This is a genomic window from Chelativorans multitrophicus (genome assembly GCF_011317445.1).
Classification (GTDB): domain Bacteria; phylum Pseudomonadota; class Alphaproteobacteria; order Rhizobiales; family Rhizobiaceae; genus Chelativorans; species Chelativorans multitrophicus.
This window is the reverse complement of record NZ_JAAAPL010000001.1, coordinates 843,051-954,546: the sequence shown is the minus strand read 5'-3', so window position 1 is coordinate 954,546 and position 111,496 is coordinate 843,051. Positions and strand designations below refer to the sequence as shown.

At 61.3% G+C, this 111,496-nt stretch carries 113 protein-coding genes (2 of these 113 only partly in view); 56 read left to right on the top strand and 57 right to left on the bottom strand.

What is annotated here, in order from left to right:
• The 4 genes from GNP00_RS04735 to GNP00_RS04720 form a co-directional block, all read right to left on the bottom strand.
• Positions 1–635, bottom strand: partial view of a M10 family metallopeptidase C-terminal domain-containing protein gene (locus GNP00_RS04735; protein ID WP_011579959.1) — the 5' portion only. It extends 1,603 nt beyond the left edge of the window; only the first 635 of its 2,238 coding nucleotides appear in the window; the start codon lies at positions 633–635; its stop codon lies off the left edge, out of view.
• Positions 636–669: 34 nt separating this feature from the next.
• Complete coding sequence (locus GNP00_RS04730; protein ID WP_011579960.1) at positions 670–1,968, bottom strand: HlyD family type I secretion periplasmic adaptor subunit; 1,299 nt, start codon at positions 1,966–1,968, stop codon at positions 670–672.
• Positions 1,969–1,990: 22 nt separating this feature from the next.
• Entirely contained in the window at positions 1,991–3,733 is a 1,743-nt protein-coding gene (locus tag GNP00_RS04725) for a type I secretion system permease/ATPase (protein WP_011579961.1), read from the bottom strand.
• Between the two features lie 243 nt (positions 3,734–3,976).
• Positions 3,977–5,701: a putative bifunctional diguanylate cyclase/phosphodiesterase gene (locus GNP00_RS04720; RefSeq protein WP_166015740.1), complete on the bottom strand. Its 1,725-nt coding sequence runs from the start codon at positions 5,699–5,701 to the stop codon at positions 3,977–3,979.
• 422 nt (positions 5,702–6,123) lie between these two features.
• Between GNP00_RS04720 and GNP00_RS04715 the strand changes: the two genes are divergently transcribed.
• Both GNP00_RS04715 and GNP00_RS04710 read left to right on the top strand, forming a co-directional pair.
• Positions 6,124–8,301 carry a PAS domain-containing sensor histidine kinase gene (locus GNP00_RS04715; RefSeq protein ID WP_011579963.1) on the top strand — a complete coding sequence of 726 codons (2,178 nt, stop codon included), beginning with the start codon at positions 6,124–6,126 and terminating at the stop codon, positions 8,299–8,301.
• On the top strand, positions 8,298–8,660 hold the full coding sequence (locus tag GNP00_RS04710) for a response regulator (RefSeq protein ID WP_011579964.1): 363 nt from the start codon (positions 8,298–8,300) through the stop codon (positions 8,658–8,660). Before GNP00_RS04715 ends, GNP00_RS04710 begins: the two co-directional genes overlap by 4 nt.
• Before the next feature lie 16 nt (positions 8,661–8,676).
• On the opposite strand, the gene GNP00_RS04705 is transcribed toward GNP00_RS04710, so the two are convergent.
• Positions 8,677–9,699: a GlxA family transcriptional regulator gene (locus tag GNP00_RS04705; RefSeq protein WP_011579965.1), complete on the bottom strand. Its 1,023-nt coding sequence runs from the start codon at positions 9,697–9,699 to the stop codon at positions 8,677–8,679.
• Positions 9,700–9,909: 210 nt separating this feature from the next.
• Here GNP00_RS04705 and GNP00_RS04700 point away from each other — a divergent pair, with 210 nt between their 5' ends.
• From GNP00_RS04700 to katG, 4 genes are all read left to right on the top strand, one after another.
• Positions 9,910–10,983, top strand: a complete 1,074-nt coding sequence (locus GNP00_RS04700; protein WP_011579966.1) for a class I SAM-dependent methyltransferase — start codon at positions 9,910–9,912, stop codon at positions 10,981–10,983.
• Positions 10,984–11,022: 39 nt separating this feature from the next.
• On the top strand, positions 11,023–11,961 hold the full coding sequence (locus GNP00_RS04695) for a homocysteine S-methyltransferase family protein (protein ID WP_011579967.1): 939 nt from the start codon (positions 11,023–11,025) through the stop codon (positions 11,959–11,961).
• Between the two features lie 35 nt (positions 11,962–11,996).
• On the top strand, positions 11,997–12,584 hold the full coding sequence (locus GNP00_RS04690; protein ID WP_011579968.1) for a GNAT family N-acetyltransferase: 588 nt from the start codon (positions 11,997–11,999) through the stop codon (positions 12,582–12,584).
• Between the two features lie 127 nt (positions 12,585–12,711).
• Positions 12,712–14,892 carry a catalase/peroxidase HPI gene (gene katG / locus GNP00_RS04685; protein ID WP_011579969.1) on the top strand — a complete coding sequence of 727 codons (2,181 nt, stop codon included), beginning with the start codon at positions 12,712–12,714 and terminating at the stop codon, positions 14,890–14,892.
• Between the two features lie 96 nt (positions 14,893–14,988).
• Here the strand turns inward: katG and GNP00_RS04680 are convergent, their stop codons facing one another.
• The 21 genes from GNP00_RS04680 to GNP00_RS04580 all read right to left on the bottom strand — a co-directional run bounded on the left by GNP00_RS04680 (position 14,989) and on the right by GNP00_RS04580 (position 33,829).
• Positions 14,989–15,426: a DUF1801 domain-containing protein gene (locus GNP00_RS04680; protein ID WP_011579970.1), complete on the bottom strand. Its 438-nt coding sequence runs from the start codon at positions 15,424–15,426 to the stop codon at positions 14,989–14,991.
• 11 nt (positions 15,427–15,437) lie between these two features.
• Complete coding sequence (locus tag GNP00_RS04675) at positions 15,438–15,893, bottom strand: DUF1801 domain-containing protein (RefSeq protein WP_246259205.1); 456 nt, start codon at positions 15,891–15,893, stop codon at positions 15,438–15,440.
• Between the two features lie 11 nt (positions 15,894–15,904).
• Positions 15,905–16,126 (bottom strand): hypothetical protein, encoded by a 222-nt coding sequence (locus tag GNP00_RS04670; RefSeq protein WP_011579972.1) that lies wholly within the window; start codon positions 16,124–16,126, stop codon positions 15,905–15,907.
• Positions 16,127–16,162: 36 nt separating this feature from the next.
• Positions 16,163–16,573: an SRPBCC domain-containing protein gene (locus GNP00_RS04665; RefSeq protein WP_011579973.1), complete on the bottom strand. Its 411-nt coding sequence runs from the start codon at positions 16,571–16,573 to the stop codon at positions 16,163–16,165.
• Positions 16,570–16,896, bottom strand: a complete 327-nt coding sequence (locus tag GNP00_RS04660) for an ArsR/SmtB family transcription factor (RefSeq protein WP_011579974.1) — start codon at positions 16,894–16,896, stop codon at positions 16,570–16,572. The genes GNP00_RS04665 and GNP00_RS04660 overlap by 4 nt, the downstream gene beginning before the upstream one ends.
• A 102-nt stretch (positions 16,897–16,998) precedes the next feature.
• Positions 16,999–18,603 (bottom strand): FAD-dependent oxidoreductase, encoded by a 1,605-nt coding sequence (locus GNP00_RS04655; RefSeq protein ID WP_011579975.1) that lies wholly within the window; start codon positions 18,601–18,603, stop codon positions 16,999–17,001.
• Between the two features lie 196 nt (positions 18,604–18,799).
• Positions 18,800–19,693 (bottom strand): alpha/beta hydrolase, encoded by an 894-nt coding sequence (locus tag GNP00_RS04650; RefSeq protein ID WP_011579976.1) that lies wholly within the window; start codon positions 19,691–19,693, stop codon positions 18,800–18,802.
• 151 nt (positions 19,694–19,844) lie between these two features.
• Positions 19,845–20,618 (bottom strand): D-alanyl-D-alanine carboxypeptidase family protein, encoded by a 774-nt coding sequence (locus GNP00_RS04645; protein ID WP_343034302.1) that lies wholly within the window; start codon positions 20,616–20,618, stop codon positions 19,845–19,847.
• 331 nt (positions 20,619–20,949) lie between these two features.
• A complete protein-coding gene (locus GNP00_RS04640) occupies positions 20,950–21,954 on the bottom strand; it encodes a glycoside hydrolase family 25 protein (protein WP_011579978.1) in 1,005 nt (334 codons plus the stop codon).
• 201 nt (positions 21,955–22,155) lie between these two features.
• Positions 22,156–22,602: a TIGR02588 family protein gene (locus GNP00_RS04635; RefSeq protein WP_011579979.1), complete on the bottom strand. Its 447-nt coding sequence runs from the start codon at positions 22,600–22,602 to the stop codon at positions 22,156–22,158.
• Between the two features lie 13 nt (positions 22,603–22,615).
• Positions 22,616–23,482 (bottom strand): TIGR02587 family membrane protein, encoded by an 867-nt coding sequence (locus GNP00_RS04630; RefSeq protein WP_011579980.1) that lies wholly within the window; start codon positions 23,480–23,482, stop codon positions 22,616–22,618.
• Between the two features lie 148 nt (positions 23,483–23,630).
• Complete coding sequence (locus GNP00_RS04625; RefSeq protein WP_011579981.1) at positions 23,631–24,398, bottom strand: RES family NAD+ phosphorylase; 768 nt, start codon at positions 24,396–24,398, stop codon at positions 23,631–23,633.
• Entirely contained in the window at positions 24,358–24,741 is a 384-nt protein-coding gene (locus GNP00_RS04620) for an MbcA/ParS/Xre antitoxin family protein (protein WP_011579982.1), read from the bottom strand. The genes GNP00_RS04625 and GNP00_RS04620 overlap by 41 nt, the downstream gene beginning before the upstream one ends.
• A 146-nt stretch (positions 24,742–24,887) precedes the next feature.
• A complete protein-coding gene (locus tag GNP00_RS04615) occupies positions 24,888–25,988 on the bottom strand; it encodes a DUF1513 domain-containing protein (protein ID WP_011579983.1) in 1,101 nt (366 codons plus the stop codon).
• A complete protein-coding gene (locus tag GNP00_RS04610; protein ID WP_011579984.1) occupies positions 25,969–27,045 on the bottom strand; it encodes an imelysin family protein in 1,077 nt (358 codons plus the stop codon). The genes GNP00_RS04615 and GNP00_RS04610 overlap by 20 nt, the downstream gene beginning before the upstream one ends.
• Positions 27,045–28,556 (bottom strand): di-heme oxidoreductase family protein, encoded by a 1,512-nt coding sequence (locus tag GNP00_RS04605; protein ID WP_011579985.1) that lies wholly within the window; start codon positions 28,554–28,556, stop codon positions 27,045–27,047. Before GNP00_RS04605 ends, GNP00_RS04610 begins: the two co-directional genes overlap by 1 nt.
• 49 nt (positions 28,557–28,605) lie before the next feature.
• Entirely contained in the window at positions 28,606–29,859 is a 1,254-nt protein-coding gene (locus GNP00_RS04600) for an imelysin family protein (RefSeq protein WP_011579986.1), read from the bottom strand.
• 99 nt (positions 29,860–29,958) lie between these two features.
• The gene (locus GNP00_RS04595) at positions 29,959–31,125 is read right to left on the bottom strand and encodes an alpha/beta hydrolase (protein WP_166015734.1); all 1,167 of its coding nucleotides are present in this window, start codon (positions 31,123–31,125) and stop codon (positions 29,959–29,961) included.
• Between the two features lie 105 nt (positions 31,126–31,230).
• The gene (locus GNP00_RS04590) at positions 31,231–31,698 is read right to left on the bottom strand and encodes an NUDIX hydrolase (RefSeq protein ID WP_011579988.1); all 468 of its coding nucleotides are present in this window, start codon (positions 31,696–31,698) and stop codon (positions 31,231–31,233) included.
• Between the two features lie 13 nt (positions 31,699–31,711).
• Positions 31,712–32,731 (bottom strand): glycosyltransferase, encoded by a 1,020-nt coding sequence (locus GNP00_RS04585; RefSeq protein ID WP_011579989.1) that lies wholly within the window; start codon positions 32,729–32,731, stop codon positions 31,712–31,714.
• A 33-nt stretch (positions 32,732–32,764) separates the two neighbouring features.
• Complete coding sequence (locus GNP00_RS04580) at positions 32,765–33,829, bottom strand: glycosyltransferase (protein ID WP_011579990.1); 1,065 nt, start codon at positions 33,827–33,829, stop codon at positions 32,765–32,767.
• Between the two features lie 441 nt (positions 33,830–34,270).
• Here GNP00_RS04580 and exoK point away from each other — a divergent pair, with 441 nt between their 5' ends.
• From exoK to GNP00_RS04565, 3 genes are read left to right on the top strand one after another with little or no spacing between them, the layout of a single operon-like run.
• Positions 34,271–35,032, top strand: coding sequence for an endo-1,3-1,4-beta-glycanase ExoK (gene exoK, locus GNP00_RS04575; protein ID WP_011579991.1), 762 nt, complete (start codon positions 34,271–34,273; stop codon positions 35,030–35,032).
• Positions 35,033–35,082: 50 nt separating this feature from the next.
• Entirely contained in the window at positions 35,083–36,579 is a 1,497-nt protein-coding gene (locus tag GNP00_RS04570; protein WP_011579992.1) for an oligosaccharide flippase family protein, read from the top strand.
• Positions 36,579–37,478: a polysaccharide pyruvyl transferase family protein gene (locus tag GNP00_RS04565; protein WP_011579993.1), complete on the top strand. Its 900-nt coding sequence runs from the start codon at positions 36,579–36,581 to the stop codon at positions 37,476–37,478. Before GNP00_RS04570 ends, GNP00_RS04565 begins: the two co-directional genes overlap by 1 nt.
• On the opposite strand, the gene GNP00_RS04560 is transcribed toward GNP00_RS04565, so the two are convergent.
• The 3 genes from GNP00_RS04560 to GNP00_RS04550 form a co-directional block, all read right to left on the bottom strand.
• Positions 37,460–38,746 (bottom strand): O-antigen ligase family protein, encoded by a 1,287-nt coding sequence (locus tag GNP00_RS04560; protein ID WP_011579994.1) that lies wholly within the window; start codon positions 38,744–38,746, stop codon positions 37,460–37,462. The genes GNP00_RS04565 and GNP00_RS04560 overlap by 19 nt on opposite strands.
• A 29-nt stretch (positions 38,747–38,775) precedes the next feature.
• Positions 38,776–40,035 (bottom strand): polysaccharide biosynthesis/export family protein, encoded by a 1,260-nt coding sequence (locus tag GNP00_RS04555; protein ID WP_041544481.1) that lies wholly within the window; start codon positions 40,033–40,035, stop codon positions 38,776–38,778.
• 117 nt (positions 40,036–40,152) lie between these two features.
• Positions 40,153–40,821, bottom strand: a complete 669-nt coding sequence (locus tag GNP00_RS04550) for a sugar transferase (RefSeq protein ID WP_246259243.1) — start codon at positions 40,819–40,821, stop codon at positions 40,153–40,155.
• 550 nt (positions 40,822–41,371) lie between these two features.
• Here GNP00_RS04550 and GNP00_RS04545 point away from each other — a divergent pair.
• From GNP00_RS04545 to GNP00_RS04515, 7 genes are all read left to right on the top strand, one after another.
• Complete coding sequence (locus tag GNP00_RS04545; RefSeq protein WP_157038016.1) at positions 41,372–41,644, top strand: hypothetical protein; 273 nt, start codon at positions 41,372–41,374, stop codon at positions 41,642–41,644.
• 235 nt (positions 41,645–41,879) lie between these two features.
• The gene (locus GNP00_RS04540; RefSeq protein WP_011579998.1) at positions 41,880–42,263 is read left to right on the top strand and encodes a hypothetical protein; all 384 of its coding nucleotides are present in this window, start codon (positions 41,880–41,882) and stop codon (positions 42,261–42,263) included.
• Positions 42,264–42,485: 222 nt separating this feature from the next.
• A complete protein-coding gene (locus GNP00_RS04535; RefSeq protein ID WP_011579999.1) occupies positions 42,486–43,664 on the top strand; it encodes a glycosyltransferase family protein in 1,179 nt (392 codons plus the stop codon).
• A gap of 20 nt (positions 43,665–43,684) precedes the next feature.
• Positions 43,685–44,680, top strand: coding sequence for a glycosyltransferase family 2 protein (locus GNP00_RS04530; protein ID WP_011580000.1), 996 nt, complete (start codon positions 43,685–43,687; stop codon positions 44,678–44,680).
• A complete protein-coding gene (locus GNP00_RS04525; RefSeq protein ID WP_011580001.1) occupies positions 44,677–45,627 on the top strand; it encodes a glycosyltransferase family 2 protein in 951 nt (316 codons plus the stop codon). The genes GNP00_RS04530 and GNP00_RS04525 overlap by 4 nt, the downstream gene beginning before the upstream one ends.
• A 125-nt stretch (positions 45,628–45,752) precedes the next feature.
• On the top strand, positions 45,753–46,649 hold the full coding sequence (galU, locus tag GNP00_RS04520) for a UTP--glucose-1-phosphate uridylyltransferase GalU (protein ID WP_011580002.1): 897 nt from the start codon (positions 45,753–45,755) through the stop codon (positions 46,647–46,649).
• Positions 46,650–46,752: 103 nt separating this feature from the next.
• On the top strand, positions 46,753–49,083 hold the full coding sequence (locus GNP00_RS04515) for a polysaccharide biosynthesis tyrosine autokinase (protein ID WP_011580003.1): 2,331 nt from the start codon (positions 46,753–46,755) through the stop codon (positions 49,081–49,083).
• 3 nt (positions 49,084–49,086) lie between these two features.
• Here GNP00_RS04515 and GNP00_RS04510 read toward each other — a convergent pair whose 3' ends face one another.
• The 10 genes from GNP00_RS04510 to GNP00_RS04465 all read right to left on the bottom strand — a co-directional run bounded on the left by GNP00_RS04510 (position 49,087) and on the right by GNP00_RS04465 (position 57,665).
• A complete protein-coding gene (locus GNP00_RS04510) occupies positions 49,087–49,836 on the bottom strand; it encodes a metallophosphoesterase family protein (RefSeq protein WP_011580004.1) in 750 nt (249 codons plus the stop codon).
• A gap of 127 nt (positions 49,837–49,963) precedes the next feature.
• The gene (locus GNP00_RS04505) at positions 49,964–51,286 is read right to left on the bottom strand and encodes a bifunctional folylpolyglutamate synthase/dihydrofolate synthase (protein ID WP_011580005.1); all 1,323 of its coding nucleotides are present in this window, start codon (positions 51,284–51,286) and stop codon (positions 49,964–49,966) included.
• A 29-nt stretch (positions 51,287–51,315) separates the two neighbouring features.
• The gene (accD, locus tag GNP00_RS04500) at positions 51,316–52,239 is read right to left on the bottom strand and encodes an acetyl-CoA carboxylase, carboxyltransferase subunit beta (RefSeq protein ID WP_011580006.1); all 924 of its coding nucleotides are present in this window, start codon (positions 52,237–52,239) and stop codon (positions 51,316–51,318) included.
• Positions 52,240–52,286: 47 nt separating this feature from the next.
• A complete protein-coding gene (trpA, locus tag GNP00_RS04495; RefSeq protein ID WP_011580007.1) occupies positions 52,287–53,132 on the bottom strand; it encodes a tryptophan synthase subunit alpha in 846 nt (281 codons plus the stop codon).
• Complete coding sequence (cutA, locus tag GNP00_RS04490; protein ID WP_041544485.1) at positions 53,129–53,458, bottom strand: divalent-cation tolerance protein CutA; 330 nt, start codon at positions 53,456–53,458, stop codon at positions 53,129–53,131. Before cutA ends, trpA begins: the two co-directional genes overlap by 4 nt.
• A gap of 2 nt (positions 53,459–53,460) precedes the next feature.
• Positions 53,461–54,681, bottom strand: coding sequence for a tryptophan synthase subunit beta (gene trpB / locus GNP00_RS04485; RefSeq protein WP_011580009.1), 1,221 nt, complete (start codon positions 54,679–54,681; stop codon positions 53,461–53,463).
• A gap of 10 nt (positions 54,682–54,691) precedes the next feature.
• Positions 54,692–55,348: a phosphoribosylanthranilate isomerase gene (locus GNP00_RS04480; RefSeq protein WP_011580010.1), complete on the bottom strand. Its 657-nt coding sequence runs from the start codon at positions 55,346–55,348 to the stop codon at positions 54,692–54,694.
• Between the two features lie 109 nt (positions 55,349–55,457).
• Positions 55,458–56,213: a M48 family metallopeptidase gene (locus GNP00_RS04475; protein WP_011580011.1), complete on the bottom strand. Its 756-nt coding sequence runs from the start codon at positions 56,211–56,213 to the stop codon at positions 55,458–55,460.
• 111 nt (positions 56,214–56,324) lie between these two features.
• Positions 56,325–56,741, bottom strand: coding sequence for a DUF2852 domain-containing protein (locus GNP00_RS04470; RefSeq protein ID WP_011580012.1), 417 nt, complete (start codon positions 56,739–56,741; stop codon positions 56,325–56,327).
• Positions 56,742–56,891: 150 nt separating this feature from the next.
• Positions 56,892–57,665, bottom strand: a complete 774-nt coding sequence (locus GNP00_RS04465) for an alpha/beta hydrolase (protein WP_011580013.1) — start codon at positions 57,663–57,665, stop codon at positions 56,892–56,894.
• 177 nt (positions 57,666–57,842) lie between these two features.
• Between GNP00_RS04465 and infC the strand changes: the two genes are divergently transcribed.
• The 16 genes from infC (at position 57,843) to GNP00_RS04385 (ending at position 73,464) form a co-directional block, all read left to right on the top strand.
• The gene (infC, locus tag GNP00_RS04460) at positions 57,843–58,379 is read left to right on the top strand and encodes a translation initiation factor IF-3 (RefSeq protein ID WP_041545100.1); all 537 of its coding nucleotides are present in this window, start codon (positions 57,843–57,845) and stop codon (positions 58,377–58,379) included.
• A 57-nt stretch (positions 58,380–58,436) separates the two neighbouring features.
• The gene (locus GNP00_RS04455) at positions 58,437–59,057 is read left to right on the top strand and encodes a methyltransferase family protein (protein WP_011580015.1); all 621 of its coding nucleotides are present in this window, start codon (positions 58,437–58,439) and stop codon (positions 59,055–59,057) included.
• Positions 59,058–59,217: 160 nt separating this feature from the next.
• Positions 59,218–59,418, top strand: coding sequence for a 50S ribosomal protein L35 (rpmI, locus tag GNP00_RS04450; RefSeq protein ID WP_011580016.1), 201 nt, complete (start codon positions 59,218–59,220; stop codon positions 59,416–59,418).
• 37 nt (positions 59,419–59,455) lie between these two features.
• Positions 59,456–59,857: a 50S ribosomal protein L20 gene (rplT, locus tag GNP00_RS04445; protein ID WP_011580017.1), complete on the top strand. Its 402-nt coding sequence runs from the start codon at positions 59,456–59,458 to the stop codon at positions 59,855–59,857.
• Between the two features lie 104 nt (positions 59,858–59,961).
• Entirely contained in the window at positions 59,962–60,849 is an 888-nt protein-coding gene (locus GNP00_RS04440; RefSeq protein ID WP_011580018.1) for an RIO1 family regulatory kinase/ATPase domain-containing protein, read from the top strand.
• Positions 60,846–61,931, top strand: a complete 1,086-nt coding sequence (gene pheS, locus GNP00_RS04435; RefSeq protein ID WP_011580019.1) for a phenylalanine--tRNA ligase subunit alpha — start codon at positions 60,846–60,848, stop codon at positions 61,929–61,931. The genes GNP00_RS04440 and pheS overlap by 4 nt, the downstream gene beginning before the upstream one ends.
• A gap of 25 nt (positions 61,932–61,956) precedes the next feature.
• Complete coding sequence (gene pheT, locus GNP00_RS04430) at positions 61,957–64,362, top strand: phenylalanine--tRNA ligase subunit beta (RefSeq protein ID WP_011580020.1); 2,406 nt, start codon at positions 61,957–61,959, stop codon at positions 64,360–64,362.
• A gap of 22 nt (positions 64,363–64,384) precedes the next feature.
• Positions 64,385–65,371: a Gfo/Idh/MocA family protein gene (locus GNP00_RS04425; protein WP_011580021.1), complete on the top strand. Its 987-nt coding sequence runs from the start codon at positions 64,385–64,387 to the stop codon at positions 65,369–65,371.
• A gap of 188 nt (positions 65,372–65,559) precedes the next feature.
• On the top strand, positions 65,560–67,470 hold the full coding sequence (gene dnaK / locus GNP00_RS04420) for a molecular chaperone DnaK (protein ID WP_011580022.1): 1,911 nt from the start codon (positions 65,560–65,562) through the stop codon (positions 67,468–67,470).
• Positions 67,471–67,724: 254 nt separating this feature from the next.
• Positions 67,725–68,849: a molecular chaperone DnaJ gene (dnaJ, locus tag GNP00_RS04415; RefSeq protein ID WP_011580023.1), complete on the top strand. Its 1,125-nt coding sequence runs from the start codon at positions 67,725–67,727 to the stop codon at positions 68,847–68,849.
• Between the two features lie 72 nt (positions 68,850–68,921).
• The gene (pmtA, locus tag GNP00_RS04410; protein WP_011580024.1) at positions 68,922–69,530 is read left to right on the top strand and encodes a phospholipid N-methyltransferase PmtA; all 609 of its coding nucleotides are present in this window, start codon (positions 68,922–68,924) and stop codon (positions 69,528–69,530) included.
• Positions 69,531–69,583: 53 nt separating this feature from the next.
• Complete coding sequence (locus GNP00_RS04405; RefSeq protein ID WP_011580025.1) at positions 69,584–70,177, top strand: NADPH-dependent FMN reductase; 594 nt, start codon at positions 69,584–69,586, stop codon at positions 70,175–70,177.
• Positions 70,178–70,247: 70 nt separating this feature from the next.
• The gene (pyrF, locus tag GNP00_RS04400) at positions 70,248–70,955 is read left to right on the top strand and encodes an orotidine-5'-phosphate decarboxylase (RefSeq protein ID WP_166015732.1); all 708 of its coding nucleotides are present in this window, start codon (positions 70,248–70,250) and stop codon (positions 70,953–70,955) included.
• 15 nt (positions 70,956–70,970) lie between these two features.
• Entirely contained in the window at positions 70,971–71,264 is a 294-nt protein-coding gene (locus GNP00_RS04395; protein ID WP_011580027.1) for a DUF1330 domain-containing protein, read from the top strand.
• 211 nt (positions 71,265–71,475) lie between these two features.
• Positions 71,476–72,708, top strand: a complete 1,233-nt coding sequence (locus tag GNP00_RS04390; RefSeq protein WP_011580028.1) for a polyhydroxyalkanoate depolymerase — start codon at positions 71,476–71,478, stop codon at positions 72,706–72,708.
• Between the two features lie 141 nt (positions 72,709–72,849).
• Complete coding sequence (locus GNP00_RS04385; RefSeq protein ID WP_011580029.1) at positions 72,850–73,464, top strand: transglutaminase-like cysteine peptidase; 615 nt, start codon at positions 72,850–72,852, stop codon at positions 73,462–73,464.
• Positions 73,465–73,621: 157 nt separating this feature from the next.
• Here the strand turns inward: GNP00_RS04385 and GNP00_RS04380 are convergent, their stop codons facing one another.
• On the bottom strand, positions 73,622–73,852 hold the full coding sequence (locus GNP00_RS04380) for a hypothetical protein (RefSeq protein WP_041544487.1): 231 nt from the start codon (positions 73,850–73,852) through the stop codon (positions 73,622–73,624).
• Between the two features lie 275 nt (positions 73,853–74,127).
• The gene (locus GNP00_RS04375; protein ID WP_157038017.1) at positions 74,128–74,451 is read right to left on the bottom strand and encodes a hypothetical protein; all 324 of its coding nucleotides are present in this window, start codon (positions 74,449–74,451) and stop codon (positions 74,128–74,130) included.
• A gap of 431 nt (positions 74,452–74,882) precedes the next feature.
• On the opposite strand from GNP00_RS04375, the gene GNP00_RS04370 reads away from it, so the two are divergent.
• Positions 74,883–75,536 carry a TerC family protein gene (locus GNP00_RS04370; protein ID WP_011580031.1) on the top strand — a complete coding sequence of 218 codons (654 nt, stop codon included), beginning with the start codon at positions 74,883–74,885 and terminating at the stop codon, positions 75,534–75,536.
• A gap of 306 nt (positions 75,537–75,842) precedes the next feature.
• Here the strand turns inward: GNP00_RS04370 and GNP00_RS04365 are convergent, their stop codons facing one another.
• Positions 75,843–76,109, bottom strand: coding sequence for a YMGG-like glycine zipper-containing protein (locus tag GNP00_RS04365; RefSeq protein WP_011580032.1), 267 nt, complete (start codon positions 76,107–76,109; stop codon positions 75,843–75,845).
• A 190-nt stretch (positions 76,110–76,299) separates the two neighbouring features.
• Positions 76,300–77,292, bottom strand: a complete 993-nt coding sequence (locus GNP00_RS04360) for a polysaccharide deacetylase family protein (protein ID WP_011580033.1) — start codon at positions 77,290–77,292, stop codon at positions 76,300–76,302.
• 330 nt (positions 77,293–77,622) lie between these two features.
• On the opposite strand from GNP00_RS04360, the gene GNP00_RS04355 reads away from it, so the two are divergent.
• Complete coding sequence (locus tag GNP00_RS04355) at positions 77,623–78,294, top strand: tetratricopeptide repeat protein (protein WP_011580034.1); 672 nt, start codon at positions 77,623–77,625, stop codon at positions 78,292–78,294.
• Between the two features lie 4 nt (positions 78,295–78,298).
• Entirely contained in the window at positions 78,299–79,711 is a 1,413-nt protein-coding gene (der, locus tag GNP00_RS04350) for a ribosome biogenesis GTPase Der (RefSeq protein WP_011580035.1), read from the top strand.
• A 21-nt stretch (positions 79,712–79,732) separates the two neighbouring features.
• On the opposite strand, the gene GNP00_RS04345 is transcribed toward der, so the two are convergent.
• The gene (locus tag GNP00_RS04345) at positions 79,733–80,239 is read right to left on the bottom strand and encodes an OsmC family protein (RefSeq protein WP_011580036.1); all 507 of its coding nucleotides are present in this window, start codon (positions 80,237–80,239) and stop codon (positions 79,733–79,735) included.
• 283 nt (positions 80,240–80,522) lie between these two features.
• On the opposite strand from GNP00_RS04345, the gene GNP00_RS04340 reads away from it, so the two are divergent.
• The 6 genes from GNP00_RS04340 to GNP00_RS04315 all read left to right on the top strand — a co-directional run bounded on the left by GNP00_RS04340 (position 80,523) and on the right by GNP00_RS04315 (position 84,452).
• Positions 80,523–81,656, top strand: coding sequence for a cell wall hydrolase (locus GNP00_RS04340; protein ID WP_166015730.1), 1,134 nt, complete (start codon positions 80,523–80,525; stop codon positions 81,654–81,656).
• Positions 81,657–81,885: 229 nt separating this feature from the next.
• The gene (locus tag GNP00_RS04335; protein WP_049764650.1) at positions 81,886–82,245 is read left to right on the top strand and encodes an AtpZ/AtpI family protein; all 360 of its coding nucleotides are present in this window, start codon (positions 81,886–81,888) and stop codon (positions 82,243–82,245) included.
• 39 nt (positions 82,246–82,284) lie between these two features.
• Positions 82,285–83,034: a F0F1 ATP synthase subunit A gene (locus GNP00_RS04330; protein WP_011580039.1), complete on the top strand. Its 750-nt coding sequence runs from the start codon at positions 82,285–82,287 to the stop codon at positions 83,032–83,034.
• Between the two features lie 52 nt (positions 83,035–83,086).
• The gene (locus GNP00_RS04325) at positions 83,087–83,314 is read left to right on the top strand and encodes a F0F1 ATP synthase subunit C (RefSeq protein WP_011580040.1); all 228 of its coding nucleotides are present in this window, start codon (positions 83,087–83,089) and stop codon (positions 83,312–83,314) included.
• Positions 83,315–83,381: 67 nt separating this feature from the next.
• On the top strand, positions 83,382–83,963 hold the full coding sequence (locus tag GNP00_RS04320) for a F0F1 ATP synthase subunit B (RefSeq protein ID WP_011580041.1): 582 nt from the start codon (positions 83,382–83,384) through the stop codon (positions 83,961–83,963).
• A gap of 9 nt (positions 83,964–83,972) precedes the next feature.
• Positions 83,973–84,452, top strand: a complete 480-nt coding sequence (locus tag GNP00_RS04315) for a F0F1 ATP synthase subunit B (protein ID WP_011580042.1) — start codon at positions 83,973–83,975, stop codon at positions 84,450–84,452.
• 442 nt (positions 84,453–84,894) lie between these two features.
• Here GNP00_RS04315 and GNP00_RS04310 read toward each other — a convergent pair whose 3' ends face one another.
• Positions 84,895–85,674 carry a TetR/AcrR family transcriptional regulator gene (locus tag GNP00_RS04310; RefSeq protein ID WP_246259207.1) on the bottom strand — a complete coding sequence of 260 codons (780 nt, stop codon included), beginning with the start codon at positions 85,672–85,674 and terminating at the stop codon, positions 84,895–84,897.
• A 123-nt stretch (positions 85,675–85,797) separates the two neighbouring features.
• Between GNP00_RS04310 and GNP00_RS04305 the strand changes: the two genes are divergently transcribed.
• Positions 85,798–86,367 (top strand): NnrU family protein, encoded by a 570-nt coding sequence (locus GNP00_RS04305; RefSeq protein WP_011580045.1) that lies wholly within the window; start codon positions 85,798–85,800, stop codon positions 86,365–86,367.
• Here the strand turns inward: GNP00_RS04305 and GNP00_RS04300 are convergent.
• The 8 genes from GNP00_RS04300 to GNP00_RS04265 form a co-directional block, all read right to left on the bottom strand.
• A complete protein-coding gene (locus tag GNP00_RS04300; protein ID WP_166016005.1) occupies positions 86,332–87,093 on the bottom strand; it encodes a ribonuclease HII in 762 nt (253 codons plus the stop codon). The genes GNP00_RS04305 and GNP00_RS04300 overlap by 36 nt on opposite strands.
• Positions 87,094–87,345: 252 nt before the next feature.
• Positions 87,346–88,500, bottom strand: a complete 1,155-nt coding sequence (locus tag GNP00_RS04295; RefSeq protein WP_011580047.1) for a PA0069 family radical SAM protein — start codon at positions 88,498–88,500, stop codon at positions 87,346–87,348.
• 139 nt (positions 88,501–88,639) lie between these two features.
• A complete protein-coding gene (moaB, locus tag GNP00_RS04290) occupies positions 88,640–89,182 on the bottom strand; it encodes a molybdenum cofactor biosynthesis protein B (protein WP_011580048.1) in 543 nt (180 codons plus the stop codon).
• The gene (locus tag GNP00_RS04285) at positions 89,175–90,056 is read right to left on the bottom strand and encodes a 4-(cytidine 5'-diphospho)-2-C-methyl-D-erythritol kinase (RefSeq protein ID WP_011580049.1); all 882 of its coding nucleotides are present in this window, start codon (positions 90,054–90,056) and stop codon (positions 89,175–89,177) included. Before GNP00_RS04285 ends, moaB begins: the two co-directional genes overlap by 8 nt.
• 13 nt (positions 90,057–90,069) lie before the next feature.
• Complete coding sequence (locus tag GNP00_RS04280) at positions 90,070–90,255, bottom strand: membrane protein (RefSeq protein WP_011580050.1); 186 nt, start codon at positions 90,253–90,255, stop codon at positions 90,070–90,072.
• A gap of 62 nt (positions 90,256–90,317) precedes the next feature.
• On the bottom strand, positions 90,318–91,178 hold the full coding sequence (locus tag GNP00_RS04275; RefSeq protein ID WP_011580051.1) for a S49 family peptidase: 861 nt from the start codon (positions 91,176–91,178) through the stop codon (positions 90,318–90,320).
• Positions 91,179–91,253: 75 nt separating this feature from the next.
• Complete coding sequence (locus GNP00_RS04270) at positions 91,254–92,030, bottom strand: tRNA1(Val) (adenine(37)-N6)-methyltransferase (protein ID WP_041545106.1); 777 nt, start codon at positions 92,028–92,030, stop codon at positions 91,254–91,256.
• 91 nt (positions 92,031–92,121) lie between these two features.
• Positions 92,122–92,346 carry a putative signal transducing protein gene (locus tag GNP00_RS04265; RefSeq protein WP_011580053.1) on the bottom strand — a complete coding sequence of 75 codons (225 nt, stop codon included), beginning with the start codon at positions 92,344–92,346 and terminating at the stop codon, positions 92,122–92,124.
• Positions 92,347–92,475: 129 nt separating this feature from the next.
• Here GNP00_RS04265 and GNP00_RS04260 point away from each other — a divergent pair, with 129 nt between their 5' ends.
• The 3 genes from GNP00_RS04260 (at position 92,476) to GNP00_RS04250 (ending at position 96,761) form a co-directional block, all read left to right on the top strand.
• Positions 92,476–93,492: a polyprenyl synthetase family protein gene (locus GNP00_RS04260; RefSeq protein WP_011580054.1), complete on the top strand. Its 1,017-nt coding sequence runs from the start codon at positions 92,476–92,478 to the stop codon at positions 93,490–93,492.
• Between the two features lie 106 nt (positions 93,493–93,598).
• Entirely contained in the window at positions 93,599–95,632 is a 2,034-nt protein-coding gene (locus GNP00_RS04255) for a tetratricopeptide repeat protein (protein WP_011580055.1), read from the top strand.
• Between the two features lie 196 nt (positions 95,633–95,828).
• Positions 95,829–96,761, top strand: coding sequence for a glycine--tRNA ligase subunit alpha (locus tag GNP00_RS04250; RefSeq protein ID WP_166016003.1), 933 nt, complete (start codon positions 95,829–95,831; stop codon positions 96,759–96,761).
• An 11-nt stretch (positions 96,762–96,772) separates the two neighbouring features.
• On the opposite strand, the gene GNP00_RS04245 is transcribed toward GNP00_RS04250, so the two are convergent.
• Entirely contained in the window at positions 96,773–96,946 is a 174-nt protein-coding gene (locus GNP00_RS04245) for a hypothetical protein (RefSeq protein ID WP_157038018.1), read from the bottom strand.
• Positions 96,947–97,185: 239 nt separating this feature from the next.
• On the opposite strand from GNP00_RS04245, the gene glyS reads away from it, so the two are divergent.
• The 4 genes from glyS (at position 97,186) to GNP00_RS04225 (ending at position 102,714) form a co-directional block, all read left to right on the top strand.
• On the top strand, positions 97,186–99,471 hold the full coding sequence (glyS, locus tag GNP00_RS04240) for a glycine--tRNA ligase subunit beta (protein ID WP_166015728.1): 2,286 nt from the start codon (positions 97,186–97,188) through the stop codon (positions 99,469–99,471).
• A 79-nt stretch (positions 99,472–99,550) separates the two neighbouring features.
• A complete protein-coding gene (locus GNP00_RS04235; RefSeq protein WP_011580058.1) occupies positions 99,551–100,507 on the top strand; it encodes an L-threonylcarbamoyladenylate synthase in 957 nt (318 codons plus the stop codon).
• Positions 100,508–100,521: 14 nt separating this feature from the next.
• Complete coding sequence (locus GNP00_RS04230; protein ID WP_011580059.1) at positions 100,522–101,952, top strand: FAD-binding oxidoreductase; 1,431 nt, start codon at positions 100,522–100,524, stop codon at positions 101,950–101,952.
• A gap of 198 nt (positions 101,953–102,150) precedes the next feature.
• Complete coding sequence (locus GNP00_RS04225; protein ID WP_011580060.1) at positions 102,151–102,714, top strand: DUF6101 family protein; 564 nt, start codon at positions 102,151–102,153, stop codon at positions 102,712–102,714.
• 11 nt (positions 102,715–102,725) lie between these two features.
• On the opposite strand, the gene ubiA is transcribed toward GNP00_RS04225, so the two are convergent.
• Positions 102,726–103,709 carry a 4-hydroxybenzoate octaprenyltransferase gene (gene ubiA, locus GNP00_RS04220; protein ID WP_011580061.1) on the bottom strand — a complete coding sequence of 328 codons (984 nt, stop codon included), beginning with the start codon at positions 103,707–103,709 and terminating at the stop codon, positions 102,726–102,728.
• A 154-nt stretch (positions 103,710–103,863) separates the two neighbouring features.
• Here ubiA and purD point away from each other — a divergent pair, with 154 nt between their 5' ends.
• The 3 genes from purD to GNP00_RS04205 all read left to right on the top strand — a co-directional run bounded on the left by purD (position 103,864) and on the right by GNP00_RS04205 (position 106,776).
• On the top strand, positions 103,864–105,144 hold the full coding sequence (gene purD / locus GNP00_RS04215; protein WP_011580062.1) for a phosphoribosylamine--glycine ligase: 1,281 nt from the start codon (positions 103,864–103,866) through the stop codon (positions 105,142–105,144).
• Positions 105,145–105,293: 149 nt separating this feature from the next.
• Positions 105,294–105,929 carry a DUF1326 domain-containing protein gene (locus GNP00_RS04210; protein WP_011580063.1) on the top strand — a complete coding sequence of 212 codons (636 nt, stop codon included), beginning with the start codon at positions 105,294–105,296 and terminating at the stop codon, positions 105,927–105,929.
• Positions 105,930–105,933: 4 nt separating this feature from the next.
• The gene (locus tag GNP00_RS04205; protein WP_011580064.1) at positions 105,934–106,776 is read left to right on the top strand and encodes a DUF2182 domain-containing protein; all 843 of its coding nucleotides are present in this window, start codon (positions 105,934–105,936) and stop codon (positions 106,774–106,776) included.
• A gap of 50 nt (positions 106,777–106,826) precedes the next feature.
• Here GNP00_RS04205 and GNP00_RS04200 read toward each other — a convergent pair whose 3' ends face one another.
• On the bottom strand, positions 106,827–107,063 hold the full coding sequence (locus tag GNP00_RS04200; protein ID WP_011580065.1) for a hypothetical protein: 237 nt from the start codon (positions 107,061–107,063) through the stop codon (positions 106,827–106,829).
• A gap of 155 nt (positions 107,064–107,218) precedes the next feature.
• Between GNP00_RS04200 and GNP00_RS04195 the strand changes: the two genes are divergently transcribed.
• A complete protein-coding gene (locus tag GNP00_RS04195) occupies positions 107,219–108,994 on the top strand; it encodes an acyl-CoA dehydrogenase family protein (RefSeq protein ID WP_011580066.1) in 1,776 nt (591 codons plus the stop codon).
• A gap of 66 nt (positions 108,995–109,060) precedes the next feature.
• Here the strand turns inward: GNP00_RS04195 and pdxH are convergent, their stop codons facing one another.
• Positions 109,061–109,678, bottom strand: coding sequence for a pyridoxamine 5'-phosphate oxidase (gene pdxH / locus GNP00_RS04190; protein ID WP_041544494.1), 618 nt, complete (start codon positions 109,676–109,678; stop codon positions 109,061–109,063).
• A 45-nt stretch (positions 109,679–109,723) separates the two neighbouring features.
• On the opposite strand from pdxH, the gene GNP00_RS04185 reads away from it, so the two are divergent.
• From GNP00_RS04185 to fabI, 3 genes are all read left to right on the top strand, one after another.
• A complete protein-coding gene (locus GNP00_RS04185) occupies positions 109,724–110,149 on the top strand; it encodes an RT0821/Lpp0805 family surface protein (RefSeq protein ID WP_049764655.1) in 426 nt (141 codons plus the stop codon).
• Positions 110,150–110,270: 121 nt separating this feature from the next.
• Complete coding sequence (locus GNP00_RS04180) at positions 110,271–111,179, top strand: DnaJ C-terminal domain-containing protein (protein ID WP_011580069.1); 909 nt, start codon at positions 110,271–110,273, stop codon at positions 111,177–111,179.
• Between the two features lie 109 nt (positions 111,180–111,288).
• Positions 111,289–111,496, top strand: the 5' portion of a protein-coding gene (gene fabI / locus GNP00_RS04175) for an enoyl-ACP reductase FabI (RefSeq protein WP_011580070.1). The gene runs 611 nt beyond the window's last position; only the first 208 of its 819 coding nucleotides appear in the window; it begins with the start codon at positions 111,289–111,291; its stop codon lies off the right edge, out of view.

The window sequence follows — 111,496 nt, the reverse complement described above, 5'->3', positions numbered from 1 at the left end:
CTGTAGTTCGCGCCATACATGTGCTGCAGGGCGGCTATGTCATACATCATGAGTGACTGGGCAAAGCCCCACTTTTCATTGACATATCCTGATGTCGTCGAGGCGCCGACATAGGAACGATAGCTCATGACCGTATATTCCATGGAGTCACGGCCAGCGGGCATCACGTGACCCTCATGGGCATGCTCAAGACCCAGCGCATGACCGATCTCGTGCAGGAATGTCGTGAAGGCGTAGTTCCCTGCCTGCGGGCTCGTGTAGTAGCCGTTAGACTTGTTGAACCAGACATCCCCGCCCTCAGACCTGGTGGAAGGATAATAGGCCCACGCGGTGCCGACCATGTCACTGGCGGCCAGCCGCAGATCGGCATGCTGGTTCGACGTTTCGGCAATTTCGCTGAAGGTGATGTTCGCGACCGAAGAGAAGATATCGAATGCCGCGCGGCCAGCCGCCTGCTGTGCCGAGTTCAGCGCGCCGAAATTGCTGCCGGGCTCCCCGCTTCCGTAACCCGACCCGTAATAGGATGCGCTGGTGGGAAAGCTGTAGGTGAGATTGGTGGGCGCCCATTTGATTCCACTCAGCAAGCCGTCGATATAGGCGTTGCCGGTCAGATTATAGGTGGCGGTTGCGGGCATTTGTTTTCTCTACTCTGCTTGGGTCAAGTGGTGCTCAGCTCTCCCGGACGGACCGGGAGAGTGTTTTCATGAGAGGGGCGGCGATATAGCCGAAGAAGGTTCGCTCACCCGTGGTGATGAAGACCTCAGCCTCCTGCCCGGGTCCGATTTTCGACGGGTCAAAACCAGCGCCGGAGCCGGCCGGGATTTCGAGCCGGGCGATATAGTAAGGTTCGCCGCGCTCGCTCTCGAACCGGTCTGCCGAAAGATAGACCACCTTGGTTTCGATCGGCGGCGTTTGCCGTGCATCGAAAGCCGAGAAATTGAGGCGTGCTTCCTGGCCAACCCTGATCTCGTCTATATCGAGCGGCCTGATCCGCGCCTCCACGACCAGACCGCTTTCTTCCGGCACGATGGACATCAGATCTTCGCCCGGAGCGATAACGGCGCCCGGATTGTACTTGGCCAGGTTGATGACGGTTCCCGAAGCCGGCGCGCGCACGACGAGCCTGCCGCTGACGTCCTCTGCCGCGCGCAGCTGCTCCAGCACTTCCGCGCGTTTTAGCCGAAGCTCGCTGAGCTGGGCCGAGGCCTTGCTGGTGCGAGCCGAGCGGACCTGTTCAATGCGCTCACGGATTTCCGCCATGGTGCGGCGCGATTCCGCAATCGCCGCGGCAAGCTGGCCCTGGCGGCCATGAAGTTCGGCTTCGTTGCGCTTCAGCGCCAGAACTTGGCTCTTGCGGGTCAGCCCTTTGGCAAGCAGGGTTTCCAATGCCTGCCGTTCCTCGACCAGCAATTCAAGCTGCCGCGCCGTTTCTTCCTGCTGAACCGTATGGCCGGCGATCTGAGCCTCCAGCGCGGCGATCTGCAGTTCGAACGTCGCGATTTCGGCTCCGTGCTCGCGCAGCCGGAAGTCAAATTCGGCCTCCTGGTCCGCCAGAAGGCGCACGATCTCCGGTTTCTGAGAAGCGAGTAGATGGGCCGGGAAAGATATGGACTTGGCGCTCTCCCGCTCGGCGAGGGCTCTGGCCTCCGTGGCCTCGATAGCGGCCAATTGGGCGCGCAGCCGGTCCGCCGCCGATTTCGCGGCGGTGCCATCGAGCACGAGGAGAGGATCGCCTGCCTCCACATTCTCGCCGTCCTCGACGAGGATCGTCTTGACGATTCCGCCTTCCAGATGCTGAACGGTCTTGTTGCGCCCCTGCACGACCACCTTTCCAGGTGCGATGACGGCTCCCTCCAGGGGCGCCAGCGCTGCCCAGGTGGCAAAGCCGCCCAGTCCTGCGGTCAGGCTCACCAGTCCAGCGATAAATGGCCCGGTGAACCCGGTCTTCACGCCTGCATGCCATTCCATCTTTTTGATCCTGTCCAATGCGTCAGCCGAACCGCGCGGTCACGAGCGGAGAGCCGGTGGCCGGGTTTGTGGCGGGAATTTTCGACGCCTCAGGCGAGGGCTGAACCTGCCGGTGAAGCACCTCTTCCTTGGGTCCGAAGGCCTCGATGCGCCCGTCGCGCAGCACCAACATCTTCGTCAGCGCCGGAACGACGCTGCTGCGCTGTGTGATGATCACGCAGGTAATGCCCGCCGCGCGCGCTTTTTGCAGCGCCGCTATCAGCGCCTGCTCGCCTTCGATGTCGAGCGAAGCGTTCGGCTCGTCCAGGACAACGATCCTGGGGCTGCCATAGAAGGCGCGGGCAAGCGCAATCCTTTGCCGCTGGCCCCCTGAAAGCACGTGACCTTCCGGGCCAAGCATCGTGTCATAGCCGCGCGGCAGGCGCTGGATGAGGTCGTGGCAATTGGCGAGTTGCGCAGCCGCCACAACCTTTTCCGCGTCGGGCGTCGCCGCCATGCGTGCGATGTTCTGCGCCACGGTGCCGGAGAAGAGCTCCACGTCCTGCGGCACATATCCGACGAAGGGGCCGAGCGCTTCCGGCTGCCAGCTGGCCAGATCATCACCGCCCACGCGCACGACACCGGCCGTTGGCGCGACGGCGCCCACGAGAAGCCGGGCGAGCGTCGACTTTCCCGCCCCGCTCGGGCCCACCACGCCCAGGATATCGCCGGGCGCGATCTCGAAGGAGATCCCCTTGAGAACCGGTTCGGCCGCACCGGAAGTTTGATACACGAGTTTTTCTGCGGAAAGAGTGGCCTGCGGCGTTGGCAACTGCATGGAAACGTTCGTGCTTGGCGCTGCGGACAAAAGCGTGCGGATGCGCCGCCAGGACTGCCGGGCCGAAGCCAGCGATTTCCAGCCGCCGATTGCATGGTGAAGCGGTCCTAGCGCGCGAGCCGAGATCATCGACGCGGCGAAGATGATGCCAGCGCTCAACGTGTGATCCGAAAGCACCAGATAAGCGCCGTATCCGAGGATGGCGATCTGCAGGAAAAGGCGCAGGAAATGGCTCACGCCACCCAGCAGCGCGTTCCGCCGCGCGCCTTTGTCATATGCCGTCAGCGCCTTGGCATTATCGGCTCCCCATGAAGCCACGCTTGCGGAAAACATCCCCATGGCGCGGATCACCTCGGCGTTGCGGGCCTGCGCTTGAGCTTTTCTGAGGGCGGCCGCGCCGTGTTCGGCGGCATCTTCCAGCGGTGCCTTGGTGAGTTTTTCGTTGATTGCGGCAACGAGCAGGATGGCGAGTGCCGAGATTGCCAAAAGCCACCCAAGCTGCGGATGAACCAAATAGACAAGCAAGAGATAAAGCGGCACCACCGGCAGGTCGAAAAGCGCGGAAGCAAGGGGCGAGGAGATGAATTGCCGCAGATGGCCAAGGTCGCGCAGGCCCTGTACCTCCCGATATGCGGGCGCGCCGGCCTGCAGCGAGGCGGCAAGGACGCGCTCGCCCAACACCGTCTCAAGCTTCGCGCCGGTTCGCGACAGGATCAATTGCCGCGCTGCCTCAAGAACGCTGGTGATGACCAGCGCCCCTATTGCGATGAGCGTCAGCATGAGCAGCGTTTCCAGGCTCCTGCCCGTCAACACTCGGTCATATATGGAAAGCATGTAGAGCGGAACGCTCAGCATCAGCAGGTTGAGCGCGAGCGAAAAGACACCGGCAACCGCCACACCGCGGCGGAAAACCGACAAACCTCGCAAATGGGCGTTTTCAATCTGCAAGAACGGCTCCGTTCTGCGGGCTTGCTTAACCCGCTTCGCAGGAATGATGGATTTGAGCCGGAAGGGCAGGCATTCGCCTCAACCAGCCGGCGGTACTCGCCGATAAATGGCATTGGCGGCGCCTCCCCACCATTCAGCCGGATGGCCTAGCCTTCCTTGCTGGAGTACTAGACCTCTCGGATTGTCAGCGAAGACGGCGGCTTCGGCGGCCTGCCCAGGCGATGCAGGCTGAGGCTTCAGCTATCACCCTAAAGCAGCGCCAGCTTCATTGGCCTCACGGAGTTCCTCCTTGGTCTCGGCGCATTTTTCGGCCTCGTCCACAGGGCCATTGCCACGGATGTTCTTTGGACGGCCCAGGAAATGCCCCTGTACTTCGTCGCACCCCATTGTCCTGAGGACGTCCAGCTGCTCTCGCCGCTCGACACCTTCCGCCGTGATAGGCAGGTCCAGCGCTTTGCCGATGCTGAGAACAGCTCTGACGACGGCGGCTGCGCGCGGATCGGTTTCCATGTTCGCGACAAAGCTCCGGTCGATTTTCAGCCGGTCGAACGGGAAGCGCCGCAGCACGTCGAGGGAGGTCCAGCCGGAACCGAAATCGTCGAGCGCGATTTTGATCCCCAGCATCTTCAGTCGATGAAAGATGTGCAGGTTCTCGCTTTTCTCATTCAGTAAGACGGCTTCAGTAACTTCGATCTCGAGCCTTTGAGCAGGCAGCCGGGTTTCCTTGAGAACATCCCTGATCACCTCCACCAGATCTCCGCTTTCCACCTGAACCGGCGAAATGTTGACCCGCACCTGGAGATCGGAGTCCCATTTTGCAGCCGCATCACACGCCTGCCGCAGCACAAGGCGGCCCAGGGCCGGCATCAACCCCTTTCTCTCGGCAAGAGGAATAAAGACGCCAGGCGGTATCGCGCCGAGTTCCGGGTGGTGCCAGCGGGCCAAGGCTTCGAAGGCCCGCGGGGTGCCGTCCAGGGTCGAAACCAGAGGCTGGAAAGCGAGGGTTATCTCCTCATTGGCAATTGCCGCTTCAAGTGCGGGCGCCAGGCTGCCGATGGAATTGGACACCCCGTCCTTCTGCTTGTCATATCGGGCGTAGGAGGCACGGCCCGATCCTTTCACACTGTAAAGAGCAATGTCGGCATAGCGAAGCAGGTCCTCCTGCGTCACCGCATCTCCCGGAAACGCCGAGATGCCGATGGACGCGGTGACACGTGCAGTTCCCCATTCTGCTACAATTGGTTCGGACAAGACTCCCAATATGCGCTCGGCAAGTGCATCGACCGCGCTGGAATCATCCGGTTCCACCTGAACCACGCAAAATTCGTCGCCCCCGAGCCGGGCCATCACATCGCGCCCGCGCACTATCCGTTTCAGGCGAGTGGCGATGATTTGCAGCAGTTCGTCCCCCGCAGCATGCCCATACCGGTCGTTGACTTGCTTGAACCCGTCCAGGTCCAGCAGGAATAACGCCAGTTGGGTACCCTTCGCGCGGGCTTCGATAAGCTCTTCCTGCAGCCGTTCGCCAAGATGCATGCGGTTGGCAAGACCCGTGAGCGAATCGTGATGGGCATGGTAACGCGCGCGGGCCTCGGCTTCCCGATAAGCTGTGATATCTGAGAAGATGGCGACGATGAACGGTCGCGGACCGTCTGGCGTGGGGAGTTCGACGCGGCACTTGCGCGTTGTGATCACGCGCACTGTTCCTGATGCGTCGGTTAGAACCTCCTCGTTTTCGTTTGGCTCACCAGTGGCGAATACATGATCATCGATGGCCCGGAAAACGTCGGCTTGTGCGGCGGGGACGAAGTCGTAGTCTGTCTTGTAGAGCAGTTCCTCGCGCGTATGCCCCATTATCTCGCAGAACGCCTGATTGACGAGAACCCACCTGTGGTTCTCGTCTTTCACGAAGACCGGATAGGGAATGGCAGTAAGTACCTGGTAAAGCGCTTCGAGGGAGGGGCCCATTATCTGCTCCAACACGCGGTCGATTTTCCGGCCGCATTCGACTTGACGATCTCTCTCGATATTTGCTGATGAAACGCAGGATCGCCATTAGGCCCGTTAGCCTAGGCTTAGCGGCGGATGCAGGTTGGCTGGCCGCCAATACTGCCGGCGTCCGAGACGACCGCTGAATTCAGCTGCGTAGGAATGGTTCTCCGGGGGCCGGTTCCATTTGCCAGGGCGACGCAGCGGCGCGCTTGGGCTGACCCGCTAACTCGAAATCCGAAAGAAAAGTAGGAACAATTCGCCGCGTCGTGCGTTCTTTTTCTCCAACTGGGCGTGGGTTGATCGACGCGGGGCCGATTCATCCTTTCTTCGGCACTTTGATCTGGACTAGGACGCCGATTATACTCACGTTGGCAAGTTTATCCGGTGCAGGTTGGCTGATGTCGAACGTAGAAGAATTTCCAGTCACAGCACGCCGCCTCAGCGAGTATGAGGCGCTAGTGGCGGCAGGGTCCAGCGCGCTGGAGGCCATTCCCGGCGCAGTCTATCTTTGCGACCACGAAGGCTGGCTCGTTCGGTACAATACGGAGGCTGCTGAACTCTGGGGGCAGTCCCCGCCGGAAAATAATGTGCGTTTCTGCGGTTCGCATCGTCTCTTCCTCCCGGACGGCACACCCCTGGCACATGAAGATTGCCCGATGGCAACGGCAGTTTTTACGGGTGAGGCCACGCGCAATGCCGAAGTCGTGATCGAAAGGCCGAATGGGTCGCGCATCATCGCGTTGGTGAATATCCGCGCTCTCAGGGATCACAGCGGGAAAATCCAGGGGGCGATCAACTGCTTTCAGGACATCTCGCGCCATAAGGCCATGGAAGAAGAGGTTCGCCGCAAGAATGACGAACTTGAGGACTTCTTCGAGAATGGTGCGATCGGCCTTCACATCGTGAATGGTGAAGGAACCATCCAGCGCGCAAACAAGGCCGAGCTTGCCCTCCTTGGCTACACCGCCGAGGAATATGTCGGCCGGCACATAGCGGAATTTCACGCGGATGCCCCCGTTATCGGCGATATCCTCCAAAAGCTGTCTTGCGGGGAGAGGCTGGACCGGTATCCCGCGCGCCTTCGCGCGAAGGATGGCACGATTAAGCATGTGCTGATCACATCCAACAGCCGCTTCCAGGACGGAAAGTTCGCCAACACGCGCTGCTTCACGACCGATGTTACTGGTCTCTACGAGGCCGAACTGGCGCGTCGCGAGAGCGAAGAGCGCCTGGCGGCGACCTATGAGGCCGCCACAATCGGCATTGCCGAAACCGACGCGGAAGGGCGCATGCTCCGTGTGAACGACGCCGCCTGCAAGATGTTGGGACGTACCCGCGAAGAGCTCCTGGAAATGACCTTCTTCGACTACACGCACGAAGAGGACCGCGAGAAGGACTCCGCCCTTTATGTGAGTCAGATCCGTGGGGAGCGTGACAACTACACGCTGCGCAAGCGGGCAAACCGGCCTGACGGCACAACGGTCTACCTCGACGTCCACAGCTCGTCGGTGCGAGATGGTAGGGGCAACTTCCGCTATGGCGTACGGGTGATACAGGACGTCACCGAGGCGAAGTGGATGGAGGATCGGCTCCGCGAGAGCGAACGGCACATGCGGGACCTGCTCGAAGCGCTACCGGCCGCCGTCTACACCACCGATGCGGCTGGCCATATTACTTTTTACAACAAGGCTGCCGTTGAAATGGCCGGCCGGACACCCCAGGCCGGGGATTTGTGGTGCGTTACCTGGCGTCTTTACAATCCGGATGGTACGCCCCTGCCGCACGATGACTGCCCGATGGCGGTCGCACTGAGGGAGAACCGCCCCGTTCGTGGCGTAGAAGCGATAGCCGAGCGGCCCGACGGCACGCGTGTTCCCTTCATTCCGTATCCGACGCCGCTCCATGACGTTGATGGGAAGCTCGTCGGCGCCATCAACATGCTCGTGGACATAAGCGAGCGCAAAAAGGCGGAAAACAGGCAGAAGGTGCTCATCGACGAGCTCAACCACCGTGTCAAGAATACGCTTGCAACGGTGCAGTCGCTGGCCTCCCAAACAGCACGCCATTGCGAAGATCTGGGGGATTTCCGAGGCCGCTTCGAAGAAAGGCTTCTTGCACTTGCGCACGCGCATGACCTGCTCACCAAACGGCACTGGGAGAATGCCCCCCTGGAGTCGCTGGCCCATGAGGTGTTGACGCCTCTTGCGGGCGAAGCGTCCGACAGGATCCTGATCGAAGGGCCTGCCGTTGATGTCAGTCCGCGGGCAGCGCTAAGCCTCACGATGGCGCTCAACGAGCTCGTCACCAACGCCGTCAAGTATGGCGCGCTTTCCTCGGATACGGGAACGCTTTCGGTCGTCTGGCGCCTGCAGCGGGCGGCAAAACAAACGATGCTGGCGCTCGATTGGCGCGAGCAGGGAGGGCCGCCGGTAATTCCGCCGACGAAGCGAGGCTTCGGCACCCGTCTGATGGAGCGCTGTATCGAACGCGATCTTGGCGGAGAGTTCTCCCTCGTCTTCGATCCCGGCGGAGTATCGTGCAGCATCTCGATCCCAATCGAGTCGATCAAGGCATGAATGAGCTTTTGGGTCTAAAGGTCCTTGTCGTTGAGGACGAGGGGGCCGTTGCGCTTTTGATTGAGGAGATGCTGGAGGATCTCGGTTGCAAGATCGCGGCATCGACGGCATGCTTTGCCCAAGCGTGCAGGATCGCGGCCACGGCAGATATAGATCTGGCGGTTCTGGATATTAATCTGGATGGCCAACCCGCCTTTCCCATTGCGGAAATCCTCCGCGAGCGGCAGATACCGTTCCTGTTCAGCACGGGCTACGGGAAAAGCGGATTACCTCACGAGTTCACCGGCCAGCCTGTAATAGGCAAGCCCTTCTCCATGGCAGAGCTGCAAAAGGCGATCGCCTCGATACTCCGGCGCTGAAGTGCGTTCGGTCCGCCTACCTTCCGGGTTCCCCCACCCGGGAACTGGATCGAACATAGTCGGGCAGCCTGAAACGGCGGCGGTAGTCGCCCGGCGAAATGCCCGTCAGGCGCCGGAAAAGACGGCGGAAGGATGCGGCATCTTCGTAGCCGACCTCGCGGCCGACAGCGTCTACCAGCGATGAGCCGGTCTCCAGCATCTGTTTCGCCTCCTCTATGCGCAGCGCCTGGACATAGGCAAGCGGCGAGTAGCCGGTGGCCGTCTTGAAGCGTCGGTCAAATGTGCGTTTGGGCAGGCCGGAAATCCGAGTGACCTCTGAAATGACGTCCGGACGGTCGTAGTTCTCCGCAAGCCAGGTCTGGCATTTGAGAACGACGGCATCGCCATGGATGACATTGACGGCCATGGAGGCGTAGGGAAGCTGGCCGTCGCGGTGCCACTGATAGAGGAAGAACCTGGAAATGCGGATCGCTTCCTCGCCGCCGCCGTAGCGGGCAATGAGGAAGAGAGCAAGATCCTGCCATGACGAGGCGCCGCCGCAGCAGATGATCCTATGGCCGTCGCCGGTCTGGACCAGGATGCGGTCTTCATGCAGCCGAACATCGGGAAACGCGTGGCGGAACACGGGGACATGGGTCCAGTGCGTCGTCGCTTCACGGCCGGAGAGGAGCCCGGCCGCGGCGAGCACGAGCGAGCCGCCGCAGGCGGAGCAGATCATCGCGCCTCGATCGTGCATCTTCTTGACCCAATCGATGATCCGGCGGTCAAGGGCGCTAAGTTCCTCGGGCGTCCACACGATCGGGTTCGGCACGAACACGATCTCCGTCTGCTCGACATCGTCGATCTGGTCTTGCGGAACGATGCTGACGCCGGTGATGAGCTCAAGCGGCCCGTGCTCGGCCGCGACGATGCGTGGCTCGAAAAGCGGCCCGCCGGGCAGCCCTTTGAGCCTCCCCACCGCCCACAATGTGTCAAAGATGCCGTAGATGATCGACGGGTCGCATTCGCGAAAGACCACGATGCTGACGCGCTTGAGCATTGCTTCGCCTTCTCAGCTTGGCTCATCTCGCACTGTTCCGGCTATTTTGCCTCTCTTCTATGAGCGGCGCCACATCTATTTACGCGGCCCTGCAGTCGATCGGAAAGGAGCAGAACCGCTGCCCTTCGGCGACTGGCTGCATCAACGAAATTCGTGAGCAACGACACGCAGCTCAGGGCATCCCCGAGCGCGTGGACGGGAGGTTTGAACATGGAACATACCCACAGTGCAATCGATTCCGCAAAGCTGGACGCGCTGGTCGCTCGTGCGCTCGCAGACCTGTCGGCCGGCTATGGCGGCGTCATGATCAGTCTTGGAAACCGGCTCGGCCTCTACAAGGCCATGGCGGGGGCCGGCCCGCTCAGCGCCCTCGAGCTTGCCACTCGCGCCGACTGCGCCGAGCGCTATGTTCGCGAATGGCTCAACTCGCAGGTCGCCGGCGGCTACCTGGCCCACCATCCCGCGACCGACACTTATGAGCTGACGCCCGAGCAGGCCCTTGTGCTCGCCGACGAGGACAGCCCGGTCTTCTTTCCCGGCGCCTGGGCCGTTCCCGCCTCGATGTGGGCCGACGAGGAGAAGGCCGTGAACGCCTTTCGCACGGGCAGTGGCATACCGTGGGGCGACCATGACGGGCGGCTCGTCTGCGGCGTTGCCGCCTTCTATCGCAATGCCTACAAGGCAAGCCTCGTCTCCGAATGGCTGCCGGCGCTCGACGGCGTCGTCGGCAAGCTGAAGACAGGGGCGCTGGTTGCAGACATCGGCTGCGGCCACGGCCATTCAACGTCGCTCATGGCGAAGGCCTTCCCGGCCTCGCGGTTCCACGGCTTCGACACCCATGAGGAATCGATCAGAGAAGCACGGGAATTGGCCGCCGAGGCAGGCCTTTCCAAACAGACGACCTTCACGGCGGCACGGGCCGATAACTATCCCGCCAACGGCTACGATCTGATATGCTTCTTCGACGCGCTGCACGACATGGGCGACCCGGTCGCCGCCGCGACACACGCCGCCAAGGCGCTCGCGCCCGACGGTACGGTGATGCTGGTGGAGCCCTTCGCCAATGATCGGGTGGAAGACAATATCTCGCCGGTGGGCAGGCTCTACTACGCGGCCTCCACGACGATCTGTTGCGCCCATGCGATCTCGGACGGCGGACGCCTGGTGCTCGGCGCGCAGGCCGGCGAGTCACGGCTGAAGGATGTCTTCCGCCAGGCGGGCTTCACCCGCTTCCGGCGTGCATTCGAGACGCCGTTTAACTTGATCCTCGAAGCGCGGCTCTGAAGCCCCGCCCAATGCGAAGGGCAATGAAAGGACACGGACATGACGGACCATAGAGATCGCCTGCCGCAGCTCAGCGGCAGTTTCCTGACCGACGGCGGCATCGAGACCACGCTCATCTTCCATAAGGGCCTCGATCTTCCTCACTTTGCGTCATACGCCCTGCTCGACGACAGGGCAGGGCGGGACGCGCTGAAGAGCTACTATCGTGATTACCTCAGGATCGCCGAGGAGCGCGGCGTCGGCTTCATTCTCGAAAGCCCGACCTGGCGATGCTCGCGCGATTGGGGCGCGAAACTCGGCCACGATACGCAGAGGATCGAAACCTTCAACCGCGAGGCCATCAAGCTGATGGAGGAATTGCGGCGGGAAGCCCGGACAGGTGCTCCCATTGTGATCTCCGGCAATATCGGCCCTCGCGGCGACGGCTATGCGCCGGAAGCTCAACTCAGCCCGGACGAGGCAGAGGAATATCACATTCACCAGATCCGCACATTTGCCGACACTGCCGCGGATATGGTCGCCGCCGTCACTATCACCCACACCGGCGAGGCGATCGGCATTGCGCGCGCAGCGCGCTCCGCAGGAATCCCCGTCGCCATATCATTCACGACGGAAACCGATGGGCGGCTGCCCTCAGGCGAGACGCTGGGTGAGGCCATCGAGAAGGTGGACGATGCCACCGATGCGACGCCCGCCTATTACATGGTCAATTGCGCCCACCCCGATCACTTTGCCAATGCGCTTGATGAAGGAGAATGGCGCGCGCGCATTCTTGGCGTCCGCGCCAACGCCTCGCGCAAGAGCCATGCCGAGCTCGACAATTCGGACGTGCTCGACCCAGGCGATCCGGTGGAACTGGCGCAGGACTATATGCGTCTGCGCCGCAAGCTGCCCAATCTATCGGTGTTCGGCGGCTGTTGCGGCACAGACCACCGCCACATCGAGCAGATCTGCATCACCTGCCTCGAAGCGGCCTGAGGTATCAGTCTGGAACATTACGGAAGTCATATCCCATGACCGCCATTATACCGGACGAAGCAATCCGCCAGGCGTTACAGGAAGAGGCCGGCGAAATAGCCCGCCTCTTCCTCATCTCCTCCGACGGGCTGGCGGCCTATATCTGGAGCAGGATGGATATGCCGGGCCTATCTCTCGAGGAGGTCGGCGCTGCCCGCTATGCGCGCACCGGCACGGCGTTCTCCTTCGAGAATTGCCTGGTGGCGCTGCGCCGCGGCGAAATCGCCGGGATGGTGCACGCCTTTCCCATGGAGGCCGGCACTAGCGGGGCCGAGGAACCCGACCCGGTCCTGAGGCCCTACGCGGAGCTCGAAGATCCGGGCTCGCTCTATGTTTCCGGCCTGGCTGTGCACGAGCGCCACCGCGGGCAGGGGATTGGTGGCAGGCTGATGGATCGAGTCTACGGCCGCGCCCGTTCAATGGGTCTGCCGCGCGTCTCCCTCATCTGTTTCGAGGGTAACGAGACCGCAATCCGGTTTTACCGCAGGCAGGGCTTTCGCGAGATCGGGCGGCGGCCAATCGTTCCTCACCCGAGCCTTCACTACCGCGAGGGCGATGCCTTGTTGATGGTCAAAAGCTGCTGATATGAGCGATAATAAATTCCTATCGTGGAAAATAGGAATTTCGATTAGCGATTATCAGCTGAGTTCTCTAATCTAGCCTAGTCTGGAATAGTTCTAGGGTGGCGAGTGGCCGCTGATGGAGAGCAACATGGACGCAAAAACTGACGATAGCGCGGGCAAATGTCCGTTTACCGGCGGCGGCCGCCGTGGACACAGGAATCGCGACTGGTGGCCGGAGCAGTTGGACCTTGACGTCCTGCATCGGAATTCCACCTTGTCCGACCCGATGGGCGAGGATTTCGATTATGCGGAGGAGTTCAAGAGCCTCGACCTGAATGCCGTCATCCAGGATCTGCATGCCCTGATGACCGATTCGCAGGATTGGTGGCCGGCCGATTTCGGTCACTATGGCGGACTGATGATCCGCATGGCCTGGCACAGCGCGGGTACCTACCGCATAACCGACGGCCGCGGCGGTGCAGGCGCCGGTCAGCAGCGTTTCGCGCCGCTCAACAGCTGGCCCGACAACGCGAACCTCGACAAGGCGCGTCGGATGCTCTGGCCGATCAAGCAGAAATATGGGCGCAAGATCTCCTGGGCCGACCTGATGATTCTCGCCGGCAATGTCGCGCTTGAATCGATGGGCTTCAAAACCTTCGGCTTCGCCGGCGGGCGCAAGGATGTCTGGGAGCCTGAAGAGCTCTTCTGGGGACCTGAAGGAACATGGCTGGGCGACGAGCGCTATAGCGGCGAACGTCAGCTCTCCGAACCGCTGGCCGCGGTGCAGATGGGCCTGATCTACGTCAATCCGGAAGGACCGAACGGCAATCCGGACCCGGTGGCGGCGGCGAAGGACATCCGTGAAACCTTCTACCGCATGGCGATGAACGACGAGGAGACGGTTGCGCTGATCGCCGGCGGCCACACTTTCGGCAAGACGCACGGCGCCGGCGATCCCTCGCTGATCGGCCCGGACCCGGAAGGGGCGGCCATTGAGGACCAGGGCCTTGGCTGGAAAAGCGGCCATGGCACGGGCTTTGGAGCCGATACCATCACAGGCGGCCCGGAGGTCACCTGGTCGCAGACGCCGACGAGATGGAGCAACTATTTCTTCGAGAACCTCTTCGGCTATGAATGGGAACTGACGAAGAGTCCCGCCGGCGCCTGGCAGTGGAAGGCAAAGAACGCCGAAGCCACGGTTCCCGATGCCCATGACCCGTCCAAGAAGCACGTGCCGACCATGCTCACGACGGACCTCTCGCTGCGCTTCGATCCCATTTACGAGAAGATCTCGCGGCGCTTCCTTGAGAATCCGGACCAGTTCGCCGATGCATTCGCGCGCGCCTGGTTCAAGCTGACCCACCGCGATATGGGTCCGAAAGTGCGCTACCTCGGCCCCCTCGTGCCGAAGGAAACCTTGATCTGGCAGGATCCGATCCCCGAGGTCGATCATGTGTTGGTGGACGACCAGGACATTGCCGGACTGAAGGCGAAGATCCTTGCTTCGGGCCTCTCCGTATCCGAGCTGGTCTCGACGGCCTGGGCTTCGGCATCGACCTTCCGCGGCTCCGACAAGCGGGGCGGCGCCAATGGTGCGCGCATTCGTCTGGCCCCGCAGAAGGACTGGGAGGTCAACGACCCGGCCCAGCTCGCCAAGGTTCTCCAGAGACTTGAAGCGATCCAAGGCGAGTTCAACGCGGCTCAGGCCGGCGGCAAGAAGATCTCGCTTGCCGACCTGATCGTTCTCGGCGGCTGCGCTGCGGTCGAGAAGGCCGCCAGGGATGCGGGCGTCGATGTGAAGGTGCCTTTCACTCCGGGCCGTATGGACGCCTCTCAGGAGCAGACGGACATCGATTCCTTCCGCGCTCTTGAGCCGCGTGCCGACGGCTTCCGCAATTATCTGAGTGGCAGGCAGTTCATGATGCCCGAGGAAGCCCTGGTGGATCGGGCGCAGCTACTGAGGCTGACGGCGCCGGAGATGACGGTTCTGCTCGGCGGCCTGCGCGTTCTCGGTGCGAATTCCGGCGGCTCCGAACACGGCGTCCTCACCAAGCAGGTTGGCAAGCTGACAAACGACTTCTTTGTCAACCTGCTCACCATGAACACGCAGTGGCAGCCGATCGCCGACGGCACCTATGAGGGCCGCGACCGGAAGACCAACGAATTGAAGTGGCGGGCCACGCGCGTCGACCTGATCTTCGGCGCGCATTCGCAACTGCGGGCGCTGGCGGAGGTCTATGCGTGCGGCGACAGCCAGGAGAAGTTCGTTCAGGATTTCGTCGCTGCGTGGACGAAGGTCATGAACGCCGACCGTTTCGACCTGGCCTGATCTAAACAGGCCGTCGAATAGGTCTAGAAGCGACTGCAACGAGCGCGGAGCGATCCGCGCTCGTTTGCTTTGCGCCGCCGCTTGGTGGCGCCTCGCTCAATCACCCCGGTTTAGTGTTACGGCAGCGCGAATGAGCGCTTTCAACGCTCCTTCGTCGATCTGATCGCCCTCATGAAAATCGATGGCGCGCCTGGTATTGCCTTCAAGGCTTGAGTTGAAGAGGCCGGAAGGGTCTTCCAGCGAAGCGCCGTTGGCGAATGTCAGCTTCACCTTGTCTTTATAGGTTTCGCCCGTGCAGATGATTCCGGCATGCTCCCACACCGGGACGCCAGCCGGGTTCGAAGGTTTTCTCCATTTTACCTGCTCGACCACGTCCGGGTCCGCCTCTTGTATGAGGGTTCGGAGGCGGCCAAGCATCTCGCCCCGCCAATCGTTCAACTCCTTGATCTTTGCATCGATCAGTTCCGAGGGGGAGATTTCTTCTCCGGCATCACTGGGGCCGCTTTTCCGCTTGGTGGTCGCCATTTTCTTCATGGTTGGTCCGCTCACATTCGCTCGCCGGGCAATTGGCTGGCTTGCTTCACCCAATCGGTAAACTGGGCTTCGTCGAATTGATTTTCATAGATATCGAGGTAGCGCACTTCCGGATGCTTGGACTTGCCGGAGGGGATGGGATGCAGCGATGCGCCGCGGAAGAAAGTCACTTTCACGTATTTTGCAAAGCAATGAAAGCTGAGGAACCAGCCCTGGTCCTCATCCCCTGCGCCATAGAAAGGCGAGTTCCATTTGACGGCCTTGCGCACGCCGGGGACGGTTTGCACGATGATATCGTCCATGCGGCGCCCGATGCCGGATTTCCAGCCCGGCATCGCCGCGATATAGGCCTTCACCGGGGCATCGCCATAGCCTTTGGCTATTTGAGGATTGCCGCCGGAGAGGAGGACCGGTCCCGACGCGGTCTTCCTTGTAGCCTCCGCCGATCTCTGGGAGGGCTTGGCCATCATGTCCGCTCCTATCCGGCGGTGCGTCGGCCGCCGCGCCACCTCCTGGCATATGGCAGCGCGAACATATAGAGGCCGGTGAACATCAGCAAGAAGAGCGGGAGCAGCGGCGAATAGACCACGAAGGCGGGAGGCTCGCCCAATCCCATGGCGACAAAATTGGCGATGACGGTGATCGTAAATATTATCGATAGCCAGCGGTGAATTTGCCGAATCCAGGCGTTCCAGTTCATTAGCACCCTTTCGAGAGATGAGTTCGCCACGGGCTTTCAGCCCATCCGTTCGAGGACCTGCTCCAGGCCCGCGAAGAATCTCGGCCAGCCGGCCTGGGCACCGCGGTAGTATGGCTGCTGGTCCGCGCGGAAGCCCGATTGTTCCATGCGCAGAAGAGTTCCGGAACTTGTCGGTGTAAGCGTCCAGGTGACGACACTCCTGAGATCCTTGGTGTCCCAGGTGTAAGACAACAATTTGTGCGACTCAGCCGCCTGGACCTGACAATCGACACTGCCCCAATCGGCGCTGAGATTGAAACGATGCTCGACGACAGGCTTGAAGTCGTTCTTCATGAGCCATTCCTCGATCAGGTGTGGTTGCGTAAGCGCACGCCAGATCTTTTCCGGCGGATAGGGGAATTCCCGTTCGACAACAACGGAAAGCGTTTCGCTCGCGGTATCGGTCACTGGTCTATCCTTTTGAGCAGGTCTTCGAGGTTGTTGAACCGGCTTTGCCAGAACCCGGTCATCTGGTTCGTCCAATCGACCAGCGGTGTAAGCGCACCGAGTTCGGCGCTATAATGCGTCTGCCGGCCTTGGTGACGGTCGCGCACCAGCCCTGCCTCTTTCAGGATCCTGAGATGCTTCGAGACCGCCGGTTGCGAGATACCGGCTTGAGCCGTCAATGCGCCGACCGTTTGGTCTCCATCGCGGCACAGTCGCTCGAAGATTGCCCGCCGCTTCGGGTCTGCAAGCGTTCGAAACAGGATGTCGTAAGACTGCTGCTGCATCGCGATTTATAACTCATTGGCTATGGATTGGATCAATAACCAATGAGCTATATATGAGTCAAGGAATGCAGGTTGAGCAGCAGACCCAATTCCAAACCTATATTATCCCGCTTGTGCTGCGAAAGCGTCGCGACCAGCCGGTTGTCGCAGCAGAAAATCTCCTAGCCTCAGGGCCAGTGCGATCGCGGTGAGGGTCGGGTTGGGAAAGCCGGCAGGGCGGAATGCAGCGGCGCCGGCGACAAACAGATTGTCGGTGCCGAACACCCGCAAGTCCTTGTCCACGACCCCATCGCTCGGGGACGCGCCCATACGGGCCATTCCCATCTGGTGAAAGCCATCTTCGATCTTGCTCAAGAAACCGGGGTCGCGCGCGGTCAGCCGCGGATCAAGAGAGACTTGCGCCAGTCCTTCGCGTTTCAGAAAGTCAGCCACCAAGCTGCTGAAGGTGGCGATCGTTTCCAATTCAGGTTGGCCGTCGATACGCCAATCAATTTCGGCGATGGGCATTCCCTGCGGATCGTTTTTCCCAGTCAACCGCAATCCGCTCTCACGCAGGGGCATTTGTTCTCCGGTGACGCGAAGCGTGATGCCGCCATCCCCAGGATTGTAGATCCGATGATTTCGCAACAAGTGCATGGCGGCCGGTATGGCGACCTTTGGGATAGCGGCCAGAGCGCGCCAATCCTGCAACTCGGACATGTTGAGATGTCCCTGCATCAGGCTGCGAACAATGCCCTTGATGGCCTTCAATCCGTTCTCATGACCCGACTGAAAGACGAAGTGCCCCGCGATTCCCAAAAGCCTGCGGCGTCTCTGAGCTTCACTCGAAAGCTTCAGTTTAGGCAGATATTTGTGGCCGTGGAGCAATGCGCCATCGAAAATCTGATGAAAGCGCTCGGGATCGGTCAGCCTGACGGTGCCGACATCGGCGTCCACATGGTCGCAAAAACCTTTTCCCAGCCACGGATTACCCGTCCAGGGAGCTATTTCGCCGCTCGTCAGCGGCATTGATAGCAATCTGGCTATTTCAATCGTGCCCTGGGCAAGAACAACATGGCGGGCTGAGAGGGAAAGGGTATCTCCATGGCGCGGAGCGACCGTGACACCGAAGCGCCGTCCGCTCTCGAGGCGCGACAGGCCCACGACCGGAGCATTTGTCATCACGTGGAGGTTTGGATTCGTCGCCAGGTCTGACCGGAATACCCGTGAAAAATTGGGTTCGGGCGTCCAACGTGTGAAAAACAGGTCCAGATCACGCCCGGTGTCGGGCGGCGCAACGTTGAGCTTCTGCCAGAGAGTTTCGGTGTTCTTGATGCGGTCGCGCATTCCGAGCATTTCGAAGGTGAGCTCGTAGAACGGATCCAGATCCCTCCTCGTAATCGGCCAACGGCTTCCGTCCACCCAATCGCGCTGCTCGAAAACGATCGGATCGAATTCGAGCAGCTGGCCGCCCCAGGCATTGGTCGTGCCGCCGAGCGATCGCAGGCGCGCCTCCTGCAATCCCCTCAGATGCCGACCGACCGAGGTCGTGCCTTCGAAGCCCTGGAGTGTGCCTGTTTTTGCCCTGCCGCCGGCCTCCAGAAGCAGCACGCGTTTCCCTCCACGCGCAAGTTGGACAGCAAGCGGGATTCCCACAGCTCCTGCGCCGACAACAATGACGTCTGTTTTCTCGGGATATGGAGCTGTGTCCCGCAGGTCTTCGATCATCCCCCGCCCGATGCCTTAAGTGAATCGGAAGCTCATGAACCTAATACTTAAAGCTGCGTTCGCGCCGTTCACAAAATATGGCTAAGTCTTGCGATTTGTATGAATGAGCGATCTTTGCCATGCAGGCGCTGATACGCGAGCCGGCTGGCGCGCGATATTCGCCCGCGGACGCACCCGGTTCCCCGGCGAACAAGCGTTAGATTGCCGCTTCTGCTTCCGCCGTCCCGGTATCTGCCGTTGCGGCCAGACCGAGCAGGAAACTCGCCACGGCGTCCAGTGCTCCGTGACGGTACATATTGAGGTGGTTGGCGCCGGGTAGAACCTGCACCTGCGATACCCCCTCGCTCAGCTTCGCGAGCGTCTCCGCAAAAGATGGTGGCGTGACGGTGTCGTTCTCTCCCGCCAGGAGCAGGATCGGCACATGAATATTTGGGATACGCGCGCGGTTATCGAAACGGCTTCGAACGAGGAAGAGCGGAATGGAAGGCACTTGCCGGCGCACCGCGTCGGGAAACGAAGTGAACGGGCCTTCAAGTATCAACGCTTGGGACTGCGCCTGCGTCGCCACATAACTTGCGACCCCTGTCCCCATCGAATAGCCATAAAGGACGATCCCGTCCGGTGCGAGCCGTTCCTCGGTCAGCTTGGTGAGCAAGGCCGTCGCGTCCCTGTAGAGCAGCCGCTCGCTCGGATGTCCCGGATTCCCGCCATAGCCGCGATACCCGGCGAGCGTCAGGCCGTAGCCCTGTTCGGCAAGCTGAAAAAGATGGGCTGGCTTGCGGATAAGATCGCCATCCCTTCCGGGGAAATAGACGAAGACAGGTTTGCCAGGCATCGGCGGATGATACCAGGAGCGGAGCGTAAGGCCGTCGCTTGTTTTGAGATCAAGCGGCTGGAGTTCGATGCTGCTTTCGAGCTCCAGGAGATTCAGCACCAGCCGTTCACGAAAAAGGATGAACTCCGGCACGGTTTGAATGGCAGCCAGTCCCGCCGCGCCGGCTAGCAGCAGCAGAGCTGCCGCGGCCACAGCGAGCCGACGGGGTATGGATGACAGACGGCCGGAACCGTCCGCGCAAGCACCTTCTTGCATCGAGAGGACTACCAGATCTTATCGTGGCAAATGCCACACCAACCCTTCACTCGAAGAGTATAGTAACACTGCTTTTCAGTCCATAACAATGCGTGACGCCGCGAGGGCTCGCCGCAAACGCTCCAGCAGCCCCTTGGCGATGCCAAAAGCTCTATCGAATTGCGGCAAATCCGGCCTGTGGCAGGTAGGCTTCCAGGAGGCGTTCGACATGTGCATTTCGCGATCTCGCGGTGTCGCCTCCCATCACAATCACGACAATTCGCTTGCGTCCGCGTGCAGCGGACGTGGCTATGTTGTAGCCGGATGCGCGGATATAGCCCGTCTTGATCCCGTCCACGCCATCCACACGCCCGAGCAAATCGTTATGTCCTTTGATGGTTCTTCCCTCATGGGCAAAGCTTTGATTGGCAAAGACATGATAATGATGGGGAAACCGGTTATGCAGCGCCAGAGCAAGCAACGCCATGTCACGTGCGGTGGTCATCTGGCCTGAATCAGGCAGTCCCGAAGCATTGGTGAACACCGTGGATCTCATACCGAGCTGCCGGGCCTTGGCAGTCATCATGCCGGCAAATTGCTGCTCGGTTCCCCCCAGATGCTCCGCCACGGCGGCAGCCACATCATTTGCGGATTTCACGCACAGCGCTAGTATGGCCGTCTGGACATCGAAGGAGTCTCCCGGCCTCAAGCCAAGCTTGCTGGGAGGGCGGGAGGCGGCATAGGCCGAAGCGGTAATCCTGCTGGTTGGCGACAGGATGCCGGAATCAATCGCCTCGAAGAGGAGGTAAAGGGTCATCATCTTCGTAAGCGATGCCGGATAGCGTGGCGCATCCGCCGCATATTGGTGAAGGATCTCTCCAGAACCGGCGTCGACCACGATGGATGAGTATTTTTCGGATTCTATCGGTTGGACAAGAGGAGCCACAGCCGATGTGGATCCGCAACCGGACACGAAGGGCAAGACAATAAAGGCAAGCCAGAAAAGTCGCGGTAATGCCAAGCTCCCGATCCGCAATTGATAACCCCCATCCTTCGTCCGCTATACTTTGCCATTCCGCGCAGGGAAACCAAGCCCGCGGTGCCGGTTGCTCAGAAGATATTCACGCTGCTTCATGCCGCTTGGGCATGATTTTGCCGGCTGTGCGCCGCTTGCAACGGCATTGATGCCGTCAGGCGCAGGGTCCGCAATGCTTCCCGGCGATAGGGAAAAGGCAGGGCAAAGGAGCTTTTGATGCGGCCGGCAAAGCCGGCCCCTGTCAGCTGGTGGAGGCGGCGACCCACCGGTGCCAGTCGTCCTCGCTGCCGTGAAACACGTTGAGGTCGATCTTGCCATCCACGCCATGCGAAAGGCCCGAGCCCGAATACTGCCAGAAAATCCATTTGCGGTCGGGATAGACTTTGGCCGGATGCCCTGCCACGGAACGGAGCCAGAAAGGATAGTCCCGGAAAGCGCCCTGCAGGTTGTCGCGGTAGAAATCCGGCGCGGTATAGATGATCGGGCGCTGGCCGTAATGCCTTTCCAGTCTTTCAAGGAAGACCCGCATTTTCTCCAGCACCACCTCTCGCGACGGGCGCTTCTTGCAGCTGGATTCCCCGTTCCACTCGACGTCGAGAACGGGAGGCAGAGCGCCTGGGTCCTTGGGCACATTGCGGATAAACCAGTCCGCCTGTTCGCTGGCCACCCGGCACCAGTAGAAGAAGTGATAGGCGCCTCGCTTCAAGCCGGCTTCCGCGGCAGCGCGCCAGTTCTTCTTGAACATCGGATCCAGATGGTCGCCGCCATCTGTGGCCTTGATATAGGCGAAATTTGCGCCTTGCGAGCGCAGCTTCACCCAGTCGATCTCCCCCTGCCAGCGTGACACGTCGACACCGTGGACGGCGAGGGAATGCGGTGAGGCATGGCCGAAATTGATCGGCTTCGCATCGCGGAAGCTATGCCGGAAGACCTTGCTACGGGGAATAGCGCTTGCTTGAACCTTCGGCGGCGCCATAAACGCGATGGGTTTGGTGGACGGTACGGGCATGCCTGCCTCGATCACGCCCGACTCCAGCGCGTGCGGAATTGGGGCCGGAGGCGCCATGGCCAGCATCTCCGCTGGCTGATCCTGCTGGGCCGGGCTTGCGTCGGCAACTCTGCTGACGGAACCGGTCGTCTCTCGGGAGGGTTGCGCAAGCAGCTCGTCCACGGTCAACCCGCGGGATGTGCATCCGCCCAGTGAAAGGCAGGCGAGAAGGATGGTTGTTACGCCTGAGAAACGCATGAGCACCACGCAGAACAGATTGACCGGCGGAAAGCCCGTCGAGCCCCCATGCGCAGAGTGCTAACGACCAATTACCAAGAAATATTGAATCGCTATTTAACCATTCGTGAGCCCGATGAGCCAAAAGTCACGTCTGGCCCATCATGCTCGGCCTTGAATGCGGGCGTGATTGCTCCTGAAGAACCCCCGTCGCGGGCCCGCCTACGGCTCCCTGTATCCGCTTGGTACGATCTCAAGGTCATGGTCGGCGGGATCGTTCATAAAGATCAGGGCTGCCCGCGCTTCTGAGCCGCCGGGGACAAAGTCAAACGTCACTTCCCTTTCTTCGACCACCTGGCCGCCGTCTCTGAGCCGCCCTTGGACGAGCACCCCCGCCGCCGTCGCATCTCCATTGTTTGTGATGCGAAATTCAACATGATACATGCCGCCGGTCGCCTGTATCTGCTCGATATTGATGGTGAGGTTCGGAGTAACTTCCTCCTTGCTAATGGCCTGATAGAGCAAAAACAGAATCACGCTCAGGACGATCACGGCCGAGATGCCTCCGACGATCCATTCGATAGGACCGGGTTTTGCGCCCGTCCCGTTCGCGCGGACCTCTTTTCGGTTGTTCCGGCCGTCCTTTCGGTCCTCCTTTACGTTGGCCAAAACTGTTTCCCCTTCACAAGATCAATCGGGCGGCAGCCGCGCCAAGCGAGGCTGGGAAGCCTAGAACGATGACGGACATCACGATTTGCGTGGCCGCTTGCTCGTCGGTACGGCCGAAAGTCCACAGAACATAAAGGCAGACGAGGATCGAAATCGCATATCCGGCCAGTGTGAATCGCAAGAAGGCGCTCCACCACGGAGTCTCCGGCCCGAGCGTGCTTTCCCCCTTGAATTCCACCGCATAAACGAAGCCATGCATCAGCAGCAGCGAAAGCAGGATGAGCAGAACCGCGTGCCACTCCGTCATCTTGTAGGAAATGAGGATCATTTCTTCCGTCGGCGCCACGTTCAAACCCAGGAAGAGGGCGCCGATCGCCATGAGGAACAATTCGCTCGCATAGGTCTCCCCCTTTGTTCCCTCCTGCGGCTCCACCTTCCTCCCGCCAAGCTGCGTCCTGCCCAAAAGCGCGCCAATGCTGGCGGGCATGGACTGGATCGCGATCTTGCCGACGATCTCGTCCATCGGCATGGTGGGCCTGATAATGCCGAAAATGGTGAGCACGACAGCGCTTGCCAGAATGCCTATTCCATAGGCGATCAAGGCATCGCGCAGGTCCTCGCGCCACTCGAAGGTTTCCTCAAAACCCGCGTGATGAGAAAGCAGGACCAGCAGCGGTAGGTTGACGATGAGAAGAAGGGCCAGTCGGAACCTGTCCACATAGAAGCCGAGCCACCACATCTCCATCGTCATCAGCATCGGCAGTGCGAAAATAAGCGCGCCTCCGAAACCGCGTGCCAGCCCGACGAAGAATTGACGATTTACGGCTTCATTCTTTCCCGGCGCATCCGCTTCGGCCAAAGTGGCTGAACGTTTCGGCACTTGCGACCCCCACGACGGTTTCTCCGCGACAACGGCAGGGACCCGGCGATGGTTCCAGCTTGCGAATGCTTGACCGCGGCGCTGGTGCCGAACGGGAGCTTTGCGCATGTGGCGATGTCGAGGTTCTCGCGGGGGAACGGCAGCAGCTTCAACGTTCCCAATTGAGGACCGCTATCCGCGGATCGGCGGCAAAGGCATCTCTCGTAAATTCAAGGCGGGTTTCCGGGAACTCACAGATGGCCTGCACGCCGGAAGGGCTCAGGCGAAGCCGCCACGTCTGACGCTCTACGGGACCTGATTGCAGAAAGGTGCGGCAGGTGAGCAGAGCCAGGTTGCGGTTCCCTGCCTGATCGCGAGCGGACCGGTAACGGATGATTTCCAGCGAAGCATTGCGTGCAGCATCCGCCAGCTCTTGCGTCGCGGTGTAATCCGTCGGGTTTGTCCACCGCGCCTCATCGCTGTTCAAGGGCGGCACCGTAAGGTCCAGGCAGCGCTCGGTTGCAACTTCGGCGGCAAAGGCCGTGTACTCGCCGGCGTCCGATGGCCAGGGCGTATCGGGCGACTCGGCAAAGAACAAAAGCCTGTAAAACGCCATCTCGGCCACAGCCGTTCGTGGTTCTTCCGCCGCATAATAGACCCCGAGCGTCCGCCCCGCGCGGCGGAAGCGCGAGCCGCGAGGATAGATCGAGCCGTAGCGGAAGGGGGTCCAGAGAAGATAGTCGAGGTGACGGCATTCGGCCGGAACGACGGGCTTCGTCTCTTCGATCAGGTCTTCAAGGATTGCCTGTTCGTCCAGCGTATCGACGAGCTTCAGCGTCGAAACCCTATGCTGGGCCTCCACCAGCCGCCAGCATCGGCCACGATAGGGCCGCGCTTCAGACGACAGCGCGTCGGGCGTCCAGGTAAGCGATGGCATCCATAAGGCCCGGTATGGTCCGTATCTTGTCGATCGGCTTGCCGCCGAGCGCGGCGTTGTTATTGCGCAGCCACGCCTTTGCAACTGTTTCGTCCCCGCCAACAATCGCGTCGAGCGAGCGGTAGAGCCGGATAAACAGAACGGCCAGCTCGAACGACTTCATCTCGCGATCGAGACGGAACTCGCCTCTTTTCAGGCGAGATACCGAAGGCTCCGAAAGCCCCAGGACAGCGCCCAGGGCTCGCGCGGTAAGTCCAAGGCGATCGGCGGCCCGCAACACCGCCTTTCCCAAAACGACACCCTCGGCGGGTGCGGCATTGTCTATAAGCTTTGAGTTCTGCATAGGGCTCTTTCCAGTCTATGGAAAATATAGGGCATATTCCTTTCAAAGGAAAGGTCCTGTTCCAGCTCTACGGCGGCTGCCGGCCAGGGCTCGCGACGAAGAGTGAGAGCGGGCTTTAGGTGCGCAGGCGCACCAAAGAACTTCGCTTACCAGAGGCGGCGCAGGTGATTGTCCCAGGAAGGCTGGTCCGCCGCCTCCGCGCGAATGGTCTGCAAATCTGCTGGCCCGGTCATCATGATTGCCCCGCGTCCGCTGGTGGCAAGCACTTGCCTGGAAGCTGCGGGTGCCACCCCGCAACCGTCGGAGAGAGGCTGCTGTCCGAGGCAGCGGCCAGTTTCCGTGTCCCAGAAAGCTATTAGCCCGCCATGCGGGCTGGACGTCGCGAGCATGCTGCCCGAAGCGTCCACAGCCACTGATCCGATATAATTGCGCAAGCCCTGAAGGATCTCTCTGGGGCCGGAAAAAAGCTCGATCTCCCGCCCGCGCCGATGCCTGCCGACAAGCGGCGGCATGTCGGCGGCGGGACCCTCATACTGGCAGCCGAACCAGATGTGGCCCGCGTGGTCGATCGCCATGTGACGGATTGAAAGCTGGTGGAGATCCCGTGCAAGCGACACGGTTTCGATCACATCGCCGCTGCCGATATCGATGTAGCTGAGATTGGACGCCATCGTCGCGAGATTGAGCTTCGCGCCGCCATAATCAGGATGCGTGAGAATGCCGCCATTGGCGATGCAGAGCGTCTTGCCATCCTTGAGCAAGACGGCTTCGTGCGGGCCGACGCCCGCGGTCGGGAACTCACAGACGCGGCGGAAACCATCGGTGGCGTCATAGACGCCCATCACGCCGCGTCCGCCCTCGAAATCGTTCTCGGTGGCAAGCATAAGCTTGCCATCCGGCGTAAAGGCACCATGGCCGAAGAAGTGGCGATCGGGAGACGCCGCGATCGCCACGGGTTCGGCCTTGCCGTCGACATCGAACGCGACGGCAAAGCGGCCGGGGGAGCGCGCAAACGCCACCGCGCGGCGTCGTGCAGCATCGACCGCGAAGGAATGGCCGCGCGCTTCAAGCGCCAGCACCAGCCGGTCGCGCCCCTGTTCGTCCATGACGGCTGCTTCATATTTGCCGCCGCTCAACCGCGCGCCGAGGAACAACGCTTCTTCCGCCGCATTCCCGCTGGAAGGCGCAAACATCGCTCCGCCCGCAAGGGCAAGAAACGTCCTGCGATCAATCACCGTCGAGCGCATTGAACCCCATCGTCAATCCGATTGCCGCCGAAAGCTGCTCGCCAAGCGTGCGGTTCGCCCCCTGCAGCGCGACCGCGGCATAGGCGATGCTGCCGCGTGTTTCTTCCCCTCCGAAAGCCGCCTCCGCCGGCGCATTTACCTCCGCAAGGGCATTCCGGGCATGCTTCAGGTCGAACAGCATGGTGTCTAGGATGGCGCGGCCATCGTCGTCCAGTTCCTCATCGAAGCCTGCTGCCCCAAGGAGCTCAATCATGCCCTCCAACTGGGCATCGAGCAGCGCGAATGTGAGGTTGGAGCGCCAGAAGGGCGCGCGGCGGCCATTGGCCTTCTCCATGCTGTCGCCGAGCGCGGGCAGAAGCTCGGCATCGCGCGTGAACTGAAGAGAGGTGCCAAGCGCCTTCACGATTTCGGAGGCTACTTCGGAGGGTGAACGGTAGAGGGCGCTGTCAGCGGAAGGGCGGGTGAACGCAGCGTTGAAGGGGGAGTCCTGATCCCAGGCCGCCGCGATCTCCCCGGCAAGCTGGGCGAGGTTGGCAGCGATCGCTCCGGCATAGCGGCAGCGGTAGTCCCCGCCTTTTAAGGCAAGCTCTTCGGAGCCGGCGCCATAAAGCAGGAATTCCAGCGCCGGAAGGCCCTGCACGGCCACGCTCTTTTCCCTGAGCTCCATCGGCGTGGCGGCCTGCTCGTCCCGTTGCGCAAGCAAGCCCTGCACTTGGCGCAGCGTGACGCTGCGTATATCCGGCCAGAAGAAAATGTGCTCGAACCTGCTCTCCTGCGTGAGGGGGCCGAAACGCAAAATTGAGACCGGTCCCCATGCCCCGATGGTCTCCGCGAATGCGCTGCGCGCGTCTCGAAGCGCTGGCTCCGCGGGCGCTGCGCAGAGGGCGGTAATCTTGTCCTCCAGCTCGGCCGTCGCCTTTGTGAAGGCGGCAAGCCCAGGCTCGACATATTGCTTCACCACCCGCGAGCCGATATCGGCTGGAACATGCGCCGCGTCCTGCGCCATGGCAGGCGTGCAGCAAACGACGCCCAGACCGATGACAATCCTCTTCAGCATCAAAGCGACTCCAGAAATCGGATGAGGTTTTCGCGTTCAGCCTTTTCCATCTCCACCACCTTTTCGCGGGCGGCCTCCGCTTCGCCGCCATGCCAGAGGATCGCTTCAAGGAGCGTGCGCGCGCGCCCGTCATGCAGGTATGACGCTTCGCTGTTGACGGTTTTGGTCAGCCCAATGCCCCACAGTGGCGGAGTGCGCCATTCCCGGCCCGTTGCCATGCCTTCGGGCCTGTTATCGGCAAGGCCGTCGCCCATGTCGTGCAGCAGGAGGTCCGTGTAAGGCCATATGAGCTGAAATGCGAGGGCCGGCACAACCGCATCGCGCCGGGTCACAAATTTGGGTGTGTGGCAACCGGCGCAGCCTGCCTCGTAGAACACCTTCTTTCCGGCGAGCACCTCCGGCCTGTCGATGTCACGGCGCGCCGGCACGGCAAGATTGCGCGAATAGAAGGCAACGAGTTCGAGAAGGTCGCCCGGCACTTCCTGATCGCCGAACTGCGGCTGTGCGCCATGCGGAATGGCGCGGCAGGCCGCCTGCGCCCCGGTGCATTCGCCCCAATGGTCGGGAGCAAGCGGTGTGGAAAGCCCCATATCATGTGAGAACGCATCGGCCGATTGCTGCATGATGCCTGCGGCGTTGCCCTTCCAGCCGAAGCGGCCAAGCTTCCATTGCCCCGTCTCGTCCCGCACTCTTCGTGCGCGGCCGGAAATCCCGTCGCCGTCGGCGTCGTTCGGATCTTCTCGCGCGAGAATGTCGCCTTCATCGATGGCTTCGAGCAGCCCCAATCCGATCATAGGCGGAGCCACGCGCGCCGAAAGCATGGTGTCGGGCCGCAGCGGGCCATAGCCAGGTTTATCGATCGAAAGCACCGGCTTTCGGAGGTGGGCCGTTTCTCCGCCGCTGAGAGACACCGGCAATTCCTCATACTCGATGCGCACGCGCCCCTCCGCCGGCAGACCCGCCGCCGCGAAATCCTGCAGCTGTCCGCCATAGACAGGCTCGCCGACGCTGGAGAGATATCCCTCAAGAATTTCTCTCTCTTGCTCTTCCGAGGGCGGCACCGAGAGCCGCACGAGAAGCGAGGTCGCCTGTTCCTCCGGCCCGTTTGGGGCATGGCCGCGCCCGTCCTTGATGTGGCAGGACTGGCAGGCACGCGCGTTGAAAAGCGGCCCCAGCCCGTCCGACGCCTGGGTGGAGGAGGGCGCCGTCACCCAATCCTTGCGAAAGAGCCCGTTTCCAAGCAGAAATCGCTGCTGCTCCGCGAATTCCAACGTGGCGGAAGGGTGTGAAAAGATATCGGCGTTGATAAGCTTGGTCGTCGTGGCCGCGCCGCCCTGCATTCTTTCGAAGGCTTCGGGCTCGCTGAAGTCATCCGCCGTACGCGTCACCTCTTCCACGCGCGCCCGATCCCGTTCGCTCAGGTCGTCGCGCTGGTTTACCGCGTGCGTTTGCACCGCAAAAGCGGAGAAGGCCGCGGCGGCCATTACGGTTCCACGAAAACGAAAGCGCATTTATGTCTTCACTATGAAAAGGAGGCCGTTCGCCTGGCCGGCAGGGTCTTTATTGAAAGACCGCGTCCGGGTTATCCAAGCTGTCGGACCCCTCAATCGATACGCCGGAGATGTCAAGCGCCGCGATCACCCGCTCCAGGGACCGTGTCTGGTCGACAAGCCCGTCGATGACGGCCTGCACGGTGGCGTTGCCTTCCGCATTCCCCTCGCCGATCATCTGGTCATAGGCCTCGACCGATTCCGCGCGGGCTTTCAGGTTTTTCGCCGCCTCATAGGTTGCGTTGAGCTTAGCTTCCATCTCGTCGGCAAGCGCGGCATCTTTCTCGCGCACCAGCGCCGCCAGACTCGAGCCTTCCACGACCTCGCCGCCCATCCGTTCATAGCGGCCGAAATAAACGTTTCGGATTCCCTGCACATCGTAGAAATGGCTGTTGTGGGTATTGTCGGAAAAGCAGTCATGCTCCTCCTCCGGGTCGTTGAGCAGAAGGCCAAGCTTCATGCGCTCACCCGCAAGCTCACCATAGGAGAGCGAGCCCAGCCCGGTCAGCAGGGCTGTGAGACCAACTTTCGGGTCGCCTTGGGTAAGCGCGTTCCGCGCTGCGCCTCCCGCATCCCAATTGGAGACCATCTCTTGAAGATCGGAAACCAGAAGCGCGGTCGCTGCATTCAGGTATTGCCCGCGGCGCTCGCAGTGGCCCCCGGTGCAGTTTGCCGGGTCGAAATCGGTATGCGGGCGGATGCCGGCGCCCGGCCCGGTACCATTCAGATCCTGCCCCCAGAGAAGGAATTCGATGGCGTGGTAACCGGTCGCGACATTCGACTCGATTCCGCCGGCCTCGTGCAGCGAGCGGATGAGTTCAGGCGTAATCTGCGAGGTGTCAATGATCTCGCCTCCCACGCTCACCTTGTCATTTGCGATAACATTGACGGTGTAGAAGGCATTGGTATCGGACTCGGTGCCGTATCCGGCGTCGACGTAATCAATAAGGCCCTCGTCGAGCGGCCAGGCATTCACGCGACCTTCCCATTCGTCCACGATTGGGTTGCCAAAACGGAAAGCCTCTGTCTGCTGATAGGGCACGCGCGCCGCAAGCCATGCTTGCCGGGCGGCTACAAGCGTATCCTCAGAAGGGGTGGCGATGAGTGCGTTGACGGCGCTCTGCAAAGAGCGCGCGGACTCCAGACTGTCCTCGTAGCCGGCAAACGCAATATCCGCATAGGTAACGAGCACTGCCGAAGGCTCCTCGGCATGGACGGCGGAAATACCGAGCGCCACAGCGGTGACGGCAACAGGAACTTTCATAAAAATCCTCTTCAGCAATCTAGGCGAGCAAAATCAGCGGCAGCCTAGCCGAGAATAGTGGAGAAAATCAATCCTGTTTTCTCCAGCCGTCTTGTCCGGTCAATCCGCGACTGCTTCGAGCACGTCGAGCGGAGTGGTGATAACGATGTCTGCCGCCGCGCCGATCGTTTGGCCGATGCTTCCGGCGAGCGAGTTGATGCGCTGCACAAGTTGCTGGTCGGCGGAGGCGGGCTCCTCCGTGTCCACCAGTCCCTCTCCCAAAAGCCGCACCAGCAATGGGTTCTCCGCGAATTTCGTGTGGTTGATGCGGTCGGGAGAGGAGACATCCGTCACGTCGATGACGATGACGCCATATTTGGCGAGCTCGGCGGCATCGATTGCGCCGCCCACGCGCGCACGATTTCCTGCGATGATCTTTGAAAGGTCCAGCGCCCGGTCGTTTCTGGATGTGAAGATAAAGAAGCTACGGTCCGGCGTACCGTAACGGCGCATCTGGCTCTTGAAAACGTCCACATCGATATCCGGCGAGGCAAGCACCACATCGGCGAGCCGCCCGCCAAGATCCTTGTCGTCGGTCATGGCGAGCTGGCGCAGGGCCTCCATCGACACCCAGCCGCCCATGGAGTGGGCAACGACATTGATCCTCTGCGCGCCGGATCGGGCGACGAGCCGCAGCAGATCCTCCAGAGCGTCGCGGCTCGCGGTGGCGCTGTTGTTGTCGTAGATATAGTCGACGATGCGTGCGGCGGAGGGCCAGGAAAAAAGGATAAGCGTCCCTTTGAAGCCGGCATCATGCGCAATCTGCGTCATGCGGTAGACTGCGTTGTCAAACCCGGTATTGAAGCCGTGGATGAAGACGAGTGCTCGGCCGTCATGCGCTTCGATGCTTTGTCGGAGGGCTTTGCCATAGGCCTGTTCGTCGCGATAGATCCCGAGCCGACGCGCCGCAAAATAGCGCGCGGGATCGGCAACCTGCGGAGAGGGGGAGCGTTCAAGCTCGCCCGTCTGGTGGACTGCCGGCACCGAAACATCGACAAAGGCATAGGTGGTGGCCGGCGAGCGGTCGCCGGAGAAAATGACGCCGGGTTCGGTCGTTTCCGCACGCGTCGTCGCAACCAGGATGCGATATTCTCCGGCGATTTGGGCTGAGGTCGCGGGCGCGGTTGTGCGCGCTATCAGGCGATGGTTTTCGGGGTTCGCGCAGCCAGCGGCGACCAGCAACAGTAACCACACAAAATACCGCGAAGCGGCGAAACTGACGCGCATTCCCACCCAGCCTGATGATTCGTTCTCCCGGACGATAAGCCATTCGGCTGTTTCATGCGAACACGAGACCGATCGATTCCGCTGTGCTTTGCCGCTGTAAGCCTGTCAGTCGTCCGCCTCCTGCTGCATTTGCGCCAGGCTATCGAGAAAAGGCTGCTGGCCGGCAATAATCTTCACGCGCGCCTCGTCCAAGCCGAACCATGCCGCCCGGTCGACTTCGGGAAAGGCCTGCATCCGGCCGCTGCGGGGCGGCCATGGTATTTCGAACATGTTGCTTGCAAGAGTGTCTGGATCGAAATCGGCTTCCAACGCGAAGGCGATGACCCGTTTCCCGCCCTTCTGGCGGATTTCGCCGAGCGGTGTCAGACCTCCCTCGATCGGCCAGCCGGTCTCCTCTATAAATTCGCGGCGTGCCGCGGCTTCCGGTTCTTCGCTTTCCCGATATTCCCCCTTCACAATGGACCAGGCGCCTTCGTCCCGATTGCGCCAGAACGGACCGCCTGGATGCGCGAGCAGCACCTGCAGCGCGCCGGAACGGCGGCGAAAAGGGAGGATTCCCGCGCTGCGCTGCATCGAAATGATGCTCCTAGTGGGAAAGATTGGTGGCTTCGCCCAAGCCCGTACCCCTTGCCTTCCTGCGGGAGGCTATAAATCCGGCAAGCTGCTCCTCCGGTGTTCCAACCGTGCGGATGAGCAGGCCGCGGGCGGCAAGCTCCAGCTTCTCGCGCCAGCTTAGGAGACTGCCGACGCGGGCCGGGATCAGCGCCTTGATCAAGGCCTGCGCCCGTTCGCGCCGGTCGTAGCGGAAGCGCTCGGTTTCCAGGAACGCGCGCTGCCGGCTTTCGCCTGCGAGGTGCCATGTTTCCCGCTGCAGCATCTGAATGCCGCGCTTCAGGTTCAGTTCGCGGCGAAGATACGAAGCGCGATCACCAAGGTCGCGCGTCGTCTGTTCGCCATTTTGAGCCCAGACAGCCAGCGGCTTCATTGCCACATAAATATCCTCGATGATGGTAAAGGTGCGGAGATATTCCTGAAGAGTGGCGTTGCAGGGATAGCCGATCTCGAGATCGCTCTTCGCCGATTTGGACCAGAAGAGACCGCCATTGGAAACCCCGATCCCCGGAATGAGCGACATTCTGAAGAGGTCAGGCTCATACCGCCCTTCCACGAAACGGCGATCCAGGATGCCGAAGTCGCTCAAGCGCGCATCCGGCGTGCCGCTTGCATATTCCATGAGCTGGTTACGCAGGACGATATTGACCCCCTCGCGCTCGCAGAGAGCGATATTCTCCTCCATGAACTCGGGCATCACCAGATTGTCGTCCTCCGCGACGCAGAAATAGTCGGCGTTCCGGGGGTTATCGCGCGAGAAGCACTGGTCGATGTTGCTCGAGGCAAATTTCTGTGGCCGGTTGTGGTTGAAGTGGATGCGGGGATCTGCGAGCGCGTCGCACACCGCTTTGGCCGAGCCCCGCGGGTCGTCGTCATAGACGTCGCACACCCAGTTTCCCCAGGTCTGCGCCTGCAGCGATTGCAGGCAGCGGCGAAGCGCCTCCGGCCGCTTATAGGTCGGTGTGCGGACTTGAACGAGTGCCATTTTCGACATCGGTCATCTCCCTGCGTTTTTCAGAACTATCCGTCACTTGCCGCTCATCCCCTCGGCCGGCGTAACGCTTTCCCGCGATCGCCAGCTGCCTTTCTGCTCGGCCATAAGGTGTCCTGGACAGAAAGGTTGCGTCCGTGCGGAAACGAAAAGGGGCCGGAAACGCGACTGCAGGTTTTCCGCGATGGAGCGTGCGAGCGGCTGAAAAAGGCCGGGATTTTTTGCCAGGAGCTTGGCGGCCTTTCCGGCCCGCCGCTCTTTCAGCGCAAGCACGAGACGCTCAAAAGAAAGCATAGACCGCAGTGCGGCCATTCGCTTTTCAAGCAGGTCCTCCATCTCCGGTGAGAAGCTGCCATGAGTTGCGACCAATTTCTGCTGATTTGTAATCATCGCCAGAACCGTGCTCTCGGAGAGCCGATGCGAGATCGAGTGCGAATGCCGCCGATAGAGATAGAGCGGATCCGGCAGGATGTAGAAGCGCGCGCCGGTAAGCAAAAAGCGCAGGAGGAAATCGTAATCCTCGCCGATCCGCACGGCTTCGTCATAGCTGAGCCCTGAGAGCTTCGCGCGCCTGAAAAGAGGCTTCACATAACCAAGCGGGGCAAGTCCATTGCCTGACGTGTTGCTGCGGATGAAATAAGAAGGCGTTATCTCCAGCGGCTCGGGAGCCGCCGTGGCGCCAAGCAGCGTAGGCCCGGCACCCTGGTCGGAAAAGAAGAGCAGGTCGTCCGCAATCCCGTCGGCCCCCAGCTCTTCGGCCATTGCAATCAAGATCTCGAGCCTTTGGGGATGGATGATATCGTCGGAGTCGACGATGGCGATCCATTCGCCGCGAGCCGCTTCAAGTGCTCGGTTGCGGGCTGCGGCGGGTCCTTTGTTCTCGTCGGTCGTGATCAGGTTAACGCGCGCATCCCGCGACATATAATGCTGGACGATATCTGTGCTGTTATCGGGCGAAGCATCGTCGGAAACCAGCACTTCTATATCGCCTATCGTCTGCGCGAGAACCGAATCGAGCGCGGCGGCGAGATATTCGGCGCTGCGGAAGTTGGCCATGATGACGGAGACGAGCGGCCCGGTTTCCTTGGTGCTAGCTCGCACGGCTCAGTTCCCGCCTCGAACTTGGATTAGCACCAGGAGCTTCATCTCACGCTGACCCCTTCATCCGGTCGAAAAATTGCGGCGTCGCTGCGTCGCAGCATTCGGAAGTGGTGAAAAGAACCATTTAGAACATGAAAAATGAGCAAAAAACAGACACCATTTCACCTAAATAGAGATGAAATGCCTAAACTAGAGTTCTTTGCCAGTGTAACTGATTTTAAAAATCAAAAGTTTGTGTCACTTAGAAGACATATACGCGGTAGGGTAATCACATTATTCAAAGCGCGTTCATATAAATTTCAAATGTGCAGCGACTATTTAGAAAAGATGGAGCTTTTGAGGGTTGATGACGCCGCCCCGCGGTGCCATCCTATATTGCATTGCAGCAATCTGGAAGTCGCTTCCTGAAGCGGAACACCCGCAGAATGATGAGGTCCCGATATGGCAGAAAATTGTTTCCGGCGCGTTTTGGTTATTGCCTCCGTGTTGGCCGGTGGAACGGGGGTAGCTTTTTCGCAGACGGCGGGGACCTCCTTCTTCGATGATTTCGACAGCTTTGACCGGTCCCGCTGGTATGTCTCCGATGGCTGGGCCAATGGAGAATGGCAGAACTGCACCTGGTCGAAGAGCGAGGTGAGTGTCGCCGGCGGTATCGTCACGCTTGGCTATGAAAAGAAGCCTTCCGGCAACCGGCAATATTCCTGCGCGGAGATCCAGACGACGGCTCGCTTCGGCTACGGCGTCTACGAAGCGCGGATGAAGACGGACGAAGGTTCGGGCATCAACGCTGCTTTCTTCAGCTTCACGAACTCTCCTCACGATGAGATCGATTTCGAGGTGCTGACGAAGGACACCTCGAAGGTCAGTCTCAACACTTACGTCTCGGGCAAGCCGCACCATGGCAGCACCGTGGACGTGCCGGGTGGCACGACGCAATTCAACCACTATGCCTTCGTATGGGAAGAAGGGCGGCTTCGCTGGTATGTCAACGGCAAGCTCGTCCATGAGGCAACGGGAACAGATCTGCCGGTCAACCCGCAGAAGATTTTCTTCAGCCATTGGGGAAGCGAGACATTCACGGATTGGATGGGCGCCTTCGCGGATCCTGGCCGAAAGCTTGAGATGCAGGTGGATTGGGTGGCGTATACGGCGCCAGGTGAGGCATGCCAGTTTCCCGAATCGGTGGCTTGCAGTCTCAACTAGCATTTCGCCGGCGATCGCCGGGTCGCCGGCTGCCAAACAGAGGGTAACGCGTGCTCGCCGAGGGAGAGAAGCACCAGGAAAGTGACGGCGCATTTGGCCACCTGCGTGCCGGGAGGGCGAGGGCCGCCGTGCGTGGGGCGCTTTGGGCGGGGCTCAACAGCTTTGCGCCCGCCGTGGTGGCTGCAGGCGTTTTCACGCTGACTTCCCGCTATTTGACACCGGCCGAGTACGGCCTGGTGATGCTCGCCGCCAGCATTTCCCTTTTTGCCTCCGCAATCGCACCGGCGGGCTTCGGCGAGGCGCTGATTCAGCGTCAGGACATAACCAAAAAGCTCGTGGACGCGGTATTCTGGCTTTGCGTGGCCAGCGCCCTGCTGATCTATGGAGGTTTGCTGCTGCTGACGCCGCTGCTTGCCGATTTTCTCGGCCAGCCGGGCCTTCTGGCACTCCTTCCGGTGGTGGGCGTGCGCGTTGTTTTCGACCAGGCGGCGGTCGTTCCCAGCTCTTTGCTGGCGCGGTCCATGTCCTTTGACAAAATCGCGCTGCGCACCACGCTCGCCTCGCTGGTCGCCGCGGCGGTCTGCGTGCCCCTGCTCCTGATGGGCTACGGCACCTGGGCGCTGGCGCTTTCCTTCGTGGCGGCTTCCATTGCCACATTCTCCGCGGCCATCCTCTCGGTCGTCTGGAAGCCTGGACTGAGCTTCAGCCTGGGGGCGCTGCGCGAGGTCGCCCGTTACGGCACCTTTGCTTCGGGAAACCGCACGATCCAGCTTCTCAACTCGGATCAGCTCCTGATTGGCTGGCTCATGGGAACAGCGCCGCTCGGGATTTTCAGCTTTTCGCGGCGCATTTACCAGCTCCTCAACGACCTGATCGCAGGCGCGCTTAGGGCGGTATCCTTCACAATGCTTTCCTCCCTGCAGGCGGAGCACGAGAAGCTGAAGGAGGCATTCCTTTTCGCGACTTTCGCATCATCGGTGTTCTCCTTTCCGATTTTCGCCGGGCTTGCCGTCGTGGCCGGAGACCTCGTGCCGCTCGTTTTCGGCAGCCATTGGGTGGAGTCGGTGCCCGCCCTTCAGGCCTTCTGTGCCTTGGGCCTCTTGAGCTGCATTGGCGTGTTGCAGTCCTCGTTGATCACCAGCCAGGGAAAAGTGGGCTGGTGGATGACCTATCAGGCGGCCCAGCAGATCCTTTCCGCGCTCGTGATCCTGGCGCTTTACAGGTTCGGCATCACCGTCGTGGTCCTGGCGATTGCCGTCAAAACGCTCCTTACTTGGCCCATTTCCGTGGCGCTCACGCTGCGGATCCTGCGCCTGGACGCGTTCACTTACGCCCGTCAGTTCGTCGCGCCGGCGATGGCCTCGCTCCTGATGTTCGCCGCCGTCCTTGCCCTTCGCTACGCAATGCCGCAAGCGCATCCGCTGCTTGCTCTGCCGGCGGAGATGGCAACCGGCGCGCTCGTCTACATGGCGGCAATCATGGCCATGGGTGGCCGCCGCCTCCTGCGCATGCGTGATCTGATCCTCAAGAGAGAGGCCGCTGCATAATGAAGCTTGTCTATTTCCGTGGCCATGTGCCGAACTTTGGCGATGAATTGAACACCCATATGTGGCGGCATCTGCTGCCGGCAGGCTTTCTGGACGAGGACGAGCGCGACCTCTTCATCGGCATAGGCTCGATCCTGTGGAACACCTTTCCCAAATCGGCGCGCAAATTTGTCGTGGGCTCGGGCTATGCGGGCTATACCGGCCTGCCGGACGTGCATGACGGCACATGGGACATCGTTTTCGTGCGCGGGCCGGAAACCGCCCGCCTCCTTGGCATCGAGCCTGAAAAGGCGATCTGCGACTCCGCCGTTCTGCTGCGTGCGTTGGATCTGCCTGCGCCGGCGCCCGCCTTCGATGTCGGTTTCATGCCCCATTACGAGAGTCTGGACCGGGGCCTTTGGGAGGATGCCTGCCGGCTCGCCGGAATTCCGCTCATCGATCCGCGCGACGATGTGGAGAAGGTCATCTCCCAGATCCGCGGTGCCCGCATGATCATCACCGAAGCCATGCATGGCGCGATTGTCGCCGATGCCCTGCGGACACCCTGGGTGGCGGTCAAGCCGATCAATCCCGGCCACCACGCCAAGTGGAAGGATTGGTCGGGCGCGCTCTCGCTCGACGTGCGCTTTCAGGATTTGCGTCCTTCAAGCTTCCTTGAGCTTTATGTCGGTCTCACCGGCGGGCGAGGGGACCCTGACGGCCGCGCAGGTCGGCTAAGCAGGAGCGTGCTGGCCGGCCCGGCGAACAGGTTCCTTGCCCATAGGGCAGCCAGCCACCTGCGGCGGATAGCGAAGGCCGAGCCTCAGTTAAGCCGTGACGAGAAGATTTCACACGTGACCGAACGCGCCCTGGAAGCCCTCCACGGCTTTGTGCGTGCGCGTCAGCTAAGTCCCATCTGAAAACGGAGAGCCTTTTCGGGGTTGCGTTTCGGCGTTTTGGAAAGCCCCATATTCGCACGCACCGTGTAGACCAGTGCGCAGATCACGATAATCGAGGTGATGCTGAACTGGAAGAACACCGCCACTTCGATGAAGCTGCTGCAGACAATGAAGGTGAGGAAAGACGCGAAGAAGGCGGTCTCGGGCGCCGGCGCTCGGAAGGCCCAGATATAGGTCCTGATGAGTGTGCCGTAGAGCAGCAGAATCTGCAGCCCCACGCCGACCAGGCCGATCTCGACCGCGTTGTTCACATAGGTATTGTGAAAGTTGAAGCCGGCGCGGGCCTGAATCCCGAATATGGCCCATAGCAGCTCCGCCGGTGGAAAGCCCTGCACCCAGAAGGCGCGGTATCCGAGGCCGAGCCACGGATGCTCCCGGATGAACTGGGCCGCGAAATCCCAGAGCTCCGTCCGGCCCGTGAGTGTGACGTCCTTGCCTGAGGTGTCGAGCAGATTCTGAAAGAGTTCATCGGAATACTGCAGCACCAGGATCAGGGTTGCGAAACTGAGGCACAGGAGCAGCCCTCCCAGGAAGAGCTTCTGCCAGTGAGTGAAGCGCCGGCTGAGAAGCACCGCAAGCGCCACCGCCGACGCAGGCACAATGAACAGGATTGCCCCTGTCGATTGCGCCTTGATGAGGAGAGGCCCGGCGGCGGCAAGGCCCGCAAGCGCCGCGAAGCGCATTGGACGCGGAGCGCCGCGGTCGAACAGTATGCCGATCGAGGCCAGTGTGAAGGCGCAGATGACCGCGGCGAAGGCATTCTTGCTGCCGAAGATGCCGACCCAGGCGCCGATATCGTCCCGCACACGCCCGAAGAGCACACTGCCCGCCAGGCCGATTCCGTAAATGCTGAAAAGGCAGCGCAGGAAAGCCGTTGGCGAAATCCGCGTGGCTATCCCAATCGCAATCGCGACGGTAATCGCAAATTGCAGCGCGTAACGAAGGGAAAGTCCTGGAAACTGCGACCAAAGAATGGAGAGAAGGCAGTAGCCGGGCAGGATCAGAACGTACCAGAAGCGCAGGATTCCTTTCAGGCTGGCCACGGGCTTTGTGATCAGCAGAAGACAGCCGGAGACGAGGAAAAGAAGCGCGCTCAGCGAGCCGAACAAGGCTTCGAAGATCAGCGCGGCGAGTGTGATGAAGCTCAAGCTCGCGGCTGTTCCGATCCGCAGCCCGCGAGGCTGCACGCCCGCCTCGGCCGGTATTTGTGAAAATCCTAGAGCCGACATCCGGCTGCTCTTTGGCGCCTGATCATCTCCTACTGACCGGCGGAATATTGCAGGATGGGCGGCAGCTCCTGCTTCACCTTGATGACGTCGCCGGGCCAGATGGCGGAATTTTCGTCGGCGAAAACCATGGTCGACTTTCCGTTCACGACGCGAACGATAGTGATTTTGGGTTCGGGCAAGTCGTTGCTGCTTGCCGCGGCGGGCGCCTGCGCCAGCGCTTCCGCCATCAGCCCGCGCTGCGTCTGCAGCATGATTCTGTTCTCGACGAGCTTGGCTTCGACTTCCTGGCGCTCCACGGCCAGTTCCGAAACTGCCGTGTTCTTGAGGTTCAAGGCATCCTGCTCCGCCTTGCTGATATCCTGCCGCGCGGTCAGGATGGCGGTCTCGTAATCGAGCAGCTTGCTTTCCATTTCGGCGATGTTGCGTTCGGAGGTGAGCACACGTGTATTGACCACGAGCCCCTTCTCGGCGAGCGAGCCGACGCTCTCCAGCTCCTTCCTGGCAAGCTCAACCTGGCGGTTTGCCGTGACGATCTTCTTTTCCAGAGAGGAGATTTCCTGCTGGAGCAGTTCCTTCAGATCGTCGAGCGCCTGAAGCTGGAGCGTTAGCTGCTTTTGCCGCGCATCCATGATCGCCTTCTCCTCGGCGAGGATGCCGGGCGTCCCTGGGTCCGAGGCGATCTCCTCCGGCATCTCGATCTCGGCTTGGCCTTGCAGTTCCGCCTCGATGCGCGCTTTTTTCACCAGCAGTCGAAGTTGCTCTTCGGCCAGCGCCTCGGCATTCCCTTGCGCGTTGATCAGGTCTTTTTCGACTCCGCCGCTGGCATCGCGCCTCAGCCCGCCCGCGATGCTGATCGCTTTGAGCACCGTCATATCCGGCGCGTAGGGATACTGTCCCGGCGAGCTGATGTCGCCGGCCATGAAAAAGGGCCGATATTCCGCCAGTTCCACCGCCGCTTCGGGGCGGTCAGGAAGGCCGAATTTCTGCTGCAGGGAGGTCTCGATGGCCTCCGAGATTTCCTCGGTTGTCTTTCCCGCAGCAGCAATCTCTCCCACGAAGGGGAGCGACAGCTTGCCGGCCCCGCTGACGGCGTAAATGCCGCTGACGGCGGACCATTCTCGGAAGGTCCCTTCCACCGTCTGCCATTCGGCGACGCGGATGTTGAGCTTGTCCTGGCTGCCGAGCCTATATTCGTCGGCAGCAACCTGGGAAATGCCGAAGCCACAAAGCACGATTGTAAGCATTGCCTTTGAGAGGCGAAGAGGCACCCACTTGCCTATGCCTCTCACGAAAGACCGATGGTTTTCCTGCACATGCAGCCCTTTTCTGAATCGGGAACACGGGACACAGCCCGGGTTGTTTTCAGCCCCCACGGCCCAGCGGCAATCGATTCGCCGCTCCCTCCTTCAGTAGCTTCCTCGCGACAGGCAGACGGCCGGAACCGTCTTCGCGATGATGTAGATGTCCTGCGTGAGCGACCAGTTCTCCACATATTGGCGATCGAAAGCCACGCGCGCCGCGTAAGACACGTCGTTGCGCCCGCTCACCTGCCACAGGCCCGTCAGGCCCGGCCGCGATTTGAGATAGAAGACCGCCGCGGTCCCATACCGTTCCAGTTCGTCCTGAACCACGGGGCGGGGGCCGACAATGCTCATCTCGCCCGCGAGAATGTTGAGAAGCTGCGGCAGCTCGTCCAGGCTGAGCTTGCGAAGTACCGCTCCGGCCGCCGTCACGCGCGGATCGTTCTTCAGCTTGCGCGTGGCTTCCCATTCCGCTCGCGCTTCCGGGTTTTCGTCCAGGTAGGCTTTAAGGACAGCCTCTCCATCCTCCCGCATCGTCCTGAACTTCAGGCAATGAAAAGGGCGTCCGCCACGCCCGATCCTGCTGTGCCCGTAGAAAACGCTCCCACCATCGGAGAATTTCACGAGCGCAGCCAGGAGCAAAAACAGCGGACTGAAGAGAATGAGGGCGCAAAGCGCTCCCGTGATATCAAAGCTGCGCTTCAGCAATCCTCCGGGAGGGGGGGGAAGGTCGAGATCCGCCTCTGCCGTGCCGAAGTTCACAGACTTGGCCATTTCCCGCATGAAACGCCCCATCCGGCTACCTCTCAGGTTACGCTAGGTTAGCAAATTTATGGTGCGGCGCAATATGACTTCTTTTGGGAGGAAGAAATATTTTGCGCTCAAATTATAATTAGGTGTTGCATAAAAAGTGATCTATTTGAAACTTTTGTGAAGTGGATGAACTATGCTTGCATATGGAAAAATTTGCAGGTTATGCGAAGACATACATACGGCAATTTTTTAACATCTATGTAATATTACGTTACAAACCGGGAATAACATTTGAGATTGCTAGCTATCACGAAAAAAAGAAGGATATGCTTTCGATGCTTTCTCCTTGCGGAGAAGTATGATCGGCCGGTTATTTCTCTATTTTGCAGTGCAGCGTAGTTTTGAGGCTTATCGCCGGCGGCGATTGGCTGCGCGCGACTTGCTGGCGTTCATGTACACGGATATAGTCCCAAAGTTGCGGTGTCAGGCCGCGGGGGACAATAATTACGGGGATGCTCGGAACCGGCCGCTTCGCTCGGTCTTTTCTGAAGTAGACCTGCAGGGCGGAACGATGTCGCTGCCGAAATTTGCAATTGGCATGATTTTCGTCATCGTGGTGGTGGCGATATTGTCCCTTGTCGACTCGGCACCCGTTGGATCGATTGCCCTGCGCGCAGTTTTCTGCGCTGTCGTCCTGCAACTGGGCTATTTCCTCTATATCCTTGGAAGGGTGGCTCTTCAGTCCCGCAAGCGTCGGGAGCCGGAACTTCCGGAATCGGCTTCCCCGGAGGAGCCTCGAGCCGCCAAGGAGAATTTTCCTTACGAGCGGCCCCTCTCTCGTTGAGATGCAGCGAAATCCGTCGCGTTGCGCTTCGATTGTGTTCGCCCGTGAAGAACATCTTGACCTAAATTCTCTCACATTCGCATTTCGCGATGAAAAGATATTTTTGCACCGCGATTGTATTCTCTTTTCGTAAGGACATAATTCGCTTCTATAGAATGCCGAGCTGCGCAGATGCTTGCAGCTGAACGGCATGCCGGCAGCGCCGGCCAGGAATCAAGGACGGACGGAGAGAAGTTTGGCCTCACTCTTTGGCTTCAGGACCCGGAGTCCTCAGCGGGATCGCGAAACGGACCGCGAGAGGTTTGCGCGACTGGATAATTTGCTTGAGGAGATCGCCGCCCAGATCTCGGCGGAGCGGAACGGCCTTGAGCGGCGCTACAGCGAAAGTTCGGTGAATGCTGGCTTTCTCGCGGACGCGATCGACAATGAAGAGGCCGCGACGGGCTCCTCCGCCCGGCTCGCCGCGATGACGGACGACCTCATCAACTATGAGAATCGCCTTGCGGCCCTGTCTCGCCAAATCGCGCTTTTGCACGATCTGCGTGCCCGCTCTCGGGCCATTTTCCAGGAGCAGAATGAAGCTGACTCTGTTCCAAAAAAGGCATCTGGCGATCACTGAAGGGTGATATCGCGCTTCTGTCAAATAATTGTCACCCGAAGCGGCGACAATTCTAATGAGATATCGACCTAATCTGCCAGTCATTTCATCAAATGACTGAAAAATGTGCACTGCAACAAAAATTAAACTGAATTTCAGAAGAAATTCTGGACAGTATGTTGCAGTGCAGCGTCGGCTGTTATAGCTTTTGCCAGGGGGCGGACAAACCATGGGGTGTGTCCAATGCTGCATGTGCTCTATCTCGTTTTCAACCTGGCGGATCCGGCGGTTCGTCGTCGGGTGATGATGTTGAAAGCGGGTGGCGCGAACGTGACGCTCGCGGGCTTCCGCAGGACCGCAGAGCCGCTCGATGAAATCGAGGGCATCCGCCCGATCGATCTCGGCATCAGTCATGACGGTCAATTCGCGCAGCGGGTAGTTGCGGTTCTGAGTGCCGCCGCGTCACTTAGCGCGAAGTTGAAGGGCACCGCGAAGCCTGACGTGATTGTCGCCCGAAATCTTGAAATGCTCGCGCTTGCTGCTCGGGCAAAGGCGGTTCTTGGCGCGGGTGATCTTCCCGTGGCCTATGAGAGCCTTGATATTCACCGCCTGCTGCTGCGGCAAGATCCGCTGGGGAAAGGGCTCCGCTTCCTTGAGCGCTATTTCGCGCGCAATTCCAAGCTCCTCATCACCAGTTCGCCGGCTTTCGTGCGCAATTACTTCCTGCCGCGAGGGCAGGTGAGCGCACCCGTGGAGCTGGTTGAGAACAAGCATTTTGAATTGACCCCGACCGGCGATTCAAATGGCCAACCAGCAGAGCGCATCGCGCCGCCCTGGCGCATCGGCTGGTTTGGCGCGCTCCGCTGCCGTCGCTCGCTCGCGGTCCTATCGGAATTCTCCCGCCGCTCGGAGGGGCGCTTTCAAGTGACGCTAAGGGGCCGGCCCGCCCTCCGGGAATTTGAGGATTTCGCCGGCGCGATTGCCTGCGAACCCTTTCTTTCTTTCGACGGCCCCTATCGCAATCCCGAGGATCTCTCCGCGATCTACGGCAAAATTCATTTCTCCTGGGTTATCGATTTCTTTGAGGAAGGGCAGAATTCGAAGTGGCTTCTGCCCAACCGGCTCTACGAAGGCTGCCGTTTCGGCGCGGTGCCGATCGCAATGCGCGATACGGAAACCGCGCGTTTCCTGGAGGAGCGTGGACTTGGCATCATTCTGCCTGAGGCTACGCCAGATGCTCTTGAGCGTGCCGTTGGGGACATGGATTGGCCTCGCTACCGGGCGCTGCGCAGCCGCATTCTGGCGGTGGACCGAAAAACCTGGAGCTGTGACCGGCAGGACTGCATTGATTTCGTTGCACGGCTCAATCGCCTGGCGGCTGCCCCACCGCCCCGAATTGCCCAAGCTCTCGCTCAAGCATGACATATGGAGACGATGACCGGATGACGGACCGCTGGCCTCCCTCCTGCCTGATCATCATTCCCTGCCTGAATGAAGCCGCGCATATCGGCGCCCTCCTGGGGCTGCTGGAGCCTTCTGCCCGCCGTCTCAACGCCCGGATCGTGGTCGTGGATGGCGGAAGCACCGATGGCACGCAGGAGATCGTCTCGCGGTTCGCCGCTGATAGCCCGGCTGTGCTCTTGCTGGAGAACAAGAAGCGGCTCCAAAGCGCGGCGGTCAATCTTGCCGTGCATCTTCTGGGCGAGGGCGTCGAATATTTCATTCGGATCGACGCGCATGGCGGCTATCCCGAAGATTACTGCGACCGGCTTCTGGAAGAGGCAGTGGCGACGGGTGCGGATTCCGTTGTGGTCTCCATGGAGACCACAGGCTCCGGTCTCGTGCAGAGTGCTGCGGCTGCTGCGCAGAATTCAAAGCTCGGCACCGGCGGCTCCAAGCACCGCCACAAGGCTTGGGGCGAATGGATCGATCACGGCCATCATGCGCTCATGCGGATCAGCGCCTTCACGGCAGTAGGTGGCTATGACGAGAGCTTCAGCCACAACGAGGATGCGGAGCTCGATCACCGGCTCCGGCGGGCTGGCTATCGCATCTGGCTCACCGCCAAGACACGGATGACCTATTACCCGCGCTCCACATTCAAGGGCCTCTACCTGCAGTATCTGGGCTATGGCCGGGGCAGGGCGCGCAATGTGCTGAAGCACCGCGTCGTCCCGAAAGTGCGGCAGATGGCGCCGCTCCTGATCCTGCCTTTCGCGATCCTGGCCACGCTTTCCTTCGTCTATTGGTTTGCTGCTATTCCCTTTCTTCTGTGGGCCGCGACATGCCTGGTCTATGGCGCGATGCTCGCTATCAGGGAACGCGACGCCAAGCTCCTCCTTGCCGGGCCTTCGGCCATGATCATGCATTTCGCCTGGTCGGCGGGGTTTTGGCTGCAGCTTCTCTCGGCCGGGCTGCGGCGGAGGGAAGCGGCATGACGGACGCCATCATATCCGACGCCATAGATATCTGCGTCTGCACGTTCCGGCGTCCCGCGCTCGCGCAGACTCTGCGCTCCCTGGCGGGTTTGAAGCTTCCTGAAAACTACAAGGTAAGCATCATTATCGCCGACAACGACGATAGTCCCACCGCGCGGGACCTCGTGATCGGCATGATGGACGAACTCCGGCCCCCGGTTCACTACATCCATGCTCCCGCGCGCAACATCTCGCTCGCCCGCAATGCATGTCTGGACGCAAGCTACGCGCGCTTTGTGGCTTTCATCGACGATGATGAGACGGCGACGGAGGAGTGGCTCCTGCGCCTCGTCAAGGCGGCGGAGGGTAGCCGCGCGGATGTCGTGCTCGGCCCGGTGCGCGCCGGCTATGGAGTGGATGCGCCCGAATGGATGCGCCGTGGCGACTTTCATTCCACCTTCCCGGTTTGCGCGGGCGGCGAGATCCGCACGGGCTACACCTGCAACGTTTTGATGCGCATGGATGCAAAGGCGATACGCGGCCGCCGCTTTCGCCTCGACCGGGGCCAGACCGGTGGAGAGGATACCGCCTTCTTCGATGAGGTCTACCGGGCGGGCGGCAGGATCGTCTATGCGCCGGACGCCTGGACCGACGAGATCGTGCCCAAGGACCGCGCCACCTTCGGCTGGCTGCTGCGCAGGCGCTATCGGGTGGGGCAAACACACGGCAGGCTCCTGGCGGATCATAAGTCGGGGTTGGGCTTTGCCGCCGCACTTGCCTTGGTGGCCGCCAAGATCGCCTATTGCGCGGGCTGCACTCTCCTCACCGCACCATGGACCATGAGCCGCAACCGCAACATCCTGCGCGGGGCGATGCATGCGGGTGCGCTAAGCGGTCTTCTCGGGGGCAACGAGCTTCGCCAGTACGGAATCCAGACGGCAGGCGAGGGCCATGGGCATGCAACCTGAAATCTGGCCAGGTTTTTCGATGACGAGAACAGCGGCGAAGAAGCCGCAATCTATGGGACGGGGGATTACACCGCAGCGCTTTTTTGTGGCGGCTGCACAGTTCTAATACCTCAAGGGATATTGCAATGAAGAAAGTCAGGAAAGCCGTTATTCCCGTCGCCGGACTTGGAACCCGTTTTCTGCCGGCTACCAAGGCGCTGCCCAAGGAAATGCTCACGATCGTCGATAAGCCTGTCGTGCAATATGCCGTCGACGAGGCGCTGGAGGCTGGCATCGAACACATCATCTTCGTCACCGGGCGCAACAAGGCCGTTATCGAGGACTATTTCGATCTTCAGCCGGAATTGGCCGGTACGCTCGAAAAGGCAGGCAAGACCAAGGAATTGCGTCTTCTTGAGGAGATGATGCCTGTTGCGGGCTCGGTGAGCTTCACCCGCCAGCAGGCACCGCTCGGCCTCGGTCACGCGGTTTGGTGCGCCCGTGACATTGTGGGCAACGAACCTTTCGCCGTGCTCCTGCCGGATATGGTTTCCTTTGGCAAAAAGGGCTGCCTCGCCGAGGCCATGGAGCTCTATGGCCGCACAGGCGGCAATGTTCTGGCTGTAGAGCAATGCCATCCCCGCGAAACACGCAAATACGGCATTGTCGGGCGCGGTGCCGAGGTGGTGCCTGGCTTCCAGATCACCAGCATGGTTGAAAAACCCGCGCCGGAAAATGCGCCGTCGAACTTCTACATCAACGGGCGCTACATCTTGCAGCCCGAGATATTCGAGTTCTTGAGCCGTCACGAGCGCGGCGCCGGCAACGAGATCCAGATCACCGACGCCATGGCTCATCTGCTAAGGGAGCAGCCTTTCTATGCGCGGCCGTTCACGGGCCGCATGTTCGATTGCGGCTCAAAATCCGGCTTCATCGAAGCCAATGTCGCCTTCGCGCTGAAGCGGGACGACATCAGGGAAAGTGTCATCGAGCCCATCCGCGCCATGGTCGGCATGGACAGAGAAACCGGACAGGCTGCTTGAGCCGCGGACCGTTGACCGCTTCCACCTTCGCGGTGGAAGCGGCCGCTCGAATGCGTGGTCGGACCCGCATGAAGCTTCCGCGAGAAAGACAAGAGGATCGGACATGAACCATCTCGGCTTTTCCGTGAAGGAGCCCGTACCGGTGGCTGTCAGCGAGCCACAGGAGACGGACACCTTCATAGACGTCGAGCGTCTCCTGGCGATGCTGTACAGGCAGGCGCGCGTTCTGATCCTCTGCGCGCTCATCGGGCTTGGCCTCGGTGTTCTTTATCTTGCCACCACGCCACCCATCTACACGGCGGCAAGCCAGGTTCTGATCGACGAGAGCCTGCGCAAGATGGTGGACAGAACCTCCTCCTTCACGTCGGAGATGGAAACCGACTCGGCAATGCTGAGCCAGATCGAGATCGTCAGGTCGAGGCGGCTCGCCGAAGCGGTCGTGGATGCGGAGGGGCTTGATCGCGACGAGAATTTTCTAAAGCCTCCGCAATCGCTTCTCTCACGTCTCATCGGCTATGCGCGCGCGGTGGTGAGTTCCCTGCGCGGCAATGTGGCTGCCGACAACGCCGATGCGGCCGACGCCAGCCGCAAGGCAGCCATCCTCACCCTGCAGCGCAACATCATCGCGCAACGCGCCGGCCGAAGCCTGGTGATCTCCATCGGGTACCGTTCGCACGATCCCGACCTCGCGGCCAGAATCACGAATGCCTACGCAAAGGCCTATGTGGCGGACCAGCTGAATGCCGGCTTCGAGGCGACCGAGGAAGCGGCGGTCTGGCTGGAGGGGCGTCTGGCGGAACTTCGCGAGAGTTCCCAGAGCGCCGCGCTGGCCGTCGAGCAGTACCGGGCGGAGAACGGACTTTCCGCCGCCAGCGGCGAGCTGATGGCCGATCGCCGCCTTTACGATCTCAACAGCCAGATAGCCATCGCAAAGGCTGATACGGCACGGGCCTCTGCGCGTTATCGACAATATCAGGAGATCGTCGATGCCGGGCCGGAGGAGGCGGTTCGAAATGCAACTGTCTCCGAGGAATTATCGGGCAATTCCGTCCTGACGGAGCTCAAGACACGGTATCTCAATGCTACCCGGCGCGAGCAGGAAATCTCCGCCCAGTATGGGGAAGACCATTCGCAGGCGGTGGCGCTGCGCCGCGAGCAGGCGGAGGTGGCGCGGCAAATCCACGATGAGCTGACGCAGCTCACCGCAAGCTATCGGAACGAATATCAGGTGGCGCTTTCGCGCGAGCAGGCGCTGCAGGAAAGCATAGCGGCAGCAAGCGGCGAAAGCTCCGAGGCGAAGCAGTCTCTGGTGCAACTGCGCGAGCTTGAGCAGCAGGCCAATGCGCTGAGTTCGCTCTACCAGTCCTTCCTCACCCGCTATGAGGAAGCGACACAGCAGAGCACGTTCCCAATCTCAGGCGTGCGCGTGATCTCCGCGGCAGGTGTGCCGCGCGCACCCTCCAGCCCCAAAACGACGCTTGTGCTTGGACTGGGACTGGTGCTTGGCCTGATGATGGGCGGCGCCTTTGCGGGTCTCAACGAATTCAACGAGCGGTTTTTCCGCACTGGAGACGATATTCGCGATAGGCTCGGCGCCCGCTTTCTGGGTTATCTGCCGGCTTTCGGCGACGAAGAGAAAACACGCCGCGGGCGCAAGGAAGCGCCGCCCAAGCCTGCTGCCGCGGCGGGACTGGCGGCTCGGGCAAGGCGGCAAACGCGGTTTGCGATCAAGGCCCCCTCTTCGATGTTCGCGGAAACCTTGCGCAGCGCCAAATACGCGGCCGATGTGGTTCTACAGGAAAGGCAAAGCAAGGTGCTGGGCATCGTCTCCGCTCTGCCCGGGGAGGGCAAGTCGACGGTTGCGGCAAACCTCGCACATCTTCTTGCCGTCAATGGCCAGAAAACGCTTCTCATAGACGCCGACCTGCGCAATCCCGGTTTGAGCCGATCCCTCGGCATGAACAGCGAGCAGGGTCTTCTGGAGGCGGTCATGAACGGGCAATCCTGGCGCTCGGTCGCAAAAATGGATCCCGAAACGCGCCTTGTCATCGTGCCGGCCATGGTGCGCGGGCAGTTTTCGCATACCAGCGAGCTTCTCTCTTCCGCCGGTATGCACGGTTTCCTGGAGGAGGCGAGGGACAGCTTCGACTACATCATTGTCGATCTGCCGCCGCTCGGCCCCGTGATCGACGCAAAGGCCTTTGCACCTCAGACGGACGGGCTGATCGTCGTGGTCGAGTGGGGGCGAACGCCGCGGGCGCTCGTCCGCTCCGTTTTGGGCTCGGAGCCTGTCGTTACGGAGCGCGTCCTGGGTGTCGTGCTCAACAAGGTGAATATGAAAGCCCTGTCGCGCTATGGCGGTTTCGGAAGCTCCGAAAAATATCTGGGCGAATATGTTAGCTATTATACCGAGGCGCAGAAGCAGGCGGCCTGAGGCTTATGAGGTCAGGAATCGCGCTCGCCCGGCGCCGATCTGCACGGCGGTCAGCCGGCCGCTCATATAGGCGCCGGTATCGATGTTGAGCCTGCGGCCGCTGAGGTCCGGTTTCTTTACCGGCGTATGGCCGTGAATCACCCATCGGTCCAGTTGGCCGGCATGATCGAAAAACTCCTTGCGGATGAACATGAGGTCGCGTTCATGCTGATCCCGAAGCGGGATCCCGGGCCGGATGCCTGCGTGAACGAACACCACCTGGCGCGAATAGGCCATAACGGGCAGCGCACGCAAGAACTCCACATGTGCGGGCGGAATGCTTGAGCGCACCATCTGGTCGATCTCCGAAGCCGAATAGAGATTGGCGAGATAGGAAAGATCGATCCCATAGGAGCGGAGCGTGGTCCCGCCGCCGGTGGCAAGCCAGGCCTCGCGGGCCAGAACGCCGTCCAGATAATCAAGAAAGGATTTTTCGTGATTGCCTGCCAGGCAGATGCGCTGAAAACCTTCCGGTGGGTTCTGTAGGAGATGCTCGACGACCTGAGCCGAATCCGGTCCACGGTCCACATAATCCCCCAGCATTATGATGAGCTTGCGGCCGCTGAAGCCTGACGCGTCGTCGGCGATCTTCTGCTCCAGCCGCTCCAATTCCTTGAAGCAGCCGTGAACATCGCCGATGGCGTAGACGATTGTGTCGCGAAGATCGATGCGCAGGCGCGCGCGTGCGGCGCCATGCTTGCCTCCGCCCAGCAAGGTAAAAAGTTTCTGCCTCAGCGCGTGACCCTCTCCTTCGACCTTTCACAGCGTCTCTATACGCCTTTCGGCCGAGTCGTTGAATCAAGACGCCAATTTAGAGGCTTACCCCCTTGCGCACCATTTATTACTGCGGTGGCGTGCCGTTCTCCGCCAGCACTTCGCCCGCAAGGTATAGCGAGCCGCTGATGAGGATGCGCGGCGGCATCGGGTCATCCCAGGTGTCGCGCAGGAGCTTCAGAGCATTGGACACGGAGTTGACCGGCTCGGCGGACAGGCCGGCTGCTATCGCGCGGGCGGATAGCTCGCTGTTAGGCACGCCCGCCTCGCTCATATGCACCGGCACCGTGTAGACATGCCGGGCCATTCCTTCAAAAGCGCTGAAATAGCCCTTTTGGTCCTTGGTGTTGATCATGCCCGAGATCAGCACCAGCGGACGCGGTCGTTTCTCCTCCGCTTCTGCCATGGCCTCGGCGATTACCGCGCCCGCGCCTGGATTGTGCCCGCCATCGAGCCAGATTTCCGCGCCTTCGGGTGCGAGGTCCACCAGGCGGCCCTCGGTGAGCCGCTGCATGCGGCCGGGCCAGGAAACGCCGAGCATCGCCTGTTCGGCCGCGGGGACGGTAATGGAAAAGCCGGCAGCCTTCACGGCGGCAATGGCAGCCGCCGCGTTGGCAAGCTGGTGCCGCCCGACAAGGCGCGGCAGCGGCAGGTCCATCAGGCCGTCCTCATCCTGATAGACCATGCGCCCGTTTTCCTCGACGGCGATGAAATCCTGACCGTAAACTTCGAAGGGCACGTCCAGCCGTTCCGCGGTCTCGAGGAGCACTTCGCGCGCGGCGTCCCATTCCTGCTGGCCGATTACGACGGGCGAGCCCGGCTTAATGATCCCCGCCTTCTCCGCCGCGATGAGTTCCACCCGGTCGCCCAAATAGGCTTCATGATCCAGCGAGATCGGCATGATCAGGCTTGTTGCCGGATGCCGGATCACATTCGTTGCATCGAAGCGGCCCCCGAGGCCGACTTCCACGACGGCGGCATCGGCCGGATGCTCGGAGAAAAGCACGAACATCACTGCCGTGAGAATCTCGAACACGGTGATCTGTTCGCCGCGATTGGCTTCCGCAACGCGCTCCACCGCATCAGCGAGAACGTCGTCGTCCACGAATTCGCCGCCGGTCGGCTTTCCCAAGCGAAAACGCTCGTGCCAGCGCACCAGGTGAGGCGAGGTATGGACATGGACCGTCCGGCCCGATGCCTCCAGCAGCGCCCGCGAGAAGGCTGCGGCGGAGCCTTTGCCGTTCGTGCCGGCGATATGGATGACAGGCGGCAGCTTCTCCTGCGGGTCGCCAAGGCGCTGCAGCAGGCGGCCGACGCGCTCCAACGAGAGGTCGAACCCCTTCGGGTGGAGCGCCATCAGGCGGTCAATGGCGCGCTCGGCGGCACTCATAGAGGATCTCGAAACCTTGCGCGGGGGGATCAGGCGTTCACCGCGGCTTCCACAACGGCGGCCTCCGGCGCAGGCAGTCGCCGGCTCCCGTTTTCCTCGGTCGCCTGTTCCTTGAGCAAGATTTTCAGGAGGCGCGCTATGGTCGCCTTCATCTCAAGCCGGGAGACGACCATGTCCACCATCCCGTGTTCCTTCAGATATTCGGCGCGCTGGAAGCCTTCCGGCAATTTCTCGCGGATGGTCTGCTCGATCACACGCGGCCCGGCAAAGCCGATAAGTGCTCCGGGTTCCGCGATATGCACGTCACCCAGCATCGCGTAAGAGGCGGTGACGCCGCCGGTCGTCGGATTGGTGAGCACCACGATGTAAGGCAGGCCCGCCTCCTTGAGCCTGTCCACCGCCACTGTGGTGCGTGGAAGCTGCATCAGCGAGAGGATTCCCTCCTGCATGCGTGCGCCGCCCGAGGCCGCGAAGAGGACGAGCGGCAGGCGGCGTTCCACTGCCGTCTCGAAGCCGCGAACGATCGCCTCGCCGGCCGCCATGCCGAGCGATCCGCCCATGAACGCAAAGTCCTGCACCGTTGCGAGGATCTCCAGGCCTTCGATCCGGCCGATCGCGTTCACCACGGCGTCGTCCAGGTTCGTCTTGGCCTTCGCATCGCGCAGCCGGTCGATATAGCGCCGCTCATCGCGAAACTTCAGCGGATCGACGCCAGCCTTCGGATTTTCCAGCGTCTCATAGGCGCCGTTGTCGAAGAAATGCTTCAGCCGATCCTTGGCGGAGATCTTTATGTGATAGCCCGAGGCGGGGACCACCCACTGGTTCTCCTCCAAGTCCTTGTGAAAGACCATCTCGCCCGACTCCGGGTCCTTGATCCAGAGATTTTCCGGCATCTCTCGGCGGCCGAGCATGGAGTTGATCTTCGGCCGGACGTAGTTGGTAATCCAGTTCATGGCAGATGCTCCTTCCTCTCCGATATAATTCCGGGAGAAATTGTCCGTTATTCGGCGGCGGCCGTGATGCGCGCCTCGCGCACGCCATCGGCAAGGCCGCGCACCAGGGTTGCCACCGCTTCCGCCGGGTCGGCAGTTGTTTTGCCGTCGGGGCCGAGCACATTCGCAACCGCATTCACGATAGCCGTGCCGACCACCACGCCGTCCGCGGCCGCTCCGATCGCACGCGCCTGGCTCGCCGTCTTTACGCCAAAGCCGACGCAGACCGGCAGTTTGGTATGCCCCTTGATGCGGGCGACGGCGCCAGCCACCTTGGAGGTGTCCGGCAGCGCCGAGCCGGTGATGCCGGTCATCGACACGTAATAGACGAATCCGGACGTGTTTTCGAGCACCTTGGGCAGGCGCTTGTCGTCCGTTGTTGGCGTTGCTAGCCGGATGAAGTTGATGCCGGCCCTCAACGCGGGCACGCACAATTCTTCGTCCATCTCCGGCGGCAGGTCGACGATGATGAGCCCGTCGATGCCGGACGCTCTCGCCTCCGTGAGGAACCTGTCTACACCGTAGATGTAGATGGGATTGTAGTAGCCCATCATGACGATCGGCGTATGGTCGTTATCCTGCCGGAAGCTCTTCGCCATCCGAAGCGTCTTGTCCAGTGTCTGTCCGCCTTTCAACGCGCGCAGCCCCGCCGCCTGGATCGCCGGCCCGTCGGCCATCGGGTCGGAAAAGGGCATGCCGAGCTCGATGATGTCGCTGCCGGCCACCGGCAGGGCTTTCATAATGGAGAGCGACGTTTCGTAATCGGGGTCGCCACCCATGAAATAGGTGACGAGCGCTGGCCTGTTCTCGGCTTTCAGCTTGGTGAAGAGCCTGTCAATTCGGGTGGTGGTCATGCCGGCTCCCTCGTTTCCGCGCGCAGCCAGTCGGCATAGGCTTGGTCGATATTGCACATCTGTGTCGCCGTGATCGACGGAACTTCATAAGGGTGCAGGGCGCGTACCGTTTCGCAGACCGCGTCGAAATGCTCCGCCCGGGTTTTCAGAAGCAGTGGCACTTCGTCTGTCATCTCCACTGCGCCCTTCCAGCGATAGCGGCTTGCGATTGGTGCGAAGATGTTGGCGCAGGCGGCAAGCTTCGCGCCGATGCAGGCATCGGCGATCTTTTCCGCCGTCTCCCGGTCGGGGCAGTTCACCCATATGTCGATGAAGGCGAGCGTCATGCTCAAACATCCATCTTCAGATGCTTCGCCACGGCGAAGATGTCCTTGTCGCCACGGCCGGAAAGGTTCATGACGATGATCTGATCCTTGCCCATCTTCGGCGCGCGCTTGATCACCTCGGCCAGCGCATGGGAAGGCTCCAGAGCCGGAATGATGCCTTCGAGCCGCGTCAGGAGCTGGAAGGCTTCGAGCGCCTCGTGATCCATGATCGGCACATATTCGACGCGGCCCGCCTCCTTGAGCCAGGAGTGCTCCGGCCCGATGCCCGGATAGTCGAGGCCGGCCGAGATCGAGTGGCCTTCCTTGATCTGTCCGTCTGAATCCTGGAGCAGATAGGTGCGGTTGCCGTGCAGCACGCCGGGACTGCCGGCGGTGAGGCTTGCGCAATGCTCATCGCCCTCAAGCCCCTTCCCTCCGGCCTCCACGCCCACCATCGCCACGCCCTTGTCATCGAGGAAGGGATGGAAAAGGCCAATGGCGTTGGAGCCGCCGCCGACGGCGGCCACCAGCATGTCCGGCAGGCGGCCCTCGGCCGCAAGGATCTGCTCCTTCGTCTCCTGTCCGATGACGGACTGGAAGTCGCGCACCAGCTCGGGATAAGGGTGCGGGCCGGCAGCGGTGCCGATCAAGTAATAGGTGTCCTCGACATTGGTCACCCAGTCGCGAAGCGCCTCGTTCATGGCATCCTTGAGCGTACCATGGCCGGAAGTCACGGGCTTCACTTCAGCGCCGAGCAGCCGCATGCGGAAGACGTTCGGCGCCTGCCGTTCCACGTCGGTCGCGCCCATATAGACCACGCAGGGCAGTCCGAAACGCGCCGCCACGGTAGCCGAAGCCACGCCGTGCTGGCCGGCGCCTGTCTCGGCAATAATGCGCGTCTTGCCCATCCGCTTGGCGAGCAGGATCTGGCCCAGGCAATTGTTCACCTTGTGGCTGCCGGTGTGGTTCAATTCCTCGCGCTTGAAATAGACCTTGGCGCCGCCGAGATGCTCCGTCAGGCGCTCGGCGAAATAGAGGGGCGATGGGCGCCCGGTATAGTGCGCGCCCAGTTGCTGGAGCTCTGCCTTGAAGGCGGGATCGTTCTTTGCCGCGTTCCAGTGCTCTTCGAGTTCCAATATCAGCGGCATCAGCGTTTCCGCCACGAAGCGGCCGCCGAAGATGCCGAACATGCCCTGCTCGTCGGGTCCGGTGCGGAAGGAGTTTGGTTCAACCGGCTTGTTCATGCCGCCTCCGTTACTCGCGCTTGCCCCGTGCGGCCCGCACGGCGCTGAAGAAGGCGCGTATCAAATCCGGGTCCTTTTCGCCCGGCGCGCGTTCCACGCCGGAGGAAATGTCGATGCCGCGCGGCCGGGCGATGCTCAGCGCCTCGCCGATATTGACCGCGCTCAGACCACCCGAAAGCATGTAATCCACTTTCCCGTCAAGGGAAGCTAGAAGCGACCAGTCGAAGGGGATGCCGTTGCCGCCGGGAAGCTCGGCGCCTGCGGGCGGCTTGGCGTCGAGAAGGAAGCGGTCGGCCACGCCGCGATAGGCGGGCAGCACCTCCAGGTCGCTTGCCTCGCGAACCGAAACCGCCTTCATCACCGGCAGATGATAGCGCTTCTTCAGTGCTTCCACGCGCACCGGACGCTCATGCCCATGGAGTTGCAACACATCCGGCCGCATGCCCTCGACGATGCGATCAAGCATTTCGTCGTCGGCATCCACCGTCACCGCCACGGCCTGCGCGCGCCCGCTCGCCAGATGCCGCAGCCGGGCGGCCGTCTCGATATCCACGTTCCGCGGGCTTTTTGGAAAGAAGATGAAGCCGACATGGCTCGCCCCGCCGTCGAGCGCGGCGGCAATGGCGTCCTCGGTCTTCAGCCCGCAGATTTTAATGTCGAGTTGCATGGGCGTGGAAGTGGCATGAAATGAGGGCGGAGTCGATAGTGAGCGAATAGGGAATAGCGAGTAGCGAATAATTGCCGCTTGCTACTCGCTATTCGCTATTCCCTATTCGCTATCCAAACCGTATCGCCTGCAGCGCTGTTCCGTTCCTCTTCAGCCATGCCTTGCAGCGCTCCGTGTCGGGGCAGAGCGTTTCGCATAGCTTCCAGAAGCGCGGTCCGTGGTTCATTTCCTTCAGATGCGCCACCTCGTGCGCCACCAGATAGTTGATGACGAGGGGAGGGGCCATCATGATGCGCCAGGAAAAGGAGAGGGTGCCGTCGGAGGTGCAGGAGCCCCAGCGGCTGGACGTGTCCTTGTAGCGGATCGCCTTGGCGCGCCGGCCAACCGTGGCAGTGTGGCGGGCCACGAGCGGTTCGATCTCCCGTTTCGCCTCGCGCTTCAAAAAATCCGCCAGCCGGCGCGGCAAGTGCCGCATGTCGCCATTGATGACCAGCGCCGGCTGCCCGTCGATCGCGGTCACAGTCACAGTCCCGCGCGTGCCGGGCTCGTGCACGATGAGGTGCGGCACGCCGCGCACGGGTATCTTGATGCCCGGCCGCACAAGCGGCTGCTCGGGCAGTTTCTTCAGCTTTTCTTCGAGCCAGCCACGGTGGCGCTCCAGGAAACGGTTCACTTCGCGGAAGGAAATCCCCACGGGGACAGTCACGCGAAGGCCTTCGCCGCCCGGTGCGATCCGCAGCGTGAGCCTGCGGGCGCGGTCGTTCTCGACGATCTTCAGCGGCAGCTCGCGTCCTGCAACCACATGCGTGCGCTCTGCGGGAGGCACCGCGTTGGAGGGCGTGCGTTTCAGAAGGCGGGAAAGCATCGGGGCAGAATACGTGATTCGGGAAGGATGGGGGGAAGATGCCGCGGCGGGGATTTTCCGCAAATGAAAACGGCGCCCGTTGGGCGCCGCAGAGGTCGGGGCGTTGGCTGCTCAGCTGGCTTGGCTCGCCTCGTCGCCTTGCGGCCCGCGATTGTTGCGATCGCGCATGAAACGATCGAACTCTTCCTGGTCCTTGGCGCGGCGAAGCTCACGCACATACTCATCAAACTCGCTGCGCATCGCGTCGAGCTTGCGGCGCTCTTCTTCGAGCCGCTCCAGTTCCTTCTGGCGCCACTCGTCGAAGGCGATGTTGCCGGTCATGGAATAGCTGCGGCTCGCCCTGCGGCAATTCGCAAACAGGCCATCGGTCTTGCTGTTGATGCCGCGCTTGAATTCATGAAGGCGGTCGCCCCACAGAATATAGGCGAGCATGGCAAGGCCCAGCGGCCAGAATGCCATGAAGCCAATCACCATCAGGGCGATGGTTGCCGGAGTCCAAGCCGGGCGGATCAGGGCTGAATTGGTCATCGTCACCAGTTCCTCATCGAGGGTTGAAGTCGGGGGCGCGGCCGCGTTCAAGTGACATGGGAAGGTTCAAGAACCCTTTCAAGGCATGAGCAACCAAAAATCGTAAGGCTCAGGTAATGGGCCACCTTGTGATGGCAAGGACGATTTATGTCATCGCGCCCTATCAATAAGCCCTTCAGCCACCCTAAGCATCAGATCAATGTCCTGCGGGCGGGAGAGCCGGTGGTCTCCGTCGCTGACCAGTGAAAGGGTCACATCGTCCGCTGGAAGGTGCTCGACGAGCCGGATGGCATGCGAATAGGGGACATCGGGGTCCGCCATGCCCTGCAGGATGTGCACCGGGCAATGCGTGTCGATGATGCCCTCAAGGACACGGTTCCGCCGGCCGTCCTCGATGAGGGCCCTGGTATAGATGTCGGGCTCGGGCGAGTACTCCGACGGCTCTTCGAAATAGTCCTTGCTCTCCAAAGACTGCCGCTGGGCGTCGGTCAGCTTCGGCTCGATCAGTTCCGTCGTGAAATCCGGCGCGGGCGCCAAAAGCAGTATGCCACCGAGGCGATCGCCTTCTCCGGCCTTTTGCAATTCCTGCACCATTCTAAGCGCGATCCAGGCGCCCATCGAGGAGCCGACGAGGATTTGCTTCCCCTCCGTGAAGCGGCGGAAGACGGCGAGGCTTTCCGTCAGCCAGCGTGAGATGGTCCCTTCTTCGAACGCGCCACCCGACTCGCCATGGCCCGAATAGTCGTGGCGCGTGCAGGCGGTGCCGCGCTCCCCCGCCCAGGCATCAAGAGCCTGCACCTTCGTTCCTTTCATGTCCGAGCGGTAGCCGCCGAGCCATACGAGCCCCGGCGCGGCGCCCGGTCTGTGCCTTACGGCGATCGCGTTGCCCTCGACTTCGATCCGGGTGGGTTCGCCTTCGTCCATTAGCGCCTCCTGTTAGCCCTCGCGCGAAATTTTCGTTGTTCCGAGGTCTGAAATTGCTCTTGCGGCGTGATTCTTCTGCCGGGTTATGCTATTGACAGTTCGCCCTGCAAGCCCACATAGCCGGCGGCCTGTTCTTTGGGTAAGAGGCTTTTCGTCAACAACTGGGAGATAACGACCATTCGCAGACCATTCAAAGCCGCGCCTGTCGTAAAAGAGGGCCCGCGCTCCAACCGGGATATCCGGGTCCCCCGGGTCCAACTTATCGATGACGACGGAAGCAATCGCGGCATTGTTTCCACGGACGAGGCCTTGAGAATCGCCGAAGAGGCGGGGCTCGATCTCGTCGAGGTGTCGCCCAATGCCGATCCGCCCGTCTGTAAGATCACTGATCTGGGCAAGCTCAAATACCAGAGCCAGAAAAAGGCCGCCGAGGCGCGCAAGAAGCAGAAGACCATCGAGATCAAGGAGATCAAGATGCGTCCGAACATCGACATCCATGATTATGAGGTGAAGATGCGTTCGGTGCGCCGCTTCTTCGAGGAAGGCGACAAGGTGAAGTTGACTCTCCGGTTCCGCGGCCGTGAGATGGCTCACCTGGAGCTGGGCATGAAGCTGCTCAACCGCGTGCGCGAGGACGTGGAGGGGATTGCCAAGGTCGAGGCCGAGCCAAAGCTGGAGGGCCGTCAGATGATGATGGTGCTCGCCCCGAAATAGCCAAGATGCCGGTCGATCCGTTCCTTTGTCTGTGAATCGGCAGAGAGGGTTTCCTGAATGAGCGGCGAGACCGCCAAGGCGATGGCTGCGTTCCAGTCCTCTCGCCGTTATGTGCTGGCTTTCCTGATCGGCATCATCTGCATTCTTCTCATCTTCGGCAGCTCGCTGCAGGGAGACTCGATGCATGAGCTGATCGAGGCCTACGGGCTCGCCCTCATCCTGATCGGGATTGGAGGGCGGCTCTGGTCGATCCTTTATATCGGCGGGCGGAAGTCCGCCGAACTCGTCTCCACCGGGCCTTACTCGGTTACCCGCAATCCGCTTTATTTCTTTTCGACGATTGCGGCGGCGGGCGTGGGAGCGCAGACCGGCAGCATCGTCATCTCGCTTCTCGCTGGCCTCTTCTGTGCCGGCGCGTTCTATTTCGTGGCGCTCCGTGAGGAGCGCTATCTTCGAGCCACGCTGGGCGCGCCCTATCTTGCTTATGTGCAGCGGGTGCCGCGTTTCGTCCCCAGCCCCTGGCTCTTCCGCGATCAGGAGGAGGTCACCTTCCGGCCGCGGGTTTTCAACCGCACCCTGGTTGACGGTCTGGCCTTCTTCGCCTCCATCCCGTTTTTCGAGCTGGTGGAGAAGGGGCGGGACCTGGGGATGATTCCGGTCCTCTTTCACTTTTATTGAGGCGGGCGTCGCGCTATTGCGCGGGTGGCGACTTGCTGATATGAGGCGCCGTTCATTTGAGCCGTCCGGCAGGGCATGCCGTGGCGGCTCGTAATGCTTCCGGGCCTTGGGCCCGGTCAAAACCAGGCGCCTGGCGCCGTAAAAAACTCGGAGAAGCAAAATGCCCAAGATGAAGACCAAGTCTGCCGTGAAGAAGCGGTTCAAGGTGACCGCCACGGGCAGGGTCAAGGTGCAGGCCGCTGGCAAGCGCCACGGCATGATCAAGCGTTCCAAGAAGTTCATCCGCAATGCGCGGGGCACCATGGTGCTTTCCGATCCCGATACGAAGATCGTGAAGCAGTTCATGCCCTACAGCTTCTAAGACGCGGAATTTAGGAACAGTATAAGGAGATCATGCCATGGCACGCGTGAAGAGAGGCGTTACCGCCCACGCCAAGCACAAGAAGGTCCTGAAAGCCGCCAAGGGTTTCTACGGCCGCCGCAAGAACACCATTCGCATCGCCAAGCAGGCGGTCGAGAAGTCGCTGCAATATGCCTATCGTGACCGCAAGAATCGCAAGCGCAATTTCCGCGCTTTGTGGATTCAGCGCATCAACGCCGCCACGCGCGAGCACGGGCTGACCTATGGCCGCTTCATCGACGGCCTCAACAAGGCCGGTATCGAGATCGATCGCAAGGTTCTGGCCGACATGGCCGTGCATGAGCCGCAGGCTTTCGCCGCGCTCGTGGCCAAGTCCAAGGCCTCGCTCGAATATCTGAAGAACACCACTCCTAACGCGTTTGAGAGCGCTGTCGCTTAAGACCAGCGCTCCCGAGGCAAGAGGATCATTTTCGGGAACCCGCGCTGGCAGGGCTGGCGCGGGTTTTTCTTTAGGATCTGAAAGACGCATAAGAGACTTTTGAAATGACGAGCGGAGAAAGGATAGAGGAGGAGCTTCCCTCGCCGGCGGCGCAGGAGGCGCTGCTGCGTCTCCTGGTCCAAAGCGCTGGCCAGCGGATTTCCTCTGCGGTCCTTGACGGCCGCACGGTCTGGATCAAGCGTTACGATGCCGAGCCCCGGCCGATTGCAAAGCAGTTGCACGAGCTTTTCTCCCCCCTGATGCCGAAATCCTTCCTGCGCGCTTCCAGGCGTGTGGACCGCCGCGGAATGGCAGAGCGCGAAGTGCGCAAGATGCAGGCGTTCCGGGAAGCGGGCTTCGAGGTCCCCGCGCTTATTCATCGCGGGGAAACCGTAATCGTTCTGTCTCACGTTGCTGAAATCGTGCAGCACGAGCTGTTGCGGTTGCAACCGCTGGATCCGAAGGCGCATGACGAGCTTCTCGTGGGCGCAGCCGCTGCGCTTGCGCATGCCCACAGCGCCGGCCTTTGCCATGGCAGGCCGCACACGCGCGACATGTTCGTGAGCGCGGGACGTTGGGGCTTCGTGGATTTTGAGGAAGAACCGGAAACCGTGATGCCCTTGCGCGCTGCGCAGGCACGCGACATCTGGCTGCTTTTCATGCAGATTTCGGCCAGAGCCATCCTCGAAGACACGGAGGAGAGGGCATTTGCGGCCTATGTGGAAGCCGGCCCTACGGGGAGCCTGGAGCAGCTCGGCTCGCTCGTTCGCTTCTTCTCGCCTGTGTTGCCGCCACTTGCGATGCTGAAGAATGTGGCGCTTGGAAACGACCTGCGGCGCTTTCTCCAGGCAACCCGATTTTTGAAGCGCGCCCTGGGAGCCACGGGCGCGCACGCCAAAGCTTTGAATAGAATGCGGCTCGGCTCTGCCGAGGGGGTGAAGGAAGGACCATGAACGATCTGGACCAACTCGAAAAAAAGATCATGGATGAGATCGCCGAGGCAGGCGACGAGCAGACTGTGGAGGCCGTTCGCGTTGCAGCTTTGGGCAAGAAGGGCACGGTCTCGGAGAAGCTGAAGACGCTGGGCTCCATGTCGCCCGAAGAGCGGCAGGTTATGGGCCCCGCGATCAACGGGCTGAAGAACCGCGTTACCGAAGCGCTCGCCGCCCGCCGCGCGGAGCTGCGCGACATCGCCATTGCAGCAAGGCTGGAGCGCGAGAAGGTGGATGTCACCTTGCCGATGCCCCGCCCGCCGGCGGAGCGCGGCCGCATCCATCCTATTACGCAGGTGATTGACGAGATTGCAGCCATCTTCGGCGATCTCGGTTTTTCGATTGCCGAAGGGCCGGATATCGAGACGGATTATTACAACTTCACCGCGCTGAACTTCCCCGAGGGCCATCCGGCGCGGGAGATGCACGACACCTTCTTCTTCGAGCCGGACGAGAAGGGCGAGCGCAAGCTTTTGCGCACGCACACCTCGCCGGTGCAGATTCGCACCATGGAGGCGCAGAAGCCGCCGATCCGCATCGTGATTCCGGGCAAGACCTACCGGTCCGATTCGGATGCCACTCACACGCCCATGTTCCACCAGCTCGAAGGGCTGGTAATCGACAAGACGGCGAATGTCGCCAACATGAAGTGGGTGCTGACCGAATTCTGCAAAGCCTATTTCGAGGTGCCGTCGCTCAATATGCGCTTCCGTCCGAGCTTCTTCCCCTTCACCGAACCGAGCCTGGAGGTGGACATCCAATGCGACCGCTCCAAGCCCGGCGAGATCCGCTTTGGTGAAGGCAATGACTGGCTGGAGATTCTGGGCTGCGGCATGGTTCATTCCAACGTGCTGCGCCATGGCGGGCTCGATCCCGACGAGTACCAGGGTTTTGCCTGGGGCATGGGCATCGACCGCATCGCCATGCTGAAATATGGCATGCCCGACCTGCGCGCCTTCTTCGATGCCGACGTGCGCTGGCTCGAACATTACGGCTTCCGCCCGCTCGACCTGCCGACATTGTTCGGCGGGCTGAGCAGCTGATTTTTTCCAGGCAGGCTGACCAAAGATGAAATTCACACTCTCCTGGCTCAAGGATCACCTCGAGACCGAGGCCACGCTCGACGAGATCGTTGCAACACTCACGATGATCGGGCTCGAGGTCGAGTCCGTCGATGACAAGGCGGCGCTGAAGCCTTTTGTGATCGCCAAGGTGCTCACCGCCCAGCAGCATCCGGATGCCGACCGGCTGAAGGTGCTGACGGTCGACACTGGCGACGGCAAGCCCATTCAGGTGGTCTGCGGCGCACCGAATGCGCGTGCGGGTCTTGTCGGCGCCTTCGCTGCCCCCGGTACATATGTCCCCGGCATTGATGTCACGCTTTCGGTGGGGAAAATCCGCGGCGTGGAAAGCCACGGCATGATGTGCTCGGAGCGCGAGCTTAAGCTTTCCGACGAGCATGACGGCATCATCGACTTGCCGAACGATGCGCCGGTGGGTGAATCCTTCGCCAAATGGGCAAGGCTGGACGATCCGGTGATCGAGATTGGGCTCACGCCCAACCGGCCGGACTGCACGAGCGTCTACGGCATTGCACGCGACCTTGCCGCCGCCGGGCTGGGCAAGCTGAAGAGCGGCACGGTCGAGCCGGTGGCGGGGAAGGGCGCTTGCCCGGTCGATGTGAAGATCCTTGCGCCGGAACTTTGCCCCGGCTTCGCGCTCCGACTGGTGCGCGGCGTAAAGAACGGCCCGTCTCCCAAATGGCTGCAGCAGCGGCTGATAGCCATTGGCCTCAGGCCCATCAACACGCTGGTGGACATCACCAATTACATTACCTTCGATCGTGGCCGGCCTCTGCATGTCTTCGATGCCGTCAAGGTGAAGGGCAATCTCGTCATTCGCCGCGCTGAGGCAGGCGAGAAGGTGTTGGCTCTCGACGGGCGCGAATACGAGCTGAACCCGGAGGTCTGCGTCATTGCCGATGACAATGGCGTCGAATCCATTGCCGGCGTTATGGGCGGCGAACATTCCGGCTGCGACGAGAACACCACCGACGTGCTGATCGAGTCCGCCCTTTGGAACGCGCTCAATATCGCCCGCACGGGCCGTGATCTCGGCATCATCACCGATGCGCGTTACCGCTTCGAGCGCGGTGTGGACCCGGAATTCATGGTGCCGGGGCTGGAGCTTGCCACCCGCATGGTGATCGATCTCTGCGGCGGCGAAGCCTCCGAGGCGCGTGTCGTCGGCTACCGCGGTCATACGGCAAAGATCGTCACCTTCCCGACGAGCGAGGTGAAGCGCCTAACGGGTCTCGATGTCCCGGCTGATGAAAGCCTCTCCATCCTCTCCCGTCTCGGCTTCAAGCCGGAAGGTTCTGGCGATGTTGTTGAGGTCTCCGTTCCCTCCTGGCGGCCGGATATCGACGGCAAGGCCGATCTGGTCGAAGAGGTGATGCGCATCCACGGCGTGAACAGGATCGAGCCGCAGCCAATGATCGCCAAGGATGCGGTCGGCGGGCGCGTCCTTACCGCAGCGCAGATCCGCACGCGCCAGGCCAAGCGTGCGCTCGCCGTGCGCGGCATGATGGAGGCCGTCACCTGGTCCTTCATCCCGGAAGAGCACGCGCGGCTCTTCGCGGAGAACCGGAAGCTCATCAAGCTTGCCAACCCGATCGCCGCTGACATGTCCACCATGCGGCCTTCGCTGATGCCGGGCCTGATCGCGGCAGCGCAGCGCAATGCCGACCGCGGCTTCGCCGATGTTGCCCTGTTCGAGGTGTCCGCCGCCTATGAGGGCGACCAGCCGGAGGAGCAGCGCCGCGCTGCCGCCGGCCTGCGCCGTGGCACGGCGCGGCTTGACGCGCAGGGTCGTCATTGGTCGGGCAATACCGCGCCTGTCGACGTCTTCGCGGCCAAGGCCGATGCTTTTGCCGTGCTCGAAGCCTGCGGCGCACCCGTGGACAAGCTGCAGGTGGAAGCGGGCGGGCCGCACTGGTATCATCCCGGCCGGTCCGGCACGATCAAGCTCGGGCCGAAGAACATTCTCGGCACATTCGGCGAGTTCCACCCAAAGACGCTGGAGGAGATGGACGTGTCCGGCCCGCTCTGCGGCTTCGAGGTGTTCCTCGATGCGATCCCCGAGCCCAAGGCGCGAGCCACCCGCACCAAGCCGCGTCTCGACCTCTCGCCCTTCCAGGCGGTGAAGCGCGACTTCGCCTTCGTGGTCGACAAAACGGTCGAGGCGGGGACGCTCACCCGCGCGGCGGCGAGCGCCGACAAGAAGCTGGTTTCGGACGTGAATGTCTTCGACGTTTTCGAAGGTGCGGCTCTTGGCCCGGACAAAAAGTCGATCGCAATCGAGGTGACGATCCAGCCGATCGAGCGTACGCTGACGGATGAGGATTTCGAGGCGCTGGCGAACCGGATTGTCGAAAATGTCCGCAAGCAGACAGGTGGCGTGCTGAGAAGCTGAAACACCGGAAGGGAGGAAGGGCATGTTCCGTTGGGGTATTTTGTCTACGGCCAAGATCGGCCGCGAACATGTCATTCCTCAGCTTCTGGACGCGGAGAATGGCGTCGTCACCGCGATCGCCAGCCGCGACGAGGCGCGGGGGAAGGCTATCGCCGAGCGCTTCGGCATCCCCAATGCCTTCTCCTCCTATGAAGCGCTGCTTGCCTCGCCGGAGGTGGACGGCGTCTATATCCCTCTGCCCACCTCGCAGCATGTGGAGTGGGCGGTGAAAGCGGCCGATGCGGGCAAGCATGTGCTGGTGGAAAAGCCTCTCGCGCTCAAGGCCGAGGATATAGTCCGGGTGATCGAAGCGCGAGACCGCAACGGCGTTCTGATCTGCGAAGCTTTCATGGTGACCTACCATCCTCAGTGGAGGAAAGTGCGCGAGCTGATCGCCGAGGATGCCATCGGCCGGCTGCGCCATGTGCAGGGCGCGTTTACCTATCACAATGTCGACCCCTCCAATATGCGCAACCAGCTGGAGCTCGGCGGCGGCGGTCTGCCGGATATCGGTGTCTATCCCACCGTCACCACGCGATTCGTCACCGGGAAGGAGCCGGTCCGTATTCAGGCCTCGGTTGAGCGCGATCAAACCTTCGGCACAGATATCTATGCCAGCGTGAAGGCCGAGTTCGGAGGTTTCGAGATGAGCTTTTACGTGGCCACCCAGATGGCCGCGCGTCAGGTGATGGTCTTCCACGGCGATAAGGGCTTCATAGAGGTGGAGACGCCCTTCAATTCGCGCATCTACGGAGACGACCGCGTGACGCTGCACAACGCAAACCATGCGCAGTCCACCGTCTTCCGCTTCGGCGATACGCGGCAATACCGTCTTCAGGCGGAAGCCTTCGCCCGTGCCGTGGCAGGGGAAGATGTGCAGGTCTTCACCCTTGAGGATTCGCTTAGGAACCAGAGGGTGATTGATGCGATCTACCGCGCCGCGGCGCAAGACGGCTGGGAGACCGTCTGAACCTGGTGATGGCCCGTGAACAACGGGCAGAAGCTGTCTTGCACGAAAAAATTGCGGTTCTTATATACGCCGCATGTTTCGGAGCTGCGTTTTGTGACAGACGCGTCTCCGACAAATTTTAAATGAACAGGGGCTGTTGCCTGGAACGCCGGATGGGTCCTGACAGTCTGCTAAGCGGAGAAGAATAAATGGCAAAAGTTATCGGTATCGACCTCGGAACCACCAATTCCTGCGTCGCCGTGATGGATGGCAAGGACGCGAAGGTCATTGAGAATGCGGAAGGCGCGCGCACCACGCCTTCGATTGTCGCCTTCACCGATTCCGACGAGCGCCTCGTGGGTCAGCCGGCCAAGCGCCAGGCGGTGACCAATCCTGAAAACACCTTCTTCGCAATCAAGCGCCTTATTGGCCGCCGGTTCGAAGATCCGATGGTCGAGAAGGACAAGAAGCTTGTCCCCTATAAGATCGTAAAGGCCGACAATGGCGACGCCTGGGTCGAATCCCATGGCACGAAATATTCCCCCTCGCAGATTTCCGCGATGATCCTTCAGAAGATGAAGGAGACCGCCGAATCCTATCTCGGCGAGAAGGTCGAGAAAGCGGTCATCACCGTTCCCGCCTATTTTAACGACGCCCAGCGTCAGGCCACCAAGGATGCCGGCAAAATCGCGGGCCTTGAGGTGCTCCGCATCATCAATGAGCCGACAGCGGCCGCCCTTGCCTACGGCCTCGACAAGAAGGAAGGTAAGACCATCGCCGTCTACGACCTTGGCGGCGGCACCTTCGACATCTCGATCCTTGAGATCGGCGACGGCGTGTTCGAGGTGAAGTCGACCAACGGCGACACTTTCCTCGGCGGCGAGGATTTCGACATGCGGCTCGTCAATTACCTGGCCGACGAGTTCAAGAAGGAGCAGGGCATCGACCTGAAGAACGACAAGCTCGCCCTTCAGCGCCTGAAAGAGGCTGCTGAGAAGGCCAAGATCGAGCTGTCGTCCTCCTCGCAGACCGAAATCAACCTGCCCTTCATCACCGCCGATCAGACTGGGCCGAAGCACCTGGCGATCAAGCTCACCCGCGCCAAGTTCGAGAGCCTGGTGGAGGACCTCGTCACGCGCACGATCGAGCCTTGCAGGGCTGCGCTCAAGGACGCGGGCCTCTCCGCCGGCGAAATTGACGAAGTGGTGCTTGTGGGCGGCATGACGCGCATGCCCAAGGTGCAGGAGACGGTGAAGAACTTCTTCGGCAAGGAGCCGCACAAGGGCGTGAACCCGGACGAGGTGGTTGCCATGGGTGCTGCCATCCAGGCAGGCGTGCTCCAGGGCGATGTGAAGGACGTCCTGCTGCTCGATGTCACCCCGCTGTCGCTGGGCATCGAGACGCTGGGCGGTGTGTTCACGCGCCTCATCGACCGCAACACGACGATCCCGACCAAGAAGAGCCAGGTCTTCTCGACCGCCGAGGACAATCAGAACGCGGTGACGATCCGCGTCTTCCAGGGCGAGCGCGAGATGGCGGCCGACAACAAGCTGCTCGGCCAGTTCGACCTCGTGGGTATCCCGCCCGCACCGCGCGGCATGCCGCAGATCGAAGTGACCTTTGACATTGACGCCAACGGCATCGTCAACGTTTCGGCCAAGGACAAGGGCACCGGCAAGGAGCAGCAGATCCGCATCCAGGCTTCCGGTGGTCTCTCCGATGCCGAGATCGAGAAGATGGTGAAGGACGCCGAGGCCAATGCTGAAGCGGACAAGAAGCGCCGCGAGACGGTCGAGGTGAAGAATCAGGCCGAGGCGCTGATCCACTCCACCGAGAAATCGCTCAAGGACTACGGAGACAAGGTCTCCGAGGATGACCGTAAGGCAATCGAGAATGCGATTGCCGAGCTTAAGACCGCGACCGAAGGCGAAGATGCCGACGCGATCCGGGCCAAGACAACCGCGCTCGCGGAAGCTTCCATGAAGCTTGGCCAGGCCGTCTACGAGGCGAGCCAGGCGGAAAACGCTGCGGGCGGCACCGAGGAGACCGGCGGCGCGAAGGATGATGTGGTTGACGCCGATTTCGAAGAAATCGACGAGGACGACAAGAAGTCGGCCTGATCGGATCGCGGAACACGTCGAAGCCCGGGCGCATGCCCGGGCTTTTCTTTGCGCGCTGCAGAGGTGGCTCGTGGGTTGCTCGAGACGGTGAGTCCTTCGCTGCAACCCAACGATGAAAAGGCATACCGATATTGTACGGCTACACACACTGGCAAAATTCCGCGAACTATGGCATTCGCTGAGTAGAATAACTAAATACCGGGCACCGACCGGGGACTTTGCTGTGCCCTTGGAATAAACGCGGGATCTCTTGTATGAAGGCTGATTTTTACGAGACGCTCTGCGTGTCGAGAAACGCCGATGAAAAGGAACTGAAGAGCGCTTTCCGCAAGCTCGCCATGCAGTATCATCCCGATCGCAATCCGGGGGATATGGAGGCGGAAAAGAAGTTCAAGGAAATCAACGAGGCGTACGAAACCCTGCGCGATCCGCAAAAGCGCGCGGCCTATGACCGTTTCGGTCATGCAGCCTTCGAGCAAGGTATGGGCGCACGGGGCGGCTTCAATGGCGGCGGGTTCGCAGATATTTTCGAGGATATTTTCGGAGATATCATGGGTGGCGCGCGGCAGCGCCGTTCCGGCGGGCGCGAGCGCGGCGCTGATCTCCGCTATAATATGGAAATCACGCTTGAGGAGTCTTTTACCGGCAAGACCGCTCAGATCCGTGTTCCTACCGCGGTCACATGCGATGAATGCGCCGGTTCCGGCGCAAGGCCCGGTTCTTCTCCCGTGCAGTGCCCGATGTGCCACGGCGCCGGCCGTGTGCGTGCGTCGACCGGCGGCTTCTTCTCAATCGAGCGCACCTGCCCGCAATGCCAGGGCCGCGGGCAGATCATCGACGATCCATGCCGCAAGTGCTCCGGTCAGGGGCGCCTGACGGAAGAGCGTTCGCTGTCGGTCAATATTCCGGCAGGTATCGAGGACGGCACGCGCATCCGGCTTGCCGGCGAGGGCGAGGCGGGACTGCGCGGTGGACCGCCCGGTGACCTTTATATTTTCCTCTCTATCAAGCCGCACGAATTCTTTCAGCGCGATGGGGCGGACCTCTATTGCAAGGTCCCCATCTCCATGACGACGGCCGCGCTCGGCGGCTCTTTTGAGGTGACGACGCTCGACGGTACGCAGACACGCGTGAAAGTGCCCGAAGGAACGCAAAGCGGCCGCCAGTTCCGTTTGCGCGGCAAGGGCATGCCAGTGCTCCGCCAACCCCAGGTCGGCGATCTTTACATCCAGGTCGCCGTTGAAACGCCACAGAATCTCACCAGAAGACAAAGAGAGCTGCTTGAGGAGTTCGAAAAAATTTCCTCCGGCGAGAACAGTCCGCAATCGACGGGCTTTTTCGCGCGCATGAAGGACTTCTTCGAAACCTTCGGCGAATGATGGGTGGGCGGCTGTTGCTGGCAACCTGCCATTGGGATGGAAGGAGCCGAGGCGGCTCAAGGAGGATCCGGTATGGGAAGACCCTTTGACGTTCGCAAGGCGATCGTCTCACGCTTTGACGAGGAACTGCGCTTCTTTCGCGGCTGGATTGATAAGCCGAAGGCCGTGGGTTCGATCGTGCCCACGAGCGGCATTACCGCGCGGCGCATGGCCTCCATCGTTCGCCCCGAGCGCGAAGACCTGGTTTTGGAGCTCGGGCCAGGCACCGGTGTTATCACGCGTTCAATCCTGGAGCGTGGCGTAAAGCCGGAAAACCTCGTTTCGGTCGAATACTCTCTGGATTTCGTGGAAAAGCTGCGCGACGACTTCCCGCGCGTGAACATCGTCCATGGCGATGCTTTCGACCTCGATGCCACGCTCGCGCCCTGGAAGGGCCGCGTCTTCGACAGCGTGGTTTCCGCCATTCCGCTTCTCAATTTCCCCGTTGGAAAGCGCATCGAACTCATCGAGCGGCTGCTGGACCTGCTTCCTTCAGGCCGGCCGATCGTGCAGATCACCTACGGCGCGCTGTCGCCGGTGCCCGCCGGCCGAGGCAGCTATTCGGTCGAGCGGTTCGATTTTGTCATACGCAACATTCCGCCGGCGCATCTGTGGATCTACCGCCGCCACGCGCGCGCTTGACCTAAGCCCGATAACCGCCAAGATGGCACCGAACACGCGTCTTGAGGAGCGTTATGACGCCGCGAATACTGGTCTTTGCAGGATCCACGCGCGTCGGCGCCTATAGCGGGAAGACGGCCGACGCGGCCATGAAGGAGTTGGCGCTTCAGGGCGCCGATGTCACCCGCATTTCCCTGGCCGATTACCCCCTGCCGATTATGAATCAGGATCTGGAGCGGGAAAAGGGTGTGCCGGAAAATGCCGTAAAACTCGCCCACATGATAGGCGCACATGACGGGGTGCTCATCGCCACGCCTGAATACAATGGTTCGCTCCCGCCGCTACTCAAGAACACGATCGATTGGGTGAGCCGCGTGAAAGCGGATTCTCGGGGCCGCCCCTTTCGCGCCTTCAACGGTAAGCTCACCGCGCTCTGCTCTTCCTCCAATGGCATGTATGCCGGTATTCGCGCGATCAATCATCTGCGGGCCGTCCTTGTGCAGTGCCAGGCGGAGGTGATCTCTCCGCAATGCTCGGTGCCGCGCGGAGGCGATGCCTTCGACGAGAACGGTGACTTCCACGAGGATAGGCTTAGGAAGGCGATGACGACGGTCTGCCGCACGCTCATAGAGCACGCCCGGCTCCGTTCAATGCGCGTCGACCGGTGAGCGCGGGGATTGTCAGCCGCAAGCTCTTATGCGACTGGGAGCCGATGCAGATATTTCCGGGGAGCTAACGATGCCGGCTGACGAAATGCGCGGGCGCCTGATCGTCGGCCTCGACGTGCCGACCCTTGCAGAAGCCGAGAAGGTGGTAAGTGCCCTCGGCGATACGGTGTCCTTCTACAAGATCGGTTATCAGCTCGCTTTTGCGGGCGGGCTCGATTTCGCCGGCGACCTGATCCGATCCGGCCGGCAGGTCTTCCTGGACATGAAGCTGCTCGACATCGACAACACGGTGGCAAAGGGCGTGGAAAACATCGCCCGAATGGGCGTGGCGATGCTCACCTTGCACGCCTATCCCAAAGCGATGCGCGCCGCGGTGGCAGCCGCGGAAGGCTCCGGCCTGTGCCTGCTTGGGGTCACCGTCCTCACATCCATGGATGCGCAGGATCTGATCGATGCGGGTTACGAACACGACCCGCAGACACTGGTGCTGCGCCGTGCCGAGCAGGCGCGGGCGGCGGGCATGGGCGGCGTGGTCTGTTCGGCGGTCGAGGCCGCTTTGGTGCGCAGCGTGGTTGGTCCCGATATGGCGGTGGTAACGCCAGGCATCAGGCCCGCCGGTGCTGATCACGGCGACCAGAAGCGCGTTGTCACGCCCGCCGATGCGATTCGCGCCGGCGCCAGCCATCTCGTCGTCGCACGACCGATCGTCGCTGCGGATGATCCCAAATCCGCCGCCGAGGCCATTTTGCGGGAAATACATCGCGCTGTTGGAAACTAGCGAGAGGAGGACGGAATGCCCAAGGGTTACTGGATTGCCCATGTCGATGTGCGCGACCCCGAACGCTACAAGGATTACATTGCCGCGGCGAAGCCGGCTTTCGAAAAATATGGCGCAAGATTTCTGGCCCGCGGTGGCGCCTACGAAGCGGTTGAGGGAAGGGGCAGGGGGCGCAACGTGGTGATCGAGTTTCCTTCGCTCCAGCATGCGAAGGATTGCTACAACTCGCCTGAATACAAGATCGCGAAAGCCATACGCCAGGAAGTGGCCGATGCCGAATTGATCCTGGTGGAAGGATTCGACGGCTGATTGCGGCTCATCGCGGTTTCTTGAGCCGCCTGCCGAGATTTATTCCTTGATTCTGTTGCATCGCAGCAATACATTTTTCGTCGGATAAGTTCAGGAATCCAAGTATTTCAAGGCGGTGCGCACAAACACGACTCTATTGCGTTGCACCTAAATCGCGTACGCTGCCCAAAGCGCCCGCTGCCCGCCTGAGCATTCGCCGGAAAGGTCTGCGATGTATTATCAGCTTTACGAGCTTCATCACGCCGCGCTGCAGCCCGCACGCACCTATGCCGATGCGATCAGGCTCTTTTATTCCAATCCGCTGAATCCTGTCTCCAGCACCACATGGGGCCGGTCGATCGCCGCCGCCGCGGAGATGTTCGAGCGCACCACACGCCGTTATGGCAAGCCCGGATTCGGAATCACCTCCACGGTGGTGGATGGAAAGGAAGTTCGTGTGCAGGAGAAGGAGGTGTGGTCGAGGCCCTTTTGCCGTCTCCTACATTTCGAACGGCAACTGCCGGCCAGGCGAAAGCCGGATGTGAAGCTTCTGATGGTCGCGCCCATGTCGGGCCATTATGCGACATTGCTGCGCGGCACGGTGGAAGCCATGCTGCCGCACGCCGATGTCTATATCACCGACTGGATCGATGCCCGCATGGTGCCGCTTTCCTACGGTAATTTCGATCTCGACGATTATATCGACTACCTGATCGAAATGTTTCACCTGCTGGGGCCAGATGCGAGCGTGATGGCGGTTTGTCAGCCTTCCGTGCCGGTCCTTGCAGCCGTGGCGCTGATGGAGGCGCGTGGCGACCCCAATCTGCCGTCCTCCATGACGCTGATGGGCGGCCCCATCGATACCCGCAGGAACCCCACCGCCGTCAACCGCCTCGCGCAGGAGCACGGCATTGAGTGGTTTCGCGATAACGTCGTCATGTCGGTGCCGTGGCCCAATCCCGGCTTCATGCGCCCGGTCTATCCGGGTTTTCTTCAGCTCTCGGGCTTCATGAGCATGAATCTCGACCGCCACATCGTCGCGCATGAGGAGTTCTTCATGCATCTGGTGAAGGGAGATGGCGACTCCGCGGAGAAACACCGGGAATTTTACGACGAGTATCTGGCGGTGATGGATTTGACGGCGGAATTCTACCTGCAGACCGTCGACACCGTCTTCATCCGCCACGCGCTTCCCAAAGGAGAGATGACGCATCGCTCCGAACGAGTTGATCCCGCTTCCATACGATCCGTGGCCTTGCTCACCGTCGAGGGGGAGAATGATGACATTTCCGGGATCGGCCAGACCAAGGCCGCCCATGATCTCTGTGTCAACATTCCGTCAGGCAAGCGGCATCATCACCTCCAGCCTTCCGTCGGGCATTATGGCGTCTTCAATGGCTCGCGGTTTCGCAAGGAGATCCTTCCGCGCATCGTGCGGTTCGTGAATGAAAACCGTGGCGCATAAGCGACACCGCTGTTGAAAACCCGCTCCATAAGCGCGCGCCTTGGTAACCATAACGGGAAAACGAGTCATTTCTAATTGACAGCCCCCCCTTAAAGTTCCTTAACGTTCGATTAACGAGCATAAATAAATGGGGAGCGGCTTATGGCTGCTAAGCGGGCGGGTCTCGTCGCCGCGATAGGTGTTTTGCTGTCTACAGTCAGCGTAGGATCAAGTCCCGCTGTCGGTGCTGGGCTCATGGCTACCGGATCGGTGACGTCGCAACCCATCGGGCATTACGAGTTTTGTCAGGCCAACCCAAAGGAGTGTTCCGTTCGCTCGCGCGATAGGGGGCCGCTTCTCATGAACGATGCGCTGATGAAAAAGATATCAGCCATCAATATCGCCGTGAACCGGGCGGTTAAGCCGCGCAACGACATTGATATTTACGGCAAGGAAGAAGTCTGGGTCTATCCGGCAAAGGGCGAAGGCGATTGCGAGGACTATGTCCTTGAAAAGCGGCGCAAACTGCATGCGGCAGGCGTTTCCTTTTCCAACCTGCTCATTACGGTCGTCCGCAAGCCTGACGGGGAAGGGCATGCTGTTCTGACGGTGCGCACGGATCGCGGTGATCTCATCCTTGATAACCTCAGCGACGAAGTGAAGCTGTGGAGCCACACGTCCTACCTGTTTCTGAAGCGGCAGGCGACCACCAACACCGGACAGTGGGTGAGCCTTCGTAACGAGAACAATCTTCTCGTCGGTGCTGTGAACAAATAATCCGCATAGGTACTGGGCCTCAGAGCAATCGCGCTGCTTCGGCTCCGGTTGAGATCTCCGCTGCAGATCCCTGCACCTGCGGTCAAAAACCGGGCCGGTGATGAAATGCAAGGGGCGTTGATTCAATAGTCGCGTGGCTGCTGCAGCCACCGAGCCATCAGTCCGGCGGGGGAGTGGCCGAATCCGCGAGAATCTCGTCACTCGTGCTCAAAGTAATTCTTCGATGCGGATGCTCGCCCTTCGCCGCCTGAAAGATGGCGTGCGCGAGCTGAGCACTGAGCGCCCGCGCGAGTACCCGTTCCACCTCCTCACGGCCGCCGTCATGCCAGAGCTCGATCCGGTAAGGAAGCTCTTCGGGAGTGTTGTTCGGGACGGACGTCCGGGACATCGGTAAAGTTCTGCCTAGACGCTGTTGAGGACTAGGGACGGGGCTGCGCCGCAACTCAGATCCTCCGGTTCCGGGAGTGAGCAGGAAGGACATGCCGAAGCATATTCGGCGAAGAAACGGCGGAATTGCGCGCGGCCCTCAAGGGATTGGGCCAGGATCGCCCGCGATAGCATCGAAAATGCTCGGGAGTGGTCCACACTTCGCCGCGCTTTTCTCCCATTCAGGAACGATCTTGGCTCCAATGCAGCCTCCGCAGTCCAAGTCCTGACAGCCCTCTAATGCGCGGGGCCGTTCCACCTTGAGACGATGCTGTTCTTGTGGCGCAATGTAATGTAGCGGTCCGGATGCTCACGGGTAGCGGCGAAATAAGCCGCATAGCCGATGCTGGCGTTAGCGGTCACCGCAAGCACCTGAACCACCGCTTGTTTTGCTGCGTCCCAGAGCTCCACTCTATAAGGCAGGTCCTCACGCTCCGCCGCGTCGTGGTCCGGCGCGACAGGATCTTTCGATCCATCCTGCTCGTCCCCATCGGAAGAGAAGCTGAAGGGAGTGCTCGCGACCTCCAGGTTATAGGCGAGCGCAGTTTGATAGCTGGCCATCGATCCGTGACTATTGAACAAAACCGGCCCTACCTTCGTGCGTCCAGTCGATCCTGTACTTCACGCAGGCACCCAATCCGCTCTTAGGGGGTTGGAGTACTGTTGTCTACGGTTTGCTTGCAACACTTCTTCCTAAATTTATGCGCAGCTTGAAAAAGAAGTCGGCAATAGGAATGTCTTGTTGCGCGCAAGCCTATTGTCGGCCCTTGAGTTCTGTGCGTCTTCTCGCTAGATGTCGCTTACCAGACCGGGCCCCTCTGGCAGCTTCTTTCGGGCTGTGATGTCGGACTGGAAGTCCAAATCGGGTGGCCCGATATTCATGGAGCTCCATCGACATTGATGTAAAGGTTCGCCCAGGCAGCACGATTACTGCATGAGCGGCAATGTCGAGTTCCGCGAATCGGGGCGCCCTCGTCAACATTGGGTGCTAAATGAGCGAAATGTTCAGCGCGGAAGTTCTGTCCGCTTTCCTCCAAGTTATAATGATCGATCTGGTTCTGGCCGGTGACAACGCCATCGTCATCGGCCTGGCCGCAGCCGGCCTGCCGAAGGAGCAGCGCGCCAGAGCCATCCTTATCGGCATCATCGCCGCTACCTTGCTGCGTATCGGCTTTGCCGCCGTCACGACGCAGCTTTTGCAGATTGTCGGTCTTCTGCTGGCCGGTGGTATCCTGCTTTTGTGGGTCTGCTGGAAAATGTGGCGCGAGCTGCGAGCCAACCACGCGCAGGAGGAGGAGGGCGCGGAAGCGCTGGAAGGCAAGGATCTGAATGCGGACGGGACGATCGCCGGCGGTGCGCCGCGCAAGACGTTTGCGCAAGCGGCCTGGCAGATCGTCATAGCGGACGTCTCGATGTCCCTCGACAACGTGCTCGCCGTCGCAGGTGCGGCCCGTGAGCATCCATATGTGCTTGTTTTCGGCCTGGCTCTTTCGATTGCGCTGATGGGCATTGCTGCTTCATTCATCGCCCGGCTTCTGCAAAAGCACCGCTGGATTGCCTATGTGGGCCTTCTGGTCATCCTCTATGTCGCGCTGGAGATGATCTACCGCGGCGGCGTCGAGGTGTTCGGCTACGTGAACGGCTGAACGGTTGGGGCGGCGCGAAAGCGCCGCCCCTCCGCGATGAGGTCGGGCACACCGGCTGCGGCATGGCGGGAAAGAGTAAAGCTTTTGACCTCTTGAGGTGTGCGGCTCGGTATGGCGGAAACGAGTTCGCCTACCGGGCAAATCGGCGCGGTGATCTAGCAGGGAGCATCGCGAACGCTTTGCAGCGGCTATCCGCGACCAGGAAAAGCAGCAATTTCCGACAAAAAGAAAAGGCTGAAACGAAGCCGCTTCAGCCTTCACGTTGCAAAAGCCATGCCCATTATGCGGGCATTTTTATTAAGGCGCTCAGTAGCCCCGTGGGCAGGCGGCCGTGTAGCGGCGGCCATATTCGTCGCGATAGATGCACTGATTCGAACCCTCGGCCGCGCGTCCAACCAGGGCGCCCGCAATAGCGCCAACTGCGCCGCCGATCACCGCGCCTTCCACCTCGTTGCCCGCAACTGCCGCGCCGACTGCCGCGCCGCCGAGGCCGCCAATCGCTGCGCCCTGCTGGGTGGGAGTACATGCTGCAGCGGCAAGAAGGAACGGAATCACAACAATGAGCTTTTTCATGGGGTCTCTCCAAAATGGCATTGCACCGGCACAATTCGCCACGCGGCAATTCGTTCCGGGTTCTCTACGCGCGCGATGGTTGACGCTCCTTTGTGTCGCGTCAAGCACTTCTCTGGAAATAGGGTAGATGAACCGGTAAGAGTTGCATCCCGGAAATCACCGAATTCATCGCCTGCCGGCCGGAATCCTCTCATCCTTTTATGCCCTCCCGCAGCCCGGCCGAGCGCGCGCCCGTCTCGTCGAGATATTGCCGATAGCTCACGCAGCGCACGTCAGGCATCACGCAAATCTCTTCCGCGAAGCGCTCCAGCGCCTGCCAATAGGCGCCATTGTTCATGAGCGTGAAATGAAAACCGAGCTGGAGCGGAATGCGATCTCCCTCGTATTCATGGTCAAAAGCGGAGCGGAACGCATCGAAGGCCCTCTCGGCGAAGAACGAAGCTTCGCTCGGCCGTTCAAATCCGCCTGAATGACGGACATATAAATTGTAGTCCATTGCGATCACTCGCCTTTTTGCCGGACCCTCCGGGATGAGGGGAAGGGAAAATCGGGTAAGACCGCCCTGCTTTAGCGGCTTTGCCGGCCCGCGCGAGACGGTGCTTGCGTCATAGGCGAACCCGCTTTGGGCCAGCGCGGCCGAAAGCGCCGGGCCGATTGAGAGATAGGGCGCGCGGAAGCCCTTGATGCCGTTTTCGGCGAAATCCCGCCATCCATCCGGTTCACCCGCAATCGAGTTAATCGTCCAGGCGTCCTGCAGGATCGAGCGGAACTGGCCGAACTCCTTGTTCCAGTCGGAAGCGCTCCATTTCCCGCCGTCGAAGTGCCCGCAGCCGTGGCTCGCGATCTCGTGCCCTTCCTGGCGTGCCGCCCATATTTGCCTGAGCCGCGCCTCCACATCGCCGCGAGAGGGCGCAAATCCGATGTTCGACCGGCCCGATTTCATGCCGGGCGGGTGGTAGAGGCCTTTCGTTTCCGGTGAAAGAAGATAGACGCAGGAAAGAAAGTAGGTGAAATGGGCGCCGGTGCGCTCGCCCAGCGCGCGGCTCCTTTCCCACTGCGTAATGAAAGAGGCGCTGTCGAAGGAGATGATCACATATTGCGGCTGGCGTGGGGGATCTTCGGCAAGGGCGGGAAAAGAAGCCAAGAAAAGCGCAAGCGCGCTGAGACGTGCGAAGAACAGCATACCGAAACCATGATCAAACAACCCACTTTGTCGGTATGAAGCAATTATGGCGAGGTGTAGACTTGCGCGGCTTGGTGCACAGCTTTGTTGAGCGCGGAACAGCGGCAATGCCTGCCCGGCCAAGGTGTCGAAACGGGAGGAAGCGGATAACCGATGCTCCCGTCTTGTCAGCCATGGCGTGACCGGCTGAAGGGAAACATACGAGCTCTGCGAGGGTGTTCAGCCTGCAAAACCCGTTGGGCAAGTGCGGGTGATTTCTTTCGCCCCCTTCCATGTGTGTGAAATTCGGTTAAAAGCCTGGGCGGGGCCAAGGCCGGGATAAAGGTTTAAATGTCCGACAACAGTTTCATTCGCGAAGTCAACGAGGAGCTTCGCCAAGACCAGATGAGGGTGCTGTGGCGCCGCTATGGGCCGATCGCAATCGGCCTGGCGGCGTTGCTTGTGCTCGGCATGGCCGCCTGGGTGGCGTATGATCACTGGTGGACCTCGCGCGCCAATGAGTCGGGCGATCGCTTCGCGCAGGCGCTCGAGCTTGCCGAAGAGGGAAACAGCCAGGAAGCGCTCCAGCTTCTGGAGGAATTGGAAAACTCGGGCGCAGGCGCCTATCCGGTGCTGGCGCGCCTCCGGGCGGCGACGACGCTGGCAGACAGCGACGATATCGACGGCGCCATCACCAAGTTTGACGAAGTTGCCAACGACGCGGCCGTTCCTGCTGCGATCCGCGATGTAGCGCGTCTGCGCGCTGCGCTGCTCCTCGTCGACCATGGTTCCTATGCCGACGTGGCCGCGCGCGTAGAAACGCTTTCCGCCGATACAAACCCCATGCGTCACATCGCCCGCGAGACGATGGCATTGGCCGCATGGAAGGAAGGTAACCGCGAAAATGCTCTTTCGCTCTTCGGCGAGATTGCGGATGATGAGCAGGCGCCTGCCGGGGCTCGTCAACGCGCGGAGATGATGATGGATCTGATCTCCGGCACCGCCACCGGCGAAGCTGGATAGTATCATGCCTTTCAAGGTCGCCATTGTCGGCCGGCCCAATGTCGGCAAGTCGACCCTCTTCAACAGGCTGGTGGGCCGCCGGATCGCGCTTGTCGACGATACGCCGGGCGTGACCCGCGACCGTCGGGTGCATTCCGCCCGTCTCCTCGACCTGCGTTTCGATGTCATAGACACTGCCGGCCTCGAAGAGGCGGCAGCGCCCACCCTGGCCGGGCGTATGCGCGCGCAGACCGAAACCGCCATCGACGAAGCTGATCTCGTTCTATTCATGATCGATGCGCGGGCCGGGCTGATGCCCGATGACCGCGCCTTTGCCGAGGTGGTGCGCCGCAAAGGCAAGCCCGTGGTCCTGGTCGCCAACAAGACGGATGTTCGGGGAACGGATGCTGGCGTGCTTGAGGCCTTTGCCCTGGGTTTGGGCGACCCTGTCGCCGTTTCCGCCGAGCATGGCCAGGGCATGGTCGAGCTGCGCGACGCTATTGCTGAATTTGCCGGTCAGGCAGAAGAAGAGGAGAGGGTCACGGAGGAGGAGACCGTGCTGATCGGTGAGGACATCGATCCCGATTCCGAGGAGGCCCGGTACGATCCCACCAAGCCCATTCGCATTGCGGTGGTCGGCCGCCCCAACGTGGGCAAATCGACACTCATCAACGCGTTGATCGGCGAGGAACGCCTGCTGACCGGACCGGAGGCCGGGATCACCCGCGACTCGATTTCCGTCGACTGGCATTGGCGCGGCAGGGAAATAAAGCTGTTTGATACCGCCGGGATGCGGCGCAAGGCACGCGTGCAGGAAAAGCTCGAAAAGCTTTCCGTGGGCGAGAGCCTGCGCGCCATCCGCTTCGCCGAGGTGGTTATCATCGTTTTCGACGCGACCATGCCCTTCGAGAAGCAAGATCTCCAGATCGCGGATCTGATCGTGCGCGAGGGCAGGGCGCCTGTGATCGCCTTCAATAAATGGGATTTGATCGAGAACCGGCAGGAAAAGCTTGCCGAGCTGCGTGAGAAGACGGACCGGCTGCTTCCTCAGGCGCGCGGTCTTCGGTCGGTCCCCATCTCGGCGGAAACCGGCCGCGGTCTCGATCAGTTGCTGGAAGCAGCGGTAAGCACCCATGTGGTCTGGAACCGGCGTGTGCCGACCGGCCCGTTGAACCGTTGGTTGGAAGCCGCGTCGACGCAGCATCCGCCGCCGGCCGTTTCAGGCAGGCGGTTGAAGGTGAAATATATGACGCAGGTGAAGACGAGACCGCCAGGCTTCGTGCTTTCCTGCTCCCGCCCCGAGGCCATGCCGCAGTCCTATATCCGCTATCTCGTGAATGGCCTGCGCGAAAGCTTCGACATTTTCGGCGTGCCAATCAGAATTTCGCTCCGCGCATCCGAAAATCCCTATGCCGGAAAAGCGCGCAAGCGGACTTAGCAACCCAATGCCCTTTTCGGCCTAACGCTGCAGCCTCATCTCAACCGGCGGGCCGTTCCGGATCGTCTGGTAGACGACGCAGTAGCGCTCGGTGAGCTTTAGAAGCTGATCGAGCTTTTCCTGGGGCGCCTCGGTGTCGAGATCGAAGGTGAGCCTTATTTGCGCAAAACCCACCGGCGCGTCCTTCGCCACTCCCAAAGTGCCGCGGAAGTCGAGGTCGCCTTCTGCCGAAACGCTGCCTGAACGAATGGGTATTTCCAGCGCCGTTGCTACGGCCTTGAGTGTCACGCCGGCGCATGCCACGAGTGCTTCCAGCAGCATGTCGCCGGAGCAAAGCTCCATCCCCGAGCCGCCGGTTGCCGGATGGAGGCCCGCGACCGCTAGCGCCCGGCCGGTCTCCACCTTGCAAGCGATATTCTGATCGTCGAGGCTGCCACGGGCGCTCAGCGTTATGGTGGCGGACTGAGGATCGGACCGGTAGCGGTCCTTTATCGGCGCCTGAATGGCGCGCAGCGTATCGGCATCCATGGTGGTCTCCTCCCCTCTGCTTAAAAAAAGCATACGCCTGCGAGAGGGAACGGGGGAGGGGATTATGGCGGCCGGAGTGTAAATCGCTCTGTCTCCCCGATGAAGCACCCGTCTATGATCGGCGCATCCAGTCGCTCCGGCAGCGGAGCCGGAATTGTGCTCCGATCGGCCACGGGCTCTCTCCGCGTTAACCGGTGATCAAGGTTAACGAAATAGTCTCGGATTAATCGGCGTTTTAGTTTCGAGAGGGGTCCGAGTGTTTGCGTCAGGTGTAGGGCGGCGTATGGCGCCGGGGCAGAAACGCTCTCGTTTTCCTTCCATTGCATTGGGCATCGGCTTTTTGCTCGGCTTCCCAACGGTCGGCGCCTATCAGGACATGGTGAGCCTGGTTGCTGGACAGGATATTCAAGCGCGTTGGACGGCGGTGGTGGAGCGTTCCGTCGCTGGGTCCGTCCACAAAGCCGAGATGCCGTTCCTGAACCCGGATGCACCGGCCGCGGCTGTTTCGGGCGCAGGGCGCCTCACGCCCGGCATTGGCGAGGTCGCATTTCGCACAGGCGGCAAGGCGGCTGAGGGATCGGACGAGAAGAATATCAATCGTCAGGCCAAGCATGGGCGTTTGGTGAAAACCTTGCCCATGGCCCCTCCACGCCTTTTCAATGCGGGCACGATTTTCGAGCAGACGAGCCTGCTCAAGGCTGAGCCGCTCGGCGAAACCCTGATGGCTTTTGTCGATCCCGACATCAAGGGCAAGGAGGTTCAAATCGCCTCCGCCTTCTATATCAAGAAGAAGCAGGACCTTGGCCTTCTCCCCGCCATAGCCGAACTCGTCAACAACGAGGAGGGCGATATCCTTGCAAGCGCCTATGCGCCGGCAGAGCCGGATTATGCGCGGGCATCACCCTTCGCCAGCATCTTGCGGGACGAGAACGCGGGCCGCTTCATCCCGCCTGTCCCGCAAAGCGATCACCCTTGGGCGCGGACGCCCCTGCCGCCGGATGTCTTTTCGGAGCGGGAGCAGCAGTGCCTGACGGCCGGCGTTTATTTCGAGGCGCGTGGCGAGCCGGTGCGCGGCCAGGCGGCCGTGGCCCAGGTCATTTTGAACCGCGTGCGCAATCCCACCTATCCGAACAGCATCTGCGGCGTCGTTTATCAGAACGAGAAATGGCGCAACCGCTGCCAGTTTTCCTTCGCCTGCGATGGCATAAAGGACCGGGTTGCAAGCCCGAAGCACTGGCAGATGGCCAAGGACGTGGCATTGGCGGTTACTGCTGGCAGGATTTGGCTTGAAGAGGTTGGCACTGCCACCCATTATCACGCCACCTATGTGCACCCGCGCTGGGCCAATTTCATGGAGCGCACGAAGAAGATCGGGCAGCACATTTTCTACCGGACCTATGGCGGCGGCTGGGATTGAAAGGCCTCATGGCTGCCCATTCCGGGCGCCGAAATCCGTGATTCCGCCGCCCGACAGGCTCCTGATCGGCAAGACGCTTTGTCGCACCGCATTAATTCATTGATTTTATGGGCGAAAAACCCAGGCCTTCTATGCTGCTGCGCGGCTTGACTGCTTGATGCCCTCTCACTATGTTGCGCGCGACTTCGAGGCGGGTATCCGCAGGCCGCGAAGCGGCGTGGAGGCTCTGATGGCCAATCGGGAAAAGCCGGACGATCTGGAGCGGCGGCGGCGTGATCTCGAGGCGGCGTTGGCTGCGCGCAGGCCGGAAGAGCCGAGCGACGGGGGGAGCGCGAAGACGGGCGGTGCGGGCGGCTATGCGAATGCGCTGAGACTTTCCAGCGAGTTCATCGCCGGCATCGTGGTTGGAGCGGGCCTCGGCTGGTTCATCGACAGGACTGCCGGCACTGCGCCTTGGGGAATGATCATTTTCCTGCTCCTGGGTTTTGGAGCGGGAGTTCTTAACGTCCTGCGCTCGGCAGGGCTTATGGCTGAATTCGGATCGAAGGCGCCCAATAAGGGTGACGCCGGTCCGGGGGAAAAGAAGTAGGCGGCGTTTCGGCCGCGTGTAGAGGACGAGGGGAGCCAAGTGGCCACAGACCCGATCCACCAATTTCAGATCTCGAAGTTGATTCCGATCGAGATCGGCGGCCTTGATTTCTCCTTCACCAATTCCTCCCTTTTCATGGTCGCCACAGTGGCGGCGGCGGGTGCGTTCCTTTATCTCACCACGTCGAGCCGCGGCCTGGTTCCGAGCCGGATGCAGTCCGTCTCGGAAATGTCCTACGAATTCGTGGCTTCAATGCTGCGTGACGCTGCGGGAAGCCACGGAATGCGGTTCTTCCCGTTCGTCTTCTCGCTATTCATGTTCGTGCTGGTCGCGAACCTGCTCGGTCTGTTTCCTTATTTCTTCACGGTCACGAGCCATATCGTCGTCACCTTCGCGCTGGCGCTCCTCGTTATTGGAACCGTGCTCGTCTACGGCTTTTGGAAACATGGCTTTGGGTTCCTGAAGCTGTTTGTGCCGGAGGGCGTTCCAGGTGTGCTTCTGCCTCTGGTGGTGCTCATCGAGGTGATTTCCTTCCTGTCGCGCCCCATCAGTCTCTCCGTTCGTCTCTTCGCGAACATGCTGGCGGGCCACATCACGCTCAAGGTTTTCGCCGGCTTTGTCACTTCTCTTGGCGCGCTGGGTGTCGCCGGCGCCGCTGGCGCGGTTCTGCCGCTTGCCATGACGGTTGCGCTCACCGGCCTCGAGCTTCTGGTGGCTTTCCTGCAGGCCTATGTTTTCGCAGTGCTCACCTGCATGTACCTGAACGACGCCTTGCACCCGGGCCACTAAGGCACCGGGGCTTGTGCCCGGCAAAACAGATCCAATCCATAAGGAGTTTAAAATGGAAGCAGAAGCAGCAAAGTTCATCGGTGCGGGCATCGCCTGCCTCGGCATGGGTGGCGCCGGCATCGGTCTCGGCCACATCTTCGGCAATTACCTGGCGGGCGCGCTGCGCAATCCGTCGGCTGCCGACGGCCAGTTCGGCCGCCTCATCTTCGGCTTCGCGGTGACGGAAGCTCTGGGCATCTTTTCGCTGCTCGTGGCACTGCTTCTCCTCTACGCTGTCTAAGCGCGATAAACGTGCCTGAACCGGCCGCCTCCGCGCGGCCGGCTTCGCTGATTTGAAGGGGTAAGCCATGTTCGTGGCACCTGCATTCGCACAGGAGGCGGATCACACCGCCGGCGAAACACATACAGAGACGGGTGTAGCGGAAGGCGGCCACGAAGGCGGCTTTCCTCCTTTCCTCGTCGAGACCTATCCTTCGCAGCTCCTTTGGCTGGCGATCACTTTCGGGCTCTTCTATCTTTTCCTGAAGCGCGTGGTCCTGCCGCGAATTGCCGGCATTCTGGAGGTGCGGAGCGACCGCATCGCTCAGGATCTCGATCAGGCCGCCCGCATGAAGGAAGACGCCGACGCAGCCGTGGCTGCCTACGAGCAGGAATTGGCGGAGGCCCGCAAGAAGGCTGCGGCAATCGCCCAGGAAGCGCGTGACACCGCCAAGGCGGAAGCCGCTGCCGAGCGCCGTAAGGTGGAATCCGGGCTGGACTCCAAGCTCAAGGAAGCCGAAGCCCGCATCGCCTTGATCAAGGATACGGCGCTTTCCGATGTCGGCACGATCGCCGAGGAAACCGCCGCCGCCATTGTTCAGGAACTCGTCGGCGGCAAGGTCGACAAGGCATCGCTCTCGGCGGCTGTCAAAGCCGTCCAGCAGCAGTAGGAGAAGCGCATGGACGCAACTTTTTGGGCCCTGGTCGCGCTGATCATTTTTGTCGGCATTCTGCTTTATATGAAGGTGCCGGGGATGCTGGCAGGCTCGCTCGATGCCCGCGCTGAGCGGATCAAGAACGAGCTTGAGGAGGCCCGCCGGCTGCGTGAGGAAGCCCAGCAACTGCTGGCAGAATATCAGCGCAAGCGCCGTGAAGCTGAGCAGGAGGCGAAGGAACTCGTCGACGCAGCAAAGCGCGAGGCGAAGCTCATCGTATCCGATGCCAAGGTCAAGACCGAGGAATATGTTTCCCGCCGTACGGCGCTGGCCGAGCAGAAGATCGCGCAGGCCGAACGGGATGCGGTCAACGAGGTGCGTTCGCGCGCCGTCGATGTCGCTGTCGCCGCTGCGGGCAAGCTGTTGGCCGAGAAGATCGATACCAAAACCGGCAGCGAGCTGTTCAAGGCGTCCTTGCAGGACGTCAAGACACGGCTGAACTAAGCCGACCTTTGAATTTGAGCGTTTAGAATGCCGCCTTCGGGCGGCATTTTTATTGCCCGTTTCTCAGAGTGCAAAAGAGCGTTCTGGAATGCAATACCGGCGCAAACGGTTCCGGCGGTCTCCGTTGTGTCTAAACGCTATTTTCAAAGCAACTCAAACTTGGAAAGAAATATCTGGCAAACCACCCCGGAGAGCTTTCCTTCCTCGCAACGGTGCTGGCGCACGACCTCACGCGCCATAAGCAGGTCACATATCTCTTCAACGACGACTCATTCGACGTAGCCTTTCACCTGGTGTTTTCCGGCAGGCAGGCACATGACGCGTATCAAGTCTCCGACGCGCATGTGAACCACTTCATCCCGGAGACCAATCGGATTTGGTTGAAGATCCGCGTTTTCGATTCTGTCGAGCGCTAAGCCTCCGCAAAGGAGCAGCCGACCACCTAGAGACCCGCCTCGCGCAGCCTGTCCTTTCTGATGGTGCCAGCGTGTCCGGCAGGCACTGGCTCCTCATAGGGAATATCAAGGAGCCTGCAGAGGTCCTGCAGGCATTCCTCGTATACGGGCTCCAGATCGCTGTAGGCAAAGCCGATCTGGTTCAGAACCTCCATGCAGAGCAGGCCGTAAAGCCGCATCCAGCAGGAAAGAAAGATATAGGCGGCCTCGGGCGGCAGCGCGCCGTCAATTCTCTCGGAATATTTGCACAACTGCTCGGCCAGGGAGGGATCCATATCCTCCAGGCTCGGTATTGGAAACCGCTTCGTGCGCCAGATGGCCACGATCTCCTCCAGGAAAACCTGTCCGAACGCCCGGCCGGACTGGCTGGCATTGGTGCACCTCTCGAGACCCATGGGCGCAGGCGTGGCGAAAAGGCAGCCGAATTCGGCAGGATGGGTGACGGCCCACTGGCGCAAAGCCCTGCAGATGGCGAGGAGGCGGCATTCCGGGTCGGTTGCGCCGCTGCGTTCCCGCGCAGATGTGAGGGTGTTGACCAGCTCTGAATAGAGGTCGAGCCGCAGCGCTTCGATCAGCTCGTTTTGGCTGGAATAATAGCGGTAAAGAGCCGGGCCGCTCATACCCATTTTCCGGGCAACCGCGTTGACGGTAACTGCCTGGGCACCATTGCTGACCAGCAACTCGCGAGCGATGTGCCGGATCTCGGCCATGGTGGCCTCGCGAAGCTTGTCCCTGCGATTCATTTTGGTGTTTGTTTTGTCGTTCATCGGCATATTGACATGCTAGCGCAAATAACTTTAGTTAGATTATCTAACTTTAGTGAATATCGCAAGCAAGACGGCGCTGCCGATACGGGCGCGTCGGCTTCAAAGATGACGGGTGGGAAAGCTATGCTGGTGCTTGTCCTTGGCCTTGTTCTTTTTTTGGGAGTGCACTCCGTCCGCATTGCGGCGCCGCAATTTCGCGACCGCGTCGTGGGCAGTCGCGGCCTGGGTGCTTGGAAAGGCATCTATAGTCTGGCTGCATTCCTCGGCCTCGTGCTGATTGTCTGGGGGTATTGGCTGGCACGGCAGAACCCTGTCGTGCTCTACACGCCCGCCACGTGGATGCAGCACCTGACACTGCTGCTGATGCTTCCCGTTTTCCCGCTCATGGCCGCTTCGCATCGGCCGGGAAGGATAAGCACCGCCGTCGGGCATCCTATGCTCCTCGGCACCGTGATATGGGGTTTGGCGCATCTCCTGGCGAACGGGACGCTGGCCGACCTGTTGCTGTTCGGTGGGATAGCTGTCTGGGGAACGGTGGACTGGGTTTCCTCCGTTCAGCGGCCCCGCGAACCGGTGGCTAAGGGCAAGCCGTCCCCGAGAAACGACGTGATGGCTGTTGTCGGAGGGCTAGTTATCTACGCGATCTTCGTTGCCGGGCTACACCGGCTCCTTTTCGGCGTCTCGCCCATTTAACCCGTCTGCCGCAGAGAAAGCGCTGGCGATAAGCTCTGCGGCATCCCCGCTTGCCAATATCCGGTCCTCCTCGCCAGACGTTTTGAAGGGCGAGAAACTCATCCGGTGGAGCCGTGTGACCGGCCCATAGGCGGTGATGGCTTCGCGATGACGCTCCGTGGCGTAGCCCACATGGCTGTGAAAACCGTAATGGGGCATGAGGGTGCCGGTCCTGACCATCATCCGGTCACGCACGACTTTGGCGACAATGGACGCCGCGGCGATCGACTGGGACCTTTGATCGCCCTTGACCACGGCCCGGCAGGGACAAGGAAGGCCAGGCGGAATATCCCTCCCGTCGGCGAGCGCATAGGCCGGGCGCACGCAAAGTCCGTCGAGCGCGCGGCGCATCGCTTCCAGGCTGGCCTTCAGGATATTCGATTCATCGATGCTGGCTGCGCAAAGGGACGCGACGGAAACGGCGGCTGCGACCTCGAAAATTTCCTGAACCAGCCTTTCGCGTGCCTCTGCCGTCAGCCGCTTGGAATCGTCAAGCCCTTCCGGAATGCGGTCCGGGTCGAGCACCACCGCTGCCGCGACCACCGGTCCCGCCAGCGGCCCCCGGCCGGCTTCGTCCAGCCCGGCCACTGGCGCCAAGCCCTCGCGCATGATCTTCCACTCAATAGTGAAATCCGGGCGCACCGGCAGATCGAAGAGGGGCGGAGAATCGGATTGCGAGGAAGCCATAAGCAATGCTTGCATCGCTTCCGATTCTCCGCAAGCCTTTCCCCGTGCTCAGGACAAAAAAGCGGGGAAGGCGCCGTCGGCCCGGGGGCGAGGGCTTCGACGGGTAATCCGGGAGGTGGGGCAATACCGTCCCGGAACTGCAATCTTGAATAGGGCAGGGCATGGGACTGCTGCCGGCATATCATTAGGCAAGGTTTCATTGCCGGACCCGAGTGCTTCGGCCATCCGGCGGAGCTTGCCCTGCCGCTTCCGCTAAAGCAGGCTGAGCTGTTCCCCCTCGCCCTTTCCTGCCTTGAAGAGATCGGTGCGAAGCTTCCGCCGTTCGAGATTAAGTCCTATTCTCCGCGCCGCGATCTCGAACCGGCGCCCGATTTGCCAGGCATAGGGGCCTGTGCCCTTCATGCGCTTGCCCCATTCGGAATCGTAATCCTTGCCTCCGCGCATGGAGCGCACGAGCGACATCACATGCCGGTAGCGGTCCGGGTAATGCCGCAGGAGCCAGTCCTTAAAGATCGGGCTTACCTCCAGAGGCAGCCTAAGGATTACGTAGCCCGCCTCTTTGGCGCCGACCGCATGGGCTGATTCCAGAATGCGCTCGATCTCGCTGTCGTTCAGACCGGGGATGACAGGCCCGATCATCACGGATGCGGGAACGCCCGCCTCGTTCAGCGCGCGCATCGCCTCCAGCCGCCGCGTCGGCGTGGCGGCCCTGGGCTCCATCGTCCGGGCAAGCTGGCGGTCAAGCGTTGTGACCGAGAGCGCCACCTTGGCCAGCCCCCGTTCCGCCATGCGCGAGAGGATATCGATGTCGCGCATCACCAGCGCCGATTTGGTGACGATCCCAACCGGATGGTTATGCGCATCGAGCACTTCGAGTATGTCGCGCATGATGCGCCACTTCTTTTCGACCGGCTGGTACGGGTCCGTATTTGTGCCGATCGCGATTGTGCGCGGCTCATAGCCGGGCTTGGCGAGCTCCTTTTCCAGGAGCCGTGGTGCATCGGGCTTCGCGAATAGCTTTGATTCGAAATCCAAGCCGGGTGAAAGACCCATATAGCTGTGCGTCGGTCGGGCGAAGCAATAGACACAACCGTGCTCACAGCCACGATAAGGATTGATTGAGCGGTCGAAGGAAATATCGGGCGAGGTGTTGCGCGTAATTATGGTGCGCGGCTTTTCGATTTGCACTTCGGTCCTGAAGGGGGGCAATTCCTCCAATGTCTCCCACCCGTCGTCGAAAACATGGCGGGTGAGTGGCTCGAAGCGTCCGCTGGGATTGATGCCGGCGCCACGCCCTCTGCGGCGGTCGTCACCGACACGCAGCCCCGCCTCGTCTATGATCGCGTTTGCCATGGCGGACCCTCCGCCGCTGAAAGCGGCAGTGTCTGCCTTTGCGATCTGTTCCATCGTCTGCCTCCGCGCTGCCGGGCCGATGTCCTTGGATGAATCTATTCCTATCTTCTGATATGGAACAAATCAAGAACTTTTCGCGATCAGATCGGAACGGGCGGGAGATGGGAGGGAGGAAAAGCTGTGGATAACAAGATCAGGCGGAGCTGGCGCCGCGTTTCAGATGCTCGTCCAGGCGCGGCATGATTTCCACGAAGTTGCAGGGCATGTGCCGGTAGTCGAACTGATCCTTCAGGATGAGATCCCAGGCGTCGCGGCAGGCGCCCGGAGAGCCCGGAAGGATGAAGACGAACGTCTGGTTGATGAGCCCCGCGGTGGCTCGGGACTGGATGGTGGAGGTGCCGATCTTCTCGAAAGAAACCCTGTGGAAAACCTGTGAAAAGCCGTCCATGCGCTTTTCGAAGAGCGGCTCCAGCGCCTCCGGCGTCACATCGCGCCCCGTAAAGCCGGTTCCGCCCGTGGTGATTACGGCGTCGATATGCGGATCCGCGCACCAGGAGAGCACCTGGCGGCTGATTACCCCAGCCTCATCCGGCGCGATGGCGCGGCCGGCCAGCTCATGGCCGGCTTGCTCTATGCGATCAGCCAAGGTCTGGCCGGACTTGTCGTTCTCCATGGTGCGCGTGTCGGAAATGGTGAGCACCGCGAATCGCACGGGAATGAACTGCCGTTCAGACATGACTCAACTCCGGCATGGAGGCCCTCGTCTGGGTCGCGCGGACAAACCAGCCGGGATGTCTCCGGGAGATCATCTCGCCCGCCTGCCGGGCTTTGCTCGCGGTTTCGAAAATCCCGAAGCAGGTGGCCCCGGAGCCGGACATCCGGGCGATGAGTGCGCCCTCCGTCTGCAGAAGTCTGAGCACGATGCCGATAACCGGCATGATTGAAAGTGCCGCCGGTTCGAGATCGTTTCGGGTAAGCCTGAGCCAATTTACAAGCTCGGCGGCGCTCTTATTGCGCGGAGCAGGCGGGAGAGGTGCATTCTCGCGCTCGACAAGCGACGAGAAAACAGCGGGCGTCGCCAACGGAAGGCCGGGATTGACAAGAAGGATGGGAAGAGAAGGGAGCGTTGAAACCGGCTCCAGCTTCTCGCCGATGCCGCTTGCGATCAGCGGCTGGCCAAAAAGGCACATCGGAACGTCGGCTCCAAGCCCCAGCCCGATCTGCGCAAGTTCGGCCGGTTCGGTTTCGATTTCCCAATAACGCGTCAGGAGCTTGAGCCCCGTCGCCGCATCACTCGACCCGCCGCCGATTCCTGATGCCACCGGCAGGTTCTTCTCCAATGTGATGGCGACGGGACTGCTCGCCCGGCTTGCGAACTTTTCTCTGAGGAGGTCACGCGCGTTGAGGACAAAATTGCCTGATCCCTCAAGCCCGTCGCGGAACGGTCCTGCCAACAGAAACGTGTCAGCTTCTGCCTTCTCGACCGAGAGCCGGTCGCCGAATGCAGCGAAGGCGACAAGGGATTCCAGAAGATGATAGCCGTCAGTCCGGCGGCCGATGACGTGCAGCGCAAGATTTATTTTTGCCGGAGCAATGCATTCCAGCTTCATGTCAGGGGCGCGCTCAGTCCTTGGCCAGGCGATATTCACCGGTCCTCGGATCCTTGACGAGCGTGCCCATGCTGCCGGTGGCTGTCTCCTTACGGACACGCTCCATCCGCTTCGTCACGCGTTCCGCCTCCCGCAGGAAGAGGCGATAGCCCGCGATTGCCACGGTGGCTATGAGGGCGAAGAAGATGATTTGCGGCATGGCCGAATGCCTCCTTTGGCAGACTCCCTCATATTATGGCACTTTGCGACCGCAGCAAGGCGTCAAAGCCCATAGCGGCGCCAAAGCGCCTGCTCTTCGAGCGCCTGGACAAGCCCGCTCGCGGCAGCGGCGGCGATATCGGTTTCCTTCATATCCAAGCCGAAAAATCCCAGTCTTCGCCCGAAAAGGCCGCGCGGGGGGCTCACGAGCTTGAGGCGTGTCTTTTCCCCATAGCGGTGCTTTAGGAAGGAGCGCATGTCGCCGACGGCGTCCACCAGGCCGAGGGACAATCCTCTTTCCCCTGTCCAGAAGAGGCCGGTGAAAAGATCGTCATCGTTGGCAAGTTTCGCACCGCGCCGCTCCCTGACAAGCGAGATGAAGGTCTGATGCACCTCCTCCTGCAGTGCCTTGAGCCGCTCCACATCCTCCTCCTTTTCCGGCTGAAAAGGGTCGAGAATGGCCTTGTTGCGCCCGGATGTGTGCACCCGCCGTTCCACGCCGATCTTCTTGATGAGATCCTGGAAGCCGAAGCCCGCTGAAACGACGCCGATCGAGCCGACGATGGAAGAGGGGTCCGAGATGATTTCGTCGCCCGCAAGCGCAATCATATAGCCGCCGGACGCCGCGATATCCTCGACGAAGACAAAGACGTTCTTCTTTCTCTCCTCCGCCAGATCGCGAATCCGCCGATAGATCAGGCGCGATTGCACGGGCGATCCGCCCGGCGAGTTGATAGAGATCGCGACCGCCGGCGCGGAGAAGGAGAATGCCTTTTCGAGAAGGCCGGCCGTCGAGGCCAGCGAAAGCGACTGCCGCATGGGGCTGCCGCCTGCCATGATCGTGCCATGCAGCCGGACAACGGGGATGGTAACGGAGTCGGAACGAAGGGACTTCGGCAGGAGGCGCGCCAGCGATTCTTTCACGTAGGATGTCTCCAGGCTTTGTTGCGTTCATGTAGGCATCGGCATCGGGGACGCAATGGGCGTCCCGGCACAACTTCATTCAACGAAAAGTGTTTCCCTGCCGTTGATGATGGCGTCCGAACGCATGGTAAAGTCGCGGCCGCCGCCCTCGTGCAAAATCAGTGGCGCGGCCAGGGTCAAAGCCCCGCGTGCGCCCTTGCGCGCCCGGACGATGATTCGGATTGCCTCCGCGTCGGGGCGAGGATGGATCGGAAGGCAGCGCGGGCTGCCGAACCGGCCTTCCAGTGCGGCGAGGATATCGGCGAGCGAGGCCGGCCGGGCGATGATCGCCACCTCCGCCCTTGCCCGCCCGATCGCCGATGCGGTTCGGATCCACCGCTCGAAAAGGCCCTCCGTCATCACATGGGCGGCGCGCTTGAGCTGGTCGGGCGTCGCTCGATCCCGCGCTGCGTTGAAGGGCGGATTCATGATGATGAAATCGAAGGAGCGGTCGGCCAGCCCCGCGCTTTTGCGGGCAGGGCCGGAAAGCTCCACATCGGCCTGCAGCACGTCGATTCGGCCGGCGAGGCCGGTATTTGCGGGAAGATCGCGGCTTTGCCGGGCGCATCCCACCATCTCCGCGGCATGCTCCACCAGGAGCACGCTTGCAGCCGGGCAGCGGGCCGCAACCGCAAAACCAGCAGCACCTGCCCCCGCGCCGAGATCCGCCACCCGCCCGCTGAAGCCCTTGGGCACCGCGCCGGCCAGGAGCATTGCGTCGAGCCCCGCCCGATGTCCCTTATTGGCGGGCTGGACGAGGTGAAACGCGCCGCGATGGAAGGCGTCGATCGTATAGTCCGGGTTAGGATTCATAGGCCTGGCAGAAATTTGGAAAGGCTTTTGGCCCGAATTCAAGTCCACCGGCAAAGGAGTACGACCTGCTCCAACCTCCCTCACGCGGCTATCACTCCTTGCGTCCGATCTCCATCAAGCCGGCATCGCCGAGTATCTGGCGTGCCTCGTCTGCTTGGTCTTCGGCCACCAGCACCCGCCGCGGCAGCACGCCGAGCGAGCCTTCCATGATGCTCATATTCTGGTCGGCTATGAGATAATTGATTCCTGCATCGCGCAGCAGGCTCTCGATGAAGGAAAGGGCGACGGCGTCGTTGGTGCGGATGAGTTCGATCATTACGCGACGTTGGCAGGTCCGTGTCTACTTGTAAATGAGCGCCGCTTGCCTTACCCAAACCGCGCCAACTCGCCGCTTGCGGTCGGGCGGGCTGCGACCATACATTCCAGGAATGGAAGGAGAGCACCGGTGGGCGTAGTGTTGAACCTCGAAGACGGCAAGCGCAATGGTGCCTCCATCGAGCGCCTGATCGGCCTGACGAAGGACGACATGGCGCGCGTCAACGATCTGATCCTGTCCAAGGCGGGATCGGATGTCGAGCTGATCCCTCAGCTTGCGCGCCATCTCATTTCCTCGGGCGGCAAAAGGCTGCGCCCGATGATCACCCTCGCGGCTGCCCAGATGTTCGGCTATTCGGGCGAGGGGCATGTGAAGCTCGCCACGAGTGTTGAATTCATGCACACGGCCACGCTGCTGCATGACGATGTGGTCGACGAAAGCGATATGCGGCGCGGCAAGAAGACCGCGCGGACGATTTGGGGCAATCAGGCCAGCGTGCTCGTGGGGGATTACCTTCTGGGCCAGGCGTTCCGAATGATGGTCGATGTTGGCTCGCTGGAAGCGCTGGATGTGCTTTCGTCGGCGGCTTCCATTATCGCCGAAGGCGAGGTGATGCAGCTTGGCGTCTCCAAGAACCTGGAGACCACCGAGGACGAATATCTGAGCGTCATCAAGGCCAAGACCGCCGCTCTGTTTTCCGCCGCCGCGGAGGTGGGGCCGATCATCGCAGAGGCTTCCCGCAATGACCGGGCAGCGCTCCGCTCCTTCGGCATAAATCTCGGGCTCGCGTTCCAGCTTGTGGATGACGCGTTGGACTATGGCGGCAGCAGCCGCGATCTCGGCAAGAATGTCGGCGACGATTTCCGTGAGGGAAAGGTAACGCTGCCGGTTATTCTCAGCTACCGGCGCGGTTCGGAGGAAGAGCGGCTATTCTGGAAGCGCGCCATCGAAGAGAACCAGAACGACGACGACGCGCTCGCAAAAGCGATCGGCCTGATGAATCGGCACGGCTCGATCGGCGACACGATTGCGCGCGCCCGCCATTTCGGCGAGATCGCGCGAGATGCGCTGGCTCCTCTGAAGAGCACACCGCAGAAGGCGGCGCTGTTCGATGTCATCGATTTCTGCATTAGCAGGGTGTCTTAGAGCTGGTTGGTTCTCTATTTACGATTGCGGCACCATCGTAAAAAGGCCATCCTCTGCGGCTAGCAGGTTTCCGCAAGGGAAGGGCCGAACCGACGGAAGGGACAGCATGCGGCTAACCAGGGCAACACTTAAAGCGACGGCGGCACTCGCGGTCTTCATGGCATTTTCCGCGCAGGCCGGGGTCGCCAAGGAAACTGGGGATACGGCCGGCCCGGTTCAGACCCTCACTTTCTCGGGTGCTTATCTGGCAGGGCGAGCGGCCGAGTTTGACGACGACCTGAAGAGCGCTGTGACCTATTACGAGCGCGCGCTCTCGCTCGATCCCGACAATACGGATCTGCAGCGCACTTTGCTGCTGGCGCTGGTATCGCAAGGCGAGGTGGACAAGGCGCTTCCCTACGCGGACAAGCTGAAAGCCGTTCCGGAGGTGGAGCGCTTCTCCCGCCTCACGCTTGCGGTCGATTCGTTCCGCAAGAACGATTTTGCTGCGGCCGAGCGCTGGTTGAACCTCGTTCTGGAATCGGATCTCGACCGCCTCATTACCGGCATCATGACGAGCTGGGCGAAGGTGGGGCAGGGCGATGCGGACGGCGGGCTCACGAGCCTGGAGAATCTGAGCGGCCCGCCGTGGTATGAGCTGTTCAAGGCCTATCACCGTGCGCTCATTCTGGCCAATGAGGGGCGTACCGAAGAGGCGGATGCAGCCTTCGACCAGGTGATCAGCGAGCTTGCTCCACGCTCTGTGGCGCCGGACACTCTTGGCCGGCTCGCCGAGGTCTATGCCTCCTATTTGTCGAGCCGCGGCGAGAAGGAGCGTGCGCTTGCTGTCCTCCAGCAGGCAGAGGAGACTGGCGGCGGTATCGCGACCATTCCGGAACTTCGCGCCAAACTGGAAACTGGCGGGAAGCTCGATTCGGTCGTGGCGAACGCCTCGGATGGAGCGGCCGAGATCCTGCTCAATGTCGCCACCGAGCTCGCGAGCGGTGGTGGTGATTCCTATGTCCGTGTCTATCTGCAGCTTGCTCGTGCGCTGCGCCCGCATGGCGACGCCGTTCTCGTGCAGCTTGCCCATGTTGCCGAGCGGCAGCAGGATGGCGAAGGGGCGATCGCGATCTATCGCATGATCGAAAAGGATTCTCCCTGGACGCGCTTTGCGGAATTTCAGATCGGCCTCAACCTGGCCGACCTTGAGCGGAACGATGAAGCGGTCGCGCATCTGAAGAAGGTTTTGGAAGCCGACCCCAAGGACCTGCGCGCCTATCTCGCCCTGGGCGGCGTCTATTCCAGCCAGAAGAACTACAAGGCGGCCGCCGAACTCTACGATGATGCAGTGGCTGAAATTCCGGAGCCGGGGCGCGAGCACTGGAACATCTTCTATCAGCGCGGCATCGCCTATGAGCGGCTTAAGGAGTGGCCCAAGGCCGAACCCAATTTCAAGAAGGCGCTGGAGCTTTATCCCGATCATCCCCAGGTGCTGAATTATCTCGGCTATTCCTGGATCGACATGAACATGAACCTCGAAGAGGGCATGGAACTGATCAAAAAGGCGGTGGAGCTGCGGCCAAGTGACGGCTACATCGTCGATTCGCTCGGCTGGGCCTATTACAAGCTCGGCCAGTACGACGAAGCGGTGGAGCATCTGGAACGGGCGGTTTCCTTGCGTCCGGAAGATGCGGTCCTGAACGACCATCTGGGCGACGTTTATTGGCGCGTCGGCCGCCATCTCGAAGCGCGCTATCAATGGTCGCAGGTAAAGACCCTTGAGCCTGAGCCCGACCTTCTGGCCCAGATCGAGGAGAAGTTGAAGAACGGCCTGCCGCCCGTGGATGGCGAGAAGGTGGCTGACGCTGCAGGCAACGCACGCACCGTCAGCGACGGCGCGCCCTCCGAGCCTGCCCGGCAGCCGGAGCAGCCGCAGGCCCAGCCGGCCGCGCCCGCTGAGCCCGCGCAAGGCGCAACTGCCGAGACGGAGGCTACCTATAGGGTAAAGCCCGGCCAGTCCCTCTGGTCGATCGCCGTCGAGGAACTGGGCAATGGCGAACGCTTTCGCGAGATTCTCGATTTGAACCCGGTCCTGAGGGGTGATCCCAACCGCATCAGGCCTGGCCTGGAACTGAAGCTGCCGACAGCGGGGCAGTAGCCAAAGGCCACAGGACGATAGCTTAGGTTTCTGCCCTACGTTGCCACCCTTCTGCCCTGTAGGACAGATGGGCGCGCGAAGGGCTCGGCTTCACAAGTGAAGGCGTCACTCGCTTGACGCCTGACCAACCCCGCAATAGGACGGGCCGAGCCAAAGCCCTCGGAGAAGCCGCGTGAACGCCAGCGCCCTTCCGCACATGCATCCCTCCAGGTCCTTCCAGGGCCTGATCCTGACGCTGCACAGCTATTGGGCGGCGCAGGGCTGCGTCATCCTCCAGCCCTATGACATGGAGGTGGGCGCGGGCACCTTCCATCCGGCGACCACGCTCCGCTCCCTGGGGCCGCGCCCGTGGAACGCGGCCTATGTGCAGCCTTCGCGCCGGCCGAAGGACGGTCGCTACGGTGAAAACCCGAACAGGCTGCAGCATTATTACCAATATCAGGTGATCCTGAAGCCCAACCCGCCCAACCTGCAGGAGCTCTATCTGGGCTCGCTTGCCGCCATCGGGCTGGACCCCCTGCTGCACGACATCCGCTTTGTGGAGGACGACTGGGAAAGCCCCACGCTCGGCGCCTGGGGGCTCGGCTGGGAGTGCTGGTGCGACGGCATGGAGGTTTCCCAGTTCACCTACTTCCAGCAGGTCTGCGGCATCGAATGCGCCCCAGTTTCCGGCGAGCTGACATATGGGCTCGAGCGGCTGGCCATGTATGTGCAGGGCGTCGACAATGTCTACGATCTGAATTTCAACGGGCTCGAAGGCTCGGACAAAGTCACCTATGGCGAGGTTTTCCTGCAGGCCGAGCAGGAATATTCGCGGCATAATTTCGAATATGCGAATACCGAAATGCTTTTCCGCCACTTTGAGGATGCGGAGCGGGAATGCCGTGCGCTTCTTGAAGCCGGCGCGCCACGCCCTAGCGACAATGCCGCGCTACATCGCATGGTCTTCCCGGCCTACGACCAGTGCATCAAGGCTTCCCACGTCTTCAATCTTCTGGATGCTCGCGGCGTAATCTCGGTTACGGAGCGGCAGAGCTATATCCTGCGCGTCCGCGATCTGGCGAAAGCCTGCGGCGAAGCTTTTCTCAACACCGAGGGAGGCGGGGCCACATTGGCGACTGCCGCCTGAACGACAGCTTCCTACGAGTCGGGGCAGAAATAGAAGGCGGGCGCGGAAAACCCTTCCGACTTGCCTTTCCCGGCCGTCGTCTCGATAGCCCGCCGCACGCCCGTCATCTCGTCCGAAAACGCCTGATGCGCGGCAAAGCAGGCCATCAATGCGAACAGTTGCAGAAGTGTCGATACCGTTTTCATGGCCGTTCCGGACAAAGCTTCGCCGCCTGAAGCGCTCGTGCTTCAGCGCCTTTCTTTGGGGTTGAGTGATTTCGCTCCAAGGACGGACGATCGCCCGCCGATCCGACACGGAAGGCAACGTTTCTTTTGATTCGGCTGTATCGTAAGCGTTTCCGATGTTTCCAATTCCGTTACAAAAAGGTTTCAGCGGCCGGTCGAGTTTGCTATTGCCCGCGCGAGCCCGCACACGAGAACAATCCATGCCCGACCTTCTTCTTGAACTTCGCAGCGAAGAAATCCCCGCCCGCATGCAGCGCAAGGCGGCGGGCGACCTGAAGAAGCTCGTGACCGACGGTCTGGTGGAAGCGGGCCTCACTTATGAGGCGGCGACCGAATACTGGACCCCCCGCCGCCTGGCGCTCGATATCCGCGGCGTCACCGCCCGCTCCCGTGATGTGCGTGAGGAGATCAAGGGGCCGTCGACCAGCGCGCCGGAACAGGCGATACAAGGCTTCCTCCGCAAGGCCGGCCTCACTGATATTGCCCAGGCGCACGTGCACACCGACCCCAAGAAGGGTGGGTTTTACGTCGCGGTGATCGAAAAGAATGGCAGGCCGGCCGAGGAGATCATCGCCGAGCTGATGCCTGCCGTCATCCGCAATTTTCCATGGCCCAAATCCATGCGCTGGGGCAAGGCCTCCCGCAATCCCGGCAGCTTGCGCTGGGTGCGCCCGCTTCAATCCATCGTCTGCACCTTTGGCCCGGAAACGGAAGAGCCGGTGGTGGTCGATTTCGAGATCGACGGCATCCGCGCGGGCAACGTCACCTATGGTCATCGCTTCCACGCGCCTGAAGCCATCACCGTGCGCCGCTTCGACGACTATGTGGAGAAGCTGGAGCAGGCGAAGGTCGTGCTCGACGCCGAGCGGCGCAAGCACATCATCCTGGACGATGCGAAGAACCTCGCCTTCGCCAACGGCCTTGAGCTGGTCGAGGACGAGGGGCTTCTGGAAGAGGTTTCCGGCCTTGTTGAGTACCCGGTCGTACTGATGGGAGAATTCGAGGAGGCTTATCTGGAGATCCCGGCCGAGGTCGTCCGCCTGACCATCCGCGCCAATCAGAAATGTTTTGTCACGCGGCCGCAAGGTGAGCTGGAAAAGCTCTCCAACCGCTTCATTATCACGGCCAATATCGAGGCCACGGACGGCGGCAAGGAGATCGCCTACGGCAACGGCAAGGTTGTGCGCGCGCGCCTGTCCGACGCGCTCTACTTCTGGAAGACGGACCAGGCCGACCTGCCGGACATCGACCGGCTGAAAGGCTCGGCAGAGAAATTTGGCCTCGACCTGAACAAGCCGCTCGACCAGCGCATGGCGCGGCTCGAACATCTGAACGTTACCTTCCATGCCAAGCTTGGCACCCAAGGCGAGCGGGTTGAGCGCATCCGCCGGTTGGCGCGCGAACTTGCTCCGATTGTGGGCGCGGACCCGGATCTGGCCGAGCGCGCGGCGGTGCTCGCCAAGGCGGACCTTACGACCGAGGTGGTGGGCGAGTTCCCCGAGCTTCAGGGCGCCATGGGCCGCAAATATGCCGAGCTCCAGGGCGAGCACCCGTCTGTCGCCCGCGCTCTTGAAGAGCATTATAAGCCGCTCGGCCCATCCGACATCGTGCCGACCGATCCGGTTTCCGTGGCCGTGGCACTCGCCGACAAGCTCGACACGCTTGTGGGCTTCTGGGCTATCGACGAGAAGCCGACGGGCTCGAAGGACCCCTACGCCCTTCGCCGCGCTGCCTTGGGCGTGATCAGGATTGTGGTGGAGAATGGGGTAAGGCTGGCGCTTTTGAAAGCGTTCCGCAAAGCTAGGAATGTGAGCGCCGAGAATACGGAAGACCTCCTCTCTTTCTTCCATGACCGGCTGAAGGTTTATCTCCGCGATCAAGGTGCCCGGCACGATCTCATCGACGCGGTGCTGGCGAGTGGCCGCCCGATCTCCCCCCTTGAGGGGGAGATGTCGCCGAAGGCGACAGAGGGGGGCGCTGTCCCGCCAACATCTCAGTCTGTCACACCCCCCTCTGCCCTGCCGGGCATCTCCCCCTCAAGGGGGGAGATCACGCCTTCATCCAACGATGACCTCCTCCTGATCGTCCGCCGCGTGGAAGCGCTTTCCGATCTCTTGGGCACGGAGACGGGCCAGAACCTGCTCGCGGGCACCAAGCGCGCGGCCAATATTCTCGCGGCCGAGGAGAAGAAGGGTACCCGGATTGCGGAAGCCGTCGATCCCGCGCTTCTCAAGGAAGAGCAGGAAATCAGGCTTTTCAGCGCGGTGAATCAGGCCGAGAAGGAAGCCGGCGAAGCGATTCAGAAACAAGACTTTTCCGCCGCCATGACGGCGCTTGCCGCGCTTCGCGAGCCGATTGATTCATTCTTTGAAAAAGTCCTCGTAAATGACGAGAATGATTCAATTCGCGCAAATCGCCTGGCGCTCCTGCAGCGCATTCGCGAGGCGACCGGCCGGGTGGCGGATTTCTCGAAGATCGCTGGCTGAAGCAGGGTTCTATCCATGCAAAGCCTTGCTCCCGGCCTTCCATCGGGATAGGCACCCTGGAAGGTAAAGGGAAAAGAGCATGGCCGAAATTCTGCGTGAGGAGATTGCCCTTGACGCAGCCTGCCGCCTGTTGGCGGCGGGAGAGCCCGTTGCGATCCCCACGGAGACGGTTTACGGCCTTGCCGCGGATGCACGCAATGGAGAGGCGGTCGCGCGGATTTTCGAGGCGAAGGGCAGGCCCCGCTTCAATCCGTTGATCGCCCATATGGCCGATCTCGAAATGGCAGGGCGCTTCGCGGTTTTTTCTCCGCTGGCCCTGCGCCTCGCGCAGGCCTTCTGGCCCGGCCCGCTTACGCTCGTGCTTCCCCATCGCCCGGATTTGGGCATCCACCCGCTGGTGACCGCCGGGCTCGACACCCTGGCGCTCCGTTGCCCCCAGGGCTTTGCAGCCAATGTCATTGCACGGTTCGGCCGCCCGCTCGCGGCCCCCAGCGCCAACATTTCCGGCCGCGTGACGGGCACCACGGCTGAGGCGGTGAACGCCGCGCTGGGCGATCGCATCAGGCTTGTCGTTGATGGGGGACCCGCAAGGGTCGGGCTGGAATCCACCATTGTGAAAGTGGCGGACGAAACGCTCATTCTTTTGCGCCCCGGAGGGCTTGCGGCGGAGGAGATCGAGCGTGTTGCCGGCATGTCCCTGAAACGCGGCGCAAATGGCGTGCAGGCCCCTGGCATGCTGGCGTCGCATTATGCACCGCATGCCGCGATCAGGCTCGACGCTTCCGAGGTTTTGGCGGGCGAAGCCCTGCTTGGTTTCGGGCCGGACCGGGCGAAGGGCGCGGATCAAGCGGCGATGGTGCTCAATCTTTCGCCTTCGGGCGATCTGCGTGAGGCCGCGGCGAACCTCTTTTCTCACCTTGCCACGCTCGATGCTGGGGGCGCCAAAACCATTGCAGTCGAGCCCGTGCCGCGGCACGGGCTGGGCGAGGCGATCAACGACCGTCTGGCCCGCGCCGCCGCGCCGAGGGATCAGTGAAGAGGTGACCGCCGATGAACGCTGAGACGAACACGCTTGATCCAGCGCTTGCGGATCGCTTTGCGGCCATTGTCGGCGAGCGCCATGCGCTCAGGGATGAAGGTGACATCGAGCCACATCTGGTGGAGCCGCGCGGCCTCTGGGGCGGGCGCAGCCTTCTGGTATTGAAGCCGGGAAGCACCGAGGAGGTGAGCCGGATCTTGAAGCTCGCCACCGAGACCGGAACGCCCATCGTGCCGCAAGGCGGGAATACGGGGCTGGTCGGCGGGCAAATGCCCGACGCGACCGGCCGCGAGGTCATTCTTTCCACTTCGCGCCTCAACCGCATCCGCGAGGTCGACCTTTCCTCCAATACGGCCACCGTGGAGGCAGGTGTGGTGCTTCAGGTTCTCCAGGAGGAGGCGGCGAAAAACGACAGGCTCTTCCCCCTGTCGCTCGGCGCGCAGGGCTCCTGCCAGATTGGCGGCAATCTCTCTTCCAATGCAGGTGGCGTGGGTGCTCTTGCCTATGGCGTGGCGCGGGACCTCTGCTTGGGGCTCGAGGTCGTGCTGCCGACAGGCGAGATCTTCGATGATCTTCGCAAGCTCAAGAAAGACAATACCGGCTATGATCTGAAGGATCTCTTCATCGGCGCCGAGGGCACGCTGGGCGTCATCACGGCGGCGGTCGTAAAGCTCTACCCGATGCCGAAGGGCCGGGATCTTGCCTGGGTCGGGCTCGGTTCGCCGGTGGACGCGCTGAGGCTGTTTGAGCTCGCGAACGAGAAGGCGGGCAGGGCGCTGACCATGTTCGAGCTCATCGAGAAAACGCCGCTCGATTTCGTCCTGCGGCATATTCCGCAAGCCCGAGCTCCGCTGGCCGAAAGCCATCCCTGGAACGCCCTGATTGAAATTTCCTCGGGGCGCTCCGCTGAAGATGCCCGCTTCCTGATGGAGGAAATCCTTGCGGCAGGCTTCGAGGCGGGCTGGGCGACCGACGCGGTGATCGCCCAGAACGAAACGCAGCAGCTCCAGTTGCGCCAGCTGCGTGAGGACATGTCGGATGCCCAGCGCCCCGAAGGCGGCTCCATCAAGCATGACATATCCGTGCCCGTTGCGGCCATCCCAGAGTTCATAGAGCGCGCCGCGAAAATCGTTCAGGAGGTGGTTCCGGGGGTGCGGCCGGTCTGTTTCGGCCACATGGGCGACGGCAATCTGCATTACAATATTTCCCAGCCAGCCGGTGCCTCGAAAGAGGAGTTTCTAACGCACTACCGCGCGATGAATGATGCCGTACATGCGCTCGTGCGGGAACTTGGCGGCTCGTTCTCGGCCGAACACGGCATCGGCCGCATGAAACGCGCGGAACTTCTTGCCACTCAGCCGGCCGTCGCGACGGATCTCATGCGCCGCGTCAAGGCGGCCTTCGATCCCCAGGGCATCATGAATCCCGGCAAGGTGATCTGAGGCCGGCACTTTGGTTAGAAGGTTCTTTACAAAGCTTATTTTGTCGTAAAATGCGCGGCCGCGTGATCAGCAAAATTTAACTGACTTTCTAAGCCCGGAAGTAAGAACCCAGGCGCTAGTCTTCCCTCCATAAGAGACCGGGTCAACTGGTCGGGGAGAACCGGGTAACCGGCTCTCGGGAGCAACAGGAAGGCACATATGTCAATTGGTCTGAAACCGGTCTGGGCTGGACGAGCCCTGCGGCTCGATCCTTTTCACCTCCCGCAGGTGGTGAGCTACGCAACTCAGGACAGTTTTGGCGAGGTGACGTTTACAATCGGCGTGCGCGGAGTCCGCATGCGCCGGGTTCTGGACAAGGCCCAGCTGCCCGTCACCTTCGCCCTGCCACCCTCCGCATTCCGCGGCGTGGCTGCCCGCGCCATCGAGGATGAGGATGGCCAGGTGACGATCACACTGGAACTTCTGCATGCCGACGCCAAGCTCTCCGTGCCGCTGCTCGTGGCCGGGGATCTTGATGATGTGGCCGCCGATTGGCGCGCCTGGGCCGAAGCCTACCGCCTGCCGATGCTGCTGGTGGAATCCGACGGCGTGGCCCGCACGCTCGAGGAATCGCTGGGCAACGTAAAGAAGCGCGCGGCGCAGGAGCGCCGCCAGGGCAGCACCGTGGCCCGGCGCCGTCCGCGCTTCCTGGCTCGCCGCCGCAAGGGCTCGCTCGGCCTGCGTCTGGTTGTTGATGGCGAGGAGATCACCGCCCGCGGCTGATTGTCTCTACATCAGAAATAAGGGCTGATCGTCGCCCAGGCGCCTCCGCCCAGGAGCCCCAGGAAGATCAGCCAGCCCACAACCGAGTTGGACTTGAAAAGGGCAAGGCACTGGTCCGGGTCGTCGATGTCGAGCACCCGGATCTGCCGCGACATATGTGCGCCGGCGGCAACAAGTCCGGCAAGCGCCGGCATAGGCACGGCCGCAAGTGCAAAGGCGACGGCGAAAAAGAGGAGCGCTCCCCCGTAGAGCGCAACAAGCCAGCGTTTCGTATGCTCGCCAAAGAGGCGCGCGGTTGAGCGGACGCCTACCAGCGCATCGTCCTCCTTGTCCTGATGGGCATAGATCGTGTCGTAACCGATCACCCACAGAATGCTGCCGCAGTAGAGCAGGAAAGCGGCGAGCGACAGGGCACCGAAATGGACGGCCCAGCCCATCAGGGCGCCCCAGGAAAACGCAAGCCCCAGAAAGAATTGCGGCCAGTCGGTGAATCTTTTCGCGAAGGGATAGACCGCCACCGTCAGGAGCGATGCCAGCCCCACCAGGATGGCAAAGCCGTTGAACTGCAGGAGCACCGCAAGGCCGACGAGCGCCTGCGCCACGAGAAACGCCCAGGCCTGCTTTCGGGAAACCTGGCCCGAAGGCAGCGGGCGCGAGCGCGTCCGCTCCACCTTCTCGTCCACATCCAGGTCAACGATATCGTTATAGGTGCAGCCAGCACCGCGCATCGCAATGGCGCCCAGGAGGAAAAGCAGGAGGTGCCAGAGCGACGGAATGACGTCCAGAAGCGGCGTGCCGGGCGTGGCGCCCGCGGCTGACGCCAGGGCGAGCGACCACCAGCACGGCCATAGCAGAAGTTTCCAGCCGATAGGGCGGTCCCAGCGGGCAAGCTGGGCATAAGGCCAGGCGCCGCGCGGCAAAAGGCGATAAACCCAATGGCCCGACGGTGCATCGGCGACGCGGCCCCGCATCCGCCGGGACTGGATGATATCCATCTGCCCTCTCTTTCCCATTTCGATGGTTTGAGTGGAGTGGCAAGAGGGGCGGCCCGCGTCAAGCCAATCCTTCTTGATATGTCTCGCTGCGGCTTGACCTCCGGCCTTTTCGGCCATAGCCCCATCGCAGGAAATTTGAGGCACGAGCAGGTCCATGAAAGTTCTTCTCATCGGTTCGGGCGGGCGCGAGCATGCATTGGCGTGGAAGCTGGCGGCCTCGCCTCTTCTGGAGAAGCTTTTTGCCGCGCCCGGCAATCCGGGAATTGCCGAACATGCCGAATGCGTGTCGCTCGACATCCGGGATCATGAGGCGGTGATTGGTTTCTGCCGGGACCACGGGATCGGCTTCGTCGTCGTCGGTCCTGAGGCCCCTCTGGTGGCCGGCCTTGCCGACGACCTGATTGCCGCCGGGATCCCGGTCTTCGGCCCCACCGCGAGTGCTGCCCGTCTCGAAGGCTCCAAGGGTTTTACCAAGGATCTCTGCGCGCGCTACGATATCCCGACCGCTGGCTATGCCCGCTTCCAAGATGCTGCGCACGCCAAAGATTATATCCGCAAGGTGGGCGTGCCGATCGTCATCAAGGCCGATGGACTGGCGGCCGGAAAGGGCGTCACCATCGCCGTGACGGAGGAGGAGGCTTTCGCAGCGGTGGACGATTGCTTCTCCGGCGTCTTCGGCGATTCGGGCGCGGAGGTGGTGGTGGAGGAATTGCTTGTTGGCGAGGAAGCGAGCTTCTTCTGCCTGTGCGACGGCAAGACGGCGCTGCCCTTTGGCACCGCGCAGGACCACAAGCGCGTGGGCGAGGGGGATACAGGCCCAAACACCGGCGGGATGGGCGCATATTCGCCGGCCCCCGTGATGACGTCCGACATGGTTTCGCAGGTCATGCGCGAGATCATTGAGCCGACCTTGAAAGGTATGGAGGAGATGGGCTCGCCCTTTGTGGGCGTGCTCTATGCCGGCCTCATGATCACGAAAGAGGGGCCGAAGCTCATCGAATACAATGTGCGCTTCGGCGATCCCGAGTGCCAGGTCCTGATGCTTCTGCTCAAGGACGATCTGCTGGCCCTCATGAAGGGCGCGGTCGACGGCCAGCTTGCGCATATGTCCGTGCGCTGGCGCGACGATGCGGCGCTGACCGTGGTCATGGCTGCGAATGGCTATCCCGGAACGCCGGAGAAAGGCTCCATTATCGGCGGGCTGAACGCCGCGGCCGCCGAGGGCGCGGAGATTTTCCACGCCGGGACGGCGCTGAAGGACGGCGCGCTCGTTGCCAATGGCGGGCGGGTCCTGAACGTGACCGCTCTTGGCCGCACGGTGACGGAGGCAGGCGACAAGGCCTATCGCGCCGTGGACCGGATCGACTGGCCGGAAGGTTTTTGCCGCCGCGACATCGGCTGGCGGGCGATCGAGCGGGAATCCCGGAACACGTAACGGCGTTCACGGCATCGCGATCCCGTATCTACGCCGTTTGGTCAAGTCGACAGGCTCTCACCTGTGTTGCAAGATTGTGGGTTGATCTTGAAGGGACAATGATCCGTTCGCCGCCATCATATGGCGGCGGCCAAGAAGAGGAGGAGATCATGCCCGACACGGAATGGGTTATCAAAGGCCGAGAGTTCATACACTGCAGCTGCGCCTACGGTTGTCCCTGCCAATTTGCTGCACGCCCAACCCAAGGAAGTTGCCGCGCCGTCGGATTCGTTCAAATCGACGAAGGCCGACATGGCGACACGCAACTCGATGGTTTGAAGATCGGTATGATCTTGCAATGGCCGGGCGCTATTCACGAAGGCCGGGGAGAAGTCGTCCCGATTGTTGACGAGCGCGCGTCGGATGAGCAGCGGCAGGCTTTGCTGCGCATCATGACAGGCGAGGACACCGAACCGGGCGCGACCTTCTTTCAGGTTTTCTCGACTACCTTCGAGAAGGTCCATGATCCCGTATTCGCGGATATCGAGTTCGAGATCGATGTCGATACCCGCACGGCGCGCGTGAACGTGCCGGGACTGGTTGAAGCACGCGGTGAACCGATCCTCAATCCGGTGACCGGCGACGAACACCGCGCCCGGATCAACCTGCCGAGAGGCTTCGAGTACGACGTTTGCGAAGCGGGCCGAGGTTGGGCCGAGACCAAGGGACCGATAGCGCTCAGTCTTGGAGATTCGCACGCGCATTTCGCCCGCTTGCATATGACGGGAGCTGGTGTCGTCCACTAATGCCATGAACGGCATTGCCATCGAAACAGCGTTGCGGCGCGACCGGATCATTGTCGCCGGCGCCCTGGCAACGCTCGTTGTTCTAGCTTGGGCCTACATCTTTTGGCTTGCCCGTTCCATGGGCATGGAAGGAGCGAGTGCGGACGCGAATATGCCGGGTATGGCAATGCCAGGCCAACCTGCGGGCCCCAGCTCGATCATGCAGCCGGAAGTGCATCAATGGAGCGCGGCCGAGTTCGCCTTCATGTTTGCGATGTGGGCGGTGATGATGATCGGCATGATGACGCCATCGGCCGCGCCAATCATCCTCCTATATGCCCGCGTGGGCCGTCATGCGGCTCTGGCGGGAAAACCCTTAGCCGCCACCGGTTTCTTTGCCGGCGGATACCTGCTTGCGTGGTTCGTATTTTCGCTGTTCGCGACAATAGGCCAATGGGGGCTTGAGAAGGGGCTCTTGCTCAATCCGGCCATGGCGAGCGCCAGCAGCGCCATTAGCGGGATCATCCTCGTCGTGGCGGGGCTTTATCAGTGGACACCGCTGAAAGACACCTGTCTGGCAAATTGCCAGGCGCCGCTATCCTTCATTCAGCGTCATGGAGGCTTCCGACGCGACGCTTTCGGCTCGCTGCGCATCGGATTTAGGCACGGGCTTTATTGCATAGGGTGCTGCTGGGCGCTTATGGGACTCCTGTTCGTGGGCGGCGTGATGAATGTGCTCTGGATTGCTGCCATCGCAATCTTCGTTCTTGCCGAAAAAATCCTGCCCACCGGCAGAGTTCTCTCACGCTTCGCTGGCGCGGTCCTGATTTTGGGCGGAGCAGGGCTGCTGGGTGTTAACGCTTTCTGAGTAGCAGCAGTTTGTCACCGCAATCGCGGTGTTCATATGAAGGAACGGGGCTAAACGTTGGAATCCTGATCGCCGTCAAACGGGTCCGGCGCGGGGCTGGTGGGCAAGGTTCCTTCGGCCAAGCGCTTTCGGTGATGCGCGAGCGAGCATTCGATTGAGCACAGTATGCCCCGGTCGGACCAGTAGGCCGGTCCTTTCTCGATCAGGCCGTGATAATAGGCGAAACCGGGCGTGCCCATCGCCCTGCCGCATTCGACGCATTTGAACTTTTCCGGCCGGGCGAGCATGGCGTCTCCTATTCAGTCTCTCTCCTTTAATCCCTCGACCGGGCATGCTCAACGGGGAGTGATTTGACCTTTACGTAAGCAATAGTTCCTTTCTGGCTGGCGGAGCAGCAGCTTCACCGTTAGCTTTGCAATGCATACATCCGAAGGAGTGACGAATGTATCGCGCGCCGGTCGAGGCCATCATTCGAACCCTGAACGCGATGGGATTGAAAGACATCCTGGATCAGGGCCTTGTCGAAGGTCTGTCACCTGATCTCGTCCGGGCCGTGCTTGCGGAAGCCGCCCGGTTTGCGGGTGAGGAAATCGCCCCGCTTGCTGAGATTGGAGATGTGGAAGGAGCAAGGCTGGAAAACGCCGTGGTGACGACGCCCAAGGGCTGGCCCGCGCTCTACCGCAGATGGTGCGAAGGCGGATGGAACGCGCTCGCCGCGCCGACGCGATGGGGCGGCCAAGGCCTGCCCACGATGCTTTCGGTTGCCGCCCTCGAAATGTGGAACTCCGCATCCATGGCTTTCGCGCTGGGGCCGACGCTTACCATGGGCGCGGTGGAGGCGCTGGAGCGGCATGCAACCGATGCGCTCAGGCAGACCTATATGGAAAAGCTCGTTTCCGGCGAGTGGATGGCCACGATGAACCTGACGGAACCGCAGGCCGGCTCCGACCTAGGCGCCCTGCGCACGCGTGCCGAGCGCGCCGGTGACGGCACATACCGCATATTCGGCCAGAAGATCTTCATCACCTATGGCGAGCACGACCTGACAGAGAACATCGTGCATATGGTGTTGGCGCGGCTGCCCGACGCGCCGGCTGGCAGCAAAGGCATCTCCCTTTTTCTCGTTCCCAAGTTCCTTGTGGGCGAGGATGGCTCGCTTGGTCCACGCAATGATGTCTTCTGCGCCTCGATCGAGCACAAGCTCGGCCTTCACGCCTCGCCCACCTGCACCATGATTTATGGCGATGGCAGGTTCGGCGACGAGCCGGGAGCGGTCGGCTGGCTGGTGGGCGAGGAGAACAGGGGCCTCGCCTGCATGTTCACCATGATGAACAATGCGCGGCTTGCCGTCGGCATGGAGGGCGTGGCCGTGGCGGAAGCGGCCTACCAGAAGGCTCTGGCCTATGCGAAGGAGCGCCGCCAGGGCCGCGCGCCAGGCTGGAGCGGCGAGGGCATGAGCCCGATTGCTGCGCATCCCGATATAAAGCGCATGCTGCTTTCGATGAAATCCCTTGCCGAGATATCCAGGGCCATCACCTATTCCTGTGCGCACGCCGTGGACATGGCCCGGCTCGCCGAGCCCGAACGAAGAACGCATTGGCAGGAGCGTGCCAATTTGCTCACTCCCGTTGCGAAGGCCTTTGCCACGGATGGGGGCGTCGAGGCTGCCTCGCTCGGCATTCAGGTTCACGGCGGCATGGGCTTCATCGAGGAGACCGGCGCCGCCGTCTATTATCGCGACATACGCGTCGCCCCCATTTATGAGGGGACGAACGGCATCCAGGCCATCGATCTGGTAATGCGCAAGCTTCCCCAGTCGGGCGGAGACCACGTACGCGGCTATATCTCCGAGCTGCGGCGCGACGTGGAAACCATGCGCGGCAGCAATATGCCGGAATTCGCTGAGGCCGGGATGGCGCTTACGGCGGCCCTCGATGATCTGGAGCAGGCCACCGAACACCTCCTGAGCCTCCTAGAAGAGGGGAATCTGGAGATCGCCCTTTGTGGCGCCACACCGTATCTGCGGCTTTTCGCGCTTGCCGCCGGCAACGTCCTGATCTCCCGCGCGGCGGTCTCCAGTTCCGATGCCGGCCTTGCCCGGCTTTGCCGCTTTGCGGCGGAAAACCATCTTGGCGAGACCGCCTCTTTGAAACGCGCGGTTATGACGGGCGGAGAAAGCCTGCTCGCGGCGGCAGACGGTCTGGAAGAGATGGCATGAGCGGTCAAATCCAGGCTGAAGCGCCGCGAGGCGGTACTGATCGTCGCCGCGCGTGTGCTCGCCCTGTCAGGGATAAAGACGCGTTTTCGTCCATAACCCGCCGCTCTCCCGCTCGAAGAGAATGCGGTCATGCAGCCTGAAGGGGCGGTCGTGCCAGAATTCAATGCTCACAGGCTTGATGCGGAAGCCTGACCAGTAGTCGGGCCGGGGTATTTCCCCCACCGCGTATTTGGCCGTGTACTCGGCAACCGCCTTCTCGAGGGCGAAGCGACCTTCCAGCGGCCGGGATTGCTTCGAAGCCCAGGCGCCGATCCGGCTGCCGCGCGGCCGGGAAGCATAATAGGCGTTGGCCTCCTCGTCCGTCACTTTTTCCACCGGGCCACGCACCCGCACCTGACGGCGCAGGCTTTTCCAGTGGAAACACATCGCGGCTTTCATAGAGGACAAAATTTCTTGTCCCTTTGCGCTTTCAAAGTTGGTATAGAAAACGAATCCCTGTTCATCGAATCCCTTGAGCAGGACCATCCGCACATTGGGCATCCCCTCCGGGTCCACGGTTGCGAGCGCGGTGGCGTTTGGGTCGTTGGGTTCGGATTGTTCTGCGTCCCGAAGCCATTCGGCAAACAGGCGGAATGGCTCTCCTGCCTCGGTAAAGTCGGTCTGCTTTAAGTCGTTTTTAATCATCGTTCTGCTCATCTATTGTCATTGGGAGATTGCCGATTGTTGGGAGTGACGCAAGAGACAGAAACAGTTGGCCGTTTGGCCCTGCGCGCCCTTCGGAAGGCTGCGGCTCTTTTCGTCATGTCCGTTGCGGTTCAGGCCTGTGTCATCGGCGGGAAAAAGGCCGCTGTCGATACGGTTCTCACCACGGGCTCCGTTCCGCCGCGAGTGGCGGTATTTCCCGATGAGAATCTGGCAAAGGATGGCCAGGCGATTCTTGCCGCTCTCTCGGCAAATCCGGAGGAAGCGACCGGTCTTTGGTGGGAAAACCCGGAAAGCGGCGCTCGCGGCTTGATTACCGCCTATAGCGGCGAAGCAGGCTGCTTCGCCTTCACCACCACGCGCGAGAGCTTTGACGGCATAGGTCTCTATCGGGGCAAGGCCTGCCGGGATATGGCCGGCAATCTGCGCATGCGCATGTTCGAGCAGCATTAGCGCCCTCATTCCTGTGCACTGGAATTCCGCCAGCCGAATACGCATATAATCGTTGAATGCTGAAACTGTTGGCAAAAACATTCTTTGCGGCGCTTTCCTGCCGCCGTTGGGCAAGGCAGAAATGAGAGACCCTTATGAAGTGCTGGGCGTGTCGAAGAGCGCGTCGGCCAAGGACATAAAGGCGGCCTTTCGCCGTCTGGCGAAGAAGTATCATCCCGACCAGCGGCCCGACGATCCGCAGGCAAAGGAACGTTTCGCCGAGGTCAACCAGGCCTACGAGATCCTGGGGGATGAGAAGAAGCGCACGGCATTTGACAATGGCGAGATCGATGCTGCGGGCAAGCCGCGCTACCAGGATTTCGCAGAAGCTGGCGCTGACCCCTTCGCAGGGTTCCGCCGTGGCGGCGGCGGTCCGGGTCGCGCGCATTTTGAGTTCCGCACGAGCGGCGTTGGCGGAGATGCAGGCGATATTTTCAGCGAGATCTTCGGTCAGGCCTTCCGCGGAAACCAGGGCGCGCGAAGCGCCCGGCCCGAGGGAATCGGCGATATCAACGTCACGCTCGACGTAAGTGTGGAGGACATCGCCACCGAAGCCAAGGTCAACGCGGTTTTTCCGGACGGGCGGCGCATCGCGGTGAAGTTGCCGCGCTATGTGGAGGATGGCCAGACAATCCGGCTGAAGGGACAGGGCGCGGAAACGCCTTTCGGCGAGCGGGGCGATGCGCTCGTGAAGCTGCGCCTGCGACCCCATCCGCAGTACCGGGTGGAAGGGCGCGATCTCCACGTCGATCTCCCGGTAAGTCTGCGCGATGCGGTCCTTGGCGCCAAGGTTGCGGTCGGCACCCCGACCGGAAAGGTGGCGGTGACGATCCCGGCCTGGTCCAGTTCCGATCGAACGTTGCGGCTGAAAGGGCGCGGGCTGCCGCTTAAAGCCGGCGGCAACGGCGATCTTTACACTCATGTGCGCATCATGTTGCCCGAGGGGGGCGACCCTGCGCTGGAGGCACTGTTCCGTAAGGCAGACGCCTGACAACTTTTCCGAGCAAAACCTCACGGCAGGCTTTCCCGGTCGCGCGCTTGATGCAATTCTGCCACTGTGCGATACGGCGTCCGCCGCAATTTGAGTTCGGAGAATCGATATGGCAGGTGGGAATGGCCTGATGGCCGGCAAACGGGGGCTCGTTCTCGGCGTTGCAAACAACCGCTCGATTGCCTGGGGCATTTGCAAGGCATGCGCCACAGAGGGCGCAGAGCTAGCGCTCACCTACCAGGGCGATGCACTGAAAAAGAGGGTGGAGCCGCTGGCCGCCGAGCTCGGCGCCATAGTCGTCGGCCATTGCGACGTCA

What these genes read in the sequence shown, in the direction of transcription:
- GNP00_RS04225 (WP_011580060.1), top strand. Translation starts at nt 102,151, where the DNA reads ATGTCAATTGGTCTGAAACCGGTCTGGGCTGGACGAGCCCTGCGGCTC.
- der (WP_011580035.1), top strand. Translation starts at nt 78,299, where the DNA reads ATGCCTTTCAAGGTCGCCATTGTCGGCCGGCCCAATGTCGGCAAGTCG.
- katG (WP_011579969.1), top strand. Translation starts at nt 12,712, where the DNA reads ATGGACGCAAAAACTGACGATAGCGCGGGCAAATGTCCGTTTACCGGC.
- GNP00_RS04550 (WP_246259243.1), bottom strand. Translation starts at nt 40,821, where the DNA reads ATGGCCAAGTCTGTGAACTTCGGCACGGCAGAGGCGGATCTCGACCTT.
- GNP00_RS04720 (WP_166015740.1), bottom strand. Translation starts at nt 5,701, where the DNA reads ATGGGCCCCTCCCTCGAAGCGCTTTACCAGGTACTTACTGCCATTCCC.
- GNP00_RS04375 (WP_157038017.1), bottom strand. Translation starts at nt 74,451, where the DNA reads ATGGCCAGCTATCAAACTGCGCTCGCCTATAACCTGGAGGTCGCGAGC.
- GNP00_RS04360 (WP_011580033.1), bottom strand. Translation starts at nt 77,292, where the DNA reads ATGCTGTTCTTCGCACGTCTCAGCGCGCTTGCGCTTTTCTTGGCTTCT.
- GNP00_RS04535 (WP_011579999.1), top strand. Translation starts at nt 42,486, where the DNA reads ATGCTGCATGTGCTCTATCTCGTTTTCAACCTGGCGGATCCGGCGGTT.
- GNP00_RS04655 (WP_011579975.1), bottom strand. Translation starts at nt 18,603, where the DNA reads ATGATCGAAGACCTGCGGGACACAGCTCCATATCCCGAGAAAACAGAC.
- ubiA (WP_011580061.1), bottom strand. Translation starts at nt 103,709, where the DNA reads ATGGATATCATCCAGTCCCGGCGGATGCGGGGCCGCGTCGCCGATGCA.
- rplT (WP_011580017.1), top strand. Translation starts at nt 59,456, where the DNA reads ATGGCACGCGTGAAGAGAGGCGTTACCGCCCACGCCAAGCACAAGAAG.
- GNP00_RS04340 (WP_166015730.1), top strand. Translation starts at nt 80,523, where the DNA reads ATGGCGCCGGGGCAGAAACGCTCTCGTTTTCCTTCCATTGCATTGGGC.
- GNP00_RS04205 (WP_011580064.1), top strand. Translation starts at nt 105,934, where the DNA reads ATGAACGGCATTGCCATCGAAACAGCGTTGCGGCGCGACCGGATCATT.
- GNP00_RS04310 (WP_246259207.1), bottom strand. Translation starts at nt 85,674, where the DNA reads ATGAACGACAAAACAAACACCAAAATGAATCGCAGGGACAAGCTTCGC.
- GNP00_RS04425 (WP_011580021.1), top strand. Translation starts at nt 64,385, where the DNA reads ATGTTCCGTTGGGGTATTTTGTCTACGGCCAAGATCGGCCGCGAACAT.
- trpA (WP_011580007.1), bottom strand. Translation starts at nt 53,132, where the DNA reads ATGACCACCACCCGAATTGACAGGCTCTTCACCAAGCTGAAAGCCGAG.
- GNP00_RS04515 (WP_011580003.1), top strand. Translation starts at nt 46,753, where the DNA reads ATGAACCATCTCGGCTTTTCCGTGAAGGAGCCCGTACCGGTGGCTGTC.
- GNP00_RS04265 (WP_011580053.1), bottom strand. Translation starts at nt 92,346, where the DNA reads ATGATCGAACTCATCCGCACCAACGACGCCGTCGCCCTTTCCTTCATC.
- GNP00_RS04345 (WP_011580036.1), bottom strand. Translation starts at nt 80,239, where the DNA reads ATGGATGCCGATACGCTGCGCGCCATTCAGGCGCCGATAAAGGACCGC.
- GNP00_RS04305 (WP_011580045.1), top strand. Translation starts at nt 85,798, where the DNA reads ATGCTGGTGCTTGTCCTTGGCCTTGTTCTTTTTTTGGGAGTGCACTCC.
- galU (WP_011580002.1), top strand. Translation starts at nt 45,753, where the DNA reads ATGAAGAAAGTCAGGAAAGCCGTTATTCCCGTCGCCGGACTTGGAACC.
- GNP00_RS04440 (WP_011580018.1), top strand. Translation starts at nt 59,962, where the DNA reads ATGACGAGCGGAGAAAGGATAGAGGAGGAGCTTCCCTCGCCGGCGGCG.
- glyS (WP_166015728.1), top strand. Translation starts at nt 97,186, where the DNA reads ATGCCCGACCTTCTTCTTGAACTTCGCAGCGAAGAAATCCCCGCCCGC.
- GNP00_RS04365 (WP_011580032.1), bottom strand. Translation starts at nt 76,109, where the DNA reads ATGAAAAAGCTCATTGTTGTGATTCCGTTCCTTCTTGCCGCTGCAGCA.
- GNP00_RS04230 (WP_011580059.1), top strand. Translation starts at nt 100,522, where the DNA reads ATGAACGCTGAGACGAACACGCTTGATCCAGCGCTTGCGGATCGCTTT.
- GNP00_RS04455 (WP_011580015.1), top strand. Translation starts at nt 58,437, where the DNA reads ATGAGCGGCGAGACCGCCAAGGCGATGGCTGCGTTCCAGTCCTCTCGC.
- GNP00_RS04505 (WP_011580005.1), bottom strand. Translation starts at nt 51,286, where the DNA reads ATGAGTGCCGCCGAGCGCGCCATTGACCGCCTGATGGCGCTCCACCCG.
- GNP00_RS04395 (WP_011580027.1), top strand. Translation starts at nt 70,971, where the DNA reads ATGCCCAAGGGTTACTGGATTGCCCATGTCGATGTGCGCGACCCCGAA.
- moaB (WP_011580048.1), bottom strand. Translation starts at nt 89,182, where the DNA reads ATGTCTGAACGGCAGTTCATTCCCGTGCGATTCGCGGTGCTCACCATT.
- GNP00_RS04715 (WP_011579963.1), top strand. Translation starts at nt 6,124, where the DNA reads ATGTCGAACGTAGAAGAATTTCCAGTCACAGCACGCCGCCTCAGCGAG.
- GNP00_RS04405 (WP_011580025.1), top strand. Translation starts at nt 69,584, where the DNA reads ATGACGCCGCGAATACTGGTCTTTGCAGGATCCACGCGCGTCGGCGCC.
- rpmI (WP_011580016.1), top strand. Translation starts at nt 59,218, where the DNA reads ATGCCCAAGATGAAGACCAAGTCTGCCGTGAAGAAGCGGTTCAAGGTG.
- GNP00_RS04605 (WP_011579985.1), bottom strand. Translation starts at nt 28,556, where the DNA reads ATGCGCTTTCGTTTTCGTGGAACCGTAATGGCCGCCGCGGCCTTCTCC.
- GNP00_RS04695 (WP_011579967.1), top strand. Translation starts at nt 11,023, where the DNA reads ATGACGGACCATAGAGATCGCCTGCCGCAGCTCAGCGGCAGTTTCCTG.
- GNP00_RS04640 (WP_011579978.1), bottom strand. Translation starts at nt 21,954, where the DNA reads ATGCGTTTCTCAGGCGTAACAACCATCCTTCTCGCCTGCCTTTCACTG.
- GNP00_RS04280 (WP_011580050.1), bottom strand. Translation starts at nt 90,255, where the DNA reads ATGCCGCAAATCATCTTCTTCGCCCTCATAGCCACCGTGGCAATCGCG.
- GNP00_RS04680 (WP_011579970.1), bottom strand. Translation starts at nt 15,426, where the DNA reads ATGAAGAAAATGGCGACCACCAAGCGGAAAAGCGGCCCCAGTGATGCC.
- trpB (WP_011580009.1), bottom strand. Translation starts at nt 54,681, where the DNA reads ATGAACAAGCCGGTTGAACCAAACTCCTTCCGCACCGGACCCGACGAG.
- GNP00_RS04250 (WP_166016003.1), top strand. Translation starts at nt 95,829, where the DNA reads ATGCATCCCTCCAGGTCCTTCCAGGGCCTGATCCTGACGCTGCACAGC.
- GNP00_RS04595 (WP_166015734.1), bottom strand. Translation starts at nt 31,125, where the DNA reads ATGCGCGTCAGTTTCGCCGCTTCGCGGTATTTTGTGTGGTTACTGTTG.
- GNP00_RS04480 (WP_011580010.1), bottom strand. Translation starts at nt 55,348, where the DNA reads ATGCAACTCGACATTAAAATCTGCGGGCTGAAGACCGAGGACGCCATT.
- GNP00_RS04285 (WP_011580049.1), bottom strand. Translation starts at nt 90,056, where the DNA reads ATGAAGCTGGAATGCATTGCTCCGGCAAAAATAAATCTTGCGCTGCAC.
- GNP00_RS04210 (WP_011580063.1), top strand. Translation starts at nt 105,294, where the DNA reads ATGCCCGACACGGAATGGGTTATCAAAGGCCGAGAGTTCATACACTGC.
- GNP00_RS04525 (WP_011580001.1), top strand. Translation starts at nt 44,677, where the DNA reads ATGACGGACGCCATCATATCCGACGCCATAGATATCTGCGTCTGCACG.
- GNP00_RS04380 (WP_041544487.1), bottom strand. Translation starts at nt 73,852, where the DNA reads ATGTCCCGGACGTCCGTCCCGAACAACACTCCCGAAGAGCTTCCTTAC.
- GNP00_RS04700 (WP_011579966.1), top strand. Translation starts at nt 9,910, where the DNA reads ATGGAACATACCCACAGTGCAATCGATTCCGCAAAGCTGGACGCGCTG.
- GNP00_RS04565 (WP_011579993.1), top strand. Translation starts at nt 36,579, where the DNA reads ATGAAGCTTGTCTATTTCCGTGGCCATGTGCCGAACTTTGGCGATGAA.
- pyrF (WP_166015732.1), top strand. Translation starts at nt 70,248, where the DNA reads ATGCCGGCTGACGAAATGCGCGGGCGCCTGATCGTCGGCCTCGACGTG.
- GNP00_RS04465 (WP_011580013.1), bottom strand. Translation starts at nt 57,665, where the DNA reads ATGGACGAAGGCGAACCCACCCGGATCGAAGTCGAGGGCAACGCGATC.
- GNP00_RS04610 (WP_011579984.1), bottom strand. Translation starts at nt 27,045, where the DNA reads ATGCTGAAGAGGATTGTCATCGGTCTGGGCGTCGTTTGCTGCACGCCT.
- cutA (WP_041544485.1), bottom strand. Translation starts at nt 53,458, where the DNA reads ATGACGCTCGCCTTCATCGACATATGGGTGAACTGCCCCGACCGGGAG.
- GNP00_RS04315 (WP_011580042.1), top strand. Translation starts at nt 83,973, where the DNA reads ATGGACGCAACTTTTTGGGCCCTGGTCGCGCTGATCATTTTTGTCGGC.
- GNP00_RS04200 (WP_011580065.1), bottom strand. Translation starts at nt 107,063, where the DNA reads ATGCTCGCCCGGCCGGAAAAGTTCAAATGCGTCGAATGCGGCAGGGCG.
- GNP00_RS04620 (WP_011579982.1), bottom strand. Translation starts at nt 24,741, where the DNA reads ATGCAGAACTCAAAGCTTATAGACAATGCCGCACCCGCCGAGGGTGTC.
- GNP00_RS04660 (WP_011579974.1), bottom strand. Translation starts at nt 16,896, where the DNA reads ATGCAGCAGCAGTCTTACGACATCCTGTTTCGAACGCTTGCAGACCCG.
- GNP00_RS04300 (WP_166016005.1), bottom strand. Translation starts at nt 87,093, where the DNA reads ATGGCTTCCTCGCAATCCGATTCTCCGCCCCTCTTCGATCTGCCGGTG.
- pheT (WP_011580020.1), top strand. Translation starts at nt 61,957, where the DNA reads ATGAAATTCACACTCTCCTGGCTCAAGGATCACCTCGAGACCGAGGCC.
- GNP00_RS04325 (WP_011580040.1), top strand. Translation starts at nt 83,087, where the DNA reads ATGGAAGCAGAAGCAGCAAAGTTCATCGGTGCGGGCATCGCCTGCCTC.
- GNP00_RS04355 (WP_011580034.1), top strand. Translation starts at nt 77,623, where the DNA reads ATGTCCGACAACAGTTTCATTCGCGAAGTCAACGAGGAGCTTCGCCAA.
- GNP00_RS04475 (WP_011580011.1), bottom strand. Translation starts at nt 56,213, where the DNA reads ATGCTTTCCCGCCTTCTGAAACGCACGCCCTCCAACGCGGTGCCTCCC.
- GNP00_RS04590 (WP_011579988.1), bottom strand. Translation starts at nt 31,698, where the DNA reads ATGCAGCGCAGCGCGGGAATCCTCCCTTTTCGCCGCCGTTCCGGCGCG.
- dnaK (WP_011580022.1), top strand. Translation starts at nt 65,560, where the DNA reads ATGGCAAAAGTTATCGGTATCGACCTCGGAACCACCAATTCCTGCGTC.
- accD (WP_011580006.1), bottom strand. Translation starts at nt 52,239, where the DNA reads ATGAACTGGATTACCAACTACGTCCGGCCGAAGATCAACTCCATGCTC.
- GNP00_RS04615 (WP_011579983.1), bottom strand. Translation starts at nt 25,988, where the DNA reads ATGCGCTCGACGGTGATTGATCGCAGGACGTTTCTTGCCCTTGCGGGC.
- pmtA (WP_011580024.1), top strand. Translation starts at nt 68,922, where the DNA reads ATGGGAAGACCCTTTGACGTTCGCAAGGCGATCGTCTCACGCTTTGAC.
- purD (WP_011580062.1), top strand. Translation starts at nt 103,864, where the DNA reads ATGAAAGTTCTTCTCATCGGTTCGGGCGGGCGCGAGCATGCATTGGCG.
- GNP00_RS04385 (WP_011580029.1), top strand. Translation starts at nt 72,850, where the DNA reads ATGGCTGCTAAGCGGGCGGGTCTCGTCGCCGCGATAGGTGTTTTGCTG.
- pheS (WP_011580019.1), top strand. Translation starts at nt 60,846, where the DNA reads ATGAACGATCTGGACCAACTCGAAAAAAAGATCATGGATGAGATCGCC.
- GNP00_RS04600 (WP_011579986.1), bottom strand. Translation starts at nt 29,859, where the DNA reads ATGAAAGTTCCTGTTGCCGTCACCGCTGTGGCGCTCGGTATTTCCGCC.
- GNP00_RS04295 (WP_011580047.1), bottom strand. Translation starts at nt 88,500, where the DNA reads ATGGAACAGATCGCAAAGGCAGACACTGCCGCTTTCAGCGGCGGAGGG.
- GNP00_RS04585 (WP_011579989.1), bottom strand. Translation starts at nt 32,731, where the DNA reads ATGTCGAAAATGGCACTCGTTCAAGTCCGCACACCGACCTATAAGCGG.
- GNP00_RS04370 (WP_011580031.1), top strand. Translation starts at nt 74,883, where the DNA reads ATGAGCGAAATGTTCAGCGCGGAAGTTCTGTCCGCTTTCCTCCAAGTT.
- GNP00_RS04650 (WP_011579976.1), bottom strand. Translation starts at nt 19,693, where the DNA reads ATGCAAGAAGGTGCTTGCGCGGACGGTTCCGGCCGTCTGTCATCCATA.
- GNP00_RS04255 (WP_011580055.1), top strand. Translation starts at nt 93,599, where the DNA reads ATGCGGCTAACCAGGGCAACACTTAAAGCGACGGCGGCACTCGCGGTC.
- GNP00_RS04545 (WP_157038016.1), top strand. Translation starts at nt 41,372, where the DNA reads ATGTCGCTGCCGAAATTTGCAATTGGCATGATTTTCGTCATCGTGGTG.
- GNP00_RS04195 (WP_011580066.1), top strand. Translation starts at nt 107,219, where the DNA reads ATGTATCGCGCGCCGGTCGAGGCCATCATTCGAACCCTGAACGCGATG.
- dnaJ (WP_011580023.1), top strand. Translation starts at nt 67,725, where the DNA reads ATGAAGGCTGATTTTTACGAGACGCTCTGCGTGTCGAGAAACGCCGAT.
- exoK (WP_011579991.1), top strand. Translation starts at nt 34,271, where the DNA reads ATGGCAGAAAATTGTTTCCGGCGCGTTTTGGTTATTGCCTCCGTGTTG.
- GNP00_RS04690 (WP_011579968.1), top strand. Translation starts at nt 11,997, where the DNA reads ATGACCGCCATTATACCGGACGAAGCAATCCGCCAGGCGTTACAGGAA.
- GNP00_RS04245 (WP_157038018.1), bottom strand. Translation starts at nt 96,946, where the DNA reads ATGAAAACGGTATCGACACTTCTGCAACTGTTCGCATTGATGGCCTGC.
- GNP00_RS04270 (WP_041545106.1), bottom strand. Translation starts at nt 92,030, where the DNA reads ATGAATCCTAACCCGGACTATACGATCGACGCCTTCCATCGCGGCGCG.
- GNP00_RS04705 (WP_011579965.1), bottom strand. Translation starts at nt 9,699, where the DNA reads ATGCTCAAGCGCGTCAGCATCGTGGTCTTTCGCGAATGCGACCCGTCG.
- pdxH (WP_041544494.1), bottom strand. Translation starts at nt 109,678, where the DNA reads ATGATTAAAAACGACTTAAAGCAGACCGACTTTACCGAGGCAGGAGAG.
- GNP00_RS04335 (WP_049764650.1), top strand. Translation starts at nt 81,886, where the DNA reads ATGGCCAATCGGGAAAAGCCGGACGATCTGGAGCGGCGGCGGCGTGAT.
- GNP00_RS04180 (WP_011580069.1), top strand. Translation starts at nt 110,271, where the DNA reads ATGAGAGACCCTTATGAAGTGCTGGGCGTGTCGAAGAGCGCGTCGGCC.
- GNP00_RS04390 (WP_011580028.1), top strand. Translation starts at nt 71,476, where the DNA reads ATGTATTATCAGCTTTACGAGCTTCATCACGCCGCGCTGCAGCCCGCA.
- GNP00_RS04235 (WP_011580058.1), top strand. Translation starts at nt 99,551, where the DNA reads ATGGCCGAAATTCTGCGTGAGGAGATTGCCCTTGACGCAGCCTGCCGC.
- GNP00_RS04675 (WP_246259205.1), bottom strand. Translation starts at nt 15,893, where the DNA reads ATGGCCAAGCCCTCCCAGAGATCGGCGGAGGCTACAAGGAAGACCGCG.
- GNP00_RS04625 (WP_011579981.1), bottom strand. Translation starts at nt 24,398, where the DNA reads ATGCCATCGCTTACCTGGACGCCCGACGCGCTGTCGTCTGAAGCGCGG.
- GNP00_RS04670 (WP_011579972.1), bottom strand. Translation starts at nt 16,126, where the DNA reads ATGAACTGGAACGCCTGGATTCGGCAAATTCACCGCTGGCTATCGATA.
- GNP00_RS04320 (WP_011580041.1), top strand. Translation starts at nt 83,382, where the DNA reads ATGTTCGTGGCACCTGCATTCGCACAGGAGGCGGATCACACCGCCGGC.
- GNP00_RS04470 (WP_011580012.1), bottom strand. Translation starts at nt 56,741, where the DNA reads ATGACCAATTCAGCCCTGATCCGCCCGGCTTGGACTCCGGCAACCATC.
- GNP00_RS04730 (WP_011579960.1), bottom strand. Translation starts at nt 1,968, where the DNA reads ATGGAATGGCATGCAGGCGTGAAGACCGGGTTCACCGGGCCATTTATC.
- GNP00_RS04710 (WP_011579964.1), top strand. Translation starts at nt 8,298, where the DNA reads ATGAATGAGCTTTTGGGTCTAAAGGTCCTTGTCGTTGAGGACGAGGGG.
- GNP00_RS04560 (WP_011579994.1), bottom strand. Translation starts at nt 38,746, where the DNA reads ATGTCGGCTCTAGGATTTTCACAAATACCGGCCGAGGCGGGCGTGCAG.
- GNP00_RS04530 (WP_011580000.1), top strand. Translation starts at nt 43,685, where the DNA reads ATGACGGACCGCTGGCCTCCCTCCTGCCTGATCATCATTCCCTGCCTG.